84 protein-coding genes and 3 pseudogenes (1 of these 87 only partly in view) are annotated in these 95,491 nt (G+C 64.9%); 40 read left to right on the forward strand and 47 right to left on the reverse strand.

What is annotated here, in order from left to right:
- The 4 genes from FE263_RS15410 to FE263_RS15425 all read right to left on the reverse strand — a co-directional run.
- Positions 1-152: the 5' end (the start) of an acetylxylan esterase gene (locus FE263_RS15410; protein ID WP_138326911.1), read on the reverse strand. 814 nt of this gene lie to the left of the window's left edge; 152 of the gene's 966 nt are visible here — the first part of the coding sequence; it begins with the start codon at positions 150-152; its stop codon lies beyond the left edge, outside the window.
- Between the two features lie 143 nt (positions 153-295).
- On the reverse strand, positions 296-1,324 hold the full coding sequence (locus FE263_RS15415; RefSeq protein WP_138326912.1) for a substrate-binding domain-containing protein: 1,029 nt from the start codon (positions 1,322-1,324) through the stop codon (positions 296-298).
- Between the two features lie 32 nt (positions 1,325-1,356).
- On the reverse strand, positions 1,357-2,349 hold the full coding sequence (locus tag FE263_RS15420) for an ABC transporter permease (RefSeq protein ID WP_171034129.1): 993 nt from the start codon (positions 2,347-2,349) through the stop codon (positions 1,357-1,359).
- Positions 2,333-3,925 (reverse strand): sugar ABC transporter ATP-binding protein, encoded by a 1,593-nt coding sequence (locus tag FE263_RS15425; RefSeq protein WP_138326914.1) that lies wholly within the window; start codon positions 3,923-3,925, stop codon positions 2,333-2,335. The genes FE263_RS15420 and FE263_RS15425 overlap by 17 nt, the downstream gene beginning before the upstream one ends.
- A 126-nt stretch (positions 3,926-4,051) precedes the next feature.
- Between FE263_RS15425 and FE263_RS15430 the strand changes: the two genes are divergently transcribed.
- Complete coding sequence (locus FE263_RS15430) at positions 4,052-5,035, forward strand: sugar-binding transcriptional regulator (protein ID WP_138326915.1); 984 nt, start codon at positions 4,052-4,054, stop codon at positions 5,033-5,035.
- 78 nt (positions 5,036-5,113) lie between these two features.
- Positions 5,114-6,742, forward strand: coding sequence for an alpha-D-glucose phosphate-specific phosphoglucomutase (locus FE263_RS15435; protein WP_138326916.1), 1,629 nt, complete (start codon positions 5,114-5,116; stop codon positions 6,740-6,742).
- A 6-nt stretch (positions 6,743-6,748) separates the two neighbouring features.
- Here FE263_RS15435 and glgA read toward each other — a convergent pair whose 3' ends face one another.
- The 9 genes from glgA to FE263_RS15480 form a co-directional block, all read right to left on the reverse strand.
- Positions 6,749-7,969 carry a glycogen synthase gene (glgA, locus tag FE263_RS15440; RefSeq protein ID WP_138326917.1) on the reverse strand — a complete coding sequence of 407 codons (1,221 nt, stop codon included), beginning with the start codon at positions 7,967-7,969 and terminating at the stop codon, positions 6,749-6,751.
- A 14-nt stretch (positions 7,970-7,983) separates the two neighbouring features.
- Positions 7,984-9,252: a glucose-1-phosphate adenylyltransferase gene (gene glgC, locus FE263_RS15445; RefSeq protein ID WP_138326918.1), complete on the reverse strand. Its 1,269-nt coding sequence runs from the start codon at positions 9,250-9,252 to the stop codon at positions 7,984-7,986.
- A 146-nt stretch (positions 9,253-9,398) separates the two neighbouring features.
- The gene (locus tag FE263_RS15450) at positions 9,399-11,888 is read right to left on the reverse strand and encodes a glycogen/starch/alpha-glucan phosphorylase (RefSeq protein WP_138326919.1); all 2,490 of its coding nucleotides are present in this window, start codon (positions 11,886-11,888) and stop codon (positions 9,399-9,401) included.
- Positions 11,889-12,199: 311 nt separating this feature from the next.
- On the reverse strand, positions 12,200-15,025 hold the full coding sequence (locus FE263_RS15455; RefSeq protein ID WP_138326920.1) for a molybdopterin-dependent oxidoreductase: 2,826 nt from the start codon (positions 15,023-15,025) through the stop codon (positions 12,200-12,202).
- Entirely contained in the window at positions 15,022-15,861 is an 840-nt protein-coding gene (locus FE263_RS15460; RefSeq protein WP_205880398.1) for an FAD binding domain-containing protein, read from the reverse strand. Before FE263_RS15460 ends, FE263_RS15455 begins: the two co-directional genes overlap by 4 nt.
- 30 nt (positions 15,862-15,891) lie before the next feature.
- Positions 15,892-17,841, reverse strand: coding sequence for a bifunctional 2',3'-cyclic-nucleotide 2'-phosphodiesterase/3'-nucleotidase (locus FE263_RS15465; RefSeq protein ID WP_205880399.1), 1,950 nt, complete (start codon positions 17,839-17,841; stop codon positions 15,892-15,894).
- An 83-nt stretch (positions 17,842-17,924) separates the two neighbouring features.
- Entirely contained in the window at positions 17,925-18,158 is a 234-nt protein-coding gene (locus FE263_RS15470; RefSeq protein ID WP_205880400.1) for a hypothetical protein, read from the reverse strand.
- Between the two features lie 151 nt (positions 18,159-18,309).
- Positions 18,310-19,710: a glutamate--cysteine ligase gene (locus FE263_RS15475; RefSeq protein ID WP_138326922.1), complete on the reverse strand. Its 1,401-nt coding sequence runs from the start codon at positions 19,708-19,710 to the stop codon at positions 18,310-18,312.
- Positions 19,711-19,764: 54 nt separating this feature from the next.
- The gene (locus FE263_RS15480; RefSeq protein WP_138326923.1) at positions 19,765-20,514 is read right to left on the reverse strand and encodes a 16S rRNA (uracil(1498)-N(3))-methyltransferase; all 750 of its coding nucleotides are present in this window, start codon (positions 20,512-20,514) and stop codon (positions 19,765-19,767) included.
- Positions 20,515-20,560: 46 nt separating this feature from the next.
- Between FE263_RS15480 and ubiA the strand changes: the two genes are divergently transcribed.
- The 5 genes from ubiA to FE263_RS15505 all read left to right on the forward strand — a co-directional run bounded on the left by ubiA (position 20,561) and on the right by FE263_RS15505 (position 27,093).
- The gene (ubiA, locus tag FE263_RS15485) at positions 20,561-21,520 is read left to right on the forward strand and encodes a 4-hydroxybenzoate octaprenyltransferase (protein ID WP_240759708.1); all 960 of its coding nucleotides are present in this window, start codon (positions 20,561-20,563) and stop codon (positions 21,518-21,520) included.
- 170 nt (positions 21,521-21,690) lie between these two features.
- Entirely contained in the window at positions 21,691-24,060 is a 2,370-nt protein-coding gene (locus tag FE263_RS15490; RefSeq protein ID WP_138326924.1) for a TonB-dependent receptor plug domain-containing protein, read from the forward strand.
- Between the two features lie 18 nt (positions 24,061-24,078).
- On the forward strand, positions 24,079-25,029 hold the full coding sequence (locus FE263_RS15495; RefSeq protein WP_138326925.1) for an ABC transporter substrate-binding protein: 951 nt from the start codon (positions 24,079-24,081) through the stop codon (positions 25,027-25,029).
- Positions 25,030-25,031: 2 nt separating this feature from the next.
- On the forward strand, positions 25,032-26,360 hold the full coding sequence (locus FE263_RS15500; RefSeq protein WP_138326926.1) for an NtaA/DmoA family FMN-dependent monooxygenase: 1,329 nt from the start codon (positions 25,032-25,034) through the stop codon (positions 26,358-26,360).
- A 64-nt stretch (positions 26,361-26,424) separates the two neighbouring features.
- Positions 26,425-27,093 carry a class I SAM-dependent methyltransferase gene (locus tag FE263_RS15505; RefSeq protein WP_138326927.1) on the forward strand — a complete coding sequence of 223 codons (669 nt, stop codon included), beginning with the start codon at positions 26,425-26,427 and terminating at the stop codon, positions 27,091-27,093.
- Here the strand turns inward: FE263_RS15505 and FE263_RS15510 are convergent, their stop codons facing one another.
- From FE263_RS15510 to pspA, 5 genes are all read right to left on the reverse strand, one after another.
- Positions 27,094-27,708 carry a hypothetical protein gene (locus FE263_RS15510; protein WP_138326928.1) on the reverse strand — a complete coding sequence of 205 codons (615 nt, stop codon included), beginning with the start codon at positions 27,706-27,708 and terminating at the stop codon, positions 27,094-27,096.
- A 63-nt stretch (positions 27,709-27,771) separates the two neighbouring features.
- A complete protein-coding gene (locus FE263_RS15515; RefSeq protein WP_138326929.1) occupies positions 27,772-28,899 on the reverse strand; it encodes a GIN domain-containing protein in 1,128 nt (375 codons plus the stop codon).
- A gap of 9 nt (positions 28,900-28,908) precedes the next feature.
- Positions 28,909-29,304: a PspC domain-containing protein gene (locus tag FE263_RS15520; RefSeq protein ID WP_138326930.1), complete on the reverse strand. Its 396-nt coding sequence runs from the start codon at positions 29,302-29,304 to the stop codon at positions 28,909-28,911.
- 10 nt (positions 29,305-29,314) lie between these two features.
- Positions 29,315-29,557: an envelope stress response membrane protein PspB gene (gene pspB / locus FE263_RS15525; protein ID WP_138326931.1), complete on the reverse strand. Its 243-nt coding sequence runs from the start codon at positions 29,555-29,557 to the stop codon at positions 29,315-29,317.
- A 57-nt stretch (positions 29,558-29,614) separates the two neighbouring features.
- Complete coding sequence (gene pspA / locus FE263_RS15530; RefSeq protein ID WP_138326932.1) at positions 29,615-30,295, reverse strand: phage shock protein PspA; 681 nt, start codon at positions 30,293-30,295, stop codon at positions 29,615-29,617.
- Positions 30,296-30,476: 181 nt separating this feature from the next.
- Here pspA and pspF point away from each other — a divergent pair, with 181 nt between their 5' ends.
- The 3 genes from pspF to FE263_RS15545 are packed head-to-tail and all read left to right on the forward strand — an operon-like array spanning position 30,477 to position 32,351.
- Complete coding sequence (gene pspF / locus FE263_RS15535) at positions 30,477-31,577, forward strand: phage shock protein operon transcriptional activator (RefSeq protein WP_138326933.1); 1,101 nt, start codon at positions 30,477-30,479, stop codon at positions 31,575-31,577.
- Positions 31,578-31,608: 31 nt separating this feature from the next.
- Positions 31,609-31,959, forward strand: a complete 351-nt coding sequence (locus tag FE263_RS15540; RefSeq protein WP_138326934.1) for a helix-turn-helix domain-containing protein — start codon at positions 31,609-31,611, stop codon at positions 31,957-31,959.
- Entirely contained in the window at positions 31,956-32,351 is a 396-nt protein-coding gene (locus FE263_RS15545; protein ID WP_138326935.1) for a type II toxin-antitoxin system VapC family toxin, read from the forward strand. Before FE263_RS15540 ends, FE263_RS15545 begins: the two co-directional genes overlap by 4 nt.
- 15 nt (positions 32,352-32,366) lie before the next feature.
- On the opposite strand, the gene FE263_RS15550 is transcribed toward FE263_RS15545, so the two are convergent.
- From FE263_RS15550 to FE263_RS15590, 9 genes are all read right to left on the reverse strand, one after another.
- On the reverse strand, positions 32,367-33,002 hold the full coding sequence (locus FE263_RS15550) for a LolA family protein (protein WP_138326936.1): 636 nt from the start codon (positions 33,000-33,002) through the stop codon (positions 32,367-32,369).
- A gap of 1 nt (position 33,003) precedes the next feature.
- Positions 33,004-34,179, reverse strand: coding sequence for a pyridoxal phosphate-dependent aminotransferase (locus FE263_RS15555; protein ID WP_205880401.1), 1,176 nt, complete (start codon positions 34,177-34,179; stop codon positions 33,004-33,006).
- Positions 34,180-34,197: 18 nt separating this feature from the next.
- Entirely contained in the window at positions 34,198-35,790 is a 1,593-nt protein-coding gene (purH, locus tag FE263_RS15560) for a bifunctional phosphoribosylaminoimidazolecarboxamide formyltransferase/IMP cyclohydrolase (RefSeq protein ID WP_138326938.1), read from the reverse strand.
- Positions 35,791-35,860: 70 nt separating this feature from the next.
- Positions 35,861-38,170: a TonB-dependent receptor gene (locus FE263_RS15565; RefSeq protein WP_171034130.1), complete on the reverse strand. Its 2,310-nt coding sequence runs from the start codon at positions 38,168-38,170 to the stop codon at positions 35,861-35,863.
- Between the two features lie 138 nt (positions 38,171-38,308).
- Positions 38,309-40,159, reverse strand: coding sequence for a phosphoenolpyruvate--protein phosphotransferase (gene ptsP, locus FE263_RS15570; protein ID WP_138326940.1), 1,851 nt, complete (start codon positions 40,157-40,159; stop codon positions 38,309-38,311).
- Entirely contained in the window at positions 40,146-40,460 is a 315-nt protein-coding gene (locus FE263_RS15575; protein WP_138326941.1) for an HPr family phosphocarrier protein, read from the reverse strand. Before FE263_RS15575 ends, ptsP begins: the two co-directional genes overlap by 14 nt.
- 8 nt (positions 40,461-40,468) lie before the next feature.
- Positions 40,469-40,945, reverse strand: a complete 477-nt coding sequence (locus tag FE263_RS15580; protein ID WP_138326942.1) for a PTS sugar transporter subunit IIA — start codon at positions 40,943-40,945, stop codon at positions 40,469-40,471.
- The gene (rapZ, locus tag FE263_RS15585; protein ID WP_138326943.1) at positions 40,942-41,907 is read right to left on the reverse strand and encodes an RNase adapter RapZ; all 966 of its coding nucleotides are present in this window, start codon (positions 41,905-41,907) and stop codon (positions 40,942-40,944) included. Before rapZ ends, FE263_RS15580 begins: the two co-directional genes overlap by 4 nt.
- Entirely contained in the window at positions 41,904-42,350 is a 447-nt protein-coding gene (locus tag FE263_RS15590) for an HPr kinase/phosphorylase (RefSeq protein ID WP_138326944.1), read from the reverse strand. Before FE263_RS15590 ends, rapZ begins: the two co-directional genes overlap by 4 nt.
- Positions 42,351-42,531: 181 nt before the next feature.
- On the opposite strand from FE263_RS15590, the gene FE263_RS15595 reads away from it, so the two are divergent.
- On the forward strand, positions 42,532-42,939 hold the full coding sequence (locus FE263_RS15595) for a Rid family hydrolase (protein WP_138326945.1): 408 nt from the start codon (positions 42,532-42,534) through the stop codon (positions 42,937-42,939).
- A gap of 23 nt (positions 42,940-42,962) precedes the next feature.
- Here the strand turns inward: FE263_RS15595 and FE263_RS15600 are convergent, their stop codons facing one another.
- The 3 genes from FE263_RS15600 to FE263_RS15610 are packed head-to-tail and all read right to left on the reverse strand — an operon-like array spanning position 42,963 to position 45,501.
- Positions 42,963-43,751, reverse strand: coding sequence for a metal ABC transporter permease (locus FE263_RS15600; protein ID WP_138326946.1), 789 nt, complete (start codon positions 43,749-43,751; stop codon positions 42,963-42,965).
- A complete protein-coding gene (locus tag FE263_RS15605) occupies positions 43,751-44,587 on the reverse strand; it encodes a metal ABC transporter ATP-binding protein (RefSeq protein ID WP_240759717.1) in 837 nt (278 codons plus the stop codon). The genes FE263_RS15600 and FE263_RS15605 overlap by 1 nt, the downstream gene beginning before the upstream one ends.
- Complete coding sequence (locus FE263_RS15610; RefSeq protein ID WP_138326947.1) at positions 44,584-45,501, reverse strand: metal ABC transporter solute-binding protein, Zn/Mn family; 918 nt, start codon at positions 45,499-45,501, stop codon at positions 44,584-44,586. Before FE263_RS15610 ends, FE263_RS15605 begins: the two co-directional genes overlap by 4 nt.
- Before the next feature lie 60 nt (positions 45,502-45,561).
- Here FE263_RS15610 and FE263_RS15615 point away from each other — a divergent pair, with 60 nt between their 5' ends.
- Together FE263_RS15615 and FE263_RS22155 are read left to right on the forward strand one after the other, a co-directional pair.
- Positions 45,562-46,062 carry a Fur family transcriptional regulator gene (locus FE263_RS15615; protein ID WP_171034131.1) on the forward strand — a complete coding sequence of 167 codons (501 nt, stop codon included), beginning with the start codon at positions 45,562-45,564 and terminating at the stop codon, positions 46,060-46,062.
- A 79-nt stretch (positions 46,063-46,141) separates the two neighbouring features.
- Complete coding sequence (locus FE263_RS22155; RefSeq protein WP_171034132.1) at positions 46,142-46,888, forward strand: hypothetical protein; 747 nt, start codon at positions 46,142-46,144, stop codon at positions 46,886-46,888.
- Positions 46,889-46,892: 4 nt separating this feature from the next.
- Here the strand turns inward: FE263_RS22155 and FE263_RS15625 are convergent, their stop codons facing one another.
- The 6 genes from FE263_RS15625 to trpB all read right to left on the reverse strand — a co-directional run bounded on the left by FE263_RS15625 (position 46,893) and on the right by trpB (position 53,552).
- The gene (locus FE263_RS15625; protein WP_138326949.1) at positions 46,893-47,846 is read right to left on the reverse strand and encodes a nucleoside hydrolase; all 954 of its coding nucleotides are present in this window, start codon (positions 47,844-47,846) and stop codon (positions 46,893-46,895) included.
- A 116-nt stretch (positions 47,847-47,962) separates the two neighbouring features.
- Complete coding sequence (locus FE263_RS15630; protein ID WP_138326950.1) at positions 47,963-49,117, reverse strand: Gfo/Idh/MocA family protein; 1,155 nt, start codon at positions 49,115-49,117, stop codon at positions 47,963-47,965.
- Between the two features lie 83 nt (positions 49,118-49,200).
- The gene (locus tag FE263_RS15635; protein WP_138326951.1) at positions 49,201-50,526 is read right to left on the reverse strand and encodes a bifunctional folylpolyglutamate synthase/dihydrofolate synthase; all 1,326 of its coding nucleotides are present in this window, start codon (positions 50,524-50,526) and stop codon (positions 49,201-49,203) included.
- A gap of 1 nt (position 50,527) precedes the next feature.
- Positions 50,528-51,427, reverse strand: a complete 900-nt coding sequence (gene accD, locus FE263_RS15640; RefSeq protein WP_138326952.1) for an acetyl-CoA carboxylase, carboxyltransferase subunit beta — start codon at positions 51,425-51,427, stop codon at positions 50,528-50,530.
- A 5-nt stretch (positions 51,428-51,432) separates the two neighbouring features.
- Positions 51,433-52,317 carry a tryptophan synthase subunit alpha gene (gene trpA, locus FE263_RS15645; protein ID WP_408886199.1) on the reverse strand — a complete coding sequence of 295 codons (885 nt, stop codon included), beginning with the start codon at positions 52,315-52,317 and terminating at the stop codon, positions 51,433-51,435.
- Complete coding sequence (gene trpB / locus FE263_RS15650; RefSeq protein WP_138327012.1) at positions 52,314-53,552, reverse strand: tryptophan synthase subunit beta; 1,239 nt, start codon at positions 53,550-53,552, stop codon at positions 52,314-52,316. Before trpB ends, trpA begins: the two co-directional genes overlap by 4 nt.
- A gap of 225 nt (positions 53,553-53,777) precedes the next feature.
- On the opposite strand from trpB, the gene FE263_RS15655 reads away from it, so the two are divergent.
- The 8 genes from FE263_RS15655 (at position 53,778) to FE263_RS15690 (ending at position 65,370) form a co-directional block, all read left to right on the forward strand.
- Positions 53,778-54,743, forward strand: a complete 966-nt coding sequence (locus FE263_RS15655; RefSeq protein WP_138326953.1) for a magnesium transporter CorA family protein — start codon at positions 53,778-53,780, stop codon at positions 54,741-54,743.
- A gap of 14 nt (positions 54,744-54,757) precedes the next feature.
- Complete coding sequence (locus tag FE263_RS15660; protein ID WP_138326954.1) at positions 54,758-55,300, forward strand: hypothetical protein; 543 nt, start codon at positions 54,758-54,760, stop codon at positions 55,298-55,300.
- A 264-nt stretch (positions 55,301-55,564) separates the two neighbouring features.
- Positions 55,565-56,839, forward strand: a complete 1,275-nt coding sequence (rho, locus tag FE263_RS15665) for a transcription termination factor Rho (protein WP_138327013.1) — start codon at positions 55,565-55,567, stop codon at positions 56,837-56,839.
- A gap of 1,963 nt (positions 56,840-58,802) precedes the next feature.
- Entirely contained in the window at positions 58,803-59,729 is a 927-nt protein-coding gene (locus FE263_RS22930) for a nucleotidyl transferase AbiEii/AbiGii toxin family protein (RefSeq protein ID WP_171034133.1), read from the forward strand.
- 454 nt (positions 59,730-60,183) lie between these two features.
- On the forward strand, positions 60,184-60,903 hold the full coding sequence (locus FE263_RS15675) for a TnsA endonuclease N-terminal domain-containing protein (RefSeq protein WP_138326956.1): 720 nt from the start codon (positions 60,184-60,186) through the stop codon (positions 60,901-60,903).
- Positions 60,900-62,894: a Mu transposase C-terminal domain-containing protein gene (locus FE263_RS15680; protein WP_138326957.1), complete on the forward strand. Its 1,995-nt coding sequence runs from the start codon at positions 60,900-60,902 to the stop codon at positions 62,892-62,894. The genes FE263_RS15675 and FE263_RS15680 overlap by 4 nt, the downstream gene beginning before the upstream one ends.
- A 13-nt stretch (positions 62,895-62,907) precedes the next feature.
- A complete protein-coding gene (locus FE263_RS15685; protein WP_171034134.1) occupies positions 62,908-63,951 on the forward strand; it encodes a TniB family NTP-binding protein in 1,044 nt (347 codons plus the stop codon).
- A 6-nt stretch (positions 63,952-63,957) separates the two neighbouring features.
- Positions 63,958-65,370 (forward strand): TniQ family protein, encoded by a 1,413-nt coding sequence (locus tag FE263_RS15690; RefSeq protein ID WP_138326959.1) that lies wholly within the window; start codon positions 63,958-63,960, stop codon positions 65,368-65,370.
- A 201-nt stretch (positions 65,371-65,571) separates the two neighbouring features.
- Here FE263_RS15690 and FE263_RS22570 read toward each other — a convergent pair whose 3' ends face one another.
- From FE263_RS22570 to FE263_RS15710, 6 genes and pseudogenes are all read right to left on the reverse strand, one after another.
- The gene (locus tag FE263_RS22570; RefSeq protein ID WP_240759719.1) at positions 65,572-66,606 is read right to left on the reverse strand and encodes an HNH endonuclease domain-containing protein; all 1,035 of its coding nucleotides are present in this window, start codon (positions 66,604-66,606) and stop codon (positions 65,572-65,574) included.
- 273 nt (positions 66,607-66,879) lie between these two features.
- Positions 66,880-67,518 (reverse strand): annotated as a pseudogene (locus FE263_RS22935) (class I SAM-dependent methyltransferase); the annotation flags it as partial.
- 77 nt (positions 67,519-67,595) lie between these two features.
- On the reverse strand, positions 67,596-68,150 hold the full coding sequence (locus FE263_RS15700; RefSeq protein ID WP_205880403.1) for an antitoxin Xre-like helix-turn-helix domain-containing protein: 555 nt from the start codon (positions 68,148-68,150) through the stop codon (positions 67,596-67,598).
- 115 nt (positions 68,151-68,265) lie between these two features.
- A pseudogene (locus FE263_RS22575) lies at positions 68,266-68,997 on the reverse strand (integrase core domain-containing protein); the annotation flags it as partial.
- Between the two features lie 107 nt (positions 68,998-69,104).
- A complete protein-coding gene (locus tag FE263_RS22940; protein ID WP_408886200.1) occupies positions 69,105-69,437 on the reverse strand; it encodes a DUF6634 family protein in 333 nt (110 codons plus the stop codon).
- A gap of 78 nt (positions 69,438-69,515) precedes the next feature.
- Entirely contained in the window at positions 69,516-71,510 is a 1,995-nt protein-coding gene (locus tag FE263_RS15710) for an AAA family ATPase (RefSeq protein ID WP_138326962.1), read from the reverse strand.
- Positions 71,511-72,054: 544 nt separating this feature from the next.
- Between FE263_RS15710 and FE263_RS15715 the strand changes: the two genes are divergently transcribed.
- The 3 genes from FE263_RS15715 to FE263_RS22160 all read left to right on the forward strand — a co-directional run bounded on the left by FE263_RS15715 (position 72,055) and on the right by FE263_RS22160 (position 73,851).
- Positions 72,055-72,615, forward strand: a complete 561-nt coding sequence (locus FE263_RS15715) for a carboxymuconolactone decarboxylase family protein (protein WP_138326963.1) — start codon at positions 72,055-72,057, stop codon at positions 72,613-72,615.
- 58 nt (positions 72,616-72,673) lie between these two features.
- Complete coding sequence (locus FE263_RS15720) at positions 72,674-73,495, forward strand: helix-turn-helix domain-containing protein (protein WP_138326964.1); 822 nt, start codon at positions 72,674-72,676, stop codon at positions 73,493-73,495.
- Between the two features lie 197 nt (positions 73,496-73,692).
- A complete protein-coding gene (locus FE263_RS22160) occupies positions 73,693-73,851 on the forward strand; it encodes a hypothetical protein (RefSeq protein WP_171034137.1) in 159 nt (52 codons plus the stop codon).
- A 129-nt stretch (positions 73,852-73,980) separates the two neighbouring features.
- Here FE263_RS22160 and FE263_RS22580 read toward each other — a convergent pair.
- A pseudogene (locus FE263_RS22580) lies at positions 73,981-74,118 on the reverse strand (IS5/IS1182 family transposase); the annotation flags it as partial.
- A gap of 307 nt (positions 74,119-74,425) precedes the next feature.
- On the opposite strand from FE263_RS22580, the gene FE263_RS22585 reads away from it, so the two are divergent.
- The 9 genes from FE263_RS22585 (at position 74,426) to arsH (ending at position 80,790) form a co-directional block, all read left to right on the forward strand.
- On the forward strand, positions 74,426-74,887 hold the full coding sequence (locus tag FE263_RS22585) for a hypothetical protein (RefSeq protein ID WP_240759721.1): 462 nt from the start codon (positions 74,426-74,428) through the stop codon (positions 74,885-74,887).
- Positions 74,888-75,146: 259 nt separating this feature from the next.
- Complete coding sequence (locus tag FE263_RS22590; RefSeq protein WP_240759723.1) at positions 75,147-75,665, forward strand: hypothetical protein; 519 nt, start codon at positions 75,147-75,149, stop codon at positions 75,663-75,665.
- A complete protein-coding gene (locus FE263_RS22595) occupies positions 75,596-76,141 on the forward strand; it encodes a DUF4011 domain-containing protein (RefSeq protein WP_240759725.1) in 546 nt (181 codons plus the stop codon). Before FE263_RS22590 ends, FE263_RS22595 begins: the two co-directional genes overlap by 70 nt.
- Before the next feature lie 1,592 nt (positions 76,142-77,733).
- Positions 77,734-78,114 (forward strand): ArsR/SmtB family transcription factor, encoded by a 381-nt coding sequence (locus FE263_RS15740; protein WP_138326967.1) that lies wholly within the window; start codon positions 77,734-77,736, stop codon positions 78,112-78,114.
- Positions 78,080-78,589 (forward strand): ArsI/CadI family heavy metal resistance metalloenzyme, encoded by a 510-nt coding sequence (locus tag FE263_RS15745; RefSeq protein WP_138326968.1) that lies wholly within the window; start codon positions 78,080-78,082, stop codon positions 78,587-78,589. The genes FE263_RS15740 and FE263_RS15745 overlap by 35 nt, the downstream gene beginning before the upstream one ends.
- Positions 78,586-79,017: an arsenate reductase (glutaredoxin) gene (arsC, locus tag FE263_RS15750; RefSeq protein WP_138326969.1), complete on the forward strand. Its 432-nt coding sequence runs from the start codon at positions 78,586-78,588 to the stop codon at positions 79,015-79,017. The genes FE263_RS15745 and arsC overlap by 4 nt, the downstream gene beginning before the upstream one ends.
- On the forward strand, positions 79,014-79,208 hold the full coding sequence (locus tag FE263_RS23090; protein WP_456306571.1) for a hypothetical protein: 195 nt from the start codon (positions 79,014-79,016) through the stop codon (positions 79,206-79,208). Before arsC ends, FE263_RS23090 begins: the two co-directional genes overlap by 4 nt.
- A complete protein-coding gene (gene arsB / locus FE263_RS15755) occupies positions 79,193-80,086 on the forward strand; it encodes an ACR3 family arsenite efflux transporter (RefSeq protein WP_456306572.1) in 894 nt (297 codons plus the stop codon). Before FE263_RS23090 ends, arsB begins: the two co-directional genes overlap by 16 nt.
- Positions 80,083-80,790, forward strand: coding sequence for an arsenical resistance protein ArsH (gene arsH / locus FE263_RS15760; protein ID WP_138326970.1), 708 nt, complete (start codon positions 80,083-80,085; stop codon positions 80,788-80,790). The genes arsB and arsH overlap by 4 nt, the downstream gene beginning before the upstream one ends.
- 107 nt (positions 80,791-80,897) lie before the next feature.
- Here arsH and cueR read toward each other — a convergent pair whose 3' ends face one another.
- Positions 80,898-81,356 (reverse strand): Cu(I)-responsive transcriptional regulator, encoded by a 459-nt coding sequence (gene cueR, locus FE263_RS15765; protein ID WP_240759729.1) that lies wholly within the window; start codon positions 81,354-81,356, stop codon positions 80,898-80,900.
- Positions 81,357-82,160: 804 nt separating this feature from the next.
- Here cueR and FE263_RS15770 point away from each other — a divergent pair.
- From FE263_RS15770 to FE263_RS22945, 6 genes are all read left to right on the forward strand, one after another.
- On the forward strand, positions 82,161-84,554 hold the full coding sequence (locus FE263_RS15770) for a heavy metal translocating P-type ATPase (RefSeq protein WP_138326971.1): 2,394 nt from the start codon (positions 82,161-82,163) through the stop codon (positions 84,552-84,554).
- A gap of 73 nt (positions 84,555-84,627) precedes the next feature.
- Entirely contained in the window at positions 84,628-85,011 is a 384-nt protein-coding gene (gene copM / locus FE263_RS15775) for a CopM family metallochaperone (protein WP_240759732.1), read from the forward strand.
- Between the two features lie 1,219 nt (positions 85,012-86,230).
- Positions 86,231-87,442, forward strand: a complete 1,212-nt coding sequence (locus FE263_RS15785; protein WP_138326973.1) for a DUF2252 family protein — start codon at positions 86,231-86,233, stop codon at positions 87,440-87,442.
- 109 nt (positions 87,443-87,551) lie between these two features.
- A complete protein-coding gene (locus FE263_RS15790) occupies positions 87,552-87,944 on the forward strand; it encodes a response regulator (RefSeq protein ID WP_138326974.1) in 393 nt (130 codons plus the stop codon).
- A 96-nt stretch (positions 87,945-88,040) separates the two neighbouring features.
- Positions 88,041-89,210 carry a GAF domain-containing sensor histidine kinase gene (locus FE263_RS15795; protein WP_138326975.1) on the forward strand — a complete coding sequence of 390 codons (1,170 nt, stop codon included), beginning with the start codon at positions 88,041-88,043 and terminating at the stop codon, positions 89,208-89,210.
- Between the two features lie 156 nt (positions 89,211-89,366).
- Positions 89,367-89,777: an SDR family oxidoreductase gene (locus FE263_RS22945; protein ID WP_408886203.1), complete on the forward strand. Its 411-nt coding sequence runs from the start codon at positions 89,367-89,369 to the stop codon at positions 89,775-89,777.
- A gap of 95 nt (positions 89,778-89,872) precedes the next feature.
- Here FE263_RS22945 and FE263_RS15805 read toward each other — a convergent pair whose 3' ends face one another.
- From FE263_RS15805 to FE263_RS15815, 3 genes are all read right to left on the reverse strand, one after another.
- Positions 89,873-91,111: a sensor domain-containing phosphodiesterase gene (locus FE263_RS15805; RefSeq protein ID WP_138326977.1), complete on the reverse strand. Its 1,239-nt coding sequence runs from the start codon at positions 91,109-91,111 to the stop codon at positions 89,873-89,875.
- A gap of 1,057 nt (positions 91,112-92,168) precedes the next feature.
- Positions 92,169-93,701 (reverse strand): cation:proton antiporter, encoded by a 1,533-nt coding sequence (locus FE263_RS15810; RefSeq protein WP_138326978.1) that lies wholly within the window; start codon positions 93,699-93,701, stop codon positions 92,169-92,171.
- Positions 93,702-94,691: 990 nt separating this feature from the next.
- The gene (locus tag FE263_RS15815) at positions 94,692-94,928 is read right to left on the reverse strand and encodes a hypothetical protein (RefSeq protein WP_138326979.1); all 237 of its coding nucleotides are present in this window, start codon (positions 94,926-94,928) and stop codon (positions 94,692-94,694) included.
- Positions 94,929-95,151: 223 nt separating this feature from the next.
- Here FE263_RS15815 and FE263_RS15820 point away from each other — a divergent pair, with 223 nt between their 5' ends.
- Positions 95,152-95,406 carry a hypothetical protein gene (locus FE263_RS15820; RefSeq protein WP_138326980.1) on the forward strand — a complete coding sequence of 85 codons (255 nt, stop codon included), beginning with the start codon at positions 95,152-95,154 and terminating at the stop codon, positions 95,404-95,406.
- Positions 95,407-95,491: the final 85 nt, after the last annotated feature.

Below are 95,491 nucleotides of genomic sequence, written 5' to 3' on the forward strand. Positions count from 1 at the left end.
TGCGGATCGACGGCGAGCGCCCGGGCGTAGCGCGCCTGCCAGAAGGCATCGAAGCCGGGCGGCGGCGGCGGCGGACGCATGGCGCGAAGCTCGGCGAGCCCGTAGCCGTAGGTCGGGTCGAAAGCGAACGGGTGATCGGTGGGGATGCTCATGCGGTTCCAGTGCGGGGACGCGATCGGAGGCGGTCGCTGTCGCCAATACGACCGCCTGCATGATTCTGGAACCCAGGACACTGAACGCGGTTCGACGCCGCCCGCCCGAAGGCCGGCGACGTCGAACGCCTGGGTGAACGGTCCTACTGGTCGGCGTAGGTGCCGGCGGCGAGGTTCTTCTTGATCAGCGCCGGCAGGTCCTGGGTGAACTTGTCCGGATGCACATACATCTGGTCGTAGTAGTGGCCGACATTGTCCTTGGTGATCTGCGGCATGATGAACATGGCGAGCTTCGGCACCTGGCGGCCCTGCACCTGGTCGATCGCCACCTGCATCGCCATGCCGAGTTCCAGCAGCGCGTCCTGCAGGTTGGTCTCGAGCTCGGTGCCGGCGCGCACCGCCCGCATGCCGTCCTTGATGCCGTCGGTGCCGACCACGGGGATCTTGCCGGCCAGGCCCTTCTCGCGCAGCGCCTGGATGGCGCCGATCGCCATGTCGTCGTTCTCGGGAATGAACGCGCTGATCTGGCTGCCGTAGCGCGACAGGAAATCCTGCGCCACGCTGTAGGCTTCGGTGCGCTTCCAGTTCGCCGGCTGGATCGCCAGCAGCTTCACGTCCGGGTTCTTGGCCAGGATGTTCTTGATGCCCTTGGTGCGGTCGATCTCGCCGGACTGCCCGAGCGGACCCTGCAGCACCACCACGCCGCCCTTGTGGCCGATCGCGTCCATCACGTGGATCGCCTCGTTCTCGCCGGCCTTCACGTCATCGGGGCCGACATAGGACACCGCATTCTTCATCACCGCGTCGCTGACGGTCAGGTTGGTGATGATGACCGGAATGCCGGCCGCCTTCGCCGCCTCGACCTGCGGACCGAGCGTGGAGGAATTCACCGCGGCGATGACGATGGCATCGACCTTCTGGTTGATGAACTGCTGGATCTGCGAGATCTGCGTGTTGACGTCCATGTGCGCCGAGCCCCACAGCAGCTTGGCGCCGTTGGCGTCCGCCACCGTCTGGGCGCCCGACTTGCCGAGCGCGATGAACGAGCTCATGTCGTACACGGTGAAGCCGATCACCGGATGCGCCTTGTCGGCCAGCGCGGGCCGGCTCGCCGCCAACCCGAGCGCCGCGGCGCATCCGAGCAGAATTGTTCGCAAAGCAGTCTTGGCCATGTTCGTGATCCCTTTCGGTTCTTGTTCTGTAGTCAGTCTTCGGTGCGGTGCGTGATGCTGTCCACGAACACGGCGCCGATGATGATCAGGCCCTTCACGATGAGCTGGTAGAAGGGTGAGACGTTGATGATGTTGAGCCCGTTATCCAGCACGCCGATGATCAGGAAGCCGAAGATGGTGCCGAGCAGCGAGCCGCGCCCGCCCATCAGACTGATGCCGCCGATCACCGCCGCCGCGATCGCGTTCAGCTCGTAGCCGGTGCCGGTATTGGCGATGCCGGCGGTCGCGCGTGCCGCCAGCAGCACGCCGGCGATTCCGGCAAGCGCGCCGGAGATGGTGTAGACCGCGAATCGCACGCCGGTCAGGCCGACGCCGGCGACCCGGGCCGCATGCGCGTTGCCGCCGACCGCATAGATATGCATGCCGAAGCGGGTGCGCGCGAGTATCACCCACGAGATCGCCACCGCCACGATCATCACCACCACCGGGATCGAGACGCCGCCGATATTGCCGCTCAGCGCCAGGAACTGGTCGGACAGCCCGGAGATCGGCTGGCCGTCGCTGAACACGAAGGCGAGGCCGGAGGCGACCGTCATGTTGCCGAGCGTGGCGACGAACGGCGGCACCTTGGCGAACGCCACCAGCAATCCGTTGAATGCGCCGATCGCAGCCCCCGCCAGGACGCCAAGACCGACGGCCTCGGTACAGGTCAGCGCGCCGTCGTTCTGCGCGAACAGGGCGGCGGTCACGCCGGCGAGGCCGACGATGCTGCCGACCGAAAGGTCGATACCGCCAGTCAGGATCACGAAGGTTGCCCCGGTCGCGAGCAGCGCGTTGGCCGCGACCTGGATCAGGATGACGTTCATGTTCGAGACGGTCAGGAACGACCGGTTCGAGATGGCCAGCGTGACGAGAAAGATCGCCAGGATGATGACCAGCGAGTAGCGCAGCGCGAAGCGGCCGATCCGCCGCGCATCGAGGCGCTGCGGCGGCGCGAAGGCGACGGTTTCAGTGGTGTGCGACATCGACCGTATCCTTGGAATGCGCATCATCCGTCGTGCGGCCCATGGCGAGGCGCAGGATGGTTTCCTGGTCGAGCTCGTCGCGGCCAAGCTCGCCCATGATGCCGCCGCCGCGCATGACCAGCACGCGGTGGCTGAGATTGATCAGTTCCGGCATGTCGGACGAAGCCAGCAGGATGGCGACGCCCTGCGCGGCAAGGTCGTTGATCAGCCGATACAGCTCGCTGCGCGCGCCGACGTCGATGCCGCGCGTCGGCTCGTCGAGGATCAGCACCTTCGGCCGTTCGGTGACCAGCCAGCGCGCCAGGGCCACCTTCTGCTGGTTGCCGCCGGAGAGATGCCCGACCCGCTGCCCAAGGGTAGCGTACGCCACTCGCGTGCGCTTCAGCACATCCAGCGAGCGCTCGCGCCGGGCGCCGTTGTCGATGAAGCCGGCCGCGCCGGTAAAGCTGTCGAGGTGCGGCAGGGTGAGGTTGTCCATGATCGATAGCGACGTCAGCACGCCGGCCAGCTTGCGGTCCTCCGGCACCATGGCGATGCCGCGCCGGATGGAATTTCGCATATGTCCCAGCGGCAGCGCCTCGCCGTTGAGGGTGACGCTGCCGGTCGCCGGACGCAGGCCGTAGATCGCCTCCAGCATCTCGCTGCGTCCGGCGCCGACCAGGCCGCCGAAACCGAGTATCTCGCCGGCATGCAGGGTGAACGAGACCGGGTTGTCGTAGCCCGACACACGCAGGTCGCGCACCTCAAGCACCGGCTCGTGGGTGCCGGCACCGAGCATGCGGTCGGGAAACAGCTCGGTGATTTCGCGGCCGACCATGTCGGCGATGATCTGCCGCTCGGTCAGCTCGCGGGTTGGCTTGTGGTTGATGATGGCGCCGTCACGCATGATCGCCACGGTGTCGGAGATTGCCTCGATCTCCTCCATCCGATGGCTGGTATAGAGGATGCACGCGCCACGGCCACGCAGCATCGCGATCACCCGGAACAGCTGCTCGGTCTCGCGTGACGACAGCGCCGACGACGGCTCGTCCATCAGCACGATGCGGCTGTCCCACGAGGTCGCCTTCAGCAGCTCGACCATCTGCGTCGCGGCCACGCCGAGCGTGTGCATGGTGACGGTCGGGTCGATATCGAGCCCGACGCCCTCCAGCATGGTCCGCGCCTGCTCGATCATCGCGCGCCGCCTGACCAGGCCGAACAGCCCGGTGGTCTCGTGCCCGATCAGCAGGTTCTGCCAAAGGCGCATCTCCGGGATCGGCGCCAGTTCCTGCGGGATGATCGACACCCCCCGTGCCTGCGCGAGCTTCGGATCGAACCGGCGGACCCGCTCGCCCTCCAGCCACAATTCGCCGCCATCCGGCGTGAGCTGGCCGGAGATCAGTTTGAACAGGGTCGATTTGCCGGCGCCGTTCTCGCCGGCCAGCACGTTGACGCTGCCCGGCATGAAGCTGACCGAAACGCCGCGCAGCACCGGGACGCCGTCGAAGCCCTTCGACAACGACCGGCACTCGATAGCCGGCCGGCCGATGCTTGCGCTACCATCGGTGGTCGCGGGTCGGCCGGATGCGTCTGACATGAAGCCCGTCTCCCCTCCTGCCGAATTGCTCTCGCCGGCTTCGGACGGGACGCTATCGCTGCGGGCTTACAAATGTCAAACTGCTCTGAACAACGACAATAATGTTGCGGCAGGGGTGGATCGGGGATGGGAGGTCGGCGGCACGGGGCCGTCCAGGAACGGCGGGTTCCGGTTGAGTTCGGTGGCGATCCGGTGGTCTGGTCGGCATGGCTCTACTACGAGGAAGGCCTCACCCAGAACGACATCGCACAGCGGCTCGGCATCTCGCGCGCCAGCGTCAACAACCTGCTGCAGACCGCACGCGATACCGGCGTGGTGACCATCGCGGTGGCGCCGCGGCACCTGCAGACGGTCGAGCTGTCACAGGCGGTGACGGCCCGCTACGGCATCGCGGAGTGCCTGGTGGTGCCGGGCGTCGACGGGCGCCGCACACTGCATGAGCGGATCGGCCATGCCGGCGCGCGCCTGCTCGCCGGGCAGTTGCGCCCCGACGACGTGCTCGGCGTGGCGTGGGGGCGCACCGTCTCCGCCTTGGCGGAAGCGATGCCGCAGGTGGACCGGCCCGGCATGTCGGTGGTGCAGGTGATGGGCAGCGCGGTCGGCAGCGAGCGCTTCACCGCAGAACTCTGCACCTCGACCCTTGCCGGCCGGGTTCGTGGCCGCTGCATCTACCTGCACGCGCCGGGCATCGTGTCGCGCCCCGAGGTGAAGGCGGTGCTGATGGCGGAACCGGCCCTGATCGAACAGTTCCGCATCATCGCAGCCTGCAACAGGATCGTCTTCGGCGTCGGCAGCATGCAGAGCATCAGCATCGCCTCCGATGGCGGCTACCTGCTCACCGCCCGTGAAGCCAATCCCGCGATCGCGCGGGGCGCCGTCGCCAGCCTGGCAGGCCGCTTCATCGACGCCAAGGGGCGGCTGGTCCCGTGCAGCTTCGACGACCGGCTGATCGGCATCACCCCGGACGCGATCCGCGCCGTCCCGGACCGGCTCTGCGTCGCTGCCGGGCCGGACAAGGTGCTGCCGATCCGGGCGGTGCTGGCGGGCGGCTACATCACCAGCCTGGTCACCGACGAAGCCACCGCGCAAGCGCTGCTGTCCCAGCCGTGAGCGGTTGCCGGCCTTCCGGATGGCCAGGCGGCGGGCTAGCATTCGGCAACCGCCCAGAGAGGCCGTAGGGAGCATCCAATGGAAATGATCGTGTCGACCAGGCCGTTCGACGACCAGAAGCCCGGCACGTCCGGCCTGCGCAAGCGGGTGCCGGTATTCCAGCAGCCGAACTATCTCGAGAACTTCGTGCAGTCGATCTTCGGCAGCCTGAGCGGCTACGAAGGCAAGATGCTGGTGGTCGGCGGCGACGGCCGTTACCACAACGCCGAGGCGATCCAGACCATCATCCGCATGGCCGCCGCCAACGGCTTCGGGCGCATCTTGGTCGGCCAGGGCGGCCTGCTCTCGACCCCGGCCGCGTCCTGCGTGATCCGCAAGCACCAGGCGTACGGCGGCATCATCCTGTCCGCCTCGCACAACCCGGGCGGCCCGGACGGCGATTTCGGCATCAAGTACAATATCGGCAACGGCGGCCCCGCACCGGAGAAGATCACCGAGGCGATCTACGCCCACACCCGCACCATCGAGCAGTATCGTACACTGGACACGCCGCCGGTGAAGCTGGACGAAGTCGGCACCGTCGAGGTTGGTGGCGCTGTCTGCGAGATCATCGATCCCGTCTCGGATTACCTCGAGCTGATGCGCTCGCTGTTCGACTTCGAGGCAATTCGCGCGGCAATCGCCGGTGGCTTGCGCATCCGCATGGATTCGATGCACGCGGTCACCGGGCCGTATGCGCACAAGATCCTGGAGCAGGAGCTTGGCGCCCCGGCGGGCACCGTGATGAACGGCGTACCGTCGCCGGACTTTGGCGGCCACCATCCCGATCCGAACATGGTGTATGCCGCCGACCTGTTCGACCTGATGATGGGGCCGGACGCGCCGGACCTCGGTGCCGCCTCCGACGGCGACGGCGACCGCAACCTGATCATCGGGCGGGGAATATTTGTCACCCCGTCCGACAGCCTGGCGGTGCTCGCCGCCAACGCGCATCTCGCACCCGCCTACAAGGGGGGCCTGAAAGGCATCGCCCGCTCGATGCCGACCAGCGCCGCGGCCGATCGGGTCGCCGAGCGGCTCGGCATTCCCTGCTACGAGACCCCGACCGGCTGGAAGTTCTTCGGCAACCTGCTCGATGCGGATCTAGCGACGATCTGCGGCGAGGAGAGCGCCGGAACCGGCTCCAATCATGTCCGAGAGAAGGACGGGCTGTGGGCGATCCTGCTCTGGCTCAACATCCTCGCCGTACGCAAGCAGACCGTGCAGGAGATCGTGCACGAGCATTGGCGGATCCACGGCCGCAACTACTACGCGCGGCATGATTACGAGGAGGTCGAGACCAAGGGCGCCAATGCGTTGATGGACGGCCTGCGCGAGCAGCTGCCCAGGCTGGCGGGCCGGCAGTTCGGTGCTCTCACCGTTGGTGGGGCCGACGACTTCTCCTATATCGACCCGGTCGATGGATCGGTGAGCACCCGGCAGGGCATACGCATCCTGTTCGAGAACCGTTCGCGCATCGTGTTCCGCTTGTCCGGCACCGGTACTGCGGGCGCTACGCTCCGCGTCTATCTGGAATGTTTCGAGGCGGATCCTGCGGGGCAGGACCGGCCGGTCGCCGAAGCGCTTGCCCAGCTCATCGAGATTGCCGAGCAGGTGGCCGGCATAAGGGCGAACACCGGCCGCGACAAACCGACCGTCATTACCTGAGACGACTCATTCCCGCTCCACCAGCGACCGGTACAGGTCGAGGGTGGTATGGGCGATGGCGTCCCAGCTGAAATGCTCCACCACGCGACGGCGGCCGTTCTTGCCGAGCCGTTCGCGACGTTCGGGGTCGCGGGCAAGCTCGTTGATCGCGCTCGCCAACCGGGCCGAGAACGCCGCCGGATCGGCCGGCTCGAACGTGCCGGGTTGCAGACCGACATCGACAAGGACGCCGGTCTCGCCCGGCACCACCACTTCCGGAATGCCGCCGACCGCCGACGCAACCACCGCGGTTTCGCACGCCATTGCCTCGAGATTGATTATTCCGAACGGCTCGTAGACCGACGGGCAGCAGAAGATCGCCGCCTGAGCATAGAGCTTGATGGTTTCCGCTCGTGGGAGCATCTCGCGGATCCAGATCACGCCTGGTCTTCCCTCGGCGACCTTGGCCACACCCTCGCGCATCTCCTGGCCGATCTCAGGGGTATCCGGCGCGCCGGCGCACAGCACCACCTGGAGATCCGGATCGATCTCCGGGATCGCATTCACCAGGTGGATGATACCCTTCTGCCGGGTGATGCGGCCGACGAACAGGACGTAGGGCCGGTCGGGATCGATGCCGTGCTTGACGAGAATGTTCCGGTCCGCGCTCGGCTGATACTCCTCCGGATCGATCCCGTTATGGATGACATGGACCTTCTCGGGTGCCACATCGAACAATCGCAGTACGTCGTCCCGTGTCTCACGTGAAACGGCGATGACCGCATCCGCCGCCTCGATCGAGATGCGCTCCATCCAGGCACTCAGATGATAGCCGTTGCCAAGTTGCTCGACCTTCCATGGCCGCAGCGGCTCCAGCGAATGGATGGTCAGCACGAACGGCACGCCCCACAGCTTCTTGGCGAGCAGTCCGGCCATGTCGGTGTACCAGGTGTGGCAATGCACCAGGTCGGCGTCGAGACGATCCTTGGCCATCACGATGGAGCGGGCCAGCGCATCGACGGCACCGACATAACGCGGGTCGGTGTTGCGGGCCGTCTCGTCCCACTGCTCGTATCCCTTGACGGTCAGCGGACCGGTATCGATACGCTGGTCGCCGAACGCGCGCACCTCGACCTTGATCAGCCGCGCCAACGCCCGGCTGAGATATTCGACATGCACGCCGGCGCCGCCGTAGATGGTCGGCGGGTATTCCTTGCTGAACAGCGCGACCTTGTTGAGCTCGGCCATGTCCGCCTCCCCTCCTAGAGCCCGAGGCGATCGATCATCGGCTGGGTGATGAGGCAGACCCCCTTGGCAGAGCGGGTGAAGCGCGCCTCGTCGAGCTCGGGATCCTCGCCCACCACAAGCCCCTCCGGGATACGCACCCGGCTGTCGATCACCACGTTGCGCAGCCGGGCACCACGGGCGACATCCACGTAGGGCAGGATCACCGCATTCTCGATCTTGCCGTAAGAGTGCACGTGCACGCCGGTGAACAGCAGCGAACGGCGCAGATGGCTGCCGCTGATGATGCAGCCACCGGACACCAGGCTGTCGGTCGCTTGGCCGCGGCGGTCATCGTCGTCGTGCACGAACTTGGCCGGCGGCACGACCTCGCCATAGGTCCAGATCGGCCACTCGTGGTCATACAGGTCGAGCGCCGGCAGCGGGTCGCACAGGTCGATGTTGGCCTGCCAGTAGGCATCGACGGTGCCGGCGTCGCGCCAGTAGGGCTCGGCTTCCGCATTGGCGGTGACGCAGGAGGTTGAGAAGCGGTGTGCGACAGCTTTGCCGTGCTTCACGATGTAGGGAATGATGTCCTTGCCGAAATCATGGTCGCTGCCCGGGGTCTGGGCGTCCCGGCGCAGCTGGTCGAACAGGAACGTCGAGTTGAAGACGTAGATGCCCATGCTGGCCAGCGCGAGGTCGGGCCGGTCCGGCATCCCCGGCGGATCCTTCGGCTTCTCCAGGAACGAGATGATGCGGTCCTCTGTGTCGACATGCATGACACCGAAGGCGCTGGCCTCCTCGCGCGGCACCTCGACGCAGCCGACCGTGACATCGGCATTCGACGAGACATGCTGCTGCAGCATGAGCTCGTAATCCTGCTTGTAGACATGGTCGCCGGCCAGGATGACCATGAAGCGCGGCGCGTAGCTCTCGATGATGTCGAGGTTCTGGTAGACCGCATCGGCAGTGCCGGAGTACCAGCCATGCTCCGAAACGCGCTGGCTGGCCGGCAGGATGTCGAAGCTCTCGTTGCGCTCCGGCCGGAAGAAGTTCCAGCCCCGCTGCAGGTGCCGGATCAGCGAGTGCGCCTTGTACTGGGTGGCGACGCCGATGCGTCGAATGCCGGAATTGAGCGCATTCGACAACGCGAAGTCGATGATCCGCATCTTGCCGCCGAAATAGACGGCAGGCTTGGCACGTCGATCGGTCAGGTCGAGAAGCCGGCTGCCGCGACCGCCAGCCAGCACATAGGCCATGGCGCTACGCGACAGCGCGGCATTGTTCTGTGTCGGATTGATCATGAGCGTCCCCCGGGTTGAACTTTTTGTTCTTGCAGCTCGACTTGGATCCAACAGTCGGGCCTGCGCCGGGTGGGCGGGCGCGGGTCAGAGAGTCGGCCGGTCCGGGCCAGGGACCGGATCGACCATCTCCAACCCGGAGCCTAGCCTCAGGGTTGCATGACGGGAACCCGCCAGATCGACTCCGCATACTCCCGGATCGAGCGGTCGGAGGAGAACCAGCCGAGGCGGGCGGTATTCAGCATGGCCATCCGCCACCAGCGGGCGGGCTGCTGCCAGAACGCATCCACCTCGGCCTGCGCCGCCGCGTAGCTGTCGAAGTCGGCGGCAAGCATGAAGCGATCGTACGATTGCGTACCGTCGATCAGGTTACGGTAACGGTGCGGCTCTTCCGGGCTGAACTGGCCGGAGGTGATCATGTCGAACACCTCGGACAATACCGGATTGGCGCGGACGGCGTGGTGGCTGTCGAGGCCGGTGGCCGACTGCGCTGCGACCTCGGAAGCGGTCAGGCCGAAGATGAAGATGTTCTCGGCACCCACGAAGTCGCGGATCTCGATGTTGGCGCCATCCAGCGTGCCGATGGTAAGCGCGCCGTTCAGTGCCAGCTTCATGTTGCCGGTGCCGGATGCCTCCATGCCGGCGGTGGAGATCTGCTCGGACAGGTCGGCCGCCGGGACGATCTGCTCGGCCAGGCTCACATTATAGTTCGGCATGTACACGATCTTCAGCCGATCGCCGACCACCGGATCATTGTTCACCATCTGTGCCACGTCGTGCACCAGGCGGATGATCTCCTTGGCGCGGACATAGCCCGGGGCTGCCTTGCCGGCGAAGATCTTGACGCGCGGCACCCAGTGGCGCCCCGGATCTGCCAGGATCGCCCGGTAGTGCGCGATCGCCTGCACGATGTTGAGCAGTTGGCGCTTGTACTCGTGGATACGCTTTACCTGCACATCGAACAGGCTGGCCGGATCGACCACGATGCCGGTGCGCTCCCGGATCACTATTGCCAGCCGCTGCTTGCAGGCCAGTCGTTCGGCGGCGAAGGCTGCCTGCAGCGCCGGATCGTCGGCATGGTCGGCGAGCCGCCCCATCTGGAGCGGGTCGCTCAGGATGCCGTCGCCCAGCGTCTCCACCAGCAACCGGGTCAGCCCCGGATTGGCGCGATGCAGCCAGCGGCGGAAGGTGATGCCATTGGTCTTGTTGCTGATGCGTCCCGGGTAGAGCTGGTCCATGTCCTGGAACAGCCGGCTGCGCACCAGGTCGGAATGCAGCGCCGAGACGCCGTTGATGGCATGGCAGCCGAGGAAGCTCAGATGGCCCATCCGCACCCGGCGGCCGTGCAGCTCGTCGACCAGGGAGAGCTCGGCCAGCACCCGGTGATCGGCGCCCTTATCGCGCGCCGCCTGCATGTGACGCATGTTGATCAGGTAGATCAGCTGCATGTGGCGCGGCAGCAGCCGCTCCATCAGCGCCACCGGCCACGTCTCCAGCGCCTCGGGCAGCAGGGTGTGGTTGGTGTAGCTGAAGGTCTCGTTGGTGATCGTCCAGGCACGGTCGAAGTCCAGCCGGTGTACGTCGACCAGCAGGCGCATCATCTCGATGATAGCGATCGCCGGGTGGGTGTCGTTGAGCTGGATCGCCGCCTTGTCGGGCAGGGTGTCCAGCGTACCGAATTCGACCAGGTGCCGCGACAGCAGGTCCTGCAGGGAGGCCGAGGCGAAGAAATACTCCTGGCGCAGGCGCAGCTCCTGGCCCGCCGAGCTCTCGTCGCCGGGATACAGCACGCGGCTGATGGCCTCGGTCTTCACCCGGTCGCGCAGCGCGCCGACATGGTCGCCGCGGTTGAAGGCGTCGAGCTGCAGCGGCTCGGGAGCACGTGCCGCCCACAGCCGAAGCGTGTTGGTGTGCTGGCCACCGGCACCGACCACCGGAGTGTCGTAGGCGACGGCGTGGATGGTCTCGTCCGGGGTCCAGACATGCGGGCCGGTCGGCTCATGCCCGGGCTCGCCGGTCACCGAGCCGCCGAAGTCGACCGGGTAGAAGGTGGCGCGCGGGAACTCCCACGGGTTGCCATGCGCCAGCCAGGTCTCCGGCAGCTCGCGCTGCAACCCCTGCTCGATCACCTGGCGGAACAGGCCGTGCTCGTAGCGGATGCCGTAGCCGTAGGCCGGGATCTTGAGGGTGGACATGCTCTCCATGAAGCAGGCCGCCAGCCGGCCGAGGCCGCCATTGCCCAGCGCGGCATCCGGCTCCTCCAGCACGATCTCGTCGAGCTGCACGCCGCACTGCTGCAGGGCCTCGCGCACCTGGCCGGTCAGCCCGAGATTGCCGATGGTGTCCATCAGCACGCGGCCGATCAGGAACTCCAGCGACAGGTAGTAGACGCGCTTGCCGCCTTCGCCTTCGGCGGCGCGATCGGCGAACCAGCTGCTGGTCGCGGCATCACGCACCGCGTAGGCGGTCGCCACGAACCAATCGCGCGGGCTGGCAGTACGGGGTTCGCGACCGACCTGGTAGATCAGCTTGCCAAGGATGCGGAGCCGCATGGCTTCGACGCTGCCGTCGAGCGGCGGCAGGGAGCTGCCCTCCTGCTGTCCCGATGCTGCTTTCCAGGCCAGATCATGCAAATCCATATGTTCTTTCCCAAGCCAAGGCGCGGCTGCTTGTTCGTCATCCAGGCCAGGCGATGTCCCACAGCCGGGCGCGCCGTGCCGGAATGGAAATCCTGGAGTTGAGCGCCGGCCCGAATTCGAAATAACGAGTCCGGCGTCTAAACAATCGTGATGTCCGTACAGTGACGTTCATAATGAGGCGGACAAGCCCATTACCAGGCGAGGCCAGAGCCACCCAGGCAGGCCGCTATCTAGAGCCTTGACACCATCCGGTCCATCAATTTCGGGCCTGACGTTGTTTCCCTGAAGCAGGTTGCAACCTGACAACAGCTTTATGTCGGCGTGATGGCAATTCCCCCAGATGGATCGGTCACCGGATGCACGGCCTCGATACTGGGCGGTCCAGTGTCAGGCCGTGACGGGCAGGCCGGGGCAAGCAGCCGGAAGATGCTGTCCGGGCGGAATGGCGTCGCCCGGATCCTGGTGCCCGTCGCCCGGGCGATCGCATTGCCGAGCGCGGCTGCCACCGGGTTGAACGGGCTCTCGCTCATGGATTTCGCGCCAAATGGCCCGAGCCTGTCGAATGTATCCGCAAACACCACCTCGGTAAGTGGAATATCGGCCATCCTGGGCACGTGGTAGTTTCGGAAGCTCGGGTTGGCGATCGCCCCGCCTGGAGCGATCACCATCCGTTCGGTCAGCGCCGCACCCACCGCCTGCGCCACACCGCCCTCGATCTGGCCGACACACTGCGCGGGGTTGATGACGCGGCCCGCATCGGCGGCATGGATGCTGTGCAGAATACGCAACTCGCCGGTGACGCGATTCACCGCAACCCGAAAACCCTGTACGTTGAAGGCCACCGACCGTGGTGACCCGGTGGTCTCGCCGAACCCCTGCAGCGTCATATCGGAATCGGCGGCCGCACCGGCCAGCGCAGCATAGCTGACCGCCCGCGTCCCGCTATGCACCGCGCCGTCCTGCAGCACGCAATCCGCTTCCGGCACCCCGAGCCGCATGGCGGCAACCGCGACCAGGTCGCGGCGCAGGGCCTCGCAGGCGCGCACCGTCGCAAGGCCGGCAACCACCGTCCCGGTGCTGCCGAACGCGCCGGTGTCGTAGCCAAGCTGCGCGGTATCGGACTGTGACAGGTGGATGCGATCCGGCGGCACCGACAAGATCGCCGCCGCGAACTGCACATGGACCGTGCTGGTGCCGTTGCCGAATTCGGCAGTTCCGACATGCAGGGTGACAGAACCGTCCGGTTCCAACGAGACGCGCGCCTGCGAAAGATGACCACGCGGCGGAATGGTATCGATCATGCCAAGCGCGATGCCGGCGCCGACCGCCCACTCCTCGCCTTGCGGTGCCTGTAGGCCGGCATCGCGGTCCAAGGCGCCGCGCACCAGCGCCAGGCATTGGTCCAGGCCATAGCTGCCATATTCCACATCGTGCTCGGCACTGTCGAACGAGACCATGGCGTCGCCGGGCCGCACGATGTTTTGTTCCCGCAACAGGATTGGATCGAGGTCGAGCGCCTCGGCCAGCTCGTCCATGGCGGATTCGATGGCGTAGTTGGTCTGGCTGAGCCCGTAGCCGCGAAATGCCCCGGCTGGAGGCGTGTTGGTATAGACCGATACGCCGTCTATCCATTTGTTGGCGCAGCGATAGACGCCGACGCTTTCCCCGCATCCATGAAACAGCACGCCCGGGGCATGATTGCCATATGCGCCGGTATCGGACAGCACATCCATGGCCATCGCCGTCAGCACGCCGTCGCGGGTGGCACCGAGACGCACGCGGACGAGCATGGCATGGCGGCCGGCGGCGCCGATGAAGGCCTCCTCGCGGGAGTACTCGATCCCGACCGCCCGTCCGAGCCGCAAGGCGGCGCAAGCAACGATATCCTCGACCAGCATCTCCTGCTTGCCGCCGAAGCCGCCGCCGACCCGCTCGCACAGCACGCGTACCCGCTCGCGCGGCAGGTCGAGCACGGTGCACAACGCGTCGCGCACCAGGAACGGCACCTGCGTGCTGGACCGGACGGTCAGCACACCGTCGGGGTCTTGCCAGGCGACCGCGGCATGGGTCTCCAGATGGGCGTGCTGCAGGCGCTGCGAGCGGTAGGTGACATCCACCGTGACATCGGCGGCGTCCAGTCCGGCGGTGACGTCGCCGATCCCGCCATGCAGCTCGGCGACGACGTTGCGCCTGCAATCCGCGATCCGCGCATCGGCCGGCTTGTCATGCAGGATCGGAGCGTCCGGCAGCATGGCGCACTCGGCATCGAGCAGCGCCGGCAGCAACTCATACTCGACATCGAGCACGGCGCAGGCGCGTACCGCCGCCTGCTCGGTATCCGCCACCACCGCCGCCACGCGCTGGCCGACGAAGCGGACGACATCGTCGAGCATGCGCGTGTCGTCCGGGTCGTCGTGCGCATTCTCGTGGCGCGCGGTCGAGAACAGGCGGGCAGGGACATCCTCGTGCGTCAAGACCAGCCGCACGCCCGGCACCGCCAGCGCGGCGGTCCTATCGATGCGGCGAATGCGGGCGTGCGGGTACGGGGAGCGGTGGAGCCGGCAGTGCAGCACCGGCGTTCCTGGCGCCGGACCCGCTTCGCCATCCACCGGAAAATCCATCGTGTAGCGGGCGCGCCCGGTCACCACCGGGACGGCCGCCGGCGCCGGCACGCTGCGTCCGCAGGCAGGCACATCGGCGTCGATATTCACCCGGTCGAGCAACGCATCGCGGATACTGCGATAGCCGGTGCAGCGGCAGATATTGCCCTTCAACGCCTGTGCCGGATCACGTCGCTGCGCCGGGTCCAGCACGGTCGCGGTCAGGATCATGCCGGGTGTGCAGAACCCGCACTGGAAGGCGCCCGCCGCCAGGAAGGCGCGCTGCATCGGATGCAGGTCGCCCGCGCCGGCACCCAGGCCCTCGATGGTGGTGATGGCGCGGCCCTCCGCGCGGAACGCCGGATAGACGCAGGAATGCACCGCCTCGCCATCGACCAGCACGGTGCAGGCGCCGCAATCCCCGGCATCGCAGCCCTTCTTCACCCCGTGGCAGCCAAGGCCACGCAGCACGGTGCGCAGGCATTGTCCGGCGGCCGGCTCGACGCTGCGGGACGCGCCGTTCAGCGCGAACTTCAAGCGGCAAGCTCCCGCCGGATGTCCTCGGCCAGGCGCAGCGTCATGTGCCGCTTCCAGTCGGCGCTGCCATGCAGGTCGTCGAACAGGACCGCCGGATTCAGGCGCTGCGACAATGCGGCCTGCAGCCCGGCCGCGTCCGGCGGCGACCTGAAGTCGAGCCGCAGCGGGCGGCGCACAGCGGCGGTGACGGTCAGGCTCATGGCGCCGCCCGGGTCCGACGTGCCGATGAGCAGCGCCGCCGACCGCCCGTGGCTGGTCAGCGAGGCCTGCCGGATCGCCGCACGGCGTCGCAGCGCCGTGGCGGGCAGCGTGACGGAGCGCAGGATCTCGCCGGGACGCAGCGCCGTCTCGCCCGGCCCGGTCAGGAAGTCGATGGCGGCCAGGAGACGGTCTCCACCATCCGGCTGCCACACCAGGAAGACCCCCTGCAGCGCGGTGGCAAGGGCCGCCATCGGCGCCGCCGGCAGGCCCAGGCACAGGTTGCCTCCGACGGTGGCGACGTTGTGGATCTTGAACGAGCCCCACAGGGCGTCGCAGCTTGGCCGGAACAGGCTCGCCGCCGGCCACCCGGCGACCGGTTCGAAGGCGGCGAGTTCGGCGAGCCGGCAGGTGGCCGCGATCTCGAGCCCTTCGGGGCGCGGCTCGATCGGTGTCCAGCCGAACGAAGCAAGATCGATCAGCCGGCGCAAGCGGGTCTGCGGCTCGGAGAACAGCCAGCTCCCGCCGCCTACGAACGCATCCCCCGGGAGCGGTTCGGGCAGCGCTGCACGCCGGTCCGGCCTTACCAGTGTCTCGACGAAATGCAGGTCCAGTGCCGGCTCCTCCGATGCCCTCATGCATGCAAGAGGAAGGCCAGCGATGTCGGTTCAACCCAGGGCCAGGCCATAGCTCGTGTAGCCATCGACGCCGTCGCCCAGCCGGGTGACACCCGGATGCTCGCCCAGATGGCTGGCCGTCGCGGCGTTGCCGTTGAACGCCAGCATGACAGGGCGGGACAGCGGGGCGAACCGCCACACCGCGTCCGCCGCCGGGGTGATGGTGTGGTGGGCAAGCACGTAGCGCACGATGACGTCGCGGTTGAGGTCCGGCGCCGCCAGCACGATCCGGTCGGCGCCGGTTCCCGGAAAGCCGCCGCCGCCGTCGGCACGGTAGTTGTTGGTCACCACGACAAACTCCTGCGCCGGGTCGACTGGGCGGTCCCGATACTGCAGGTCGACGACACGGTGCGCGTCCGGGTGGACGAGCTTGCCGTCAGGCCCGTAACGTTCCGGCTGCGACAGGTCTATGGCGTAGGTGACGCCGGAGATGACGTCGAACATGTACGTCGGGATGCGGTGCGCGACGAGACCCTGCGGGCGGTTGACCGACGGATCGACCCGGTTGAAGATTGTCGCCGAGCGCTCCAGCCACTCGCGCAGTTCGGCGCCGCTGCAGTGCACCGCGCAGACCGTGTTGGCGAACATGTAGAGGCTGGCGATGTCCTTCATGTCGAGCGGCCCGGCCGGGATATCGACGAACTCATCCGGACCCATGCCACCGGCCTTGAAGGGCGATGCGGCGGACAGCACCGGCAGATGGCCGTGGCGCGTCTCCTGCAGCAGCGGCCGCGCGTACCAGAGCTGCGCGGCGTTCACCAGGGACAGCGAGGGATCGCTGCCGATCAGCGAGAAGAAGGTATTGATCGGGCGCGTGGTCTCGCCGACCGGCTGCTCCATCCAGCGCAGCGTCGCCTGGTGTTCCACCGACGCCGCCGCCAGCACGCGCGGATCGTCGGCTGCGAGCGGGATCGCGCGGTGGCCGTCCCGTCGGTAGATCGGCCGCGCTTCGACCTCGAAGTCGGCGACGCTCCACTCGTTGTTGGAGTATTTCTCCAGGGTGAGGTCGATCACGCCGAGATGGCTGCCCCAGAAACCGGGCATCACCGCGGGCTTGCCGCCGAGCGTGCCGCGCACCGCGTCGATGCCGGGGATGCCGGCGTAGTCCGGGCCGGGAAATACCCGGTGCGCGTGGCCGGTGAAGATCACGTCGATACCCGGCACTGCGGCGAGATGCAGCGACGCGTTCTCCTCGCCCCCCTGCCACGGGCCGGCGCCGATGCCGGAATGGCTGAGTGCTACGACGATGTCGGCGTTCCGACGCAACTCCGGCACGCATCGTCGCGCAGCCTCGACGATATCGACGGTGCGGATATGGCCTTCGAGCCTGCCCTTGTCCCAGATCATGATCTGCGGCGTCACGAAGCCGATCACGCCGATGCGCAGCGCGTGACTGTGCCCGGCGGTGTCGGTGAAGTGCCGGACCAGCACCATGGTCGGCGCCGCGAACGGCCGGCCATCCGGCATCTCGATATTGGCGCACACGAATGGGAACCTGGCGCTGTGCAATGCCGCGTGCAGGAAATCGAGTCCGAAGTTGAACTCGTGGTTGCCGAAGGTGGCGGCATCGTAGCCGAGCAGGTTCATCGCGCGGAACATCGGATGGCCATCCGCCGGCTTCAGATGGCCGGCTAGCGCCATGTAGTCGCCGAGCGGGTTGCCCTGGATGATGTCGCCGTTGTCGAACAGCAGGCTGTTGCGCGCCTCGTCCCGTGCCGTCTTGATCAATGTCGAGACCTTGGAGAGCCCGACCGTGTTGTCCTGCCGGGCGGCGTAGTAGTCGTAGTCATAGACGAACATGTGCAGGTCGGAGGTTTCCAGCAGCCGCAGCGGCAAGGTCGCCACCGGCGCCGCCTGCCCCTCGCCCGGCCTGGCGCCCCAGGTGGCCAGGCCACCGATGCCCGCCACTACCGCCCGCCGCGAGACGGCTTTGTCCGACATGCTGCACCCGGTCTGCCTGAGACCAGGCGCCATAGGTTGGATGACCAGCGGTCGTCAATCATCCAGTACGGCCAATGCATAGGTTAACCTGACGCCCCCATGAAGAGCGGGGCGCAGGTGTCCGCCCGCATCACGGGGACCGGTCGATCCGGCCCGACCAGCGGCCGCGCCTTGCGTTGTGCACGTGGATAGCTCGCAGCGGGATCGGCGGACATCCGTTCGATCACCGGCCATATTGCGACGCCTTCGACGATATCGGCATCAATTGCCATGCCAGTGGAATCATACGCCCGCAGCGACAGCAGGTGGATGCGCATGACCTCCGGGATGCCGGACAGATGCCGGACGGCTCGGCTGATGATTGGGATAAGCGGAAGCTCATGGCGGTCTCCCGCCTCGGTACCCCGACCAGAGCAGCCTCACGCAAATCAGCGTCCCGTTTCTTGCTCCGCTATCCGTCCTGGAACACTAGATGCTCGCCTCGGCGAAGATGCGCGACGCATCGCGGTTCCAAGCACCGTCATAGCGCGCCAGCCAGTGCTCGGCCTGGTTCGGGGCACCCGCCACGATGGCTTGCAGCGGTTCGAGATAGCGCCGCTCATCGCCGGCCGGGCCGTCGCCCGTCATACCACGTGCCCGCAACCCATCGGCGGCAATTTCCACCATGTCGCCCGCGAGGTCGCGCACGGTGCCGCTGCCCCAGCGCGCCGACAGCCCTTCCCGCGGCACCGCCGCGCGCAGCGAGACGTAGTCCGTCCAGTCGTGCCGGCGCACCAGGGCGTGCGCCGCCGCCAGCGCGGCCTCGTCGTACAGCAGCCCGACCCACAGCGCGCTCTGCGCCAGCATCATCTCCGGGCTGCCGGCATCGGCGCCGCGCATTTCCAGGAAGCGCTTCAGGCGCACGTCGGTGAACACCGTGGTGAGGTGGTCGTCGAAGTCGCCCAGCGTCGGCACCACGCCCGCCAGGCCGGGTTCCTTCCCGGCGAGCCAGCGCCGGAACGACAGGCCGGCGACGTCGCGCAGCGCGCCTTCCCGACTGACGAAATACATCGGCACGTCGAGCACCCAGTCGACAAAACGCTCGAACCCGAAGCCGGCCTCGAAGAAGGCGGGTGGCATGCCGGAGCGCGCATTGTCGGTGTCGGTCCAGATATGTGCGCGGGTCGACATGAAACCGCTCGGCCTGCCCTCGCGGAACGGCGAGTTGGCGAACAGCGCGGTGGCGACCGGCTGCAGCGCAAGCGCGACCTGCAGCTTGCGCCGCATGTCGGCCTCCGAGCCGTAGTCGAGATTGACCTGAACCGTGCAGGTGCGCTGCATCATGTCCAGCCCGAGCGTGCCGACCTCGGCCATGTAGCGGCGCATGATGGCGTAGCGGCTCTTCGGCATCCAGGGCATCTGCGCCCTCGTCGCGGTCGGATGGAAGCCGAGCGGCGCAAAGCCGAGCGCGGTGCCGGACCGCTCCACCGCACGGTGCAGCTCGGCGAAATGTCCGCGCATCTCCGCCTCGGTCCGGTGCAGGTCGGCCAGCGGCGCGCCTGACAGCTCGAACTGGCCGGCCGGCTCCAGGGAGATCGACGCGCCGCGATGCGCCGCCTGGCCCTTCAATCCGATGACATGGCCATTATCGGCAATCGGCTCCCATGGCAGCGACGGGTCGGACCCGAACGCCTCCAGCAGGGCCTCGATGCCGTCTGGCGTGTAGGGTGGCGGGGTAAGGTCGGGACGGAACCCGAACTTCTCGTGCTCGGTGCCGATCCGCCACTCCGCCGGCGGCTTGCAACCCTGCGCCAGATGGCCGGCAAGCTGGGTAAGCAGTCCAGGCCCTGGCTCGATCGGGGTGGCGTCCTGGTCACCGGGGTTCGACATCGGGCTCCGCTTGCATCAGCCGGGTTGGCCGATCTGAAGGCTCTGGTGGCGTCCTCATAGCGACGCCGCACCCTCCGGCACCAGCCCCCATCGCTCGCGGCCGGCCTGCAGGCAGGCGAGCCCGGCGGCTACCGCGGTGTCGGCGCGCAGGATGCGGCCGCCCAGCGACACCGCGGCGACGAACGGCCGCGACCGCAGCAGGTCCAGCTCGTGCGGCGTGAAGCCGCCTTCCGGACCGATCAGCAGCGCGGCGCCCAGGGCGGTCGGACCTCCCACAGCAGCGGATCGCTCGATGGCGGCCCAGATCGGCGCGTCCGGTGGCCAGCCACCCAGCAGGTCCGGCAGGCGCACCGGCTCCAGCAGATCGGGCACGCTCAGCCGCTCGCACTGCTCGGCGGCCTCGGTGGCAATGGCGCGCAGCCGGTCCAGGTTGACCCGGCCGGTATTGGTGCGCTCGGTCAGCACCGGCCGGATCGCGCGCACGCCCAGTTCGGTCGCCATCCGCACCACCAGGTCGGTGGCATCGCGCTTCAGCGGTGCGAACAGCAGGACCGGGCCGCCCTCGTCGCAAGATGGCCGGACCTGGTGCGACAGCAGGAAGTCGCCGCGGCCGCGCTTGTGGAGTTGGCCGATGCTGGCCTCCCATTCGCCGTCGCGCTGGTTGAACAGCCGGACCGCGTCACCCGCGCCGCGCCGCAGCACCGCACCGAGATAGTGCGCCTGGTCCTCGCGCATCGGCACCGACGCGTTCGCCTGCAGCAGCGCCGCATCGGGATGGACATGCAGCCTTGGCCGGTCCTGCATCGGCCTGCTCCTTTCGGCGGTTGACCGGGCGGCGGGAGCCGCTTCATTGGAGGCGTTGCGCTGCCAGACCGGCCGGCGCGGGGCAAGGGCGAAGCAGGGGTTGACGCATACCGACATCGTCTCCGGCGGTTGGGTCGGCCGGCTGTCGCCGAAGTGGCGCGCCTATGCGCTGCTCGCCCGCCTGGACCGGCCGATCGGCAGCTGGCTGCTGTTCCTGCCCGGGCTGTGGGGCATCCTGCTGCCGCACGGCGTGCCGCCCACTGCCCGGCTGCGCCTGATCCTGCTGTTCGCCATCGGCAGCGTGGTGATGCGCTCGGCCGGCTGCGTGGTGAACGACATGTGGGACCGCGACATCGACCGCCAGGTGGCGCGCACCGCCGGCCGGCCGCTGGCCTCCGGGGCGCTCGGCATGGGCGAGGCGGCTGCCTTCCTGTGCCTGCTGCTGCTGACCGGGCTGGTCGTGCTGCTCTGCCTGCGTCCGTTGTGCTGGGCGCTCGGCGTGGCGTCGCTGCTGCTGGTCGCGCTGTATCCGCTGGCCAAGCGGATCACCTGGTGGCCGCAGCTGATGATGGGCTTCACCTTCGGCTTCGGTGCTCCGATGGGATATGTCGCCGCGACCGGCCGTATCGATGCCGGTTTCGCACTGATCTACGCCGCCGCGATCCTGTGGGATCTCGGCTTCGACACCGTCTACGGCTTCCAGGACATGCGTGACGATGCGCTGGTGGGCGTGAAGTCGACCTCCCGCATGATGGCCGGGGTGCCACGGCGCTTCGTCGGCGCCTGCTACGCCCTGGCGCTACTCTGCCTCGGCGCCGCCGGAACCGTCGCCCACCTGTCCTGGCCGTTCTGGCCGGCGCTGCTGCTGCCGGCGGCCCTGCTGGCCCGGCAGGTGATGCGGCTCGACAAGGATGACGCGGCGGCCTGTCTGCGCCTGTTCCGCGCCAACCGGGAGGTGGGCCTCGCCATCGGGCTGGCGCTGGCGGCCGGACACCTGCCGGGCTGAACCCACGCCGCCACCGATCCTCAACCCGCGCTCAAGCCGGTGTTTGCGGATACTCGAGCGACCTCGCAGTTGCCACCCGTTATTCCCTCTGCATGTCGTTGGTTTCCGAAAGCCAACGCCATCGATAGTGGAATACAGGTGTTTCGAGAGTGCGTGCATCCGACCTTCTCATGCTGCCGTTCGTCGTCGGCTCGATCCAGGCGCTCGGGACCGGCGCATTCGCCGCGCCAGCCCCGGCAGACGATACCACCGGCGCCGGCGCCCTCTCGGAGCAGGTCATCGTCACCGGGACCCGCGACTGGCAACGCACCGCACGCGACAGCAACAGCCCGATCGACATAATCTCCGGCGAGACGCTGCGGCAGACCGGCGCTCTGAACCTGTCGGACGCGCTGACCCGGACCGATCCATCGGTCAACAGCAGCATCCTGGGCGGCTCCGGACTCGTCTCCGGGATCAGGATGCGCGGGCTGAGCCCGAATGAGGTGCTGGTCCTGATCGACGGCAAGCGCCGCCACACCAGCGGCGTGATCGCGACCTACAACGGGCCGGAACACGGCTCTACGCCGGTCGACCTGGACCTCATCCCGGTCTCGGCGATCGATCATGTCGAGGTGCTGCGCGACGGTGCCGCCGCGATGTACGGCTCCGATGCGATCGCCGGCGTCATCAACGTCATCCTGAAGAAGAACCCGCAGGGCATGACGCTGAGTGCGCAGACCGGAGCGGCGCCGTTCAACTCCCTTTACAACCAGCAGGGCTGGGGCGCGCAGATCAATGCCGATGGCGGCTGGTCGCTGGGTGACGACGGATACCTGCATGTAAGCGGCCAGGTCTATCACGCCGACCACTATGCCACCGGCGGCGTCGACTACCGGTCCGGGCTGCAGGACGACGAGAATTTCGGCCTGCCGGAGCAGACCCGGGAAACCCTGGCGATCAACGCCGGCAAAACCATCGTGCCGGGGATCGATGCCTATGGGCTCATCACCTACGGGCACCGCCATATCCAGCTCTACGAGACCAACCGGCTGCCGAACATCCTGCCGGAGATCTATCCGTACGGCTTCGAGCCTTCCCAGGTGAACGAGGAGAACGACTATTCGGCGACGCTCGGGTTGAAGGGCGAGAACCTGTTCGGCCTGCACTGGGACCTGAGCACGACCTACGGCGCCGACGAGAGCCGCCTCTCGACGATCAACACCGCGAACCTGAGCTACTACGCCGCCTACGGCTACACACCGACGACCGTGTTCGCGGAGGCCTACCGCAATGCCCAGTGGACCAACAATCTCGACCTTTCCAGGCAGGTCAGCGTGCTTGGCAAACCCGTGCAGGTCTCGTTCGGCGCCGAGCACCGGCTGGAGACCTACGACATCACATCCGGCAGCCCGGCTTCCTACCTGCTCGGCGGCGTCCAGGCCGCGCCAGGCCTGACGCCGCAATCCGCCGGGTCCTGGAGCCGGGACGTGTGGGCCGGCTATATCGACACCGACATCCATCCCACCCGCCGCTGGGACGTCGATCTCGCAGGCCGCTTCGAGCACTACACCGACTTCGGAAATACCGAGACCGGCAAGCTCTCGACCCGCTACGAGATCTCGCCACGGCTCGCCCTGCGCGGCACGATCAGCAACGGGTTCCGCGCGCCGACCCTGGCCGAGGAGAACTTCAGCAGCCTCAGCGTCACACCGACCGGAGCCAGCGGCAGCCTCGCCGTCAGCTCCCCGGCGGCGCGATCGCTCGGTGCGCTGCCACTCAAGCCGGAGCGCTCGACCAGCGTCAGCGGCGGCATCGTCATGGAGCCGATACGCCGCGTCCATGTCACCGTGGACGCCTACCAGATCAACATCCGGGATCGCATCGTCGGCGGTGGAAACTATGTCGGCGCCGTCGCGGAGGACGCCATCGGCCTGACCGGGATCGCGTTGCCGCCCAACCTGGTGCCCAACGACGTCTCCGCGAACTATTTTTCCAACGGCGCCAGTACGCGCACCCAGGGGCTGGACATCGCCGCCGACACCAGGAGCCATCTCGGCCATTACGGCAGCATCGACTGGTCCGCCGGCATCGACCTCAACCGTACGACGCTGCACCACCTTGCATCGGATGCGAACGGCAATCCGCTGCTCAACGCGCAGGGCATCTCGTACCTGACCTCGTCGGTACCGCGCAGCAAGATCATTCTTGACGCGCACTGGATCCTTGGCCGGTGGGACGTCAATCTGCGGCAGACCCGCTACGGCGAGTCGACCGGGCTCGAGACCTACCAGATCGCGGCACCGGCTGCGCTGCGCTACTCGAACGTCGCGTTCCTCGAATTCAAGAACACGCCGCGGTGGCTGACCGACCTCGAGGTCGGCTACCGGATCACGCCGAGGATCCGGCTTTCGCTCGGCGGCAACAACATCTTCGATATCCGCCCGCGCGAGCTCCCGGAGATTGCCCGCTACCAGGGAAACTCGCTCTACGACATCGCTGTCTCCGGCATCCCGATCTATGGCGGATACTATTACGGTCGAGCGGCGGTCACGTTCTGAATACGCAAGGAGCCGTCGATGACACTCTCGATCACACGTCGCCGCACGATCGTTGCGATGGCCGGTGCGCTGGCGCCCATCGCCTGCCGCAGCAGTGCCGCGGCGGCGTCGCCGGTCAGGCTCAGCTACCAGGAGAGCTCGGTACTGCTGCAGGTCCTGCGCAACCGCGCCATCCTGGAGCCGCGACTGCAGGCGCTCGGCTTCACGCCGGTCTGGAGCCAGCTCGGTCACTCGCTGGCGGAACTCGGCCAGGTCGACTTCCAGGGTGACGTCGCGGAAGCCGTTCCGGTGATGATCCACCAGAAGCTGCCGAACCTCATCCTCTACGCAGCCGAGGGACCAAGCCCGCGTGCCGCCGGCATCGTCGTCCGCAACGACGGCGGCATCAACGGCGTGCCGATGCTCAACCGCAAGCGGGTCGGTGTCGCCAAGGGCGGCAGTTCCTTCGACCTGCTGCTGCGCAGCCTGCACAACAACGGAATGTCGCTGGCGGACATCGAGGCGACCTACCTGCCGGAGGCCGCATCCAGTGCCGCGTTCAGCAGCGGCCACCTCGATGCATGGGCAACCTACGATCCATTCCTGTCGTCCGCGGAGACCGATCCGCGCGCCCGGCTGCTGACGGATGGTGGCAGCCAGGGCCTGCGCTACGATCGCTACTACATGGTCGATGCAGGTTTCGCCCGTGCGCATCCGCAGGTGGTCAAGGCGATGTTCGACGCCCTGGTCGAAGGCGCCGCCTGGATCCGCACCCACCCCGACCAGGCGACGACGCTGCTCTCCGGCCTGTGGCAGAACATGCCGCTCGAGGCGGTCCGGCGGATCGACAGCCACCGGAACTACTCCGTGCGCGCCATCGACAACACCGACATCCCGACCCTGCAGCAGATCGCCGGCCGCTACCGCGCCGCCGGTGTCCTGCCGATGGATCCCGATGTTGCCTCGATCGGCATCTGGAAGGCGGCCTGAGAATGAGCAAGCGGCAACTGAAGCTGGGGCTGGTGCCGACCGGGGTAGGCGGCCCCGGAACGCATCTCCGGTGGCTCGATCCCGAGATCCCCACCAATGCCAGCGTCGATGTCGACTGGTATATCGACATCGTGCGGCAGGCCGAGGCCGCGAAGTTCGACCTGGTGTTCATCGTCGACAGCCAGTTCATCACGCCGGACTCGCCACCGCATTATCTCAACCGGCTCGAACCGCTCACCCTGCTGTCGGCCCTGGCGGTGGCCACGAAGCGTATCGGCCTCGTCGGCACGCTCACGACGTCCTACAACGCGCCGTACAACCTGGCCCGGCGCCTTGCCTCGCTCGACCTGATCAGCCGCGGACGGGCGGGCTGGAACGTCGTTACCAGCGGCGATGCCGGGACCGCCGGCAACTACAGCAGGAAGGAGCATTTCAGCTACGACGACCGCTATGCGCGGGCGCTCGAGGCGGTCGGCGTGGTGCGCGGCCTGTGGTCCTCCTACGAGGAGGACGCCTTCGTCGCCGATCGCGAGACCGGCATGTTCCTGGACAAGACCAGGCTGCACCGGCTCGATCACCAGGGCGATTTCTTCTCGGTCGTCGGGCCGCTGAACATCCAGCGCTCGCCACAGGGAGAACCCGTCATCTTCCAGGCCGGCGATTCGGAGCAGGGCCGCGATCTCGGTGCGACCATCGCGGACGCGATCTTCACGCATGCGCCGACTATGGAGCAGGGGCAGGCGTTCTACTCCGACATCAAGGAGCGGGCGCGGCAGCGCGGGCGCGACCCCGACCGGATCCTGGTTCTTCCGGGGGTCAGCATCTTCGTCGGCGATACCGACGAGCAGGCACGGGAGATCGAGCGCGACTACAACCTGCGCGACCAGGGCTTCGACCAGGCGCTGGCGGAGTTCGGGCGTTCGTTCGGCTGGCATGATTTCCGGCAATACGACCTCGACGCCGCATTCCCGCAGGAGGCGCTCGAGTTCGCCCGAAGCAGCTTCTACACCAACGCGAAGAAGATCGCGGACCGGGCGCGGGAGCACGAGCTGACCTTGCGGCAGACCGTCGAAGTGGTCAGCAGGCCGCAACCGGGTCCGTTCTGCGGATCGCCGGCGACGGTCGCGGCGGAGATCATCCGGTGGTTCGAGGGACGGGCGCTGGACGGTCTGAACGTGCATCTGGGTCATCCGGCGCAGTTCCGGCGCTTCCTGCGCGAGGTGCTGCCGATCCTGCGGGAGGCGGGCGTCTTCAGGAGCGAGTACGAGGGCGAGACGCTGCGCGCGAACCTGGGCCTGCCGATACCGGCGAACCCGCGTCGATCGACCTGACCAGCTTGCCTCGGCGCGACGAAGACCTCTAAGAGCTTGTCGGCAGGCCGCCTGCATTCGTTCGATGAAGCGGTTGCAGTACAGGCAGTCCGTGGATCGCAACGCCCGCTTCATCGCCGACCACACGATCGTCGCCACCGCGCCGCTGGTGCCGGAGATCAGGCTGCATCTCGCCACCGAGATCACGCCGATCTGGCAGGCCTCCGAGGACTGGCTGGCCGAGCATGATGTCGAACCGCCATTCTGGGCCTTCGCCTGGCCTGGCGGTCAGGCAATCGCGCGGCACGTGCTGGACAACCCCTCGCTGGTCGCCGGTCGCCGGGTGCTGGATTTCGCCGCCGGTGGCGGGATCGCGGCGATCGCCTGCCTGATGGCGGGGGCGGCCAGCGTCGAGGCGGCCGAGATCGACCGGCTGGCGGTCGCCGCGATCCTCGCCAATGCCGCGCTGAATGGGGTGGACCTCCCCGCCGCGGTGCTCGACGTAGTGGACGCACCGGTGCGCTGGGACCTGATCCTGTGCGGAGACGTCTGCTACGAGGCGCCGATGACCCGCCACATCCTGCCCTGGCTGCAGCGCTGCGCCGCCACCGCGGAAGTGCTGGTGGCCGATCCGGGACGCGCCTACCTGCCGGCTACCGGTCTGCAGGCCGTCGCCCATTTCGACGTCCCGACCTCGCTTGAACTGGAGGACCGCATCATGCGGCCGACCACTCTCTACAGGTTGCTCGCCTGATCAGATGAACAGGTCGGGGCGCTGCTCCATCTCGCGGCCGCAGGCGATCACCTGCGCCGCCAGCAGCATCGACAGCCCGACGATGACCGCCGCGACCTCGTCGGCGCGGAACCAGTCGCCGCCCGGAAACAGGCCGGCGCCGTTCAGCAGCCGGTCGACCAGGAACGGTGCGGCGGCATAGGCGAGCAGCCAAAGGCCGGCGCGACTGATCTGGCTGATGTTGTCCGGCTCGAACACGATCCCGGCGGCATAGAGCCGGAACAGGCCGCGCAGATGCCCGAGCGCCATCAGCGCCGGCATCGAAAGCAGCACCAGTCCGGTCGCCAGCAGGTCGCGCTGCATCGGCAGCAGGGCACCGAGCGGCAGCGTGCCCGGCATCCGGCAGGCCCGCTCGCCCACGCACAGTCCGGTCGGCGACAGGCTCACCAGGTTGCCGTCATAGAGCAGGGCGGCCCCGACCAGCATGACCAGCGCAAAGCCCAGGATGGTCAGCAGCAGCGAAAGGCCGGCGGCGAGCAGGCTGGCCCGCGTGCGGACGGCGCCATGCAGGCGAGGCATCGGCGGCAGCCGCGCCGCACGAGGCTGGCGCGACGGGAATACAACGATATCGGCCATGAATGGTCACCATCGGGGTCGGGCGGTCGGGCGCGCACAAATCTGGAGACAGAATAACGCGGATCAACCACCGGATGTTGAGCGTTCGAGGCGGCCCCTGACATGCGGAAGGGTGATGGTCGAATCCGCGCCGGACTGCACCGAGGCATCGCCCACCTCGGCAGTCACCGACAGGTCACCGGATCTCTGCATCGCCGCCGCGAGGTGTGCGACGTGGCCAGCCGTGATCGCGATGTCGCCCGAACCCGCGCTGCTGATATCGACGTCGCGAGCTTCGGCCTGGGCGATGGCAACGTCCCCGGAGCCGGTCGCCTGGATGTCGGCCGACCCGTCGAGATGGGCAATCGTCACGTCGCCGCTGCCGCGCATGACCAGCGACAGGCCGCCGATCCTCGCCTCGGGTCCGACACTCAGGTCGCCTTTGCCTTCCAGCTCGAGATCGGCGTGGCCGATGCTCCCGGACCTGATGCTGGTGTCGCCGCCGCCACGCTGCACCAGGTGCAGGTTCTGCTGCAGGCGTCCCACGACGAGATCGCCACCACCGCTCCTGTCCGCCTCCAGGCCACCCGCCGCGTCGATCACCACGTCGCCACCGCCACGCTGGATCAGCCGGACAGGACCGGTGAAGGCGCCGGTGCGCAAGCTGGTGCCGCCCGTAAGCGTGACGGTCAGCGCGGTATCCGGAGCGGCCTGCACCACCAGGTCGGCACCGCGGTGACGACAGCCACCGCCGAGTGCGACCTCGCCGCCGCCTCGTACGTCATCCCCATGCAACTCCAGTCCAGCCGCCTGCGCCGAGCCGCCATCGAGCAGCGAGACATAGATGCGTCGGCCGAGATCGGCTCCGGGCACCACGGCGATGCTGCCGGCACAGGGCAGGCTGATGGCGAGGCTGGTGCCGGTGGCGGCCAGCGCCATCCCGTCGCGGCGACCCTCGGGAAGGGCGGCGCCCTCCCTCACCCAGCTGGCCACGGCCACGGAGGCAGCCTGCCGAAGCGCTGTCTCGACATTCTCGGCCTGATCGCCGGTCAAGAACCCGGACAGGATCGAGCCGAGATGGCTCGCGTCGGGATTGGCACGCCCGGACACCAGGACGATCGGCAGCACGACGATGCCGGTCAGCAGCCCGATCGCGCGCCGGCGGCGCATGCGAATGTCGGCGGCGCGGGTCGGATCGGTGATCGGAAACATGACCGCCGCCTACTCGCCCATGTGGCGGAAATCGCGATGCAGCTCGAAATCCTTCGAGGTCACGAAGGCCTCGATCTGCTTCAGGCGTGGCTCGATGCGCTCGAAGCGGTGCGCGAGCAGGGCGAGGTTGGACCCGGAGGGCAGCGGCGACGGGGCGGGGCGACCGTTGCCCGTCATGCCCACGTAGGAACGCTCCTGGGCCGGAGCGCGCCCGTTGCGGGCCGGACGCCGCCGCATCAGCAGCGACAGCGCCAGGTAGGCGAGCCCGGTCGGCAGCACCAGGAACACGATTGCGACCAGCCGCAGCAGCGGCAACGGGAGGTCGAGATCCTCGGCGAGCCCGGAACAGACGCCGCTGAACATCGCGCCGCGATCCTGCCGCCAGACCCGGAAATCCTGGTTCATCGGGCCATCCTCACAGCGACATGCGGCTGCGCCATCCGGCCAGCTCGGAATCCAGGATGCGTTCGAGGTTCTCGATGCGCTGCTCCATGCGCCGGGCGGTCTCGCCCATGTCGGCCAGCACCCGCTGCTCCTCCTGGCTGAGCCCCTGCAGGTTCATCTCCCGCATCCGACGCTCGTGCTTCATCCGGATGATGAAGAACACCAGGGCGAAGGGGGCGATCACCGCGATCAGGCCGGTGAGGTTCTCGATCATGGATTGTCCCGGTTCAGGATGGTCGGTTCGCCTCGGCGGTTTCCCGGTCGCACGCGGTCAGGAGCCGGCGGGGGGCGAGGCGCGACGCTGCAGCCTGGCTCGCAGGGCATCAAGCTCGCTCTCGACCTTCTCGTCGGTTTCCAGCCCGGCCAGCTCGTCCTCGAGCGAGCGTCGGCCGAGATCGTAGGACTCCACCCGTCCTTCGAGCACGTCCAGATTGCGCTCGACCTGCTCGAAACGCGAAAAGGCGTCGCCGATGCGCTCGTCGTACAGCGTCTCGCGCAACTTGACCCGCGACGAGGCGAGGCCGTGCCGGGACACCAGCGCCTGCTCGCGCGACTTGGCGTCCGCCAGCTTGGCCTGCAGCTTGGCGATGTCCTCGTTCTGCTGCGCCAGGCCGGCGGCGATCTGCTGCCGCTGCAGGTCCAGCGTCTCGCGGGTCTTGGCGACATGGGCGCGGGCCTGCAGGGCGCCGCGGGCGAGGTCCTCGCGGTCGCGCGAGAGGGCCAGCTCGGCCTTGCGCTGCCATTCGGCTTCGTCACGGGCCAGCATGTCCAGCCGCCGCTCGATCTCGCGACGCTCGGCGATGGTCTGCACCGCCGAGGATCGCACCTCGACCAGCGTGTCCTCCATCTCCTGGATGATCAGCCGGATGATCTTCCTAGGATCCTCCGCATTCGCGACCAGCGCATTGAGGTTGGAGTTCACGATATCCGTCAACCGGGAGAAGATACTCATCCTGTGTGTCCTGCCATCGCGCTGCGACTGATGTCGTGCCGTCTTCTCAGCATGACGCGTGCCATCTCCGGGGTGATCCGCCAACACCCTGGCACCGTTGGCTTATTCGGTTCCTGCTTGCCTCCGGGTGCGGGCAACACGAGAGTGGGGAGCTGCACCCCTTGGCACGGAGATCCAACACTTGGCGCGATCGGCCACGCCCTCGGAGGACAATGCGACACCGCTCGGCGAGGCGCCGCTGTTCCGCGACATGCTCGAACATGTCTCGCAGGCGGCGCCGCTGAAAAGGCCGGTGCTGGTGATCGGCGAGCGTGGCACCGGCAAGGAACTGGTGGCAAGCCGCCTCGCCTTCCTGTCGCCACGCTGGGACCGGCCGTTCATCAAGCTGAACTGTGCGGCGCTCGACGATGCGCTGCTCGATAGCGAGCTGTTCGGTCACGAGGCCGGCGCCTTCACGGGTGCGGCACGGCGCCGGCCCGGCCGGTTCGAGCTGGCCGATGGCGGCACCTTGTTTCTCGACGAGATCGCCACCGCCTCGGCGTCGGTGCAGGAGAAGCTGCTGCGGGTGATCGAGTACGGCAGCTTCGAGCGTGTCGGCGGCAACGAGACGCAGCGTGTCGATGTGCGTGTGGTGGCGGCGACCCATGCCGACCTGCCGGCGCTGGCGCGACTGGGCAAGTTCCGCGCGGACCTGCTCGACAGGTTGGCCTTCGACGTCATCGCGGTGCCGGCGCTGCGTGACCGGCCGGAGGATATCCCGCTGCTGGCCGGGCATTTCGCGATCCGCATGACGCGCGAGCTGGGCCGGGAGATGTTCGCGGGGTTCGGCCAGGACGCGATGGCGGTACTGCGCCGGCATGACTGGCCCGGGAACGTGCGCGAGCTGCGCAACGTGGTAGAGCGCAGCGTCTACCGGATGAGCAACCCGGCGCGTCCGTTGACGCAGATCGTGATCGACCCGTTTCCGAGCCTGCCGGGCGCCGCCGCGAGTACTCCCATCCCGCCGGTCCCGGTCCTCGCCGCTCCAACTGCAACCGTCCCCGATCCGACGATCCCCACGGAGGGCGACTTCCTGACCAGGACACGCGCCTTCGAGGCGATGCTGCTCAAGCAGGCGCTGGAAGCCGCCCGCTTCAACCAGCGCACCGCCTCGCGCGCCCTGGGCCTGACCTACTACCAGTTCCGCCACCACCTGAAGACGCACGGCCTGCTCAACCGTGGCGGCGAGGAGACCGAGGATACCAAAGGGGAAGAGACCGCCCAGTCTGCTAAAGCTTCTTGATCAATAACGATCATGGGGATAGTATTTGATCATGGATGTCAGCCCTGACCAGATCCGCGCCGCTCGCGCCCTGCTGCGTCTTGAGCAGAGCGAACTGGCGCGACGGGCGCATGTCTCCGTCGTGACGATAAGGCGGCTCGAAGCAGCCGATGGCCTGGAACGCGTCGCCCCCCCGACCTTGCATGGCGTACGCGAGGCCCTTGAGCAGGCAGGCGTGGAGTTCATCCCGGACGGGCTACGGCGACGGCCCGTCATGCGCCCGGACGCCCAGACTTTGTTCGAGGACCTGCGGGCAATCAGTCTGCGCAGTGCCGCACGGCTGCAGGACCAGGAGGTATCGACCGCCGCCGACCTCTACGACGAGGACGGGCTGCCAGCGTGATCGTCCTCGACAGTTCGGCGTTGATCGCCATCTTGCGTCGCGAGCCGGAGGCTGATGGTTTCCTCCGGATCGTCGCATCGACCAATGGCTGCCTGTTGTCCTCGGTAAGCCTGCTCGAAACCAGCATGGTGCTGGCTGGCAGGACCGGCCATGCCGATCGCTGGTTGGAGCTCGACGACTTCGTCGACCGCGCGGGCATCGAGGTTGTTGCCCAGGATGCCGGGCTTGCAGATACGGCGCGGCGCGCCTTCCTGCATTATGGCAAGGGCCGACACCCGGCTGCCTTCAATCTTGGCGACTGCGCATCGTACGCTTTGGCTAGGGAGCGCAATCTTCCAATCCTGTTCAAGGGCAACGATTTCGCCCAGACCGATCTCGCCGCAGCAACTTGATCCGGATCTGACCGGCTACTGCGCCTGTTCGCCAATTTTGGTGTCGAACAGGCTCTGCGGCAGGGGCTGGCCGAGGGCGATGTCGTAGAGGTCCACGCGGGTCTCGCGGCCCTGCGCGTCCAGCACGCTCCACGAGCGCAGCCCGAGTGGCTGGTCGGAGAAGATCAGCGTCAGGCTGCCGTCCGCCGGGGTCGCAGTACGCACCAGGGTGATCTGCAGCTGGCCGTCGGCATGGTGAAAGGCGGTGACGGTGACATCGCCGGAAAGCGCGAGGTTGGCGCGCAGCAGCAGCCCGACCGGGGTCTTGTCGAGCGGGAGTTCGGTGGTCTGCTTCAGCTCGCTGTCGTTGAACACCAGCTTGCCGCCGCCCGCCACCAGCAGCAACGGGCTCGGCTTTGCATACTCGAACCGCATGCGACCCGGACGGTCGAGCCAGGCGGTACCCTGGGTGGTGTGGCCGTCCGGCGCGATCTGCAGGAAGCGCGCCTTCAGGGTGGTGATCGAGCCAAGCGAGTCCTGCACGCGCTGCACCCAGCCACGATCGGCGGGGGTCAGGCTGGCGGCGACCGGGGCCTGCGCGTGTGCCAGGACCGGTTGCGCCAGGCCCAGCATGAGGGCGGGCAGCAGCATGCGCAGCGTGAGCCGGGCCATCTCAGCGACCCCCTGGCCGGTCCAGATGATGGGCAATGCGCTCGCAGGCGGCCTCCAGGCGGTCCTCGGCCACCGCGAAGCAGAGCCGCATGCAGCCCTCGCCGGCCTCTCCGAACGCCCGTCCCGGCGCCAGCCCGACATGCGCGCCGTGCAGCAGCGAGCGCGCCAGCGCCAGGCTGTCGGTGCAGCCTTCCACCGCGAAGAACGAGTACATGGCGCCACCCGGCACCGGTATCGAGACGCCGGGAATGGCGCCAAGGCGTGCGCAGGCGAGGTCGCGCATGGCGCGGTAGCGGGACATCGTCCCGGCAATGAACGGCTCGCCCTGCTGCAGCGCCGCGATGCCGGCGAGCTGGACGAAGGGCGGCGTGCAGGAGGTGTTGAATTCGCTGATCTTGCCCAGCGCCGTCATCAAGGTCGCCGGCGCGTTGATCCAGCCCAGCCGCCAGCCGGTCATCGCCCAGCTCTTGGAAAACGAGTTGATCGAGACCAGCCGGTCGTCGGCCTCCGCGATGTCGAGGAAGGTCGGCGCCGCCCGGCCGTCGAACACCACGCGCTCGTAGACGTCGTCGGCCAGGATCCAGATCCCGAGCCGGCGGCAGTGTGCCAGCAGCACCTCCTGGTCGGCGCGCGACAGCATCCAGCCGGTCGGGTTGGCCGGTGCGTTCAGCATCACCATCCGGGTGCCGGGGGTAAGGGCTGCCAGCAGCTCCTCGAGATCGATGGTCCAGGCGGCGTCCTGCAGGCGCAGCTTCACCGTCGCCACTTTTGCGCCGAGCACCCGCGGGATGCCGCCGAGGTTGGGCCAGAATGGCTCCGGCAGCACCACGCGGTCACCGGGATCGAGCAGCGCCTGACAAGCCAGCATGATCGCGTTCACGCCCGACGCGGTGACGCACACGCCGTCGAACCGCGCCTTGCGGCCCAGGCCGGCCTGGTAGGTCGTGATCGCCGCGCGCAGCTCGTCGATGCCGAAGTTCGAGTTGTAGAAGGTGCGGCCGGCATCCAGGCCCTGCTTCGCGGCCTCGCGGATGAAATCGGGCGTCACCACGTCCGGCTCGCCGAACCAGAGCGGGATGACGTCCGGCACGCCGGCACTTTCGGCGAAGATGGTCCGGATGAGCGAGCCGTCGAGCCCCTCCATCGCGGCGCGGGCGACCGCGGGATAGGGCATCATCTGATCCATCATGGATGCCTAATGCCGGAAATGGCGCATGCCTGTGAACACCATTGCAAGGCCGGCGCGATCGGCGGCGGCGATCACCTCGGCATCGCGCACCGAACCTCCCGGCTGGATCACTGCCGTCGCCCCCGCGGCGACGACCGCCTCGAGGCCGTCGGCGAACGGGAAGAACGCATCCGACGCCACCACGCTGCCCTTCGCCAGCGGCTCGGGGAGGCCCGCCGCCTGCGCCGCCTCCGCACTCTTCAGCGCCGCGATGCGCGCTGAGTCCACGCGGCTCATCTGCCCGGCGCCGATGCCGACTGCAGCGCCGTCCTTCGCGTAGATGATGGCGTTGGACTTGACGTGCTTGCAGACCCGGAACGCAAAGACGAGATCGTCGAGCTCCCGGGGGCTCGGGGCGCGCTGCGTCACCACCCGGAGCATGTCGCGGTCGATGCGGCCGCTGTCGCGGTTCTGCACCAGGAAGCCGCCGGCCAGCGAGCGGAACAGCAGGCCGTCCGCCGTCGGGTCCGGCAGGGTGCCGGTCAGCAGCAGGCGCAGGTTCTTCTTCTTCGCAAGCAGCGCGCAGGCCGCCTCGGTGGCGTCGGGAGCCACGATCACCTCGGTGAAGATCGCGCCGATGCGCGCCGCCGTGCCCTCGTCGAGCGTGCGGTTCAGCGCCACCACACCGCCGAAGGCCGAGACCGGGTCGCAGCGCAGCGCGCCCTGCCACGCCGCTTCAAGCGTATCCGCCGACGCCAGGCCGCATGGGTTGGCGTGCTTGACGATGACGACGGTGGGACGTTCGAACTCGCAGGCGGCCTCGAAGGCGGCGTCGGTGTCGTTGAGGTTGTTGTAGGAGAGCGACTTGCCCTGCACCTGCCGGGCGGTCGCGATCCCGGGGCGGCCGCTGCCGTCATGGTAGAAGGCCGCCTGCTGGTGCGGATTCTCGCCATAGCGCAGCACCTCCGCGCGGGTGCCGGACAGGGTGATGCGCGGTGGGAAGGCTTCCCCACGCTGCCCCGCGAACCAGCTGGCAATGGCGGCGTCGTACGCGGCGGTGCGCGCATAGGCAGCGCCGGCCCAGGCCCTGCGGTCGGCGAGGCTGGTGCCGCCGGACGACGCAAGCGCGTCGATAACCGCCTGGTATTGCGCCGGCTCGGTCAGGATCGCGACATCGACATGGTTCTTGGCAGCAGCCCGGATCAGCGCCGGCCCGCCGATATCGATGTTCTCGATGCAATCCTCGGCGGCAGCGCCGGCCGCCACCGTCGCCTCGAACGGGTAGAGATTGACGCACACGAGGTCGATCGGCGCGATTCCGTGCTCCGCCATCTGCGCCCGGTGCTCCGGCAGGTCGCGCCGGGCGAGGATGCCGCCATGGATCTGCGGCACCAGGGTCTTGACCCGGCCGTCCAGGATTTCCGGAAAGCCGGTGTGCTCGCTGACTTCCACTACCGGCACTCCGGCCTCACGCAGGGTGCGGGCGGAGCCGCCGGTCGAGAGCAGCTCGGCGCCATGCCGAACAAGCGCCTCGCCGAGCGCCAGCAGCCCGGTCTTGTCCGAGACCGAGATCAGCGCCCGGCGGATCGGCACGATGTCGGCCGGGGAGGGATCGGTCATGCGGGCGGCCTTCCAAGGAACGGGAATGCCGCCATCTATCCCGCGCCGCCCGGCCGCACAAATGCCAGGCTCAGAACCCTGCCGTGACCGATCCGAAGAACTGCCTCGGGGCGCCGACCAGGAAGGACTGGTAGTCGCCCGAGAACGGGTTGCCGTTCTCGCCCATGGTCGCGATGTATTTGTGGTTGAGCAGGTTGTAGACGTTGAACGAGAAGCTGACTGCCTTCAACGGGCCGTGGTCGCCGAGCGTGTAGCGGGCGCCGAGATTGGCGATGAAGTAGTTCGGCACCGAGGTGTCGTTCAGGTAGCTCAGATAGCGGTGCGACAGGTAGTTGCCGTCGATATGGGCGTTGTACGGCCCGTCGGTCCAGTCGAGGCTGGTCTTGTACATCAGCGACGGGTAGTTCGGGATCACCTTGCCCTTCAGCGGCTCGAGACCGCCGCTGGTGACGATGTCGTTGTCGTAGATCGAGCGGTTGAAGCTGATGCTGTTGTAGAATGCGACGTGCCGGATCGGGAACAGCGTCGCACTCGCCTCGATGCCGTTGCTGGTGACGCCGCCGACATTCTCCACCAGCGTGGTCGGCGCGATCACCGGCCCGGTCGAGATGATCTGCAACCGGTTCTTGAAGTCCACGTGGTAGTACGTCAGCAGGCCGACGAACCGCTTGGTGGTCAGCCGGTAGCCGGCCTCGTACACCCAGTTGGTCTCCGGCTTCAGGTTCTGCTGGATCTGCCTGAAGGCGGCCTCGTTGGCGCTCCACGGCGAGTTGCTGGCGTTGGTGCTGTAGCCGTCCTCCGGATAGCCCCGCATGTTGTGCGAGATGTCCGCATAGATCTCGTTATGCGGCGCGAAACGCCAGTTCATGCCGAACTGCGGCAGGAACGCGTTGTTGGCGTCGAGCGCACCCGAGCCGACCTGGTTGCCACCGTTGTAGGCGGGGTCCTGGGCGGTGACCGTGCTGCCTGTGTGGATCAGCAGCGAGCGGAAGCCGGCCCGCAGCGTCAGGTGGTCGGTGACGCGATAGCTGTCCTGGATGTGCGTCTGCACGGTGTCGGTGTTGAAGACATAGCCCCAGGGTTGCGCGAAAGGGTTGTTCAGCGTCTCGCTGGGATCGAACGTCACCCCCGGCGTCAGCAGCGGCGCTTCCGAGAAGATGCGCGACTGGTCGAACTGGTCGTTCTCGTACCAGATGCCGCCTTCCAGCGTGTTGCGGCCATGCGTCCATTCCAGCGACGACAGGAAGCCGTAGCGCTCGATGCTGTCGTTCATCGACCGCACCGACAGCGGGGCGCCGTTCGGCGACGGCGTATACGGCGTGGTCCAGGTGCTGTAGCCGCTGTCGCCGTGGCCGTAGATCGTGCTCTTCCAGTCGAGTTCCGGAGCGAGCTCGGTCTGGTAGCTGGCATAGCTCAGGAAGTCCTGCCGCTTGGCGGTGCCGGCATAGTAGGAGGCGTCGAGAGGATCGTTGCTCTTGGTCTCGCCGTTGGCGAAGATGCCTTCTGCCGCACGGTACGCCGCCGGATAGTTCGGATAGAAATTATCAAGGTGATAGCCGAGCGTCTGGATGTAGTTCAGGCTCTCGTCCTGGTAGTCGAACTGGTGCGTACGGCTGTAGTCGAAATAGACCTTCACCGTGCCGTATGCGCCGACCGGCTGGACCAGCTTGGCATTGACCTGGTCGCTGTCGTTGCCGCCGCCGCCTTTCCACTTGTCGAGATCGACGCGCGCGTAGGACACGAAGAACTTCGTTCCGGTCGGGTTCAGGTCACCGCTGTCGAGGCGGATGAACTCGCGATAGGTGCTGTTGCTGCCGAAGGTCTGCTCGTAGAGGCCGCCGTACTGGTCCTTCGGATCGGTCGAGGTGTATTGCACCGCGCCGCCGAGATTGCTGGTGGACGCGATATCGAGCGAGCCGGCGCCCTGGCTGACATCGGCGCGCGCCACGTTGTCGGTGGTGATCGCGCGGGTGATGCTGAGGCCGTTGTAGTTGTCGAACTGCTGGTCGCCGAGCGGCACGTCGTCGAGCGTGAAACCGAGCTGCGTCTGCGAGAAGCCGCGTATGTACAGGCTCTCCGACCATTCATAGGCGCCGAAAGGATCGGCGGACTGGAACATCACGCCGGGCAGCTGAGCCAGCACCTTCTCCGGACTGGTGCCCGGTGCCGCCTCGCGCAATGCCTTCGACGTCACCGACGTGAGCTGGCGGGTAGAACCCTGGCCATACACGTTGACCGTCTCTGCGGGAGCCGGCGCGGCCTTCCCCGCCACAGGTTTGGCAGGAACCGGCTGCAACGAAGCCTGGGCGAGGACCGGTGTCGATAGCACCGGCATCAAAAGCGCCGGCGCAAGGATCGCCGGGAACAACGGGGCGCGCATACGCGAGCTTCCTTCAGGCAGGACACAAGGACGATGCGGCATGAGCATGCACCGCGGGTTCCTGTTGTTACTGAAGCTTGCGAAGACTGCCAACGTGTCGCGTCGTGGTTTGCGAAAACTACGACGGTATTGTGTCTTTCATGCCGAAAACTCGTCGACGAGGCGTGCGATCCGCTCCGGATCGACCTCGTCGCTGACACGGCGGGCAAAGCGCCGGCATTCGTCGAGGCTGACCGCCCGCACCGCCTGCTTCACCCGCGGCACCGCTGACGCGTTCATGCTGAAGGAACGCAGCCCGAGGCCCATCAGCAGCGGCACCACGCGCGGATTGCCGGCGATCTCGCCGCACAGCGAGACCGGCCGGCGCAGGCGCAAGGCAGCCGCCGTGGTCTCGGCGATCAATCGGATCACCGCGGGATGAAGCGGGTCATACAGCCGGGCCACCGCGGCAGCGCTGCGATCGACCGCCAGGGTGTACATCGTGAGATCGTTGGTGCCGATGGCGAGAAAATCCGCCTCCAGCGCCAGCGCTTCGGCGCTGATCGCCGCCGCCGGCGTCTCGATCATCACGCCCAGCGGCGGCGGCCGCTCCGGCAGTCGGACACCTTTGCGCCGCAGTCGCTTGAACAGCCGCTCGTAGAGGTCCCGCGCAGTACGCAGCTCGCCCAGCGATGTCACCATCGGCAGCAGGATGCGCGTCGGTCCGGCAACGGAGGCGCGCAGGATGGCGGCGAACTGAGTCTCCAGCACCGTCGGATGCATCAGCAACAGCCGCAGCCCGCGCAGGCCGAGCGCCGGGTTGAGGTCGACCTCGCCGGAAAAGAAGCCGGCATTGCCGAGCGCCTCGCTCTGCTTCTCGCCGCCCCAGTCCAGCACCCGGATGGTGGTGCAGTCCTCGCCCATCGCCTCGATCACCTCGCGATAGACCCGCTCCTGCACGAATTCGTCGGGCAGGGTCTCGGCGTTGATGAACAGGAACTCGGTGCGCAGCAGCCCGATCCCGGCCGCCCCGGACTGCGCGATCAGGGGAAGCTCGGCGGGGATTTCCATGTTGGCCTGCAGCTCGACCCGCTCGCCGCTGGACAGCTCCGCCGGCAGCCGGCGCAGCCGGGCCAGCTTCTGGCGCGTGCGTGCATACGAGGCGACGCCGCGCCGGGCCTCCGCGAGGGTCGCCGGGCGGGCATCGAGCACGATGGTGCCGGTGGTGCCGTCGACCACCGCAAGTGCGCCGGCCCGTGCCGCGGCAGCGACCCCCGCCGCTCCCAGCACCGACGGTATGCCAAGCGCGCGTAGCATGATGGCGGTGTGGTCGGCATCGCCGCCCTCGTCGGTAGCGACGCCGACGATACGTGATGGATCGATCAGCGCGGCGTCGGCCGGCCGCAGCTGCTCGGCGACCAGCACGGTGCCGGGCGGCAGGTTGGCAAACGAGCGATAGGGCGCATTGGTAAGGTTGCGCACCAGCCGGCGGGCGATCTCGCGCACCTCGTCGGCGCGCCGGTTGGCGGCGGCGGCGTCCTCGGTATCGGCCGCGGCGCCGGCGGGCGCCTGCAGCCGGGTGGCCAGCGCCTCGGCCTCGTCCAGAACGGAGGCCTCGGCGCTGGCCAGCTCCTGCTGGATGCGACGACGGGCGCCACGCAGCAGCCGCGATGGCCCGAGCATCTGGCGGTAGGCGTCCAGCAGCGGGGAGATCTCGAGCTGGGTTTCCTCCGGCAGTTGCGACAGCCGGGCGCGCAGCTTGTCGAGCTGCTTGAGCGAACGGGCGACCGCCTCGTTCAGGCGCAGCTGCTCCGCCGGCTCGGCATCGGCCTCGATCCGGCGCGTGATGACCGGGGCGGGCGTTTCGGTTGCCATCGCAACCGGACCGATCGCTATACCCGGATAGATGGCGGTGCCGGTGAAGCTGCGCTCGGACAGGGCCTTCTGCTTGGGCGTGCGGGCAGCCTTTCCGCTACGGGATGCCGTCGCCTTGGCCTCAGTCCTGCTCATTGAAGCCGCACTCGACCAGTGCGGAGAGCGCGTCGAGAGCTTCGCGCGCGTCCCAGCCGTCGGCGATCAGTTCGATCTGGCTGCCGCGTCCGGCGCCGAGCATCATCAGGCCCATGATCGATCGGGCGGCGACGGTCTCGCCCTCCCGGGTTACCTCGATGACGGCGCTGAAACGCTCCGCCGTCGTCACGAACTTGGCCGCGGCTCGAGCATGCAGGCCGCGCTGGTTGACGATGGTGACGACGCGGTGCACCGCCTGGCCTTCGGACCCGCCGGCTGCCGGCTCGCCCTCTTCGGCCACGCTACCGCTCAGCCTGCGACGGGAGCCAGGACCGGCGGCTGCTCCGAGGTCAGCAGGGGATTGCCGCAGCAGGCCGCCCCGCCCAGGCAACTCGACGGCAGGTGCGACGCGGCGGCGATATACTTACGGCCGGCGGTCTCGGCGATGTCGGTGCACTCCTCCAGGGTGCGGCTGGACCGCACCTTGGCGAGCTTCACCAGCATCGGCAGGTTGACGCCGGCGATCACCTCGACGCCACCACGCTCCATCGCCGCGATGGCCAGGTTGGACGGGGTGCTGCCGAACATGTCGGTCAGCAGCATGACGCCGTCACCGGTATCCACCTGATCGATCTGTGCCTGCAATGCCTTGCGGCAGCCGGTGATCTGGTCGTCGGCGCCGATGCTGAGGGTGCCGACCTGCTTCTGTGGCCCGACCACGTGTTCCATGGCCGCGCGCATCATCTCGCCCAGCTCGCCGTGGGTGATCAGGACCATGCCGATCATGGCGTCTTGCCCAACCGGGCCAATTCACGATGCCTCACGATGATCGGCGACCTGACATGACGAAGCGCTGCATCTCGTACCAGTTGACTACTCTCGTTTCCCACCGTGCCGGGCTCGCCCGGAACGGTGCCGACATCGTCGCGATCGCCTTGCAGCAATCGCGCCAGCGCTTCCACCAGAACCACCGACCGATGGCGACCGCCGGAACAGCCAATCGCTACCGTGGCGTATTTTTTCCCCTCGGTAACGAAACGCGGCAACACCATTCGCAACAGGTCATGGATCTTGTCCAGGAACAGCTGATAGTCCGGATCAGTCCATACATAGGCGGCAACCGCATCGTCCAGGCCGGTCAATGATGACAATGTGGTGTCGTAGAACGGGTTACGCAGGAATCTTGCATCGAAGACCATGTCCGCCTCGCGGGGCAGACCTGCGGGAAATGCAAAGGAGATAAGGGACAGGGTCAGGCCCTGCTTGCCTTCCGCCTCGCCGCCGGCATAGCGGGCCTCGACCAGCCGGCGCAGTTCCGGCGGCGGCAGCTCCGAGGTGTCCAGCACCCAGTCCGCCTCGCTGCGCAGCGGTGCTGTCAGCGCGATCTCGGCCGAGATGCCGTCCGAGACCGCGCCGCCGCGCGCCATCGGATGTCGCCGGCGGGTGGCGCTGTAGCGGCGCAGCAGGACCGCCTCCTCGGCGACCGCGAACACCAGTTCGGGACGCAGGCTTGGCTCCGTGCGCAGCAGCGCCAGGGTGGCGAGCAGGTCGGCGGTGTCGAACCCGGTGGTGCGGACGTCGACGCCGATGGCGAGCGGACCGGTACCGCGCCGGATGATGCCCTCGATGGTCGCCAGCGGCGGGTTGTCGACCGCCTCGTGGCCGAGATCCTCCAGGATACGCAGGATCGACGACTTGCCGGCGCCCGACAGCCCGCTGACCAGGACGACGCTGCGCCGCTCGGTCATGCGAAGGCGCCGGTATGCATGCCCGAAGGGTCGCGCAGGCAGGCGAGTGCACGAGCGACGAACAGCGGCGCCGAGGCCACGCGCGGATCGAGTTCGAGCACCGGGAGGTCTGCCGGCAGCGTCACGCCGGGGGTTACGTGCGGGTTGCGGTCCGGCAGGCGCCGTGGCGCTTCGGGCGATAGCACGATGGCCAGGACAAGTTGGGCCGGCGCCTGCCAGGGCTGCCGCAGGATGCCGAGGCCACGCATCTCGACCAGCCCCTCCAGGCCGGGCGCCGGCGCCGCCATGCCAGCCTCGATTACCACGCGATCATCCGCAACCAGCGTGAAGCCACGATCGAGCAGGCGCAGGAGCAGGTCGGACTTGCCGCTGCCCGAAGGGCCGAGCAGCAGGACGGCGGCCCCGCCGAGGGACGCGCAACTGGCGTGCAGTTCTGTTCTCACCGGGCGAGGCTAGCAGACCCGGCGTCCGGACGCCGCATGCGCCGAGAGCGCAGGACAGGATCGCGATCTGGTCCTACCAGCCAGTTAATGATTGCGCTCCCAAAATTGTGATGCAACAATACGTTCATCGAGCCGAGGGTTGGATGATGCGGGTTACAGCGGCGGAAGGGGCGACGACGTCATGATCTCCGGCACTTTCGCCCCGGCCGCCATCGAGCATCGCGCCCCACTCAATCGTCCGCGCGAGGTCCGGGTCCGCCGGGTGACCGGCTTCGATCGCAGCCGCAACGGCTTCTCCCGGCGGCTGTCGGATCAGTGCCGCCAGGCGCTTCGCAACGGTGCCGACTCACTCGCCACCGCCGGGCTCTCGATGCAGGACGTGGTCCGGGTGGTCTATCTGGTGCGGGACGCCGATGCCTTCCCGGCCTGCTTTCCCTTCCTCCGCGACGCCTTCGGCGAGGCAAGGCCGGCCGCAACGCTGCGCTTCGTCGACGGCTTCGACGTGGACGGCATGCAGATCGAACTCGAGTTGTTCGCCCGCGCCGGCGTGTCCGAGCCCGATCGCGGCACCCGCCTGCGGGACGACTGATATCCTCGCTTGACCGGAGCGGCCTAGCGCCGCCTGCCGATACCGGCGCAAGCCAGGTAGACGGTCATGCTGAGGGCGCTGATCAGGAAGCTGACCGGCCAATCGGTATACCAGGCGACCGCGATCCCGGCCCAGGCTTCGAACAGCGCCAGCAGTGCCGACAGCAGCAGCCCGTAACCAAGCCGGACGGTGAGGTGCTGCGCCGAGGCGGCCGGCCCGACCATCAGCGCAAAAACAAGCAGCACGCCGACGATCTGCGCGCACTCCGCCGTCGCAAGCGCGACGATGGCCAGAAACGCAACCGACACCAGCCGCAGGCTGACGCCGCGCGCTTCGGCCAGATCCGGCTGCAGGCTGGCGAACAGCAGAGGCCGGGCGATGATCGCAAGGCCTGCGAGACTGACCGCTGCCAACCCGGCCAGGCTCCATAGCGTCGGCTCGTCGACCGCCAGCACGTTGCCGAACAGCAGCGCCGTCGCCTGGGTGGCGAACGCGGTGAAGTAGTGCAGGAACAGCAGCCCGAGGCCGAGCGCCAACGACAGCACCAGGCCGATGGCGACGTCACGGTTGGTCACCCGCTCGCCTAGCAGGCCGATGCCGACGCCGGCAGCGACCGTCATGGTGACCAGGCCCCAGAGCGGCGGCAGGCCCAGCAGCACGGCGCCGGTCGCACCCGTGAAACCGACATGCGACAGCGCGTGGCCGGCAAAGGCCTGTCCGCGCATCACCAGGAAATAGCCGACCAGGCCGGATACCAGCGCCACGATGGTGGCGGCGATGAAGGCGTTGTCCATGAACTGGTAGGCGAACATCAGGCGGAGGCCACTGCCGGGCTGTGGTCGCAGACATGGCCGGGTCCGCAGTGCATGCCGCGTTCGACATCGTGCGCCGCCGACATCACGAAGATGCGGCCACGCACGTGCAGCACCTCGATCGGAGCGCCATAGAGGGCCGACAGCACCGGGCCGGTGATCACCTCGTCGACGGGACCGAGCCGCGCGCCGCCGCCGCCGAGGTAGAGCACCCGGTCGAGCGCCGGCAGCAGCGGATTGAGCTCGTGCGCGCTGAACAACACCGTGATGCCGAGCGCCTGCTGCACACGCCGCACCAGCGCCACCACCGCATCGGCACGCGGCGGATCCAGGCTGATCAGCGGCTCGTCGAGCAGCAGCAGGCGCGGACGTCCCAGCAGGGCCTGAGCCAGCAGCAGGCGCTGACGTTCACCTCCGGAAAGGCGGTCGAGCGGGCGGTCGGCCAGGGTCTTCGCATCCACCAGCTCCAGGACACGCTCGACCTCCTGCCGATCGGTGGCGGTCGTCCAGGGCAATCCCCAGCGCTGGCCGCCTAGGGCGGCGGCCACGAAGCTGCGGCCGGACAGCGGGAAGGGCGCCTGGCTGCGCGTCTGCGGCATGTAGCCGACAGCCGGATTGCCGCGATGCACCGCCGCGCCGAGCACCTCGATGCGGCCCGCCTGCGGCGCCAGCAGGCCGAGCACCGCGCGCATCAGCGTGGTCTTGCCGGCTCCGTTCGGTCCCAGCACGCCGACGAACTCGCCCGCCTGGATATCGAGGTCGATGCGGTCCAGCACGGTGCGGCCTCCCACCACCATGGAGGCCTGCCGCATCCGGATGACGGGTGGCTCGCTCACGGCCGGGCGGGGCGGGATTGCGCCTGCGCGAGCGCCCGCCCGGTGAGGTCGAGCTCGCTCAGCATCCAGTGCTGGTAGTCCATCCCGGCAGGCTCGGTCTCGGTGACGCCGACCACCGGAATGCCGGCCTGCCGGGCAAGGCCGAGCAGGCGCCTGGCCGCGGTGTCACTGGCCTGGCTGTTGTAGAACAGCACCGCGACCTTGTGGCCGCGCAGGTCGTCCTCGAAGGCGACGACGTCGGAGGGGCGTGGCTCTGCATCGTTCATCACCGCGACCTGGAAGCGCTCGTTGCGCATGACCAGCCCAAGCGCGTTCGACATCAGTCCGAATACCGGCTCGGTCGCGGTGACACTGGTGCCGCCGAAGCGGGCGCGGATGGCGTCGATACGCGCCTGCACCGGGGCCAGCGAGCCCAGGAAGCGGTCTCGCGCCGCCGCATGGGCCGCCGCCTGCGGGGCATCGGTGGCATCCATTACCCTGGTGAAGCCGTTCGCGAAGGTGCGCATGGTCTGCGGGTCGTACCAGAGATGCGGGTTGCTGCCGGCGCGGGCGCCGAGCAGGTCGGCAACGACGATATCGTGCCGGTCCGGCGCTGGCGAGGCGGCCAGCAGGCCGGCCATCCAGCCGTCATAGCCGTTGCCGTTGGAGATCGTGATGGTGGCGTGCGACAGGGCGCGTGCAACCGAGGGGCTCGCCTCGAACAGATGCGGGTCCTGGTTCGGGTTGGACAGCACGCTGGTCACCTGCGCCGTGTGTCCGGCGAGCTGGGCGGCCACGTCGCCATAGACATTCTCCGCGGCGACGATACGCAGCCTTTGCCCCGGCGGCACTGCGGCGTCGGCGGGACCGGGCGGGAGCGTCATCGGCAAGCCGGCCGACATCAGGAAGGTGACGAAAGCAGCGAGACGACGCATCTTGTTCTCCGGCCTGGTTTGTCCAGGTTATAATATAACGTTTCCCGCGGGAAGATGTGGATGGACGCTACCGGCTATTCCCCGGCTGTCGAGCAGCAGCTCGCGATGGCGGAGCGCATCTGCGGCCGCCGCGACATCAGGCTCACCAGCCTGCGCCGGACGGTGCTTGGCCTGGTACTGGATACCGACCGGCCGGCGACCGCCTATGACCTGCTCGACCGGTTGCGCGAGCAACACAAGGGCGCCGCCCCGCCCACCATCTATCGCGCGCTGGATTTCCTGCTCGCGCAGGGCCTGATCCACAAGGTCGAGCGCCTGTCGGCCTATGTCGGCTGCATCCAGCACGGGCACGCCCATGGTCCCCACGACGGGCCGGAGGCGGTCCACCATGCAGCGCAGTTCCTGATCTGCCGGCAATGTGGCGCGGTGCTGGAACTCGAGGACCCCGCGATCGGGGCGGCGATCGGCGAGGCAGCCGGGCAGGTTGGCTTCCGGCCACTGGCGAGCACAATCGAGATCGAGGGACTCTGCTCGGCCTGCACCACCCAGGCGACGGATTGACCCGCTGGAGCAGCCGGCGATAGACGCGGGGCCGGTGGCGACGGAGACGGCTCTGGAGATCCCAAAGGGTGGCGCACGCTTGCGTGCCAGGCCCTCCTTCTATGTCGATCCCCTGACCGGCTGCATGGTCTACCGTATCGAGGATGACCGCGGCCGGATCCTGCGCCGGGTCAACAATGCGCGTAGTGGGCAGGACGCCCTGCTGCGTTACTGGCGGAACCTTGGCCTGCAGGCGGCACGTGCCGTCCTCGCCGAAACGGGCCAGCACATGGGAGCCGCGATGGCAGCACGCCGCAGCACGCCGAACGGCCGGACGCTCGAGCTGCCGTTCGAGGCTCCTGGCCCGGCGCCGGGGGCGAAGCGCGCGGCGCGTGCATCGAAGCGTCAACCGGTCCAGCCGGGTCCGCTCCAGCAGGATCTTTTCACAGTGACCGAGGCAGCTTCACCGATCGCACCGGAGCCGGTGGAGGTGGTTCCGGAGCGACCGCACCGGCTGGATCCCGCCACGCTGCAGCGGGTGGACTACCGGACCGTAGGGCCGGCGGATCGCCCGGACGCGTACCTCTATCACGTCGCTGCAGGAACGGACGCTCAGGCGGCACTCCACGAGGGGCTCGCGGTCAATCCGGCGGATCCGCTTATCCTGACCGAGCGACCCGGCGTGCCATACTGGTTATCGGTGATGGCCGAGGACGACGAGAGCGGTGCCGATATCGCCGTGTTGCGGATGCGACGGATCGCGGTGGACGGCATGCTGGAAGCCGATCCGGATGCGACCAGCAGCGCCGGTTGCGCGTGCTGGCTGCTGACCGGCGGCGAGACGTAGCAGCCTATTGCAGAAAACTGCCGGTGAAGAGTTCGAGCACGCGCGGTACATCCACCCTGATACAGACTGACTGTGCCGGATGCGGATCCCAGGCGGTCGAGGGGTATGGCGCGCGCTCCATCTTCTGGATGGTCTGCCCGGAAGCGAGGCCGCCGCAGATCACCCGCACCGGGCCCTGGCGCGTGGTGAACAGCGAGGGATCGACCGCATAGGCCACTGCCAGGCTGTCGTGCGCGAACACGCCATCCAGCTTGCGGGTCTTCTGGTGGAAGCCGAGGTAGCTGCGCGAGACTTCGTAGAGGAAACGACCCTGCTCGCCGCCATGGTCGCGCAGCCGTTCCAGCAGCGCCACGTCCAGCACCACTTCCTGCGTCACGTCGAGACCCACGATGGTCACCGGCCAGTGCGCCGTGAACACCGCGTCCGCCGCCTCCGGATCGCCGGCGATGTTGGCTTCGGCGACCGGCGAGACGTTGCCGGTATGGCCGCTGGTGCCGAACGCGCCACCCATCACCACCACGCCCTGCACCAGCCGGGCGATCTCCGCGTCCTTGTCGAGCGCCCGGGCGAGGTTGGTCATGCGCCCGACGGCAATGATGGTTACCTCGCCGGGATTGGCCCGGATCAGGTCGATCATCATGCGATGGCCACGCCGCCCGTCCGGCCGGCTGTGGATCAGGTCGGGAATGGGCACGTCCCCGAGCGCATTCTGGCCGTGCACGTGCTTGGCGTGGCTGCCGTGCTTGCCGAGCAGCGTCACCCCCGATCCCTGCGCCACCGGAGCCTCGAAACCGAGGCGGTCCTTCAGGAAAAGCGCATTGCGCGTCACCGTCTCGATGTCGGCATTGCCGAGCACGGTGGTGACGCCGATCAGCTCCAGCTCCGGCCGCCGGGTGAGGAACGCCAGGGCCATGGCGTCGTCCACGCCGGGATCGGTGTCGAAAATGACCTTGCGCATGAGCGCTCCTCGCATGGACCGGACCGACGCATGTCCGCCTGTTCAGCCGGAGCAAACCGTGATGCGGCTGCAAAGGCAACAACCGCCTGGGCTCATGCCGCAGGCGGCTGCATTCGTCAGTTCTTTGGAGCTTTCTCCATGTCCCTCGACGGATTGCTGGCATTCACCAGCTCGGGCGGCTTCCTGGCAGACAGCGTCTGCACCTGTGCGGTGTCGATCCGTCGCGTACGGGTGAACGGCTCCAGCTTTTGCGGTGCGCCGGTCTCCAGGGCACGCAGGATCGCTTCCAGCACCCGCACGTCGGCGTAGCCTTCCTCAGCATCCGGCTCCGGTGAACGGTCCTCGAGGATGCAGTCGGAAAAGTATTTCAGCTCGCCGCCAAAATGGTCGGTGTTCTTGAAGCTGTGATGCTTCTGGCTTTGCCCTACGGTGACGATCTGCTCGAGCGGCTTGCCGAACATGTAGGCCGGATTGACGTGCACGCTGCCCTTGGTGCCGAGGGCGAAGAAGCTGTCGATGGTGTTGGCGAAGTACGACACCACGAACTGCGCCAGCCTGTTGCCGGGGAACCGCAGGGTCACCGCGACGGTGTCGTCGAAATCGCCGAAGCCTGCCTCAGGATGACGGCTGCCAACCGCGCTCACCACTTCCTCGGGCTCGTCGCCGAACACGTAGCGTGCTGCATTCACCGGATAGGGACCCATGTCCATCACCGGCCCGGCCAGGTTGCCGTTACGGGCGCGGTGGTTCTCGGCGGAAACCATCTGCGCGAAGCTGGAGGTGAACAGGGTGACGTCGCCGAGGTCGCCAGAGCGGATCAGGTCGATGGTGGCAAGCGTGGCCGGCTCGAAATGCAGCCGGTAGGCCACCATCAGCTTCGCCTTCGAGGCAGCCTGCACGTCCATGATCTCGCGGCAGAGCGCGGTGGTGACCTCGAGCGGCTTCTCGGCGAGGACATGGATGCCGGCCTTCAGCGCCGGGATGATGAACTCGGCATGGCGCCAGTTCGGGGTGGCCAGGTAGATCGCATCGACCAGGCCGGAATGCAGCAGCTGGTCGAACTCGTCGTAGCGATAGGTCTCGGTAACGCCATACATCTCGCCGAGCTTGCGCGCCTTCTCGGCATCCCCGGTGACGAAGGCGGTCACTTCCGAATTGCCGGTGTGGCTGACGCCGGGGAGCAACGCCTCCTGCGAGATATCGCCGAGCCCGACGATGGCGTAGCGGACCTTGCGCTCGCTCTCGAGGCCCAGAGCCGATTTGATGCTCATGATGATGCCGTCCCTGTGAAGATGCCGGTTCAGCACCGGGCAGCGTCAAAGGTTCGGCGGCAACATGGTTTTGATGGTTGGAGCTACTCCGGCCTCCATCCATCCGCCTTCAGGACCTCACCGGCGAGGTAGAGGCTGCCGCAGATCAGGATGCGGCCTGGCTCGGGCGCGGCCGAGGCGATCGCTTCGAGGGCAGCGGCCACCGTCGGACCCGGCACCGCACGACCGCCGCTGGCCTCGATGATCGCATCCACCGGAAGCGCCAGGTGCTGGTGCGGCTCCGCCACCGCATGGATCGTGTGGCCGAGGCCAAGCAGCGGGCGCAGGAAGCCGGCGACGTCCTTGCTCTGCTTCATGCCGACCACCAGATGCAGCGGCCGATCGCGCCAGGCCTCGAGCGCCAGCGCAAGGGCGTGTCCGGCGCCGGGATTATGGCCGCCATCCAGCCACAGCTCCCAGCCGGCAGGCAGGCTCGACGCGAGCCTCCCGTTCAGGCGTTGCAGCCGGGCCGGCCAGCTTGTCGCCGCGATGCCGCCCCAAGCGTGCGATGGTACCTCGAGCCCGCTGGCGCGCAGGGCTGCGACCGCGAGGCCGGCATTCTCGACCTGGTGCGGCCCCGGCAGCGCGCTCGGCGGCAGCGCCAATGCCCCGTGCGCGTCCTCGTAGCGCAGGCCTCCCGGCACCGCCGCCACGCTCCAGTCGCGGTCACGCCGCAGCAGCCGCGTCCCCTGGTGGGCTGCTTCTTGTTCAAGCACGGCAAGCACGGCGTCCGGTTGCCGCCCGGTCACCACCGGCACTCCCGGCCTGATGATGCCCGCCTTCTCGGCCGCGATCGCCTCGATGGTGTCGCCGAGGAAGGCCTCGTGATCCATCGAGATCGCGGTGATGACGGAGGCCGCCGCTGTCGGCAGCACGTTAGTGGCGTCATAGCGCCCGCCCAGCCCGACCTCGACGATGGCAAGATCGGCGGGATGTCGCGAGAACAGCAGGAAGCCGGCGGCGGTCAGCACCTCGAACACGGTGATGGCGCCACCATCGTTGACCCGCTCGATCTCCTCCAGCACCGCGGTGAGCCCGGTGTCGGACACCAGAGAGCCAGCGATCCGGTAGCGCTCGGTAATGTCGACCAGATGCGGCGAGATGGTGACGTGGGTTCGCCAGCCTGCGGCTTCCGCGATCGCCCGCAGCGTCGCGCAGGTACTGCCCTTGCCGTTGGTGCCGGCGACGTGGATGACCGGTGGCAACCGGCGCTCTGGATGACCGAGCCGCTCCAGCAGCGCCTGCAGCCGACCAAGCGACAGGTCGATCAGTGCCGGGTAGAGAAGGTGCAGTCGCTCCAGCACTACGCCGGAGCGGCCGACGAATTCCGGGCTCGCCCCCATTGCTGCAGCAAGACCGGGGGCCGGCATGTCAGGCGGCCTGGATCAGCGGCACCGGGTCTGGCGTCTCCTGCGCCGGGTGGTCGAGGTGGCAGAGCAGAGCGATCAGTCGGCCAAGCGTCTCGCGCATCTCGGGGCGCGGCACCACCATGTCGAGCATCCCATGCTGCAGCAGGTATTCCGCGCGCTGGAAGCCTTCGGGCAGCGTCTCGCGCACGGTCTGCTCGATCACCCGCTGGCCGGCAAAGCCGATCAGGGCGTTCGGCTCGGCGATCTGGATGTCGCCCAGCATGGCGAAGCTGGCGGTGACGCCCCCGGTGGTGGGATCCGTCATCACCACGATGTACGGCAGTCCCGCCTCACGCACCATCTGCACGGCAATCGTGGTGCGCGGCATCTGCATCAGCGAGATCATGCCTTCCTGCATGCGCGCGCCACCGGAGGCGGTGAACAGGATCAGCGGGGCCTGCTGCAGGACTGCGAGCTTTGCCGCCGCGACCACGCCCTCGCCGAGGGCGGCACCCATGGTGCCGGCCAGGAACTCGAACGCCATCACGCCCACCACCGCGCGGTGGCCGGTGATGGTGCCGTGCGCCACCACCAGCGCCTCGTCCAGGTGCGTCTTGCTGCGATTTTCCTTGAGGCGGTCGGTGTAGCGCTTCTGGTCGCGGAAGCCGAGCGGATCGACCGGCGCCTTCGGCAGATCGATGCGGGTATAGCTGCCCTCGTCGAAGGTCCAGTTCAGCCGCTCGTTCACCAGCGCCCGCATGTGGTGGCCGCAGTACGGGCACACCTTGAGGGTCCGCTCGAGCTCCTTGACGAAGATCATCTGGTTGCAGGCGCTGCACTGCGTCCAGAGATTGTCCGGCACCTCGCGCTTGCCGAGCAGGTTGCGGATCTTCGGGCGGACATACTCGGTCAGCCAGCTCATCGGGTTCAGATCTCCGTGGAAATAAGCGCGCGACGGGCGGAGCGGACGCCGTCGGCCAGGGCCGCGACCTGATCCAGCACCAGCCGCACGGTATCCGGACCGGCACGGCCGTCGGCATCCAGCGAGGATGCCAGGGTCTCGATCAGGACGGAGGCCACCACGGCGGCGTCGGCAACGCGCACCGCGCCCGCCGCCTGCGCCGGCGTGCGGATGCCGAAGCCGATGGCGACCGGCATGTCGGTGGCGGCGCGGACCTTCGGCAGCGCCGCCGCCAGGTCGGCCTCGCTGGCGGAGCGTGTGCCGGTGATGCCTGCGATGCTGACGTAGTAGACGAAGCCGGATGCGCCCCGTAGCACCAGCCCGAGCCGTTCTGCCGTGGTGGTCGGCGCCACCAGCCGGATGATGTCCAGCCCCGCCGCCTCGGCCGGCGCCTCGAGCAGGTCAGCCTCCTCGGAGGGCAGGTCGACCACGATCAACCCATCCACGCCGGCGGCTCCGGCATCGGTGCAGAAGCGCTCGGCACCGTAGCTCTCGATCGGGTTCAGGTAGCCCATCAGGACGACCGGCGTGGTGCTATCGCCCTCGCGGAAGCGGCGCACCATCTCCAGCACACGGCTCAGGGTGGAGCCCGCGCGCAGGCCGCGCTTTGCAGCGGCCTGGATGGTCGGGCCGTCGGCCATCGGGTCCGTAAACGGCACGCCGATCTCGATCAGGTCGGCGCCCGCCGCCGGCATGCCGCGCAGGATGGCGAGAGAGGTCTCGTAATCGGGGTCGCAGGCTTCGAGGAACGGGATCAGCGCGCCGCGGCCGACGCCGGATCCGTCGGCCGGGTTGGCCAGCTCGGCGAACCTCGCCGCGATCCGGCGCCCGGGCTTGGCAGCTCCGCTCAAAGCGTCACGCCCAGATGCTTGGCCACCGTGAAGATGTCCTTGTCGCCGCGGCCGGACAAATTCATCAGGATGATGTCGTCCTGGCCCATCTTCGGCGCGATCTTGGCAACATGCGCAAGCGCGTGCGCACATTCCAGCGCCGGGATGATGCCCTCGGTGCGGGTGCAGAGCTGGAAGGCATCCAGCGCCTCCTGGTCGGTGATGCCGACGTACTCGGCACGACCGATCTCGTGCAGCCAGGAGTGCTCGGGACCGATGCCCGGATAGTCGAGGCCGGCGCTGATGCTGTGCGCCTCGGTGATCTGGCCCTCGTCGTCCTGCAGCAGGTAGGTGCGGTTGCCGTGCAGCACCCCAGGCCTCCCACGCGAGATGCTGGCGGCCTGTTCCCCACTGTCGAGGCCGCGGCCTGCCGCCTCGACGCCGATCAGCCGGACCGCCGGATCGTCGAGGAAGGCATGGAAGATGCCCATGGCGTTGGAGCCGCCGCCGACCGAGGCCACCACCGCATCCGGCAGCCTGCCCTCGGCCTCCTGCAGCTGCGCCCGGGATTCGTCGCCGATCACGCACTGGAAGTCGCGCACCATGGCCGGATATGGGTGCGGCCCGGCGACGGTGCCGATCAGGTAGTAGGTATCGTGCACGTTGGCGACCCAGTCGCGCAGCGCGTCGTTCATCGCATCCTTGAGGGTGCCGGCGCCGCTCTGCACGGCGTGCACCTCGGCACCCAGCAGGCGCATGCGGAACACGTTGGGCTGCTGCCGCTCGACGTCGGTGGCGCCCATGTAGATCACGCATTTCAGGCCGAACAGCGCGCAGACGGTCGCCGTCGCCACGCCGTGCTGGCCGGCGCCGGTCTCGGCGATGATGCGGGTGCGGCCCATGCGCCGGGCCAGCAGGATCTGGCCCATGACGTTGTTGAGCTTGTGCGAGCCGGTATGGTTCAGCTCCTCGCGCTTGAGATAGATGCGCGCGCCACCCAGCTCGGCGGTCAGCCGGCGGGCCAGCCAGAGCGGGCTGGGACGGCCGACATAGTCCTTGAGGTGGAAGTCGAGGTCGCGGCGGAATTCGGGATCTGCCTTTGCCGCCTCGTAGGCCGCCTCCAGCTCGAGGATCAGCGGCATCAGCGTCTCGGCGACGAACCGGCCGCCGAAGATGCCGAACCGGCCGCGTTCGTCCGGACCGTGCCTCAGGCTGTTGGCACGTTCGGCCAGCGCGGCGGTCACGTCCCGGGTCATGGTCGGCCGCTCTCCGATCTGCGTATCAGTGTTCAACTTGACCTCCGGTCTGGGCGACTACCTAGCGCAGCGCTGCAGTCAGGTCACGCCAGGACGACGCAGCGGACCGCTCCCGGGACGGCACGAACCAGCGAGCTTGCGACCTGGAGACGTTCCGGCCAGATTTCGTCCCCGACCAGGACGGCGCTCGCGGCGTTCCTGACCAGCCAGAGTCATGGAGCACCGATGTTTCTAGCCCATGCAGCCGGACGGCCGCCGCTTGCGGTCACGGACGAGCGCGAGACCGAGCTGAGCGGCTGGCTCGACCTGGTCGAGCCAACCGAGGCAGAGCTCGACCTTGCGTCCCGCCTGACTGGTCTGCGCATCCCCCGTCGTCCCGAGCTCGAGGAGATCGAGAACTCCAGCCGCATGTCGACGGAGAACGACGTCTTCTACCTGTCGATGCCGCTGGTCCGCCGGGTGGACGACAACACCTTCGTGACGCCGATCGGGCTGGTGCTCAGCCGGGACAGGCTCATCACCGTACGCTACACCGATTTCAGCGTGTTCAAGACCGTCGCCGAGCATGTCGAGCGATATGACACCGACTGCGCCGCCGACCACGTCATGGTGATGCTGTTCGAGGCGATGATCGACCGGCTTGCCGACCTGCTTGAGCGGATGGGGGCGGAGCTCGACCGGTTGTCCCGTCGCATCTTCCGCAGCGAACGCAAGAGGGGTGACGCCGACAGCAAGCTGCGCAGCCAGCTCCGGCACGTCGGCCGCGCCGAGGGTCTGGTCTCCGACATCCGGGAGAGCCTGCTCGGTCTCGGTCGGATCGCGCTCTATGTGGTCGAGCATGGTGGCGACGCCCTGCATGCGGCGATGTGTGCCCGGCTGACCAGTTGCAGGCGGGATATCGACAGTCTCAACGACTATATCGGGGACGTCAGCGGCAAGATCCATTTCCTGCTCGACGCCACACTCGGCTTCATCAACATCGAGCAGAACAACGGCATCCGGCTGCTCACCGTGGTCAGCATAGTGGGCATCCCGCCGACCTTCATCGCCAGCCTCTACGGCATGAATTTCAAGAACATGCCGGAGCTGAACTGGACCTATGGCTATTACTACGCGTTGACGCTCATGGCGATCACCGTGGTCGTGCCGATGATCTGGTTCTGGAGACGAGGATGGCTGGGAACCCAATGAGGTCCGATACGCACTTGAACCGGGTTTTCCGCCGGATGGCCGTTGCCGGGATCTGCCTGGCGATGCCCGCGGCGGCGACGTCTTGCGCAAGCGCACCTCTCGCGCAGGCGCCCGACGCATTCGCTGCTGATCAGGTCCGCGGCGAAATCCGCGAGGCGCCGTTCCGGTATGCCGGGGACCTCGAGGGGCCCACGACCGGCCATCTGGTGATCGGGCTGCAGCAGCCGGGCACAGATGGCCACCTGGAGGGAGAGGCGCTGCTTGTGAGCACGGCCGGCGCCAGGAGTGCGGGCTCCGTCCGTGGGGCATTGCGCGCAAGGTCCGGACCCGGCGGCGCACCCTGCCGGCTCCAGATCGCATTCGACGCGCCCAGTGCCGGGCCGGCGCTCGATCTGCGGGGCATCTGTTCGGGAACAACGCTGTCGGGAGCGGTTGCGACCCGGCGCCCGAAGCGCGGCTGGGTCGCAAGGCAGATCTTCTGGTGGGACGATGCCGATTCAGCCGGACGCTACTGGCTTACCCGGGCAGGATCGGTCCAGGGCCTCGGCACCCTGTAGCCAGTTGAAGCGGAAGAGAGTTGACGGCTCGCCGGGGACCACCCTAATGTCTGCGCGTTCTGGTTGCGGTCACCCGTCCCGGAACTCCCTCCCTTGGGAACGCGTCGGACATCATGAGCGCGGGAGCCTCTCCCGTTGCCGCCCGACAGTCGCTCAGTTCAGGTCAGGCACTCGGTTCAGGTCAGCTTAGTCCGGGCCCGATCCCCCTCCTTGAGCGACAATCGTTCCAGCCCTCCTCTCGACCTGCCATTCGAGGCATCACGAATGCATCTCGCCGAACTCAAGGCCAAGACACCGTCCGACCTGCTCTCGTACGCCGAGTCGCTGCAGATCGAGAACGCGTCATCCCTGCGCAAGCAGGACATGATGTTCGCCATCCTCAAGAACCTGGCCGAGAACGACCAGGCGATCCACGGCGAGGGAACCCTGGAGATCCTTTCCGACGGGTTCGGCTTCCTTCGCTCCCCGGAAGCCAACTACCTGCCTGGTCCTGACGACATCTATGTCAGCCCCAGTCAGGTCCGCCGCTTCGGACTGCGCACCGGCGACACTGTCGAGGGCCAGATCCGGGCGCCGCGCGACGGCGAGCGCTACTTCGCGCTGCTCAAGGTCAACACCATCAATTTCGAGGCGCCGGAGGCAGTCCGCCACCGTATCAACTTCGACAACCTGACGCCGCTCTACCCCGACCGTCGCCTCAAGATGGAGTTCGACAACGCGCCGATCCCGGTGAAGGGCCAGACCAAGGACTTCACCTCGCGCGTCATCGACCTCGTCTCGCCGATCGGCATGGGCCAGCGTGCGCTGATCGTGGCGCCGCCGCGCACCGGCAAGACGGTCATGCTGCAGAGCATCGCCACCGCCATCTCGCACAATCATCCGGAAGCCTTCCTGATCGTGCTGCTGATCGACGAGCGGCCCGAGGAAGTCACCGACATGGCGCGCTCGGTCAAGGGCGAGGTGGTGTCCTCGACCTTCGACGAGCCGGCGACCCGGCACGTGCAGGTCACCGAGATGGTGCTGGAAAAGGCCAAGCGGCTGGTCGAGCACAAGCGCGATGTGGTGATCCTGCTGGACTCCATCACCCGCCTGGCACGTGCCTACAACACAGTGGTGCCGTCATCCGGCAAGGTGCTGACCGGCGGCGTCGACGCCAATGCCCTGCAGCGGCCGAAGCGCTTCTTTGGCGCAGCGCGTAATATCGAGGAGGGCGGCTCGCTGACCATCATCGCCACCGCGCTGATCGATACCGGCAGCCGGATGGACGAGGTGATCTTCGAGGAATTCAAGGGCACCGGCAATTCGGAGCTCATCCTCGACCGCAAACTGTCCGACAAGCGCACCTTCCCGGCCATCGACATCACCAAGAGCGGCACCCGCAAGGAGGAGCTGCTGGTCGACAAGGCATCGTTGTCCAAGATGTGGGTGCTGCGCCGCATCCTGTCGCCGATGGGCACGATGGATGCCATGGACTTCCTGCTCGACAAGCTGAAATACAGCAAGACGAACCAGGACTTCTTCGACGCCATGAATACCTGATCGTGCGGCGGCACTTCCTTTACGGGAGTGTCACGCGACACGTAAGTCTGTCAGAACGACACATAACCTTGTCAGTCACGACGCATAAAAGCCGTCGATTTCCGCTGACAAGGCTTTGTTTTCGTGCAACTTCTTCTTGACGGCCCCAACTTCTCCAGTTCATCTCCCACTGCGAGGCATGTCGGGACAGAAAACGGATGCCCGCTCCTTCATCATCCTGGTGATGGAAAAAGAGTCCTTGAGGGATCAAGCTTGCGGAGGCGTCGGACGCACGCCTCGGCCTGGGGGTCGAAATGCTCCTTCCAGAGGTCGTTGGCGTGGGCAGCATCTGGGATTCCGCGTTTCTGAGTTCTACCGGCGGCTCCTGTCCTTGGGCTGCTGCGGTACGTAGGACCTACGTCCGCATCCATTGTGGAACACAACCGTGAAGAAGCACCCGTGACTCAGGGCGAGGAGCTCCTTCGCCTCCTTGCAGATGGTTCGGTCAGACGGGCCGTGGATCTCCGTGCCGCCGGGATACGGTCACAGGCGATCGCGAATGCTTTGGAGGGTGGGCTGATCCAACGGGCGGCGATTGGCTCGTATTTTCGCCCCGAAGCAGTAGATGACCCCGTGATGGTAGACCTCGCGGCAACTTGCCAGCGGATGCCCAGGGCTGTCGTATGCCTCATGTCCGCCGCCCACCTCTGTGGGCTGATCGAATGTGCACCGGCACGTGCTTGGCTTGCTCTACCCGTGGGCGCGCACGGCGGGAGACCGGGGACATCCGGACCGCGCATCCTTCGCTGGAGCTTCGAGGGAGCCTCCGACGTTGATGTCGTCGAAAAAGACATATGCGGTGTCCGGATCCGACATACAGGTCCAAATCGGACGATCATCGATTTAATGCGGTATGGCGCCCGGTGGGGTGAGCCAACTGCAGGAATCCTTGCCGCCCGAGCGTTCGTTGCGGCAGGCGGAAATTTGGCCGATGTGGCGCGCGTCGCTGAGGCAGTGAATGCCCCAAAAGCGGTACTGGACGCCGTGAGAACGTTAGCCCTGGTTCTGTCATAGGTCACTGCCGCTGCGAGGCGAAATCGTCAAAGACTTCCAGCCGTCGCCCGCCCTTTCCCTGGATGCGACCTCCAGCTTCCCAAGCCATTTGTGGTGAACGGCCCTTCCGGCACACGCCATTCTGGACATGTGGGAAACAGGTGACCGCCCCACGAAAACTTATCCTCGCTGTCCATACGGAATGGCCAGGTTTGTGAGCTGAGGTTCTATGACCAATGGTGTGCGATTGGGTTGTCACGGCCACTCGCGCGAACTTGCTGTCTTCGTGCAGACCGCCTCCACTGCCTGATGGGTGCCGGGCAGCTAAGGGTCGCAAGAATACTGACGGCCGACCCACTCCGTGGCAGTTCCAGCGGGGATTCAATAGACACACAACCTGATTTCTGCGTTGCCGAGGAGGCTTTCGAAGCCGAACGTCGGGCAGCTGGAAGCGGATGGTCCGTACGGCACGATTGCGGAACTGCAGTAGGAACTCCAACGCAAAAACAGCTGCGGCGAGCCGACACTGAAGCGGCTCAGATCTTCGAGCCGGTGGAACCGGACGTCCTGATCAGGGCGGTAGCCAGGCTCACGTTGTCCGACCGTGTGACATCACCTCCCTTGGCCACTGCCATCGGCGCCGTGCTGACGTGGGCGGCAATGCGACGGCTCTGATCCTGGTAAACCGTTGGCAAAACGCGAAGGTTCAAGCTCCTTCCGTATCTCCCCCGCACATCGTTCCAAAATAGACGGAATCTATAAAAAAGCGACTCGACTCGAGTGAGTTTGTCCTATTTCATGTCGACTGAGCACTCTTCAGGGGGCCTGACATGGAGGACGACCCAAGACGTGATCGTTGCCGCCGATGATGAAAGGGGCGCTTAGAAGGGCGGAATCGAGCGGCAGTCCAGCCACGATCATGCGGCTGCGAATGCATACCGCCGTCGAACGGACTTTGCGACAGCTTCAGGATAGTGAGCACAGGGACGACTTCAGTGTTCGTGGCGCATGGTCGTTCGCAGTCTGGCTAGGAGACCTGCCACGGTCGACACGAGGCCTCGACCTGGTGCACCACGGTCGCCACGCCGATCCGGTGGCCATTCTGCGAGAGGTGTTTCCCCAAGTCGGCAATGACGCCCTGATATGGGACGGATTAGACGTGTCCGAGGTCGGTTCGGCCTGGACTAGACGCAGTCGTATCCGGCTCCGTACACCCATCCAGGATGTCGTCGTCCCCCTCGTCGTCGACATCGCCCACCATGTGGGAGCGCCGTTATACGTTGAACGCCTTGGCGTCGTGCCCGTGTCTGGCAGACGGTTCCTGGTCAACTGCATGTCTAAGGAATGGCTGTTCGCCGAGAAGTGCGCCCTGCTGGTGACATATGGACCCGACCACACGAGGCTGCAGGATCTGTTTGATCTTCTCGAGATGAGCCGTAATTTTCAGTTCCAAGGCACCGCGCTCTGCGAAGCGTTCCAGATAGTGGCATCCAGTCGCGACGCCGAGAGAATGGTCCGGCGGCACGACGGCTACTGGGAAGCCTCCCTTGATCGCAGGAGATGCTCGTCAGGCTCTCTGCGCAGGTGGGAGGCTATAACCAGCACCGGACCAGGACAGCGGTCCTTCGCCTGCCTGCAGCAGGCTATCGCAGGGGTCCGGGACTTCGTATGGCCGATCCTCGACGCGGTTCGCGCCGAGCAGGATCATCCCGCCGTCTGGCGCCCGGGACTCGGCTGGGGTTCCCGGATACGGAGACAACCATGCATGCCAGCCCAGCTGCCGCTCCCGTTCGACACTGCGGCTAAACGAACAGGTCGATGCGCTCTTAAGCCCTTGTTCGAAGAGCAGAAACCGTAAAGGTTGAGACGGAACAACAGCTATCCCAGTCGCCCCGAGCGCCGTCGAGTATGGGAACGCAGAACCCGGCAGCGGTCGTGCCAAACCTGTTGACAATACGCAAGGAGTATGATCAGTTACCTCTCATGGCACGCATTGATCAGAACCCCGCTGGTCTGATGTCCAACCGGTTGGTTGGCAGCGTCCCGTTTGTCATGACCGGCTCCATATCGTCCTGAAGGTCGTCAACGCTCTTAAGTGAGCGTCTTCCCGCCTTGGACGGAGCCAACGTGATGCTTCCGAAGTTTAGTGGTCATGCCGCTGCCGCGGCCGTTCCGTGCTCTAATACCATTACGCTGGTCATACGCAAGACGTTCGACGCCGTCCTCTGACGGTTGCTTCGCCATTCTAGTAATGGCGCCTCGAATAGTCGCACCGCATCGTTTACCTCTAGATGCAAGACCAGGATTTCCCAATGGTCGTTAATGTCATCCGTCGCCCCACGACGAAGAAAGAACGCCTGCGCGCTGCACGCGCATGGGCCGAGGGACGCGAGACCTATGTTCCGTCGAGGAACGTAATTGTCCGCTCCCCCGTGCGCATCCTGCGCGAATTGGTCAGCGTTAAAATGGGCTGCAAGGTACCGTGCGAGTCTTCTATCGAGTACGACCACTTCGTCGTCCTCGACACCCGGCACGACGTGGCATCTTTCCGAGCACAACCGGAAATCATCCGCGTTCCTGATGAAACCGGAACTATCCGGCGTCACTATCCTGACGCACGGGTTGAGTTCACGAACGGCAAGGTGGAAATCCACGAGGTAAAGCCGGACAAGGTTGCCGCCAAACCGGAAGTGGTGGCCCAGCATGCGCTTGTTGCCGCCGAATATGCACGTCGCGGCTTGAGCTATGTCGTAGTGACAGAGAGTGACATCCGCCGCCAACCCCGTCTCGATAATGCCCGCCTCATCCGGTCCGCGCGGATGCACCGTCCCAGCCAAGCTACCTGGGCCTTCGTCAGCGTTGCATTGTCGAACGGGCCCCTACCGTTTACTGCGCTAGAAGCTTTGGCAGGCACCGTCTCGGCTAAGATGGAGCTGTTGGCTCTTACACTTCGCGGTCAACTCCACATGGAGTGGGAGCGGCTTCCCGTCGGTCCGGCAATCCTCGTCTCCCTCCAGGATGCCCCACGATGACCACAGTTCTCTGGCAGCTGGGCGAGGTCCTGGACCTGGTGGTCGGCGGCCATGCCACCCGCTACCGGATTTTGGGCAGGACGGGGGACGGCCTTAATCTCATCGGCGAGACCGACAGCCGAGCCCAATTTGTGCTGGAGTCCGAGCTCTGCCGGATGTGGGCCGCAGGCGAAGCACGACGTGTCCGCGACCCCAAGGATGTGCTGAACCGCGAGCAGAGACTCTTCGTGTCCCGCAGCATGGATACGATGACGGCCAGCGAGCGGGCCCATGCTAACTGGCTGGCGCCCTACCTGATGGCGATGAAGCGCGTGAAGAAGCGCATTGGTCCATCGAGCAGGCGGAAACTGGAAGAGCTCATCGACCGTGTGGCGGCCGAGAAAGGCCATGCCCGGAAGCCGAGCTGGCGGACTGTCGGCCACCACTTCCGGCAGATGCAGCTGCCCGGAGCGGACGGCCGCTGGCTGGCGCCCCGTGTATCGGCGCGTGGCAATCGGACTGCCCGCTATGGTGGTTTCGAGGCCATCATCGAAAAGGTACTTCGGGAACAGGTCCTCATTCCGAACCGACGCCCATTGACGCTCGTCCACGCGCATCTGCAGAGAGAACTCGATGCCTACCGGGCGGCCGCACCATCAGGGGAACGGGTTGCACCCAAAATCGACGTGAGGACGGTCCAGCGTCGGGTTAGCATGTTCCAAGCCAACGAGAAGGTCGCGGCTTGGCATGGGCCGAACGCCGCGCGGCGGAAGCACCGTCCTGTCGGGGCCGGACCAGAGGCCGATTGGCCTCAACAGCGGGTGGAAATCGACCACCACCTGCTCGACGTCCTCGTGACGCATCCAAAAACCGGAACGGTCCTTGGACGCCCGTGGCTGACAGTAGCCATCGACAAGTTCAGCCGCATGATTGTCGGCTTGCATGTCGGCTTCGAGGAACCAGGCGACCTGACCGTGATGCTGTGCCTGCGCCAGGCAATCAAGCCGAAGGTCCAGATGCTCCGCGACTACGAGATGCCTGTTGATGCCTGGCCATGCCAAGGCCTCCCGGAGACGATTGTCGTCGACAATGGCCCGGAATTCCACAGTTCGTCGCTCGACGACGCCACCACGCAACTCGGGATTGATGTCCTATATTGCGCGACAAGGACCCCAGAGCAGAAGGGAAGCATCGAACGCTGGTTCGGTAGCCTATCGACGGGCCTTATTCATGCCCTACCAGGAACGACGAAATCCAATACGGTGGCTCGGGGCGAGTACAAGAGTGAAAAAGAAGCGGTATTAACCATCGCCGAGCTTCGCGAGCTCATCGTGCGATGGGTGGTCGGGGAATACTCCATCCGGGTCCATGAAGGCTTCAAGGGGATTCCCCTGGACCAATGGCGCCAAGGCGTCGCCGCGCATCCGGTCGCGCTACCGACGGAAGTTGAGGACCTCGACGTGCTCTTGTCACCAACTGAGGAGAGGACCCTGACGCGGCAGGGCGTAAGGCTACACGGCCTTCATTACTCTACCAATCATCGACGTCTCGGCGAGCTCCTTAACGCGCATGACAAGCCGGACAAGTCGGTCATCAAGTTCGACCCGAGCGACCTGGGCGAGGTACGGCTACTCGATTGGCAGATGAACCGCTTCCTGCCGCTGCGATGTCTCCAGTTCGAGTATGCAGACGGATTGACGCTCCGCGAGCATCAGGAGGTCACTAATTGCGCCCGCGACAAATTGGATGAGGGCGGTCGGCTGTACGAGTCCGACTTGCTCGCACACCGCGGGTGGATGTCCGGCAAAATCGACGAGCTGAACGCGCGAGGGAAGTTGAAGGGACGCAGGGCCGCACGCTTCTCCGGCGCCGATGAGGGTGTCGCACCGGTCCGACCGCGGAAATCAGTACCGGCGCCGGAGGCCGGGGACGCTCTCGGCCTGCCCGACCCGTCCAACGACGATGACGACGAATTCGCCGACCTCGGCATCACCATCCAAACCATCCGCTGAACGGAGCAAGCTCATGAGCGTGGCGCTAACAAACCTTGAAGCCACTATCCCTTTGACATCCATCGAGAAGGTCATCGCGTTCAAGAACGCATATTTAAGATCTCCACTTTTGGCGGAGGTGGAGAAGGACCTCGAGCGCCTGTTCGACTACGGGCAGGTCGGAGCCCAGAGCGGAACATCGGCAAACACGTACATGCTCGTCGGCGCACCCGGCAGCGGTAAGACGGGCGCTCTTCGTCGCTTTGAGAACAGACATCCAAAAGTTCAGGAGGCCGAACGAGACGTCTACCCAGTCCTCTACGTTGAGGTTCCGCCATGCACCACCAGGAAGGCCCTCGCCGAAAGAATCCTTCAAGCGCTGCGGGCATTTGTTCCAGCCAACAGCACCGAGATCCGCCTGACGGAAAAGGTGCGGAAACATCTCCGTGACCAGGGAGTAAAGGTGCTCGTGCTGGACGAGGCCCAGCATCTCACGAACCCGGAGAGGAGACGCCTGAATTATGAGGCCGCCGATTGGGTGAAGGGCATCGCGAACGACGGCACTTGTTCGGTGGTCCTCGCGGGGGTGCTGGAGGCGTGGGAGGTCTACCGCTACAACGGACAGCTCAGCCGTCGCTCGCTCGGCAACCGTATGCTTACAGCCTATCGCGTTTCGGAGCGCGGCGGATTGCATGCCTTCCGCGGATTGCTGGACATGTTCGAAGGAATCCTGCCCTTCGACGAACGCTCGAACCTGAAGGACGACCTCACGGCCCTGCGCATCCACCGGCAGGTCGGAGGCCTCATTGGACGACTGTCCGATTTCCTGGCCGCCGCCCTGGTCCTGGCGCTCGAGGAGGGACTTCAGTGCCTGACGCCCGACGTGCTCCGGGAGGTCGCTATCCAACAGTGTCCGCTGGACAATCCCGACTGGCAAAACCCGTTCGATATGAACAGAAATGAACTGATGGCCGCCGCGGTGGAGGAGGAAGGACGGCCCTCGGTCATCGGCATCGACCTGCCGACCAACCTCCGCCGAGGACCGCGGTTAATGACCCAGCGCGATGTCCTCGCCTGAACCTCTATGGTCTGCGGGGACGGCAGGCTTCCGCTGCGCGCCGCTCCAGTTGTCGGAGAGACAATCCTCGGCTTTCTCGTCAGGCTGGCCGAACGGAACGGCCTACATCTAGGGCTGCCGTTCGCCCGGTCGCTCGGGATACCGTTCGCCACCCTGACGATGGCGGCGACAGGCGAGTTCGACCTCGCTCAACTGGCCATTGCCTCGCAGATCCCTCTGTCGACCCTGCTCGCCATGACCTACCGCGGCGAGCAGGGACGTCCCCTCTCGTTCCGAGGCAGGCCGGTTTCCCGGCGGGCGCTGATCTTCGCAAGGAGATCCTTCTGCCCGGCATGCTTAGCCGAGAAGCCGTATCACCGCGACATGTGGGATCTGGCTCTGTCCACGGCATGCCTCCGTCATAGGACCCTGCTTTCCAATGAGTGCCATGCCTGCGGGAAGACCACTGGTTGGAGGGACAGCTCAATCAGAACATGCCGATGCGGATTCGACCTGTCCCGATCCCCCATGCAGGCAATCCCGGACGGTGCCCTGGCGGCCATATCGGAGGTGCATGTCCTATTTGGCACCGACGATGTGCTCGACGATCCCCGTTCCACGCCCTGGCCCAAGGTTCTGCGATCGCTGGGGGCGGAGGAGGCGTCTTCTTTGATGTTCCATCTCGGCTGGTATGCCTCGAGCAGGTCTGGCATTCCACGATCGCTGGCAGACCCCGCATTCCTGGATGCCGTCCCCTCGATTTTGACCCTGGGCTACCAGATCGGACTGGACTGGCCTGAGGCCTTTCACGCCTTCCTATCGCGCTGCGCGGCCCTGACCCCGGCGGAAGGCAGATACGGCGCCCGCAGAGCGTTTGGACCCATCCTCGGATGGATGACTTCCCTCGACAAGGGAAGCCCCCTGTCACCCCTTCTGTGGCGGGAGCTGGAGCGGTTCATGGCCAGCCGTCCCGAACTACGCACCAAATGCCCGCGTCTGGCCCCCGCGCCGGAGGCGGGCAGCTTCCTGACGCTGACGCAAGCATCGCGGACGTTGCATCGATCCGTCGAGCGCGTCGGCCCCGTGCTGAAACGGCACGGATTTTTTGTCGAGTCCGACGGCAACGGCAAGGGTGCACCAATCCTTCTCAGGAAATCCGATGTCGAACGGTTGGCTGCCGAGCTAGTCGGTCTTGAAGGAAAGAAAGCCGTGCAGCGTCGTCTGAGTTGCAGTTTCGAGACCCTGGAGAGGATCCTGAAAACCGGAGTCCTGCCGCCAGTCGACGGAGTTGTAGCCGAACTATCCGGAAAACCTCGATGGCGGGCGTCGGACGTACAGGCTTTCTTGAAGGCCTTCGAAGAGGTCCCGCCACAACGCGACACTATGGATCCGTCGCCCGCAGCCATCCTTCTCGGCCGTATGGCAGCCCCACCGGCGTGATACTCCACCGCTACGATTGAAACCTTTGGAACCAGGGTGGCTATTAAGTGGGCATGCTTCTCCCTTCCGGTCTAGGGCCAGGGAGCATGGCTTAGATTTTGAAAGTCAGATAACGACACTATTTGGCGCTAACGAACTTCCAAAGTCGCCAAGCCCTTGCTCCCACGCAAGCTCACCAATTCTCAATGCTGTCCGCAAGCTTCATCTCCTTGAGTCCCATTCCGGGACTCCTTGGTTCTGCCGCAGCCTTAGACGCTGTAGGTCAACGGCAGCAAACAGCTCCGGTAACTGAATGTCGGCGCGGGAAGACAAGGCTGGAAGGCTGGCTTGAGCCTCCATGAGGAAGCGCCCAGGTAGTAGGCCGTCTTGCCGGGAGAGATAGGCCTCTGACCACCACTCCTCGATACGCGCGCTCGCATCCTGAAGTGCCTGGCTGGATGGCAAGCGGTCTCGTTTGCTATGTTGATTCACCGTGCGATCAGCAGGCATCAAGTTCCAAAGATCGCCACAGGGCCATGCCGACCACGGCAGGCAATGGTCGACGTCGAGGTTCTGTGGCCCCAGTCGCTTGCCACTCCAGACGCAGCGAACCTCGCGTCCACCCTGCATCATCTTGACCGCTATCGACCGCGATATCGCCACATCACGGTCTGGATCCGACCAAGCCATGGCAGCTGCGATGACGTCGCTCTCTGTGGAGCGACCCTGTGACGTTGCGTAGGTCCGAACGAGCCTCGTCCACTCCGACACCAGGGCTGGTTCGATCCAGCACGCAAGCTGCGCCATCGCCGTCCAGAGGTGCCTGGGGACACGCATCACACCATACGACTCAAGCGCCTCCTGCCCGAGTGTGAACGACCCGGCAGGCCGCCTCCCCGTAGAGCGAGAGCAATCAAGTATGCGTCCTCCGCCGGGATAGGTAAGGAAGGTCGCGGGCATTCGACAAATATGGTCGACCGCGTCCTTCAGGGCGGCCTGGATGGCGGCGGCCTGCGGACCAACAAAAGTGGCACCGATACGCAGGTCGCGCTGGGAGACGTCCTGATCGAACATCGCGTCCCACCCCGGTCCGGCGAAGCCTAGCCCTTTACCGCCTCGTCGATTGCCCGGAGCTTGCGGCAAATTAGCCGCGATTAAGGGCATGTAGAGTCGCAGCCAGTAGAGGCCGACCAGGCCAAGCGGTACCGTAACGTGGTCTTCGCCGTCAGTGGCGAGGCCTGCCGCCCCATCGGCCATTCTGCACAGTGCTCGGAGCAGCCCCAGCTTATAGGTGGCACTCTTCGCATCGGATAAAATGAGGTGGCGGAGAAGCGGCAAAGCTCCAGCGCCATCGTCGGGTAGGCGCAGGACGATGTTTGTCCAGGTGACTTCTGACCGGCTGAGAGGGTCATCCGCACGCACGACCCGGATGACTTGCACCCCATGATCTCGTGCAAGCGCAAGAATCTCGGTTGAGTGCACGGGGTGATCACCACGGCCTGAATCGGGACCGCTCCTCAGGGTCATCACCAACAGACCGCCCGACTTCAACAAGGAGACCATTTTGCGGAACGCGCGTGGGCGTTCTGAAGGATGGACGTGCTGCCAGACCGCGTTGACACACACAAGGTCTGCAGCAAGACCTAACCGAGCTGCGGCTGCCAAACCCGGTAAACCATCTGCTACCCATCGTACGCCGGGGGCAGCTGTTGCCATCCCGTGATCTCGCAAACCACTGGAAGGCTCGATCGCCACGACCTCATAGCCCAGGCCAGCGAATGCTCGAGCATCTCGCCCGCTGCCCGCACCGACATCGAATATCACCGCGGGTCGGTCAGGAAGCAGGTCAGCTAACCATTCTTGCCGTGAGATTGGGAGAAGCTGATCGTATAGCGTCGCCGCATATGTCGCGTGAGAGTCATACCAATTATGGGGTGGCGTAGACACTGCTATCCCCCAGTACGACTGCAATCCACCTTCAAGCGCCAAGGGTAGCCAGTGGTAAGCCTCAATATCAAGCCCGCAATACAGCCGCTTCCTCTGCCTTCGCAGGGCCAGGTCGCAGGAAGAGAAGTAGCTGTGACTGCTCAAACCCGCCCTCGAAGGAGCCCCCACTGGAGGAACCGAACTCAGGACCGCTGGGCTGGAATGGAGGACTTTCCGCCGCACCCGCTAACTGTGACTAAAACTGAGGCGATGAGATTCGCAATAAGAGATGTAGATCTCTTCTCAGCGAGAAGCTGCAATCAACTGAAGACAATGTCGCTGTCAATGTAGGGACGGAAATCTTTATCTACTTCATTTGGTGCGATCGCGGCACCGAAGACGGCTGCATCCAGGAAGTCACGGGCCGCAAGCAAGCCAGCCAACGTGCCTCCAGCCACTAGAGCCAGAGGCGCGCTGCCTTTGAACGGCCTGGCTCGATGAGTCCCTTTCAGCCAAGCGACCTGCTCCTCCTGGGTCGAGAAGAGGATTCCTAAGGCTGCGTAGATGCCGAGCACAGCGGACAGCCGTGTAAGCGTATCCACGTCAAGCGTTAGATCGCAATGTGCCTTAGCCTTGCTGACCCAGTTCTGAAAGGTAGATCTGGATGGTAGACCAAGAATCAGGCGGCGCTGGGTTTCATTTAACTGCCAGACGTCAGCGATAGCTGTGAAAGTTCGGACTCCAGGGCCGCTCAGCCGTCGGCGATTCTCCGGGCTATAGCGGTCCACGTCGAGCACGAATGGCCCTGACGAGCGCCCTGTGCCATCAAGCCATGGTGGGTAAAGTTCATCTGCCCCGGCCATAAGCACACCCATGGTCCTTGTCCAGATCTGGACATACACCTACTGGGCATCTTCAGCAAGGTTGTTCGGACCCATCAAGGGATTGACCCCGCGCCCGATGTGTTTCGTTCGTAGGCGGAGCCGTATCTCAGTAGGCCGCTGTTTGCGGCGTGATAAAGGCCGTTGGGGTGAGCCCGTTGAGGTTCGTGTATAGGCGCACGTGATTGTAGTCGACCCTTCATGCTCGACGATCCATCGCGCGCCAGTTGGGCTTCTGAACAAGTGCTCGTTGCAGATCCATGCATGCGTCGAACGTTCCTGAACGGCCATGGACGCTTCTCACGAACCCGATTTGCTGCGGTTTGCCGGGTGACCGTGAAATTCATTGATCTGACGCAGCTCGTGCCCGATCCGCAACCCGGAGAGCGATGTATCAACCGCCAGGGCGAGGCACTCACGGTTGAAGTTGTCTACCACCGCCAGCCTGGAACCGGCGGCCGTTGTTAATAGCATCAGAGAAGTAGTCGAGCGACCAGCGCCGGTTCGGCGCTTCCGGTAGGACCATCGGCAAGCGCGTTCCAAGCACCCGCTTGCGGCTGCTTCGCTTGGGCACGCCCAGCTTCTCCTGGCGGTACAGCCGGAACGGCTTCTTGTGGTTCAGCCGAAGGCCCTTCCGCGCCAGCAGGATATGCAGGCGCCTGCAGCCGAACCGCCGCCGCTCGGCAGTCAACGCCCGCCGCCGGTGTCGCAGCGCCGTGTCGTCTAGTCTGAGGCTGGCATAGCAGAACGTCTTCGACTGCATGCCGACCAGTCCGCAGGCTTGCCTCTGCGAGTAGTCCCTCTGATCCATCGCCCAGGTCACGGCAGAGCGCTGCGGGCCGCGGTGTCACCTCGATCTGCAGTCCCCTCAAGCCTGAGCTTCGAAAGCTAGGTGTCAGACCCCAGCAAGCAATAGCGCTTACGGTTGGACCAGGTGCCACAGCGTCCTCAGTGTGCGTGCTCCCCTTGGGCTGACCGCCCAAGGCGGTAGTGGCGCGACAGTGTGCGCGCCCACCCAAGCTCGGGGGCGAGGACCCAAACTGCAGACGTTACGATTTCTGGCCCCCACAGTGTCGGATGCCCGTGAACTACCCCACGGAGGCAGGAGTCTGGTCGCCGGTCGACCGTCCAGCGCTCCAGAAGAGGAGCGGCCTCCAGCACATCAGATTGAGGCCGCCTGCCCTCCGCGAGGCGGCGTAGGTCCGAAACCAGTGCCTCTAGTCGGCTAATCTCGAAATGGATGTCACCAAGTACGGCTTCGCGCGTGATGAGGATTGGCATCGTGTGTCCTGCCAAGAATGGAGTTGAAGTCTGTATTGTCCGGTATCTCGATCAAGGCTGGGCCGTAGGCCACCAAACTTATCCTGACAGAGCGAGCTCCACATCTCGACCCTGGAGCACGCGCTTTCTCACGAGGGCCGAGGCCACCGTTAGCAGGGCTGCAACGTGGTGGGTGACGATGGCACGCGACGCCGAGTAAGCCTCATCCAACTGGTTCCGCACCTGCTCAGCCAGCTGCACATCCGTCGTGAGTTGTGTCCTGAGGTCATGCGCTTGGATACGACCACGCCAGACGAGGCCGCCTAGTCTATCCAGACCCAGCGCCAGTGCTGCGTCGACAGCAAGACTTGTAGACCTTCCCAAATCACTATCGATGGATCCGCCTGAACCGGAGGAGACCACACCAAAAACTTCCTCTTCGGCTGCTCGTCCTGCCAAGAGGATCATCAACTCGATTTTGATGTCGGACGCTCGCTTCAACAGCTGCCCTTTTAGGGCAATGGAGGTTGTTCCCTGTGAAAGGCCCTTCGACTGGATGGAGACGGCTTGAAGACAGCCGGGTAGCAGCGTCCCGGCAACGATTGCGTGGCCCGCCTCGTGCACTGCGGTTAGCCAGAGCTCCTCGGCTGACCGGTCATCCACGCCGCCGATCTCCTCCATCAAGTCGGCCAAGACCATCTGTCGGTTCGCCGACCGTGCCCGCCTCCGGGCGCCGCGCACCAGACGCTCGCAGTCCGCACCACTGGATCCATCAGCCGCAAGCACTGCGTCGTCGAGGTTCTGCGACTTCAAGTCTGAGCCAAGATGCTCCCGCAAAATACCCACGAGGGCCGCTCGATCGGGTAATTTGATTCGAATATGCCGGTCTAGTCGACCGCTCCTCACAAGGGCGGGGTCAAGTTTCTCCGGATAGTTGCATGCCGCTAGCAGGATGACGCCTTCACGCCCTTCAACGCCATCGATCTCCGCCAACAAGGCATTGACCACCTGGATTTCCCACTCGGCATAGTGGTGGGTGACTGTCCCGCGGTTTGGGAGAGAATCTACTTCGTCGATGAACAGGACTGCCGGTGCGGCCGCGCGTGCTTCGTTGAACGTGTTCTTCATGGCTTTCAACAGGTCGCCCTGATGAGCCCTGCCGGTGCCGAGCCATTGACCGTAGGAGCCGGTGATGAGCGTTGCCTCACAGGTGGTTGCAAGCCCCCGCGCAAATAGTGTTTTACCGCAACCTGGCGGCCCGGAGAGCAAACAGCCACGGTCGACATCGACCCATGCAATCTCTCCACGCCTGTAGAGGGTCAGGTCACGCGCCACATCTCGACCCCATGCTACGGCCTCATCCATGCCGTGTAGTCGATCAAGGGTCGGCAGCTGGCGGGGAGATGATTTCCGCACCTCTACCGTCTGGGCTCCACTCTTAAGTAGATGCTTCAACTTCTCGATGTAGGCGTCTGCACTCTGTCCAGGTCGGCGGGCCCACCGTAGCAGTCTCGGTGTCAATGCTGCCGCTTCTTCATCGCTAAGGGCCATGGTCGGCTCGTGGCCGGACAGCCTCCGGGCGATAAAACTGATATCGCGACTGTTTAGTGGCATCAGGGTGAGAAAGACGTCAGCCCCCTGGCGTACGTCCGGAGGCAGCCAGCATAGGTCACCAACAAGTGCCGCTGCGTGCTTTCCTTCCGATACCGCCTGCGAAAAAGCCTCGTTGACGGCCTCCTTGCTGGAGGAGCCTGGTGGCTCTTCGGGTGTCCAGCAGACCCAAGAGCCTCTTTCTCCCCACATGCGCTCGCTGACATAGGTCGGCGACATATCGCAACGACCTCGCCGCTTCCAGTCGTGAGTAGCTAGTAGAATCCAGGAGAGCTCTGTCGACACGAGGATCGCGACGACACCATCAGCGCCTGCTTCCGCAAATGTTGTCGCTGCAGCTTTTAGCGCTTGGTCAATCAGGAGGCTGACGGCAAGTTTCGCCGGGTCCTCAAGTTGGGACGCTTCGGCAGCGATGGAATCTGGGCCAGGGTCCGAGAATGTATGCTCGTGTACAGGTTCAGCGTTTGAGGTAGTGCCGGGCATAGGGCAACTCGCAAGCAACAGGGGGACGAACGGACGGAATGACGACTGGCTTGTGCCGGTCGGTCATATCGACGGTGCGCGGTGGGTCCCTGTAGCGGTCAAGAGGCTCTCCATGTCAGCCAGACCTTCATCTGATTGGCAAGCCAACATCGTGTAGCTCAATGAGAACATATTGGCAACCGGCGTTGCGCTTAAGATCGACCGCTTTACGGGTTCTAGTGTTATCGGCGGTCAGGGCTCGTCCCCGCGCTCGCGCAAGCGCACTCTAGAGTGAAGCCGTCCAGCCCCCCCTGCCTTAGCTGGGATGCTTGGTTCACAGAACTCCCTTTGACTGGGCCGTTATAGCGGCCAACCTCGGCCATGGCGGAGATGGTCGGCATAGGAGCCGAGTAACGACGAAGGGCGATAAGCCTAAATTTCCTGCCCTTCGATCAGGCGAGGCGGATATTACCTCTCAAGTAATTGAGAGCATGACGTGCGCAGTTTAGACCGCTGTCGACAGTCCAGGCAGTTCTGGTGCTGAGAAATATGCAAAGGCGCAATCATGAAGGACTTCATTCTAAATAGTATTGAAACCGCGTCAGTGACATCCCGCCCTGCGCTGCAGCAACTGCAGACCGCCTTCGGGGGCACACTGCCCAACATCGCACGTGCTATGTCGACCTCCTCCGTTCTCATCGATAGCCTCGTGGCGCTCTTCGGGAAAATTCATGGCGGCAGTTTCTCCGAGCCTCAAATACAGGTGGTCCTGCTGACGGACGCCGTGGCCAACAGGGCGAGCTGGGCCGTCGCCTTCCACTCCTTCCTGGCTCTTCAGGCTGGCCTTGCCAGTGAGGATGTAGAGGCCATTCGGAACGGCCGGGCACCTGCTGAGGCGAAGCTCGGCGCCTTGTCCACCCTTGCCACGGCGCTGATCGAGAAGCGCGGTCATATCACAGAGGCGGACGGCCAGGACTTCCTCGCCCAAGGTTTCGGCCGAGATCACCTGCTCGAGGTCATTGCAATTGTCGCAGCTTCAACAATCACGAACTACACGGCCAGCGTCACCGAGCCTCCACTCGAGACGGAGTTCCAGCCCTACGCCTGGACCGCTCCGAGCGTCTGAACCCTCAATGTCCGGCGAATGCCTCACAGCATCCGCCGGACAGGATGATGATATCTCCATGTCAATTGAGCCTCGCCGCAACGTCATTACGGAACTCGGATCGCTGCTTCGTCACTGGCGATCGCTTCGCGGCAAAAGCCAGCTCGATTTGGCGCTGGAGGCTGGTCTCTCACAGCGTCATCTTAGCTTCATCGAGAGTGGCCGGAGTATGCCGGGGCGACAGAAACTCATCGACCTCGCCGAAGCACTCGACGTCCCGTTGCGGGACCGCAACGCCCTCCTGCTCGCCGCCGGGTATGCTCCAGTCTACCCCGACGGTGACTGGGACGGGCCGGAGATGCGCAGCATTACACGCGCCGTAAATCGGATGCTCCATCAGCAGGAGCCATATCCGGCGATCCTGATGGACCGCTATTGGAATGTGCTAGCAACCAACGAGGCGGCGCCGCTTTTCTTCGGCCAGTTCGTTGACCTCCGGGCGCGGAAAGGGCCGCGCAACGTCCTGCACCTAATGTTCGATCCAGGCGGCATGCGCCCGTTCATTCGCGATTGGGACCGGGTCGAGCGCGCTCTCATCGCCCGCGTGCATCGCGAGGCCGTCGGCCGCCTCGTCGACGAGCGCACGCGCGATCTCCTGGCCGTTCTGGCAGACTACCGAAGATCTGGCGATAAGAGCACAAGCTCGGACGAACTTCTCCCGATGATACCGTTGAGCTTCGAGAAGGAGGGTATGATCCTTAACTACTTTTCGATCATCTCGACGGTCGGCACGCCCACGACGGTCGCCGCGCAGGAGCTACGCATGGAGTGCATGTTTCCAGTCGATGAAGCGACTGAGAAGCAGCATGCCGCGTTACTCAATCGAAGGACCAAACCTTAAGAATTATTCGAAAGCGCAGGTTGCGCGACTTCGGAAGTTGCCCGCTTAAGAGGCTCCGTTGGCACTGACCCGGCGGAACCGTCCGGCAGATGCAACGGAGCGAGCAGGGGCTCGAGCAACGTCAAAAAGTGGGCAAGCCGCGATCCTCCCTAGCCGGGGCATCCGCTACACACCGCGATGCCACCGCGACCGCTAAGGTGGCCGAGCAGATCGCCGAACGAATGAAAGAGCAACGTGACCTGATGCAGCCTCCGCGACATCGGGCAAAGGTTCGTGACGCCGTGCAGGCCGCTATTGCACGGATGCGGGGCCATCCAGAGCGCGAGGTGGCGACAGCGGCCACCACCAAGCGCTGAGCAAGAAGCCTATGATGGTATGGCATGACCCGGACAACCGGCCCGGTCCCCAAGAGCTTCTAAGCCAGGGCGCCTACTTGTTCGGCTTGACGACCGCGATGGCTCTCCCTTGATGCGGCGGGTCTGGCCTTATAAGCAGAAGCTGACGGCGGCGGAGAGGTAGACGCAGCTGGCGAAGTTGGTCGCGAGCTTGTCTTAGCGGGTGGCGATCCTGCGGTAGTCCTTCAGCCGACACAACATGCGTTCGATGGCGTTGCGGCGGCGATAGAGCACGCGGCTGGAGCAGCTTTCCAAATCCAGGTGCAATTAAGCGGAGCGCAGAACTATGCCCTGCTGCTCCACAGGCTGACGGAAGGCGTTGGTATCGTGGGCGCGATCTGCCACGACCAGGGCGCTCTGCGACAGTCCCTGCAACAGGCCCTCATTTGGCCCCGGCTGGCCACGACTGTCGACCAAACCCGCCGTTGCCTATGATCGAAATGACGACTCGCGACGTTCGACCGTTCCGGTTAAGCACTCGATTGGCGGACAAGGGAAGCCGGTTCCGGGCCGCGTATAGAGTTCGAGGGGCAGCTTGGACTACGACCACACGGACCACTCGGCTCCCGACGGGGTCTCAGCGCAGGAGGATGCTCCGCCTCCGGTCATCCTGTCACTGCTCATGCAGAGCGCCATCAATGCCAGCCTCTGGGAGAACAGCGTTCCGGTGCTGCAAGAGCTCTCCCTGAAAAACCAGGGGGAAGACGAGCTTTCTCTCGTCGAAATATCGGTAAGCAGCGAGCCGCCGTTTCTACTGCCCCGTTCGTGGCGCCTCCAGCAGGTGGCGGCCGGACAGCTTCACCTAGTCAAGGACCTTGACATCCGTCTCGACGGCGCGCGACTGGCTGCCCATACGGAAGCCTCGCGCGCCACGGTGGCCTTCGTCGCCTCCGCTGGCGGCCGGGAGTTAATGCAGAAAAGCCGCGACGTCCGTGTGCTCGCACGCAACAAGTGGGGTGGCCTGTCAGGTATCCTGATATACTGGCCGCGTTCGTGATGCCCAATGATCCGGCGGTCCAGCGGATCTTGCGGGCCGCCTCGGACATCCTAAGGCAGGCTGGGCAGTCCCCGGACTTGATGGCTATCAAACGGACAAGAACGGCGTTTCAGCACAGGCGCAGGCCCTGTGGAACGCTATCTGCGCGCTCAACATCGCCTACATCAACCCGCCAGGGTCTTTCATCGAGAGCGGCCAGCGCATCAGGCTGCCGAGCCAAATGCTCTAAGAACGGCTGGCGACCTGTCTTGATACCGCCGTGCTGTTCGCGGCCTGCCTGGAAGCCATCGGCTTGCGACCGGTTATCGTCCTCACCAAGGGGCATGCCTTCACCGGGGTCTGGCTCTCAAGTTTCGATGCGGGCCGATCGATGCTGCAAGACCTGCCTGGCCTCCGGAACCGCCTGACGCTGGGCGATCTGAGGGTTTTTGAGACCACCCTGGTGACCTCGATCCGCAAGCCGACCTTTGCGGCGGCTTGTCAGCAGGGGCAGGCCAACCTGCGTCCGGCCGAGGACCAGGATGAGACCGACTTTCGTGAAGTCATCGATATCCACCAGCCGTGTTTGCGGCGCATCCACCCGCTGCCGACCATTGTGGCTGCGTTAGCCGAGCCCGGCGGGGCAACCGTAAGTGAGCCCGACGAGCAGCCTGCCTTCGAGGCGCCCCCGCCCTGCGGGTGGACAGGGAGGAGTTACAGGCTCCCGAGATGTCGACCGACCGGGTCCAGCGCTGGTGCAACCGGTTGCTCGACATGTCGGCCCGCAACCGGCTGCTGAACCTACCAAAATCTGACAGGCAGCTTATCGAGATCGACTGCCCGGACCTGGGCCGCCTCGAGACTCTGCTCGCTGACATGCGGGGTGGTGGGAGAGCCAAACCCTTGCGCTTCTGCCCCTCTCCGGGGCTGATGGACAAGGATGACCCGCGACACCGGGACCTCCATCGCGACCGGCACGGCGACGATGCCGCCAAGACTTTCGCCTTGGAAACCCTTACTCGTGGTGAGCTGCTGTTCTGGCGCAGGGAGGACACGCTCCAGACCGCATTGATTGAAATCTACCGCCAAGCCCGTGCTGCCGAGAAGGGAGGGCGGGACCAGCATTTTCAAGCTACAATTGGCTTTGACCTAGACGGCCCACAACAGGGCAAGCCGAGCCTCGCGCCGCTCAGCCTGATACCCGTTACCCAGGAGCGACCCAGCTCGAAATTCCCGCTACAGTCTCTGGGCCTGACACCTGCCCGATCCGCATAACGAACTAATGCAAGCTGCCAGGCCGTCGGTCGCTTCTAACTAGGCCAACGACGCACTCCGCACGCGCAAGTCTGCTCGAAAGCCACCTCAAGTCGTGCGTGGCTCCAAAAGACGTCTGCTGCCTCGCCATCGCGACGGCCGCTCTCCAGAAATGCAGTGCCGTTTCCACGTCCCCTGCAGCCTCACATCGAAAAGCCTGATCCCGCTGAAAGTCAGGTCATCTAGGTAATTTGCCATGCAGGCAAGATATTCCGCTTACAGCGGATCGCATACAACGGTGTCAGCAAACTATTACATCTTATTACTTGGACAGGTTTGGCACATAATGATGGCAGCGCTTGGTCTTTGTTAAAGTTTGGGCGCAGAGGCCATCGGTTGAGCGAGCGCCCGCCTTTGTCTCGCCCCACGAGCTTATCCCACTCTGCCGCTGTCCTAAAATCTGACACTGTTCCCCAAAAGAGAAGCTTGTCAGCAAACCCAGCTCCGCCTACGTCTCGGCTATGGCTACGCCACTAGACGACCCCGCCTACTGGCGAGACTTGGCCTTGCAGGCAGAACAGGCAGGAAATGCTAGATCGGCGTTAAACCTATGGCATGCAGCTATCAAAGCTATGGAAGCGCGACCAAGTTCCGAACAGACATCAGTCGAGTTGAATTGGCTTCGTCACAGGATGCAACGCGCAAAGCGGGCGGTCGACGACATTCGGGTTTCGCGAAACACGGACTAGCCGCAGGTTAGCTACGCCCAGAAGAAGAACATAGCCGCACACAATAGGGCCAGAAGAATTGCCAGCGCCAAGGCCATGGCGATCTCCATTCGTAGACAAGTGCGCCTTAATCCCTCGATGGCGATAGCGTTATCTTGTTTTTCACCATCGCGTAACGCTCGAACGACTGCCATGGTCGCCTCATGTTCATACATCGGTGGAATGAATCTCTATCGAGTATGCGATGATTGCGCTACCGTGTTCAGAGCGACAACCTGATAACACTTCCGCGACGATAAATTTGCGTCAGTCTATTGGCGTGAATTTAAGAGAGATTCTTCGATACCCACGTCCTCGCTTCATCCAGATTCTTGCACACGACTCCATCTTTTTGACGGAGCTGACAAATTTGAAACTTTCGCCATAAATGGATTGAAACCTTTAATCTCCCGTATTTGCTTCAAGCTCTGCGCCGACGTGATTCATCATCTCCGACGCTGTTAGCGACTCACCGGAGAGCGGCAATCGATAACCTGTTTACGGAGCATGACCTCCAGCGCCTGGCGATTCTGCTGCGTAAGCGTGACGATGACGCACCGGTCCGAGTGCAAGCTGCCGAAATGTTGAGAAGGGTGCAGCTCGCACAGGCGCTTGCGTGTCGCAGTCGGGTCGCCAGTGGCAGAGGCCAGGACGATCGCCATTGCCTAATGGACAGGAACGAGGCCATCGCAACGAGCGGCGCCTCGCGATACGACGGTGAAGATGCCGCAAGACAATGCCATTGGGACGTGGTGACACGCTTGCGAAATAGCAGTCGAAAAGTCCCTTCGCCGCGCTGACCCAAAGCAGCCTTGACGAACCTGATTCCTCCACTATCTTGGAGATATGGAGAAGTTAGGTGTTATCGCAGCTCTTGCGGCTCTTGCCCAGGAGTCCCGCCTCGACATCTTCCGCCTGCTTGTGCAGGCCGGAGCCGAGGGCATGACCGTGGGCTCGATTGCTGAGCAGCTCGGGCTGCCGAGTGCCACGCTCTCTTTCCACCTCAACCAGCTGAAGCACGCCCATCTCGTCACCTTCAGGCGTGATGGCCGATCCCTGATCTACTCGGCGGCCTACCCCGTGATGAACGACCTGCTGGCCTACCTCACCGAGAACTGCTGCCAGGGCGATGCCTCGGCATGCGGTGTCGGCGAGTGCGTCCCCGCACCCACAGCCGTAGGAGAACCGCGCCATGAAGCGCCTGCACGTTCACGTCTCGGTCGCTGATCTCAACCAATCGGTCCGCTTCTACAGCACGCTCTTCGCGGCGGATCCGGCGGTGACCAAGCTGGACTACGCGAAGTGGATGCTCGACGATCCCGCTCTGAACTTCGCGATCTCGACCCGCAGCGGAAAGGCCGGTCTCGACCACCTTGGCATCCAGGTCGAGACGCCTGGCGAGCTGCAGGACGTCTATGGACGGCTGAAAGAGGCCGACCAGCCGGTGCTCGAGGAAGGCCAGACCACGTGCTGCTACGCGCAGTCGGAGAAAGCGTGGATCACGGATCCGCAGGGCTTGTCGTGGGAGACCTTCCTCACCTCGGTAACCAGCACCGTCTACGGTGGCAGCCCCGAACCGGCAGCAATCCGGACGGCGCTCGAGGCCTGCTGCTCTCCTGATGCGCCTCAGGACGCCTGCTGCGCCCCGGATGCCGGGATGTCGGCCGCTACCGCCTGCTGTGGGCAGGGTGCGCCCGCGTGACGGTCACGATCTACCACAACCCGGCTTGCGGCACCTCACGCAACGTCCTGGCCCTGATCCGCAACAGCGGCGAGGAACCCGCAGTCATCGAGTATCTGAAGACACCACCATCCCGTGCCGAGCTGGCGACGCTCATTGCGCGCATAGGTGTGCCGGTGCGCGACGTGCTGCGCCGCAAGGAGACGCCCTACGACGAGCTGAGGCTGGATGACCCGGCGCTGTTGGATGACGCGCTGCTCGACGCCATGATGGCGCACCCCATCCTCATCAACCGGCCGATCGTGGTTACGGCCGACGCCGTGAGGCTTTGCCGCCCCTCGGAGACGGTGCTGGACATGCTGCCACCGCAACGCGCGGCCTTCTCGAAGGAGGACGGCGAGGCGGTCGTGGACGCTAATGGACGGCTCATCGCCAAGCACGCGCCATGAGCGCCGCAGTTGTCGTCGCCCCTGGCAAGGCGCCGCAGATGGGGCTGTTCGAGCGCTACCTGACGCTGTGGGTGGCGCTCTGCATCATCGTCGGCATCGGCCTGGGCCAGCTGCTGCCAGGCGTGTTCACGCCCTCGGCACGGCGACGGTCGCGCACATCAACCTTCCGGTTGCCGTGCTGGTCTGGCTAATGGTCATTCCCATGCTGCTGAAGGTCGACCTGGCAGCGCTGGGCCAGGTAAAGAGCCACTGGCGCGGCATCATGACCACGGTCGGCATCAACTGGCTGGTCAAGCCCTTCTCGATGGCGCTGCTCGGCTGGCTGTTCATCGGCGTGGTATTCCGGCCTTATCTGCCTGCCCCCATGATCGACGGCTACATTTCTGGGCTCATCCTGCTGGCGGCGGCACCTTGCACGGCCATGGTGTTCGTCTGGTCGAACCTGGTGGAGGGCGAGCCGCACTTCACGCTGTCCCAGGTGGCGCTCAACGACGCCATCATGATCGTGGCGTTCGCGCCGCTGGTCGCGCTGCTGCTCGGCATCTCCGCGATCACGGTGCCCTGGGACACGCTGATCCTTTCGGTCGTCCTCTACATCCTGATCCCCGTGGTCCTGGCGCAGCTCTGGCGCCGCGGGCTGCTGGGCAACGGCGGCCAGGCGGCGCTTGACCGCACACTGCGCACGCTCGCACCGATGTCGCAGTCGGCACTGCTGCTGACGCTGGTGCTGCTGTTCGGCCTGCAGGGCGCGCAGATCATGCGCCAGCCGCTCGTCATCGCAATGCTGGTGGTGCCGATCCTGATCCAGGTCTACTTCAATGCGGGGCTTGCTTACGTCCTGAACCGCCAGCTTGGGGTTGCGTGGTGTGTCGCCGGACCGTCCGCGCTGATCGGCGCCAGCAATTTCTTCGAGCTTGCTGTGGCGACTGCCATTGCCTTGTTCGGCTTCCAGTCGGGTGCAGCGCTCTCGACCGTCGTCGGCGTGCTGGTCGAGGTGCCGGTCATGCTGTCGGTCGTGGCCATCGTCCGATGGTCGCGCGGCTGGTACGAGCGAGGGCAGGCGGCATGAGGTTGCGCCAGCTATCGGACCCGGACCGCCTGCCCGCGCTCGATCGCACTGTTGCCCAGTCGCGCCCGGGGCTCGCGCTCGGCAGTTATGAACCGCCGCTCCGTATCCTGCTGCTTTACGGCTCCTTGCGGGACCGGTCCTATTCGAGGCTTGCTGTGGAGGAAGCGGCGCGTCTGCTGCGCTTCTTTGGTGCGGAGACCCGTATCTTCGACCCTGCCGACCTGCCGTTGCCAGACCAGGTGAAGGCCGACGACCATCCGGCCGTCCATGAATTGCGCAAGCTGTCGGTCTGGTCAGAGGGCCAGGTCTGGTGCAGCCCGGAACGACACGGGCAGATGTCGGCGGTGATGAAGGCGCAGATCGACCACCTGCCGCTCGAGCTGGATGGCGTCCGGCCGACCCAGGGACGCACGCTGGCGGTCATGCAGGTGTCGGCCGGATCGCAGTCCTTCAACACGGTGAACGCGCTGCGCGTGCTCGGCCGATGGATGCGCATGGTGGTGATCCCCAACCAGTCCAGCGTCGCCAAGGCCTACCAGGAGTTCGACGAGGCTGGACGCATGAAGCCGTCCGCCTTCTACGACCGCATTGTCGACGTCATGGAGGAGCTGGTCCGCTTCACCATCCTGCTCCGCCCGCACACCGTGACGCTGACGGACCGCTATTCAGAGCGGAAGGCAAAGGTCGAGCTTCCGCCGCTATGACATCTGTCGTTGCGCGGGACGTTCAGCAGCCAGAAGTAGCTATGGCCAGACGCACATCTGATTAGGACCTCAAAGGGGGAGGTGCTCTTTCTGTGCCACTTTGAGAGTTAGACCGATACCCGAGATGCCCTCCGTGCGCCGCGTTCCAGGTCACGCAGGATGGGGCAGTCAGGCCGGTGGTCGCCTCGGCAGGCGGCGGCTAACTCCTCCAGCGTCGAGCACATAGCCGTCAGCTCGCTGATTTTGATGTGCAGTTCAGCCACATGCTCCAGGGCAATGCGCTTGACCTCACGGCTCGGGCGCTCCCCGTCATGCCAAAGCCCGACCAGGAGCCTGACACGATCCATCGACAGGCCAAGGTCACGCGAGCGGCGAATGAACCGCAGCGTCTCCACTTCCCGTTTGCCATACGTCCGATAACCGCTGGCCGTCCGGGGCACGTCAGGCAGCAACCCGATGCTTTCGTAGTAGCGGAGCATCTTGGCACTCACGCCCGACGCCCTCGCGGCCTCGCTGATGACCATCTCGACCTTCTCCATGACCATAGCAGTCAGGCTTACCATCATGGGAAGGTCAAGCGGGGTACCCGTAGAGCTTGTCCCCGATTGCGGCGCACCCGAACCACTTGGGTATGTTCCGATGCTGGCGTTCTGACGGGCAAGTAGCTCCTGGTGGGTCTCTTCGCTGGCAGCAGGCAATGAGACCAACTTGCTGATCAGGCGGGAGGCAACCGAGGCGTCGACACCTAAGATCAGCGTTTACTCAAGCCACCGCTGTGGAACACCATCTGGAGACCTCGCTGTGGAGTGTCATGATGGTGGCAACAGACCTGTTGTCCGCCAGGGCTGCCGAATGGCCCATTATGTCAACTGGCGAGCGCTTCACCAATATATCTATGTCGTTGCGTTTTCAAATGTTGTCTAGGGGGTCGCTGAGCTCCCTTTCTACACGCTGTGGAAGACCGGCTCCGCAAGCGAGATGGCGTTCATGGTAGCTCATTGAACTGTCGGCGACGAGTTGATCGACGCAGCAACGTTCATTGGTAGCCTGCTCTTGATCACGACGACAGATTGGCCACTGGACGGTCTCCTGCCCGTGGCTGCCACGACTGTCATCTCCGGGCTGGGCACCACCGCTATCGTCGAGCACGTCAGCACGGCCCGAGGGTTCTGGACCTACAGCGACTTGATGCCTCTTCTACCCATCACAAACATCGGACTTTCCCCGCTAGCCCAGTGGATCGTCATTCCGACACTGGCCCTCGCAGCGGCTCGTTCGGCAAAGTCCGCTAGGTCCCTTGACCTTCCCATCATGGGAAGCCCCACATCTCGGGCTACGCCACATCGGGCGCGACTTGACCAGGTGGTTCCATGAGCGAGCATCAGACTGCACATCGTCCTGAAACCAGAGGAGCCGCGACCGCTCCGGTGACGGACCCGGTTTGCGGCATGATGGTCGATCCGGCCGCCTCGAAGCACAAGTCGGATCACGGAGGCACGACCTTCCACTTCTGCTCGACCCGTTGCCAAACCAAGTTCGAGGCCAACCCCACTGGGTTTCTGAAGCCCAAGGCTGCCGAGCACGTAAACCCCGGCGCCATCTATACCTGCGCGATGCACCCGCAGATCCGGCAGGTCGGTCCCGGTAGTTGCCCAATCTGCGGCATGGCCCTCGAGCCGGTGGAGGTCACCGCCGAGGCAGTGCCGAACCACGAACTCGCAGACATGTCGCGGCGCTTTTGGATCGGCCTGGTGCTGACGCTTCCAGTCTTCATTCTTGAGATGGGCGGCCACATCCCCTGGCTTGGCGTGGGCAGTCTCGTGCCGGAGCAGTGGTCGGTCTGGATCCAGTTCGCACTGGCGACACCGGTGGTGCTGTGGGCGGGCTGGCCGTTCTTTGCCCGGGGTGCCGCGTCCGTTCGGTCGGGGCACCTGAACATGTTCACCCTGATCGCCCTCGGCACCGGTGCATCCTACCTCTACAGCCTCGTTGCGACCTTCGCCCCGGGCCTGTTTCCCGCAGGCTTCCGGATGATGAACGGCACCGTCGGCGTCTACTACGAAGCCGCGGCTGTCATCACGGTGTTGGTCCTGCTCGGCCAGGTGCTTGAGCTTCGGGCCCGCGACCAGACCGGCGGTGCCATACGTGCCCTGCTGAACCTTGCACCCAAGATGGCTCGGCGCCTGCGCGAGGGCAGTGACGACGAGGAGGTTGCGCTCGACCAGGTCCAGGTCGGCGATTGGCTGCGCGTCCGACCCGGCGACGGAGTGCCTGTCGACGGCACGGTGCTGGAGGGCAAGAGTGCCGTGGATGAGTCCATGGTGACCGGTGAGTCGATGCCGTCCCCTAAGGTATCGGGCGACAAGATCATCGGGGGCACCGTGAATGGCACCGGCTCGCTCATCATGCGCGCCGACACGGTCGGCGCCGGTGGGATGCTGTCGCGCATCGTCGCCATGGTTGCGGCAGCGCAGCGCAGCCGGGCGCCAATCCAGAAGCTGGCCGACACCGTAGCGGGCTACTTTGTTCCGGCCGTACTCGGCGTCTCCATCCTGGCCTTCATCGGTTGGGCGGTCTGGGGCCCGGCACCCGCCCTTTCCTTCGCCTTGATCGCAGCAGTCTCCGTCGTCATCATCGCCTGCCCCTGCGCGCTGGGGCTGGCGACACCGATGTCGATCATGGTCGGGGTCGGCAAAGGCGCCGGTGCGGGCGTCCTCATCAAATCCGCCGAAAGCCTTCAACGAATGGAGAAGGTCGACACGCTGGTGGTGGACAAGACCGGTACCCTCACCGAGGGCAAGCCGCGCGTCACGTCCATCGTGCCGTCCATCGGGCTCACGGAAGACGACCTGCTGAAGCTGGCCGCCAGCCTCGAGCGGTCCAGTGAGCATCCGCTGGCGGCTGCGGTCATGCGCGCCGCCAAGGACAGGAACATCGCCGCCGACGAACCGTCCGAGTTCGCATCGGTCACCGGCAAGGGCGTGACCGGAAAGGTGGGTGGACGCCTCGTGGCGCTCGGCAACGCCAAGCTGATGGACGACCACGGGGTCGACATGGGCGGCTTGGCCGCAAAGGCCGACGAGCTACGCGGGTCTGGAGCTACCGCGCTGTTCGTCGCCGTCGACGGCAAGCCGGGTGGCATCATCGCGATCGCGGATCCGATCAAGGCGACGACGCGGGCGGCGCTCGACAGCCTGCGTGCGGAGGGCATTCACGTCGTCATGCTGACGGGCGACAACAAGACGACGGCACAGGCCGTGGGTAAGCAACTTGGGATCGAGGACGTCGAGGCGGACGTGCTGCCTGAGGACAAGAACCGCATCGTCAAGAAGCTGCGTGCCGACGGGAAGATCGTCGCGATGGCGGGCGACGGGGTGAACGACGCGCCTGCCCTGGCCGAGGCGGACGTCGGCATCGCGATGGGCACCGGCACCGAGGTCGCCATCCGGAGCGCGGGCGTGACTCTCGTCAAAGGCGACCTGGCCGGAATCGCGAGAGCCAGGGCGCTCAGTCGGATGACCATGCGCAACATCCGGCAGAACCTTGTCTTCGCCTTCGCCTACAACGCGATTGGCATCCCCGTCGCCGCAGGCATCCTCTATCCGACCTTCGGCATTCTGCTCAGTCCGGTTTTCGCCGCCCTAGCTATGTCGCTAAGCTCGGTGTCGGTCATCGGCAACGCCCTGCGACTGAAGGCGACACGCCTGGGACTTTGGTGGGCCAACCCCGGGCACCCCCATCTGCGCGGTGTGGAACGCGCTTGATTTTCCTATCGCGGGAAGGCCCACGCTTGCCGAAGCGCCAGCTTGGCTCGTGTTCAACTCAAGGAATACGCCGATGAACCGCCTCAAGACCCTCCAGATGGCCGCTCTCCTGTCAGCCATCGCGACCCTTGCGCTTGCTCAACAGCCTGACTCCACGGCAAACGCGACTAGGCCGCTGACAACTGGGTCGACTGGCACTGCCAGCAACTCATCGAGAGCATTCAAGGCAGCTGACGACAAGATGATGATGGACATGGATCACCCGATGAAGGGCAACGCGGACCAAGACTTTGTATTAGGAATGCTTCCGCACCATGCCGGGGCGGTGGCTATGGCAAAGGTTGAACTTGATTATGGGAAAGATCCCGAGATGCGGCGCCTCGCGCGGGGGATCATCGCAGCGCAGCAGAGGGAAATCGCCCAAATGCATGCATGGCAGGTGAGGCACTCTCATTAGGGTGATTTGTTCCCGGGGCACATAGGTCGCGTCGGGGCAGTCCGTGAGAGCTTTAGGTTGCTTAGCCGAACCAGTAGTATCGGTGACGACCCTTTTGCCACGACACCATGAGCCGACAGGTGACGCCCATCGGCGTGAGGTGGTCGAACGCGCCACGGGAAGCAGCACGTGTCGACTAGGTCCTGCGGGTTCATCTCGCGACGGCGCGGGAGAAGCGGAATAAGCAGAAGGAAATCGACCGATCGACACCTAGGCCGACAGTCGACCACTAGGTCCGAGATCACGACGCACCTGATGCGGAATTGTTGTCGAACTTCCAGCGCGCGACCTCCGGGCCCGACGATAAGGCACCGGCCCCCATTAGTTCGAGACTGAAGTGGCTAGGGGGTCTCTGTTCGCTAAGCGGCCCTCAGCAAGCTAGGGGCAGGAGGCCCTGCATCGCTTGCGGCGATGCAAGCTCGCTTCTTTGACTTTGACTACCTGCCAACCCTCCGGTCGATTATATTTGCAACCCTTCGCCAGAGAGGCCCACTTCGCAAAGATGTCCTTGTGCAGGTTATGTCACGCCAGCATGGGTTTGGTCGGGCCAGGAAGGACAACCGTGAGACGATGATAACTGCCGTCGTACCAGATCTAGATCGGACGACTGAGGAGGTTGGGGTTTTCGTATGGCCGCGAGGCTCGCCGCCAAGCAACCTGCTCCCCATTCCCAACTCCCATTCCCGACGAAGCGCTTGACCAGACTTAAATTCTTTTCCAAGCGCTAGCCCGACTTGGCCTCGACGTGTTGCATCGTAAGCTGTCGGCGGAAGACAGCTTGGTCACCTTGCGGACGGCGTGCAGAATGGCTCGCATGGGAGCGGCGACCAGGGCGCGCCTCGAGGCCGCCTAGGCGCATGCCCGGGACTAAGGGTGAAGCTGATGAGAAGCGTCGCCCAGGTCGACCAGCGGACGCAAAAGATCGCCCCGGCCCACTCGTCGCTCGATTTGTGACGAAAGATGGCCAGCGCACGGTCAACCTCTTCATTACGTGGGACATGCGCGGCGGCTGAGATTGACGATAATGCAACGCCTCGCAGGTCATATCGACGGTTAGGCTGCGACTCCCTGGCGCCTTCCGAAGATATGCTTCAGTCAGCAATGCCGACGGATAGGTAGATCGAGCTTCTAAAACGTTGACGGCATTGCCAAATTGGCAGTTGGTGTGCTGATTCCGCCTATGAAGCAGTCCACAGTGAGGCCATCCGAGCGTGCAGCCGTATTGGCCGCAGAACAGCATCGCAAGATGGCGCAGTCAGCCCATGCCTACGTCCGGGGGAGCACTGCCAGCTTCTACGAGTGGCTTGAGAGCTCGAGCGGTCGGGGGCTACCCGACGGTCCCTCCATCTGGGTCTGTGGAGACTGCCACGTCGGCAACATCGGCCCAGTCGCGAGCACCGATGGTGCCCTGGCCCTGCAGATCCGCGACTTCGATCAGACCGTCATTGGCAATCCTGCACACGATCTGATCCGCCTCGGCTTGTCGCTGGCCATGGCGGCTCGCGGGTCGGACCTCCCAGGTGTCACAACAGCTCACATGCTAGAAAGAGTTGTCTCAGGATACCAGGCGGCGCTGCAGCCTGAGGCTCAGGGCGAAACACTGGACGACGCTCGCGCAATGCCGAAGCCCATTCGGCAGTTGATGCGCGACGCGGCTGGCCGGTCTTGGAGGCATCTCGCCGACGAGCGTATCGAAGGTGTCGAGCCGGTCATTCCCCTCGGACGGCGGTTCTGGCCACTGGATCGGACGGAGCGAGCGGCAGTCGACAATATTTTTGAGGAGCATGACCTTCAGCGCCTGGCGACATCGCTGCGCAAGCGTGACGATGACGCACCGGTCCGAGTGCTGGATGCCGCTTTCTGGAAGAAGGGGTGCAGCTCGCTTGGGCGCCTGCGTATTGCCGTTCTGGTCGCCATCGGCAGAGGCCAGGACGAGCGCCATTGCCTGATGGACGTGAAGGAGGCCACCGCACCGGCAGCGCCTCGCGATATGATGGCGAAGATGCCGCAAGACAATGCCCGCCGGGTGGTGACCGGAGCTGGCAGCCTTTCACCCTTCCTAGGCGGCCGGATGGTGGCCGCAAAGCTTCTGGGAAAGTCGGTCTTCGTTCGGGAGCTTTTGCCTCAGGACCTCAAATTGGAGATCGAGCATCTCAAGCAAGATGACGCCATCAGCATTGCAGGATTTCTCGCGCACATAGTCGGCCGTGCCCATGCCCGTCAGCTTGACGCCAAGCAATGCACTAAATGGCTGGCAGAAGTCGGCCGAGACCGGTTGGCGTCGTTAAATGCACCATCTTGGCTATGGAACAGCATTGTCGACCTGGTCGGTACCCACGAGGCCGCCTACCTCCACCACTGCCGCCAGTGGGCAATAGAGGACGCTACCTAAGTCGAGATGAGCGTTTGCGCTACCAGTCGGTCAACACTTCCTTTTACGACCATTGCCTCCAGAACTCGGAGCCTGATCCTACCTTACAGCGCTCAGCTGGAGAACGCCTATGAGCAAGCCACCCGTCCGCGTGCTAGTCGCCGAAGATGAGCTTTTCATCCGTTTACTACTGGTAGAGGCTTTGGAGGAAGCAGGGTATGACATCCTGAAGGCCAAGGACGGCCTTGAAGCCCTCCAGCTTATCGAGCATCCAGATGGTGTTGAGCTCGTGGTCAGCGACATCAACATGCCTGGCGCCAGCGGTCTGGAGGTTGTCAGACACCTCCGCCAAATCCACCCCGACATCCCGGTGATCCTGGTGTCTGGACGCCATGAGCAATTGGGGGGGCCACCAGTCCCCAACCCACTCCGGAGGTTCCCCAAGCCCTTCCGACTGGCAGACGTCGTCAAGGCGGTCCAGGAGATGCTCGCGGAGAGGGACGAGGGTGATCGGGGGTTGTGACTGAGCACGAGCCGCCGCGCTCCTCGGGACTTTACAAGAACCCGTGAACAGACGTCTGTTACCGACTCGCAATCTCGTCCAAACTGGAAGGAATAAATGGAAGACCTTGGAGCCGACGTCGAGGCGATCAGCCGGATCAAGGCTGTTCCGACGCTTCTGAACGTCATCCACCAGACGACGGGCATGGGGTTTGTAGCTGTAGCAAGGGTGACCGAGGGTCGATGGGTCGCCTGTGGGGTGCTGGACGCTATCGACTTCGGACTGTCACCAGGCAGTGAGCTTCAGGTTCAAACCACCATCTGCGATGAGATCACGGACCACCGACAGCCGGTTATCATCAGCAACGTCCGGACCGACCGGACATACTGCCGACACCTGACGCCACAGACTTTTGGCTTTCAGAGCTACGTCTCGGTACCCATCGTCCTGCCGGACGGCGAGTTTTTCGGCACGCTCTGCGCCATCGACCCAAAGCCACGGTCACTCGATGAGCCCCATGTCTTAAGCATGTTTACACTTTTCGCCGACCTCATCGCTCAGCATCTGGATACAGGCCGCAAGATGGCGGCTTCCGAACGGGCCTTGGCGCAGGAGCGCGAGATGGCGCAGCTGCGCGAGGAGTTCATTGCTATCCTGGGGCATGATCTGCGCAATCCCCTGATGGCGGTTGATGCCGGAGCTTCGCTCATCTTGCGGCGTCCCGAACATGCGGCTGAAGTCATCGGATACATGAAGCGCAGCATTGCCCGCATGTCGGGACTTATCGAGAACGTGACTGACTTTGCGCGTGGGCGTTTGGGCGGTGGCTTCCTCGTCAGCAAGACCGAGAACCTCCCATTGGAGCCAATGCTTTCGGGAGTCGTCCAGGAGCTCCAAAGCATTTATCCGTCAAGAGATATTGAGCTAACTCTCGATATTCAGCAGCCGGTCGCGTGCGACCATCTGAAGCTGTCTCAGCTCCTCTCCAACCTCCTTGGCAATGCCCTCACCCACGGTGATGCAGCCAGTCCTATTAAGGTAGACGCCAAGGCCACGAAAGGCATCTTCGAGCTTACGGTGATAAACAACGGCGAGCGCATCCCGGAAGAAGATCAAGGAAAACTATTCTTGCCCTTCGTCCGGGGACAATCCAAAAGCGGAGCCGCGGACCAGGGCCTCGGGCTAAGCCTCTATATTTCCTTTCAGATTGCCAAGGCCCACGGAGGGTCTTTGACTGCTGCCTCAACTTCTGACGAGACAAGGTTTGCGTTCAGGATGCCAATTTAACAAATATAAGCTCGCTATTATCCAGCTCATTCACTGAAACAGACGTTAACTAAAGCTCGTGCACGGTATTAACGACACTATCTTGGGCGCCGATGCGCAAACGCCGCTTCTCATTCCCCTAAGGTGAGAGACCGGGTATGATCACGACATTTCAATATCGACTTTTTCGGGAAGCTGCTCGCAGCCAGAATGACATTTCCGCTGTTCCCTGCCAAGGGTGGCAGTATCATCAATATCGGCTCGACGGTCAGCACACCTGCACCAGCAGACGCCGCCTTCTATGTCGGCACGAGGGGTTTGGTGGACTCGATCTTGAAGTCTATGGCTAAGGAATTCGCAGCCTGGAGGATCAGCGTAGACGGTGTGAACCCCAGCTTCGTTGTGGCTGAAGGAACGCGCTCCGGTGGTCTGGCTGGGGGTCCGTTCGAGGAAACAGTTGTTGCGTTCACACCGCTAGGACGCACAGGCGAGCTTGAGGACATTGCCGCTGCGGTGGCTTCTCTCGCGTCACATGAGGCAAGTGGATCACAAGGGAATCCAGTCGTCCCGAGGGGAAGCGCTATGTAGCTTTCTTAAATCCCTGTTCCAGAGTCCGCCGTCGTCACCAGCCCCACCGGCGGCGGGAGGCATCACCATCACACCGGCTGGCAACCTGAAGGTGTTCACGATCGGGCGCCTGGCCGACCTACGAAATATCCCTGGACGAGGTCAGCTCCTTCGCTCTGCAGGAAGGTAAGCTGACTTTCCGTCTCCACTCCTTCCGCGCAGGTCATCATACCCAGCTGATGTGCCAGACGTACTACCGACTGGATGACGACCTCGGCTCGGCTACTGATACCGACCGCTCGAACAAAAGCTCTATCGAGCTTGATAACGTCGAAGGGAAATTTCTCGACGTAGTTCAAGGACGAGTAGGCGGTCCCAAAGTCGTCGAGAGCGAGCTTTACGCCGAGCGTCTTAAGCTCGCGTAGCTCTCCGAGTGCTCGATGCGGATCCCGGATAGGGACGTCCTCTGTAAGCTCGATGGTAAGCCGACGCGGATCCAAGCCCGTTCGGGCGCAAACCTCTTCGACCTCCCCTGCAATGCGACGACTGCCTGCTCCAAACCAACGGCCAGAAATGTTGACGGCAATAGACCCGCAGTCATTCGCCTGTGCTACTTCGGCGCAGGCGGCGGTCAGGACGTAGCGGTCGATGTCCGTAATCAGGGCAGAACCTGCAGCAGCAGGTATGAAGCTGTCCGGCATCAGGACGCTGCCGTCACGGCGGGTCCACCGAACCAAAGCCTCATGACCGACGATCCGCAAAGTTGGCGCTACTGCAATCGGCTGCCAATGTAGAAAAAGACCTCCTGCCCGCATATCTTTTCGGAGCTCGCTCAGCAGCTCCCGTCGCTGCCCAGAGCTGACTCGATGGCGCCGGATAATGTCCTCGACCTGCAAAGCCATTGCGCGCAGCGTCTGGATCTCGTTCGTGCTCATTGAGCCGGGAACGTGATCCAATACGCTGAGAGCCCCCACCGGCTGGCCGTCGGGTAACCTGAGCGGCATCCCGGCGTAGAACCTCAAGGGGCCTTTCTCTGCCGTGACCAAGGGATTATCTGAGAAGCGCGCATCACGCGTCGCATCCTCGACAACCAACGGTTCGTTAGGCTGCAAAATAGCATAACTACAGAATGAGTTCTCGCGGGGGATGCTGGAAGAACCGATGTTGACGCCAGCCTTGTTTAGCTGGCGTTCGGCAGTAATCAACGTGACGGCGGCGCTCGGGCGCTTGAACACGTCAGCTGCGAGCCTCGTCAATAGCTTAATGCGGCCATCGATTTGACTGTTGAGCAGTCCGCTCTGTTGGAGCGACTGCAGGCGAATTTCTTCGTCATGCGGCAGTGCAGCTGCAGGCATAGACAGACCTTTGAGCTATCCGACGGCGACAACCCGGGTCACTACCTGTAGCTTTCCGAAACGACCCTTACAAGTCTAATCACAGATTCCTGATCGATTATTTGACTGGCCCAGCTTATGTAAGTCTTCGCCCAACGGCAGCTACTTGCTTGCTGGAATCTCGTTTAGGTCGCAGCAATCGAAGCCGGGTGTTGAACGACCGCCGCGAATAGCCAACCGCGGCCCCTCGGGTTGCGACGCTGGGACGGCGGGGCTCTCCGTCATCATCCGCGCCCTCAGCGAGGATTGCTGCCGTTGAGGATCCCGGTAATGGATCCGGATCCTAGGAGACAGGAGAGGCATGATCCAGCACTCATTGCTGTTCCCGAACGTTTACATCTTCAGAAGCTCACGTTTTTGATGTCGTGGCACAACGGGGTAACTATAGTGACTGCAGAGGAGCGTTGTTCTCAGAGGGTGTGTCATGCCGATGTCTTTGTTGCCAACATGCCCATTCTGTATGTCGGATTTGCTAGTTGAGGCGCTCGGACTTGAGGCAGGCCCGGAAGACCGTGTGCTATGTCTGAAGTGCGGCGACATTGGGTCAAGGCGTGATATTCAAGAGCGTCTGGGACGTGCTGCTAAAAGCTCTGAGCGCATGATGGCTGAAGCTCTGGAACGGGTCCTCCGATATCATGGAGCTCAAGAAAGATGGTGAGTGTCCTCCATACTCTGGCTGTTTTATTCTTAGCCAGGTTGGGTGCTGGATTCGATAAGGCTGCCTATTAGGCAAGAACGTAGCCTGCGGCTGCGATTGACGCTATTGCCACTTGGGCGGCTATCTCCAGCTCCTGATTACCGAGGCAGTTCGGGACAGTCGGAACCCTCTTGTTGTCCCGGGTGGTCGCTGCGCTTGAGCGACATTATCTAAGTAATCTGTGAAGGATACTAACGTGCGGATGCTCGGCTTGATTACTTAGAGTCCAAACTTCGCTTCAAGCAGGTCAAGCGAGGCGCCCTCTTAGCCCGCAGCAGCGATAGCGGAGGCGAGCAGCAACGCCCTAGGCGTTAGAGACTTCTAATTCTCATCAATACGACGGTGTGAGTCCGGCAGCATGCAAAGCTCGCGCCAATCCAGCTCCTCCAGGAGGATGTCGTAGACTGCGCTATCCACTTCGTGCCGAAGCCGCATGACCTCGAGCTTCTTTCGTTCTGCGGCGATGGCGGAAAGACCTAGCTCACGGTGCTGCTCGAGGGCCATCTGACGGGCAGGCTCGTCGAGCCTGATTGTGTAGCTCGCGCGCAGCAAGTCCGCCTCCGGGCTACTTTGGCCGACTAGATGCGCAAGACCGGCTTTAACCAAAGAGTGGCGGGCGAATGCCAGCTCGCGCGTGGTATCCTCGCTGCGGTCGAGCTTGAGCAGGTGGATCAGCGGAGCAAGCGTCAGGCCTTGGATGACCAAGGTCGCCATCACGACCGAGAATGCCGTCAGGGTCACCAAATCGCGCTTGGGGAAGTCTGAGGGGAGCGCAAACGCGGTGGCCAGCGTGACTAGGCCGCGCATTCCACACCATCCGAGCAACACACCCTGACGCACTAGCGGAGGCTCGGAGCGACCCCGATAGCTTTCGAAGCGGGCCGCCAGGCGGTTTGAAGTCATGACGATTATGAAGCGAACGACGATGACGGCAATGATCACCAATAGAGCAAAGCGAACGGCGTCCTTCAAACTAGTGGACTCCATGCGTGAGAGAATAGAGCGTGCCTGCATACCCATGAACAGGAAGGCTAGAACGTTCAACAGGAAGACCACTGTCGCCCATACCGCGTAGGAATGCACCCGCATCCGCGGTCCGAAGCCAACACCGGAGCTACGGGCCAGGGTCATCGCATAGGTCACAACACAGAGCACGGCCGAGACGCTCAGCCGGTCGGCGACGACCCAGACCAAGCAGGTCGAAACGAACTGCAGCAGGTTGCCGCCGAGCGATCCCGTCACGATCGGCTGAACGAAGCGCAGTAGCCGGGCAAACACATAGCCAAGCAGCGCGCCAGCGGGTGCGGCGATCAGCAGGCGTGCGCCGACGATGGCATCAAGGCCGCCATGTTCCTGGACAGCCAAGGCACCGCCGAATAGCAGCAGAGCCATGGCGTCGTTGAAGAGACTTTCCCCCTTGATAATCGACGCCGTGTTCTTTGGGACCGAAACCACGCTGAGCACCGCGGTGGCTGCGGCAGCATCTGGGGGCGCCACTATAGCACCCAGAACCACGGCGGCCGCGAATGGGAGCCCGGCAAAGCGCCAGCCAATCCAGGCGACTACGATTGTAGTCAGAAGAACTGCCACCACCGCCAAGGCCACGAGAGGCTGCCAGAACCGCTGCGCAAGCGTCACGGGAAAGTCGAACGCAGCATCAAGGAGCGCCGGAGCGATGAACAAGGCCAGTGCGGTGCTGGGGTCGATGACGATGCTAGGGGAACCCGGGATGAGAACGACAAGAGATCCGGCTGCCGCCAGCATGGCGGGATATGGCAGCTTCAGGCGCCGCGACACCTGCAGCAGGCCAATGGACAACAAAAGCAGCACAAGCACGCTTTCGAAGAAAGTCATGTTCACCCGGATCGTCTGAAGGGATCCCTATTGTCGCCGCTCCTCCCTTCTGTGCAAGACGCCGCTCTAGTGTCGGGTCTATCCTCCGGAGGCGTCCCATAAAGCCATCCGCCATCGGGCCCCGCCCGTACTGGCAAAGCCCCAGTCGAAAGCCCATCCCTGATGATGCCAACCGAGCCTGTCGCTGGCGGTGACGTGCATGCTAATTGGTAAGGATACGGTTGATGGCCATTCCAACGACCGTACGGGCGACGCTGAGGGTGATCGCGAGGTTCCCTCAGCACTGCGAAACTAGGAGAGGTCACCGCAGGACCGCAGCGTCATTCTACCGGGACACCCACGGATGCCGCCAGGCTAAGGGTCTCCGCCTTGTGGAGGGCCCGTGAAGTCGGACAGGTCCAGGCTGGTTGCCGCCAGCCTGGCTAAATTGACTCAACATGGCCAGTCGACCAGGTCATCGAGACCGCCCGCTGGGCAGCTGTTCGCCGTCGAGTTGGTGAGGATGTAGGACGATATACAAGGGCGAGCCATGGACGACAGCAGGTCGTTCAGGCCCTAGCTGCACACCATCACCCGCTATGAGCTCATGGCGGCCCTGGCTGCCACTGTTGGGCGGGGGGCCCTAGCCTGGTAGGTAGCCTCCATCAACTCGACTGGACCCAGGCCCTTTCTCCCAGCCGACAAATCAACCTGGCTTCCGGATATCGGGGGCAAAATCTAGCAGCTGACCGCATCCTCGCCTCCGGCTATGCCCTGTTGGAAGTCATACTACTCATCCCGCGGCAGCCTCTTGTTCCGGCAATCCCAGCGGTTTCGTCGTAGCTGGTATCCACGGTCTCGATCCACAGTCGCCGTTCAGTCGGCACCGCAACACTCGCCAGAGCGTCCAGCAGCAGCGCCACAACATCCGCAGATAGTCTTGGCCTGGTTTTCCACGCCCCTGCCTCGCAGTATCTAACGGCTGAAGCTTACGCTTGACCTAACGCGCCTTCATGGATCTAAGAACGGCCTTACGCCATCGAGGTTCTTCGTCTCGAAGCCGACGTCGATGGCGGCCTCCGCCTCGGCGACCGCACCGCGGAACGAGCCGGTTGGGCCTGTCCGGTAGTAGCACCCCTGGCGTACTGGTTGCCCGTTGGGGAAGACTGACCAACTTCGTGTTCCGGAAACGTCGCGCTCGATCAGGATGCGGACACCGCGATAGCTGAAGCTCTGAGCATCACTCATTGAAACCCCCGCCAGCCCCAAAACACTCCCAGCCCAGAGCGCCGTCAAGTAGTCTCTCGTGGTGAGGATATGCTTGCTTCAGGAGGCAGTACAACTAAATATCGCTGCGACCGTTTCTATATCGAGCTATTTCCCTTCAATAAGCTTATAGAAGCAAGACTACTCAGTTTTAAGTGAGTGTTTACCGAGGGGTAGGGAGATTTAACCTCAGCTGGAGAGGACGATGAACCAATACAGGATCTACAAGCTAGAAAAGAGCCACCAGATCTTGAGGCGCCGCGAAGGCAAGAGAGAGGATAGTGAACATGCGTTCAGCATCACTTGTGTCTTCATAATTAACCGGTGGCTTGCAGAGGTCTGGGTCGCTACCTCCAAGCTGGATGTTCCCATGCTGGCGTTGGAGCACGAAACTCTGACACCGAAGGCTGATCTCTTCCCCACCCATGCGGGATCGTCGTCCAGCCCGTCGATCACGTAGGCCTAGAACTAGAGCAGATTCCGATCATTCCGGCTCATATCCTGCGGCTTTAAAGTAGTTCGCGCACTCGGTGGGAGAGAATTCA

Origin of the sequence: Lichenicoccus roseus (genome assembly GCF_005844085.1) — a bacterium.
Taxonomy (GTDB): domain Bacteria; phylum Pseudomonadota; class Alphaproteobacteria; order Acetobacterales; family Acetobacteraceae; genus Lichenicoccus; species Lichenicoccus roseus.

Bases quoted from the DNA above. Each gene is read 5' to 3' on its own strand.
- FE263_RS15415 (WP_138326912.1), bottom strand. From the start codon at position 1,324: ATGGCCAAGACTGCTTTGCGAACAATTCTGCTCGGATGCGCCGCGGCG.
- FE263_RS15420 (WP_171034129.1), bottom strand. From the start codon at position 2,349: ATGTCGCACACCACTGAAACCGTCGCCTTCGCGCCGCCGCAGCGCCTC.
- FE263_RS15425 (WP_138326914.1), bottom strand. From the start codon at position 3,925: ATGTCAGACGCATCCGGCCGACCCGCGACCACCGATGGTAGCGCAAGC.
- FE263_RS15430 (WP_138326915.1), top strand. From the start codon at position 4,052: ATGGGAGGTCGGCGGCACGGGGCCGTCCAGGAACGGCGGGTTCCGGTT.
- FE263_RS15435 (WP_138326916.1), top strand. From the start codon at position 5,114: ATGGAAATGATCGTGTCGACCAGGCCGTTCGACGACCAGAAGCCCGGC.
- glgA (WP_138326917.1), bottom strand. From the start codon at position 7,969: ATGGCCGAGCTCAACAAGGTCGCGCTGTTCAGCAAGGAATACCCGCCG.
- glgC (WP_138326918.1), bottom strand. From the start codon at position 9,252: ATGATCAATCCGACACAGAACAATGCCGCGCTGTCGCGTAGCGCCATG.
- FE263_RS15450 (WP_138326919.1), bottom strand. From the start codon at position 11,888: ATGGATTTGCATGATCTGGCCTGGAAAGCAGCATCGGGACAGCAGGAG.
- FE263_RS15460 (WP_205880398.1), bottom strand. From the start codon at position 15,861: ATGAGGGCATCGGAGGAGCCGGCACTGGACCTGCATTTCGTCGAGACA.
- FE263_RS15465 (WP_205880399.1), bottom strand. From the start codon at position 17,841: ATGTCGGACAAAGCCGTCTCGCGGCGGGCGGTAGTGGCGGGCATCGGT.
- FE263_RS15470 (WP_205880400.1), bottom strand. From the start codon at position 18,158: ATGCGCATCCACCTGCTGTCGCTGCGGGCGTATGATTCCACTGGCATG.
- FE263_RS15475 (WP_138326922.1), bottom strand. From the start codon at position 19,710: ATGTCGAACCCCGGTGACCAGGACGCCACCCCGATCGAGCCAGGGCCT.
- FE263_RS15480 (WP_138326923.1), bottom strand. From the start codon at position 20,514: ATGCAGGACCGGCCAAGGCTGCATGTCCATCCCGATGCGGCGCTGCTG.
- FE263_RS15490 (WP_138326924.1), top strand. From the start codon at position 21,691: ATGCTGCCGTTCGTCGTCGGCTCGATCCAGGCGCTCGGGACCGGCGCA.
- FE263_RS15495 (WP_138326925.1), top strand. From the start codon at position 24,079: ATGACACTCTCGATCACACGTCGCCGCACGATCGTTGCGATGGCCGGT.
- FE263_RS15500 (WP_138326926.1), top strand. From the start codon at position 25,032: ATGAGCAAGCGGCAACTGAAGCTGGGGCTGGTGCCGACCGGGGTAGGC.
- FE263_RS15505 (WP_138326927.1), top strand. From the start codon at position 26,425: ATGAAGCGGTTGCAGTACAGGCAGTCCGTGGATCGCAACGCCCGCTTC.
- FE263_RS15510 (WP_138326928.1), bottom strand. From the start codon at position 27,708: ATGGCCGATATCGTTGTATTCCCGTCGCGCCAGCCTCGTGCGGCGCGG.
- FE263_RS15515 (WP_138326929.1), bottom strand. From the start codon at position 28,899: ATGTTTCCGATCACCGATCCGACCCGCGCCGCCGACATTCGCATGCGC.
- FE263_RS15520 (WP_138326930.1), bottom strand. From the start codon at position 29,304: ATGAACCAGGATTTCCGGGTCTGGCGGCAGGATCGCGGCGCGATGTTC.
- pspB (WP_138326931.1), bottom strand. From the start codon at position 29,557: ATGATCGAGAACCTCACCGGCCTGATCGCGGTGATCGCCCCCTTCGCC.
- pspA (WP_138326932.1), bottom strand. From the start codon at position 30,295: ATGAGTATCTTCTCCCGGTTGACGGATATCGTGAACTCCAACCTCAAT.
- FE263_RS15540 (WP_138326934.1), top strand. From the start codon at position 31,609: ATGGATGTCAGCCCTGACCAGATCCGCGCCGCTCGCGCCCTGCTGCGT.
- FE263_RS15550 (WP_138326936.1), bottom strand. From the start codon at position 33,002: ATGGCCCGGCTCACGCTGCGCATGCTGCTGCCCGCCCTCATGCTGGGC.
- FE263_RS15555 (WP_205880401.1), bottom strand. From the start codon at position 34,179: ATGATGCCCTATCCCGCGGTCGCCCGCGCCGCGATGGAGGGGCTCGAC.
- purH (WP_138326938.1), bottom strand. From the start codon at position 35,790: ATGACCGATCCCTCCCCGGCCGACATCGTGCCGATCCGCCGGGCGCTG.
- FE263_RS15565 (WP_171034130.1), bottom strand. From the start codon at position 38,170: ATGCGCGCCCCGTTGTTCCCGGCGATCCTTGCGCCGGCGCTTTTGATG.
- ptsP (WP_138326940.1), bottom strand. From the start codon at position 40,159: ATGAGCAGGACTGAGGCCAAGGCGACGGCATCCCGTAGCGGAAAGGCT.
- FE263_RS15580 (WP_138326942.1), bottom strand. From the start codon at position 40,945: ATGATCGGCATGGTCCTGATCACCCACGGCGAGCTGGGCGAGATGATG.
- rapZ (WP_138326943.1), bottom strand. From the start codon at position 41,907: ATGACCGAGCGGCGCAGCGTCGTCCTGGTCAGCGGGCTGTCGGGCGCC.
- FE263_RS15595 (WP_138326945.1), top strand. From the start codon at position 42,532: ATGATCTCCGGCACTTTCGCCCCGGCCGCCATCGAGCATCGCGCCCCA.
- FE263_RS15600 (WP_138326946.1), bottom strand. From the start codon at position 43,751: ATGTTCGCCTACCAGTTCATGGACAACGCCTTCATCGCCGCCACCATC.
- FE263_RS15610 (WP_138326947.1), bottom strand. From the start codon at position 45,501: ATGCGTCGTCTCGCTGCTTTCGTCACCTTCCTGATGTCGGCCGGCTTG.
- FE263_RS15615 (WP_171034131.1), top strand. From the start codon at position 45,562: ATGGACGCTACCGGCTATTCCCCGGCTGTCGAGCAGCAGCTCGCGATG.
- FE263_RS15625 (WP_138326949.1), bottom strand. From the start codon at position 47,846: ATGCGCAAGGTCATTTTCGACACCGATCCCGGCGTGGACGACGCCATG.
- FE263_RS15630 (WP_138326950.1), bottom strand. From the start codon at position 49,117: ATGAGCATCAAATCGGCTCTGGGCCTCGAGAGCGAGCGCAAGGTCCGC.
- FE263_RS15635 (WP_138326951.1), bottom strand. From the start codon at position 50,526: ATGCCGGCCCCCGGTCTTGCTGCAGCAATGGGGGCGAGCCCGGAATTC.
- accD (WP_138326952.1), bottom strand. From the start codon at position 51,427: ATGAGCTGGCTGACCGAGTATGTCCGCCCGAAGATCCGCAACCTGCTC.
- trpB (WP_138327012.1), bottom strand. From the start codon at position 53,552: ATGACCCGGGACGTGACCGCCGCGCTGGCCGAACGTGCCAACAGCCTG.
- FE263_RS15655 (WP_138326953.1), top strand. From the start codon at position 53,778: ATGTTTCTAGCCCATGCAGCCGGACGGCCGCCGCTTGCGGTCACGGAC.
- rho (WP_138327013.1), top strand. From the start codon at position 55,565: ATGCATCTCGCCGAACTCAAGGCCAAGACACCGTCCGACCTGCTCTCG.
- FE263_RS22930 (WP_171034133.1), top strand. From the start codon at position 58,803: ATGCATACCGCCGTCGAACGGACTTTGCGACAGCTTCAGGATAGTGAG.
- FE263_RS15675 (WP_138326956.1), top strand. From the start codon at position 60,184: ATGGTCGTTAATGTCATCCGTCGCCCCACGACGAAGAAAGAACGCCTG.
- FE263_RS15680 (WP_138326957.1), top strand. From the start codon at position 60,900: ATGACCACAGTTCTCTGGCAGCTGGGCGAGGTCCTGGACCTGGTGGTC.
- FE263_RS15685 (WP_171034134.1), top strand. From the start codon at position 62,908: ATGAGCGTGGCGCTAACAAACCTTGAAGCCACTATCCCTTTGACATCC.
- FE263_RS15690 (WP_138326959.1), top strand. From the start codon at position 63,958: ATGGTCTGCGGGGACGGCAGGCTTCCGCTGCGCGCCGCTCCAGTTGTC.
- FE263_RS22570 (WP_240759719.1), bottom strand. From the start codon at position 66,606: ATGGCCGATGGGGCGGCAGGCCTCGCCACTGACGGCGAAGACCACGTT.
- FE263_RS15700 (WP_205880403.1), bottom strand. From the start codon at position 68,150: ATGGGTGTGCTTATGGCCGGGGCAGATGAACTTTACCCACCATGGCTT.
- FE263_RS22940 (WP_408886200.1), bottom strand. From the start codon at position 69,437: ATGCCAATCCTCATCACGCGCGAAGCCGTACTTGGTGACATCCATTTC.
- FE263_RS15710 (WP_138326962.1), bottom strand. From the start codon at position 71,510: ATGCCCGGCACTACCTCAAACGCTGAACCTGTACACGAGCATACATTC.
- FE263_RS15715 (WP_138326963.1), top strand. From the start codon at position 72,055: ATGAAGGACTTCATTCTAAATAGTATTGAAACCGCGTCAGTGACATCC.
- FE263_RS15720 (WP_138326964.1), top strand. From the start codon at position 72,674: ATGTCAATTGAGCCTCGCCGCAACGTCATTACGGAACTCGGATCGCTG.
- FE263_RS22595 (WP_240759725.1), top strand. From the start codon at position 75,596: ATGTCGACCGACCGGGTCCAGCGCTGGTGCAACCGGTTGCTCGACATG.
- FE263_RS15740 (WP_138326967.1), top strand. From the start codon at position 77,734: ATGGAGAAGTTAGGTGTTATCGCAGCTCTTGCGGCTCTTGCCCAGGAG.
- FE263_RS15745 (WP_138326968.1), top strand. From the start codon at position 78,080: ATGAAGCGCCTGCACGTTCACGTCTCGGTCGCTGATCTCAACCAATCG.
- FE263_RS23090 (WP_456306571.1), top strand. From the start codon at position 79,014: ATGAGCGCCGCAGTTGTCGTCGCCCCTGGCAAGGCGCCGCAGATGGGG.
- arsH (WP_138326970.1), top strand. From the start codon at position 80,083: ATGAGGTTGCGCCAGCTATCGGACCCGGACCGCCTGCCCGCGCTCGAT.
- cueR (WP_240759729.1), bottom strand. From the start codon at position 81,356: ATGATGGTAAGCCTGACTGCTATGGTCATGGAGAAGGTCGAGATGGTC.
- FE263_RS15770 (WP_138326971.1), top strand. From the start codon at position 82,161: ATGAGCGAGCATCAGACTGCACATCGTCCTGAAACCAGAGGAGCCGCG.
- copM (WP_240759732.1), top strand. From the start codon at position 84,628: ATGAACCGCCTCAAGACCCTCCAGATGGCCGCTCTCCTGTCAGCCATC.
- FE263_RS15785 (WP_138326973.1), top strand. From the start codon at position 86,231: ATGAAGCAGTCCACAGTGAGGCCATCCGAGCGTGCAGCCGTATTGGCC.
- FE263_RS15790 (WP_138326974.1), top strand. From the start codon at position 87,552: ATGAGCAAGCCACCCGTCCGCGTGCTAGTCGCCGAAGATGAGCTTTTC.
- FE263_RS15795 (WP_138326975.1), top strand. From the start codon at position 88,041: ATGGAAGACCTTGGAGCCGACGTCGAGGCGATCAGCCGGATCAAGGCT.
- FE263_RS15805 (WP_138326977.1), bottom strand. From the start codon at position 91,111: ATGCCTGCAGCTGCACTGCCGCATGACGAAGAAATTCGCCTGCAGTCG.
- FE263_RS15810 (WP_138326978.1), bottom strand. From the start codon at position 93,701: ATGACTTTCTTCGAAAGCGTGCTTGTGCTGCTTTTGTTGTCCATTGGC.
- FE263_RS15815 (WP_138326979.1), bottom strand. From the start codon at position 94,928: ATGAGTGATGCTCAGAGCTTCAGCTATCGCGGTGTCCGCATCCTGATC.
- FE263_RS15820 (WP_138326980.1), top strand. From the start codon at position 95,152: ATGAACCAATACAGGATCTACAAGCTAGAAAAGAGCCACCAGATCTTG.